We start from the raw sequence: 108,165 nt of genomic DNA, 5'->3' as shown, positions 1-108,165 counted from the left end.
GCAGATGGTCTACGCAGGACGATGTGCATTGGACACGGTGACACGTATTGGATATTCAGCCGCGTCATCGTATGATGAAATTCTGGCGATCTTGATCGGGGCGTCGCTGGCTACAAACAACTACTGGGCTTCCGACCCACGTGCAGGGAGTGAGTGATGGTGATCTCCCATTCGTCGACTGGGGCAGCGTATCCTGACGACCTCAAGTTGCTCAAGGACATCTACGACGACATCTGCACCCAGCGTGGCCTCGCACGAGGCAGCGTGGCAGCGGAGAATTTGGCTCGTGCAGCCATGGATCTGTTCTCGCAGGGCGTTTTCGACGAAGCCGATATCCGCGAGAGCCTGAAGTTCTTTCTGGAGCGGAAGGAACTGAAGAATTAGGCACGGCGTTGCGCTCGCCGAGCCGATTCACGCAAATGTGGCCGGGCGCTCAGCCAGGCGCGCGGATTTTGTCCTCAACCTCCTGCGGTTAGAGTGCCGGCCCCTACAAGGCACAAAATCGATCGTTGGCCCGGTGTCGCCGTTGCGCCGCATGGACGCCGCTATTGGCGCCCACTACATTGTGACCAGCCACGGAAGACGTCATGGACACAAAGCCAGCCCCCTTCGTTCCGCCGGCGCCGAAGCCGCGCACCGTGCCGCCCTCGACGCTCGAGATGATGCGCATCGTCTACCGAAATCCGCTCGAGCTCTGGGGCGAGCCCTCCTATAACGAGCCGTGGATTTCTGTGACAGGTGTCGGTGGGCCTCTGGTCGTCGCCAACGATCCGGCGCTGATCCGCCACGTACTGGTCGACAACGCCAGGAACTACAAGATGGCGACGGTGCGCCAGAAGATCCTGCGCCCCATCCTGCGCGACGGCCTGCTCACCGCCGAGGGCGATGTGTGGAAGCGTTCGCGCAAGGCGATGGCGCCGGTGTTCACGCCGCGCCACATCTTCGGTTTCGCTGCTCCGATGCTGAAGCGCACCAACGAGTTCGTCGATCGCTACGTGGATGGCTCGGTCACCGATGTCGCTCACGACATGACGATGCTGACCTACGAGATTCTGGCCGAGACCCTGTTTTCGAACGAGATTGCCGGCGAGCCGGGCAGTTTCGCCAGCCAGATCGACCGTCTGTTCGAGACCATGGGCCGGGTCGATCCGCTCGACCTGCTGCGCGCGCCGGACTGGCTGCCGAGGCTTACCCGCATCCGCGGCCGCAAGTCGCTGGCCTATTTCCGCAACATCGTCAGCAATACCGTGCTCATGCGCGAGGATCGCCTGAAGCGCGATCCAGACGGTGTGCCGCAGGACTTTCTCACCCTTCTGCTCAAGGCCGAAGGTCCGGACGGGCTGACCCGCGCCGAGGTCGAGGACAACATCATCACTTTCATCGGCGCCGGCCACGAAACCACGGCACGGGCGCTCGGCTGGACGCTGTATTGCCTGGCCGAGGCGCCATGGGAGCGGGAGCCGGTGGAGGCCGAGATCGACGCCGTTCTCGCGCGTGAACCAGACCCGACCAAATGGCTGGACGCCATGCCGCTCACACGCGCGGTGTTCGAGGAGGCTTTGCGTCTCTACCCACCGGCGCCGTCGATCAATCGCGAGCCGATCGAGCCGGAGACATTCAATGGGCTCTACATTCCGCCGCGTGCCGCCGTGCTGGTGATGCCCTGGGTGGTGCATCGCCATCGCAAGCTCTGGGATCGGCCCGATGCCTTCCTGCCGGAGCGTTTCCATCCCGGAAATCGGGAAAAGATGGATCGGTTTCAATATCTGCCATTCGGCGCGGGGCCGCGCGTCTGCATCGGGGCAAGTTTCGCCATGCAGGAGGCGATCATTGCGCTCGCCATGCTTCTATCGCGCTTCCGCTTCGACACGGTGGCCGAGACAAAACCATGGCCGGTGCAGAAACTGACCACCCAGCCCGAAGGCGGCCTGCCGATGCGGGTAACGAAGCGATGAATGCAGGCGGCAAAGCGGTGTTCATACGCATCGCCGGCCGCGTTCAGGGTGTCGGTTTTCGTGCGTGGACCCAACGCAGGGCTATAAGCCTCGGTTTGCGTGGCTGGGTGCGCAACGAGCCGGACGGCGCTGTCAGCGCCTTGATTGCAGGGCCGAACGAAGCCGTGGCCGAGATGCTCAAGGCCTTCTGGCAAGGACCATCCGGCGCTGACGTCCGGAGTGTCGAGCCAAAACCTGCCGAATTCTCGGACGCTCCGGCGGATTTCGACATCACCGGTTGATCCGCGATCCGGCCGCCTGGCTTAGCTCAGGGCTTCGCGAAGGGTTCGACCGTGCCCTTGAGCTTGATGGTGATCGGCTGGCCGAAGCGGTCTTTCGACTTGCCGGCGGGTGCGCGGATCCAGCCTTCGCTGACGCAGTATTCGCTGACGTCGTCGCGCTCGCGCCCGTTGAACAGGATGCCGACCCCGCGCTCCAGCACCTCGGCGTCGAAAAAGGGGCTGCGTGGGTCGTTGCTCAAGCGGTCGGGAAAGCTCATCGATTGCTCCACTGGCATGGTGGCTGCGGCAAGGCAGCGCAAATTCACGGTTTGGAAGCGCTGTTAAGGGCATTTCCCATGCCGGTAAAGACCTGATGCCAGAGCGTTGCTCTATCGGTGTCCTTGAAAGATGTTCTCGACATGCACCGGCCAGCGCCAGGGCAGAACGGCCACCATGTCGAAACGCACCGAAAGCTTGCCGAAGTCCGGCTGGCGCGACAGCCACAGATCGGCGGCGCGTTCGATACGATGCGCGGATTCGGATTGGATGGCTTCCATCGCTTCCTTCAATGTCCGCCGCGCCTTCACTTCGACGATAAGCACGAGGTCGCCACGCCGTGCGATCAGGTCGATCTCGCCAAGCCTGGTGCGATAACGGCGGGCGAGGATGCGGTAGCCTTTGAAAGTCAGGGCGATTGCGGCGAGCCATTCGCTGCGATGGCCCCGCCGGTAGGATTTGCGTTTCCTGCTGACGGAGGCCTCAGCCACCGCTCGCTTCCTTCAGTTCGAGCAGCCTGCGGTAGAGCGCCTGTTTCTGGCCGCCGGTCATCCTGGCTGCCTCGGCCGCTGCCTTGGAGGTTGGCATTTCCGCTGCCAGCGACAGAAGCAGCCGGTCTATGTCTGCCGGACCTTCGGTTCTTGCCACCGGCGGGCCGACACAGATGACGATCTCGCCTTTCGGCGTGTCGGCGGCTGCATAGTGCGTAGCAAGCTCGGCCAGTGTGCCCGGCCGCATTTCCTCGAACGTCTTGGTCAGTTCGCGCCCGATCGCAGCCTGGCGGGTCCCGCCCAGTACCTCGGCCATTGCCTCCAGCGTCTCGGCAAGCCGCCGCGGCGACTCGAAGAAGATCAAAGTCGCCGGTATGCCCTTCAGTTCTTCCAGGCGCGTCTGGCGCTGGCCAGTCTTGGCCGGCAGGAAGCCTGCGAACAGGAAGGTATCGGAGGGCAGGCCGGAGGCGGTCAGCGCGGCAAGTGGCGCTGAAGGGCCGGGTATCGGCACCACGCGGATGCCACGCTCGATCGCTTCTCCGACCAGCCGGTAGCCGGGATCAGAGACCAGCGGCGTGCCGGCATCCGAAATCAGCGCGACGCTTTGTCCCTGTTCGAGGGCCGCAATCAATTTTGGACCAGCCTCCGCGGCATTGTGCTCGTGGTAGGCGGTGGTGCGGCGCCGGATGCCGTAGCGCTCCAGAAGCACGCGCGAAACACGCGTGTCCTCGCAGGCGACGAGATCGGCCGAGGCCAGCGTTTCCAAGGCGCGCAGGGTGATGTCGGCCAGGTTGCCGATCGGCGTGGCGACCAGATAGAGCGCCGCTTCGAGCGGCCGGGCAGTGAGCTCCGTCTGCCCGATCATATAGGTCTTCCTAGTTGTTTCGCCGTTCATGCGCCCTCCGGTGAACCTTGTTTGGCACGGGTGGCCAAGACTTGCAAAAGTCGCGCGCCGCCACACCTTTGCCACAGGGCCGCAGCACACAAAGCGCGGCGGAATTCAAGGGTGATTCTGGAAGCACACGATGCCCAATCATTTCGATGCCTGCATGTCCCAGCTGGAAGCGCGCAGCGCGCGCGAGACGGGTTCTTCCCAATCCTCCGGCGATGAAAACGGCGATCACCGTCATGGCAAGGACGAGCTGAAGACGGGTCGCGAACTCTTCGCTGAAAAAGATCGCGTGAAGGCCCCCAAGCATCACGCGTAGGCTGCAACGCTATCTCGCCGGGCCGAGATAGCGCGAAACCCTGGTCTCTAGCAGCCGCACCAGCGCCGGATCCATGAACTCGTAGTCGTCGGGAATGTCGAGACAGATCACACGGGCATTTTTTGCCTGAGCGCGATACTTCCGCATCAATTTGTTGCGATGGGATTTTTCCATCACGAAGATGATGTCGGCCCATGACACCAGTTCGGGTGTCAGCGGATTTTCGGCATCGTTTTTCGTGCCCGCAGAGGAGACTTCGAGGTCTTCGCGGGTCGAGAAGATCTGCTCGGCGGTCGGGCTGCGCAACCGGTTCTGGCTGCAGACGAAGAGAACCTTCTTGATAGGCATCTATCGCGCCAGGTCCGCGACCACTGCATCCAGCACAATCATGCCGGCAGGGGTGGCACGCAGGCGCGAATTGCCGATCGAGGCGACCAGCCCCTCCTCCTGCAGGATCGAAAGCCGACCCGAGGGCAGGGCCCGGCCCGAATACTGCTCGTAGCGGGCAAGATCGATGCCCTCAGCGAGGCGCAGCCCCATCAGCAGGAATTCGTCGGCTTCTTCCGAACGGGTGAGGATTTCACCTCCAGTGACGCCGTGGCCCTTGGATTCGACGAGATCCAGCCAGGTTTCCGGCACCTTCTCCGCGACCGTTACCACGCGTGTGGCCTTTTCGACGAAGCGGCCGTGCGCGCCTGGGCCGACACCGACATATTCGCCATAACGCCAGTAAGTCAGGTTGTGCCGGCTTTCGGCGCCTGGCCTGGCGTGGTTGGAGATTTCATAGGCCGGCAGGCCGCGCGCCGCAGTGATTTCCTGCGTCAGCTGATAGAGATCGGCTGCGTGGTCACCATCCGGAATCTCGAACTTCTTGGCCGCATGCAGCTTGTAGAAGGGCGTGCCTTCCTCGATCGTCAGCTGATAGAGCGACAGATGGTCGGCCGCGTGGCCGATCGCCTGCTCGAGTTCCGCTTCCCAGGCCTCCGGCGTCTGGCCGGGGCGGGCATAGATCAGGTCGAAGGAAAGCCGCGGGAAGATCTCGCGAGCGAGCCCGATCGCATGCAGCGCTTCTTCGACATTGTGCAGCCGGCCGAGGAATTTGAGATCGCTGTCGTTCAAGGCCTGCACACCCAGCGAAACGCGGTTGACGCCTGCGGCACGATAACCACGGAAGCGTTCGGCCTCGACGGAAGAGGGATTGGCCTCAAGCGTCACTTCAATGCCTGCCGGCACCGTCCAGTACTTGGCCACGGCGTCGAGAACGGCACCGACCGTTTCGGGTTTCATCAGCGATGGCGTCCCGCCGCCAAGGAAAATGCTCGTTACCTCGCGCGGACCGGTACGCTCCCGCATCGAGGCAAGCTCGGCCTCAAAGGCGCGCGTATAGCGCTCCTGGTCCACCGGCTGGTGCCGGACATGGCTGTTGAAGTCGCAGTAAGGGCATTTGGCCGCGCAGAACGGCCAATGGATGTAGACGCCGAAGCCGGGCGACCGATCCAGCAGCATCAGGCCGAACCCAGCCTTGCGCGGGCGAACTTCTGGAAGGCGCGGGCGCGGTGCGACAGCGCCTCCGCCTGCCCGGGTTTCCAGCCGTGTTTCTGCTCGGCGGTCATTTCGCCGAAGGTCTTGTCGTGGCCGTCGGGCCGGAACACCGGGTCGTAGCCGAAACCGAGTGCGCCGCGCGGCGGCCACACCAGGATGCCTTCCGCTTCCCCGCGATAATATTCTGCTTCTCCATCAGGGAAGGCGAGGCAGATGACGGCAACGAAACGTCCCGTGCGCTGGGCCGGCTCGGTAGCTTTCACTTCCTGGAGCGCATCTTCGGTCTTCTGCATCGCCATGCCGAAGTCGCGGCTGCCGTCGGCCTTTTCGGCCCAGTTGGCGGTGTAGACACCGGGCGCCCCGTCAAGCGCGTCGACGCACAGCCCGGAATCGTCCGAAAGCGCCGGCAGGCCGGTCGCCTGTGCCGCGGCAAGCGCCTTGATGTAGGCGTTCTGTTCGAAGGTGGTTCCGGTCTCGTCGGGTTCCGGCAAGCCGTATTCCTTGGCTGATTTTGCCTCGAAGCCGAACGGTGCCATCAGGTCGGCGAATTCCTTCAGCTTGCCGGCGTTGTGGCTGGCGACGACGATCTTCTTTCCATCGAGCGAATGCATCTAGAGCTTCCAGATTTTCGGTTCGGCGAATTCCAGCGAATTGCCGGAAGGGTCGCGCAGATAAATGGAGCGGCCGCCCTGCGGCCATTCGAATTCGGCTTCGATGACCACGCCATGCGCCGTCAGATGGACTTTCCAGCGATCCAGTTCTTCGGCATTGGCCGAGAAACACAAATGTCCTTGCCCGGCCGTGCCATGCGGCGGAACCGGCAGCCGGGCATCGGGTGACGGCGGATGTCTTGTCGCCTCCGCGTTGAACAGCAGCAGTACGCCCTGTCCGCAGCGAAAGAACACATGCCGGCCAGCTACCTTGCCGATGCGCTCCAGGCCGATGATATCGGCATAGAACGCTTCCGCCGCCTCCAGATCGGTGACGTAGAGCGCGGATTCAAGGATGGCGGCAGGCTGCATCACGCCTCAGGCCACCGCCATCTGCTGCAACGACACCAGCCGGGAAATGCCCTTCTTGGCCAGCGCCATCAGCGCCGAGAACTGCTCTTCCGAAAAAGGTTCGCCTTCCGCCGTGCCCTGGATTTCGACGATACCGCCCTTGCCGGTCATGACGAAATTGGCATCGGTGCCGGCCGAGGAATCCTCAAGATAGTCGAGGTCGATGACCGGCTGGCCGTCATGGATGCCGCAGGAAATGGCAGCGACATGGTCCTTCAGAACCTTGTCCAGCTTCACCATCTGGCGTGCTTCCATCCAGCGAAGGCAGTCATAGAGCGCCACCCAGCCGCCGGTGATGGAAGCCGTGCGGGTGCCGCCATCGGCCTGGATGACGTCGCAGTCGACCGTGATCTGCACTTCGCCGAGCGCCTGCATGTCCACGACAGCGCGCAGGCTGCGGCCGATCAGGCGCTGGATTTCCAGCGTGCGGCCGCCTTGCTTGCCCGCAGAAGCCTCCCGGCGCATGCGGTCGCCGGTCGAACGCGGCAGCATGCCGTATTCGGCCGTCACCCAGCCCTTGCCGGAGTTGCGCATCCAGCCCGGCACCTTCTCTTCCAGGCTCGCCGTGCACAGCACATGCGTGTCGCCGAATTTCACCAGGCAGGAGCCTTCGGCGTGCTTGGAAACGCCGCGCTCGAAGGAGATCGCGCGCATTTCATCTGGCTGGCGTTTGGAAGGGCGCATCAAAGCTCTTTCTTCTTGGTTTTGGAGTCGTGGCCGGCTTGTAGCCCCATGCAGGATCGGGCGCAAAGGAAAACGGGTCGCTTGCGTCATCCCGGTTGCAATCTATATCCTTGGCCCTGGAGATCTTGTGCCCGATGACCAAACCCATCGTCGATCCGATCATGCAATCGCCGGCTTTCCAGCCGCTCGACATACGCTCGCGCGACATCTTCCGGCGCATCGTCGAATCCTATCTCAGGGATGGTGAGCCGGTTGGCTCACGCTCCTTGTCACGCATTTTGCCTTCGTCGCTGTCACCGGCAACGATCCGCAATGTGATGAGTGACCTGGAGCATCTCGGCCTGATCTACGCACCGCACATTTCCGCCGGACGGCTGCCGACCCAGCAGGGCCTGCGTTTCTTCGTCGATGCGTTCATGGAGTTCGGTGATCTCACCGACGACGAACGCCGTTCCATCGAGACGCAGGTGAAGGCTTCGGGCGAGGGCATGTCGCTCGAACATATGCTGACCGAGGCCAGCCAGATGCTGTCGGGCATGTCGCGTGGCGCCGGGCTGGTCCTGGCCGCGAAGGCCGAGGTGGCGCTGAAGCACATTGAATTCATCCAGCTGGAGCCGGGCAAGGCCCTGGCGGTGCTGGTTTCCCAGGGCGGCGATGTCGAAAACCGTGTCATCGACCTGCCGGCCGGCATCACGCTGTCGCAACTGCACGAGGCCTCGAATTTCCTCAACGCCCATATCCGTGGCCGCACGCTTGCCGAAGCGCGCGGAGAGATTTCCCGGCTGAAGGAAGAAACCCGTACCGCGCTCGATGCGCTGTCGCAGGATCTGGTCGAGAAAGGTCTTGCAATCTGGGCCGGCACCGAGAGTGGCCTGCCGGCTCGCCTCATCGTGCGCGGACGCGCCAATCTGCTCGAGAATGTCACTGCCCAGGCCGACATCGAGCTGCTCAAGCGTCTGTTCGAGGATATGGAGGCGCAGGATGGTCTGATCCAGTTGCTCGACCTCGCCGAGCAGGGCTCGGGCGTGCGTATTTTCATCGGCTCGGAAAACAAGCTGTTTTCGCTGTCGGGCTCGTCTTTGGTGGTCGCCCCTTATCGTGACAAGGATGCGCGCGTGGTCGGTGCCCTCGGTGTCATCGGCCCGACGCGTCTCAACTATGCCCGGATCGTGCCGATGGTGGACTATACGGCGCAACTGATTTCGCGCATGCTGCGATAAAAGCTGAGATTACCAGCCAGGAGGGAACATCATGGCGCTGGAAGAGATCAAAGCCCGGATCAGCCTGCTTCTGCAGGAGATGGTCAACCAGCCGGAAGACGAGCACGAGATCCAGGAACAGTTGCGAGAGAAGTTCTCGGAGCTGCGTGCGCTTGGCCTGCCGCTGCCCGCTGATCTTGTCGAACTGGAACGGCGGCTCGAAGCCGGTTTCGGTGCTGAAGCCTAGCACCTTTTCACGTTCAGTTGTGATGCGCTGATGCCTCTCTCATCCTATCTTCCGCTTGGTGAGCGAAGGAGGATGATGTGAAACGCGCTGTTGCAGCCTTGCTGGTTCCGTTCTTCGTTGCCCCTGTGCCACTGGCTTTTGCCCAGCAAGCAGAGGTCCTGAAAGGGGAGGCAGCCTTTGGCGGCTGGCGCGCCGACAAACCTGGCACCCAGCGCCTGCTGACACCGCAGGATCTGCCGAAACCCTATGTTTCAGATTCCGCCTCGAACAGTCCCGGTGAGGTGCGGCGGCCAAAGAACGTGGAGCCGAAGCTGCCGGCCGGTTTTTCGGCCGAACTGATCGCTTCGGGCATCAGCAATCCGCGCGTCGTACGCGTCGCGCCGAACGGTGACATCTTCGTCGCCGACAGCCGCGCTGACCAGGTTCGGCTCTACCGGCCCGGCGATGGTGCCGGCAAGCCTGCCGAAGAAACCATCTACGCCAGGGGTTTGAGTTCGCCCTATGGCATCGCCTTCCACCCGCTGGACAAGCCCCGCTGGGTCTATGTTGCCAATACCGACAGCATCGTGCGCTTTGCCTACAAGGACGGCGACCTGAAGGCTTCGGGAAAGCCCGAGACTATTGTCGCTGACATTCCCGACGGAGGTCACTGGACCCGCGACATCGCCTTCTCGCCAGACGGCAAGACGCTTTATCTGTCTGTAGGATCAGCCTCCAATGTTGCCGAGGAGCTTGGTGATCCTCCCGGAGGACCCAAGGCGTGGGCCGCCAGCGAGCCGCTTGGAGCGGCGTGGGGCTATGAACGTGGCCGCGCGGCCGTCTTTGCCTTCGATCCGGACGGCAATAACCGCCGGACCGTTGCCACCGGCTTGCGCAACTGCTCAGGGCTCACCGTCCAGCCTGCAACCGGCCAGCCCTGGTGTGTGGTCAACGAGCGCGACACTCTGGGCGACAATCTTCCTTTCGAATACGCGACTTCGGTGAAGCAGGGCGCCTTCTACGGCTGGCCCTGGTATTACATCGGCAACAATGAGGACCCGCGTCATGCCGGCACCCGCCCCGATCTCGCCGGCAAGGTGACGGTGCCGGATGTTCTGATCCAGGCGCATTCGGCGCCGCTCGGCATCGCCTTCTACGAAGGCGCGCAGTTCCCGGCGGAGTACAAGGGCGACGCCTTTGTCGCCCTGCATGGCTCCTGGAACCGTGGCATGCCGACCGGCTACAAGGTGGTGAGGCTCTTGTTCAAGGACGGCAAGCCGACCGGCGTCTATGAGGACTTCATGACCGGTTTTGTCATCTCCGACGATGCCGTCTGGGGACGGCCAGTCGGCGTGGCCGTCGCCCGGGATGGTGCGCTGATCGTGACCGAGGACGGCAGCGGCACGGTCTGGCGTGTCTCTTACAAAGGCAAGACTTAGAACGCTCAGCCGAATTTGCGCCGCGCGTCGAGCGCGAGGCCGAGCCCGACCGAACCGAAGGCGTCACCCTGCACAACCTTGGCATCCGGCACCAGGGCCAGGATGCTGCGTCGGGCCAGCGGAATGGCGGTCGAGCCGCCGGTCAGGAACACGGCCGTGATATCCGTCGGCTTCACGCCTGCATCGGCCAAGGTATCGGCAACCGTCTGCGTGACGCGCCCGACCTCGCCGCGGATGGTGTTCTCCAGGCCTTGCTTGGTCAGAAGGGCCGAGAAGTTGGCGCCGGGCAGCGCCAGGTCGACCGTTGCTTCATCCTGGTCGGTCAGCGCGATCTTGGCCCGCTCCACCTTGGTGGCGAGCGCATGCCCGAACCGATGCTCGACCACCTCGATGAGCCGGTCGACGAGGTCGGCCCGCGCCGCCTCGTAGTGGATCTGGCGCAGGTCCAGCATGGCCTTCTGGGTGTAGAGCAGGTTGATGCGCTGCCAGGTGGCGAGATCGACGAAATAGCCCGCCGGCAGATTGCGCTTGCCATCCTTCGTCGGCGTCAGATAGCCGAGCTCAGGCATGACATGGGCGATGCTGAGCAGCCGGTCGAAGTCGGTGCCGCCGATGTGGACGCCACGATTGGCCAGGATATCGCCCTTGCGATCCATGGCTGCCGAACGCTCCGGCGAAACCCGGACGATGGAAAAGTCCGATGTGCCGCCGCCCATGTCGACGATGAGGGCGAGTTCTTCGCGATTGAGCGTATGTTCATAGTCTAGCGCGGCGGCGATCGGCTCGAACTGGAAGTCGATATGCTTGAAGCCCTGCTTGCGTGCCGCCTTCTCCAACTGGTTCTGTGCCTCTGCGTCGGCCGCGTCGTCTTCGTCGACGAAACGAACCGGTCGGCCGAGCACCACGTTTTCCACTGGTTGCCCCGCATGGCGGTCCAGTTGTGCCTTCAGATGCGCGACGAACAGCCCAATGATGTCGGTGAAGGCGAGCGTGCGTGCCTGGATGCGCGTTTTTTCATGCGCGAGTGAAGACCCCAGCACGCTTTTCAATGCACGCATCAGCCGGCCTTCGACGCTGTCGGTGTAGTCCGCGATGGCGCGGCGTCCGAACAGGGTGCTGCCTTCCTCGAAATTGAAGAAGATCGCGGAAGGCAATGTCGCATTGCCATCCTCCAGCGCCACCAGATGCGGCCTGCCGTTCTCGATCACACCAACGGTGGAATTGGAGGTGCCGAAGTCTATGCCGCCGAAAGCCGGTCGCATCGTCTCGTCCTGAATGTTTGCGTAAAAAGGTGCGACCTTGTCGAGGCAAGCCGCAGCGGGACCGTGCGCCTACAGGAGCCGGGGAGAAATGTCGATGCCTTTCAGCGCATCGGCCCGAAAATCGGAATCGATTTTCGGAAAGCACGATGCGTAGCTCAAAGGTGTTAGAGCGTCCTTTGCGCGTCCGGATGGACGCGCGGCGCTCTAAGCGTTTTCGAAAAAATGTGAGCGACTGGCCCAAGCGCTGGCCATTCCACCGACCCGCGGCCCATGCGATAAAGCAGCGCTGTTTCCGAGGCTTTCCCGATGACCCTTGCCGGATTTCTCGCTTATTCCGCCGCGCTCGCGGTTGCCGCAGCCATTCCCGGTCCCGGCGTGACCGCGCTGGTGGCGCGGGCACTCGGCTCCGGCTTCCGCTCGTCTCTCGCGATGTCGCTGGGGCTCGTGCTCGGCGATCTCACCTATCTCACCGCGGTCGTGCTCGGTCTTGCGCTGGTGGCGCAGAGCTTCGGCATGGTTTTCCTGGTCATCAAGTGGCTGGGCGTGCTCTACCTTGCCTATCTCGGCTGGAGTTTCTGGACTGCCGGCATCACGCCCGAAACCGTGGAGGCCCGCAAAGGCCGGGATGGTTTCGTGCCCTCGGTGCTGGCCGGCCTTGCCGTCACGCTCGGCAATCCGAAGACCATGATCTTCTACCTGGCGATCACGCCGACCATCGTCGATCTGAAATCACTGACCTGGGCTGACTACGGCATTCTGGCCGCCATTACCGCCTTGGTGCTGCTCATCGTGCTGGTGCCCTATCTTGCGCTCGCCGCCAAGGCGCGCTGGTTCCTGCGCTCGCCGCGCGCATTGAAGGCGCTGAACCGCACGGCCGCCGGTTTCATGGTTGGTGCTGCAACGGCGATTGCAGTTCGGTCGTGATTTTGTTCGCGCAAAGCTGAACCAGATTTCGAGATAATCAGGAAAACTGTTCCAGCTGCCTGTTGTTTTCAGCATGCCGCCCGCTCGGATATAGTCTGTCGGTGGTCTATCTTCCTTCGTCGAAAAGCCGCATAAGCCAGCCTCGTTTCAGGGAGCGAAATCAATGAACAAGCCTGTATCCTCCGCACGTGTTCCCGGCCGCGGCCGCATCTACAATTCGATCACCGAGACGATCGGTGATACCCCGCTGGTCCGCCTGGACAAGTTCGCGAAGGAAAAGGGCATTGTCGCCAACCTTCTGGCCAAGCTCGAATTCTTCAATCCGATTGCTTCGGTGAAGGACCGCATCGGGGTTGCCATGATCGAGGCGCTGGAGCGTGACGGCAGGATCACGCCGGGCAAGACCGTGCTGATCGAGCCGACCTCCGGCAATACCGGTATCGCGCTGGCCTTCGCCGCCGCCGCCAAAGGCTACAAGCTCATTCTCACCATGCCGGAGACGATGTCGGTCGAGCGCCGCAAGATGCTGGCGCTGCTCGGCGCCGAACTGGTGCTGACCGAAGGGCCGAAAGGCATGAAGGGGGCGATCGCCAAGGCCGATGAACTGGCGGCGTCGCTGCCGGATGCGATCATTCCCCAGCAGTTCGAGAACCCGGCCAATCCCGAGATCCATCGTGAAACCACTGCCGAGGAGATCTGGAACGACACCAAGGGTGAAGTCGATATCTTCATCTCAGGTATCGGCACCGGCGGCACCATCACCGGCGTCGGCCAGGTGATCAAGGCGCGCAAGCCGTCGCTGCATGTCGTGGCCGTCGAGCCTGAAGCCTCGCCGGTGCTGTCGGGTGGACAGCCCGGCCCGCACAAGATCCAGGGCATCGGCGCAGGCTTTGCGCCGAAGATCCTCGACACCTCCATTTATGACGAGATCGTCAAGGTCTCCAATGAGGATGCCGTGGCCAATGCCCGCCTTGTCGCTCGCCTGGAAGGCGTGCCGGTCGGTATCTCCTCGGGCGCAGCGCTGCAGGCGGCGATCGTCGTCGGCTCGCGGCCGGAGAGCAAGGGCAAGAACCTGGTCGTCGTCATCCCATCCTTCGCCGAACGCTACCTGTCGACCGTGCTCTTCGAAGGGCTTGGCGCGTAAGATCATTCTCTGCTGACCAGCGGAGCGGGAAGATGTTTCCGCTCTCTGGTCCCAGTGAAAAACCTCCTGGCCTTGCCGCCGGTGGCTTGATGGCGCTGTCCTGCCAAGGTCAAATCTCGCTGGCTCGGAATCGGAGCCGGGGAGGAAACGACTGAAAATGCATAAGCTCTACACGCGCCCGGGTTCGGGCGGGTTCGTGATCGAGGCCGCGCTCAAGCTGGCCGGCGTTGCATTCGAGCAGATCGACGTGCCGAAGACGCCGGAGCCCGATCCGGAATTTCTCAAGATCAGTCCGATGCACCAGGTGCCGGTGCTGGTTCTGCCGGACGGTCATGCCGTTCCCGAGACGGCGGCAATCTCGCTTCTGCTGGCCGAGCTGCATCCCGGAAAGGGGCTCGGCCCGGTTGCCGGCGAACCGGGCAGGGCGGACTTCCTGCGCTGGATGGCGTTCATGGCGACCGCCATCTACATGGCCAACCTGCGCTACTACTACCCGCATCGTTCGACCACCGACGCTGCCGGCATCGCCGCGGTCAAGCAGGCGGCGGTTGTCGAGATGGACAAGGAGTTGGGCATTCTGGACCGCGCGCTGGCCGGGCGCGACTGGCTGGTCGGCGACCGTCGTACCATTGCCGATGTCTATATGCTGATGCTGGTGTGCTGGTATCCGGATATCGACAAGGCACGCGCGCTCTGGCCGAATGTCGAGCGGGTCTGTGCCAGCTTGCGGGCCGATCCCATGCTTGCCGCCCTCAACGGTCCGCACGAGATGTGGCCAGCCTGAACGGCCTGCGCGAAAGGCGATTGTTCAGTTCAGCAACGTCGCCTTCTTCGCGGCAAGAAACCGGCGCACCGCCTCGTCGCGTTCCAGTCCGATCGCCCGCTCATAGGCCTGTCGCGCTTCATCGGCCCGGCCGAGCTCCGCAAGCAGCCCGGCCCGCGCTGCCCAATAAGGCTGGTAGTCGTCGATGCGCCGGTCGTCCGCGACGGTATCGAGTTCGGCCAGCCCGGCTGCCGCTCCATCCGTCTCGCCGATGGCCACCGCGCGATTGATCGTCACGACCGGCGATCCAGCGACCAGGACAAGCGCATCGTAAAACTGTCTTATCGCCGCCCAGTCGGTCCTGCCGGTCAGGCGGCGGGCCACATGGACCGACTGGATCGCCGCTTCTATCTGGTAGCGACCGAGATGGGATGACCTGCCCGCGCGAGACAGCAGCGTGTCTGCTTCTTCGATCAGTCTTGCGTCCCACAGGGCCATGTCCTGGTCACTGAGTGGGACGAAGTCGCCATGCGCGCAACGGCGTGCTTCGCGCCGGGCTTCGGCGTAGAGCATCAGGGCCAGCAGCGACAGCGCTTCCGGTTCCTGCGGCAGCAATTCGGTGACCAGCCGGCACAGCCATATCGCTTCGGTCGCCAGGTTGCGGCGGCGGGTTTCGGTGCCGGCAGGATCGGTCCAGCCCTCCGCAAAGGCGGCATAGACCGCTTCGAGTACCGCCGACAGCCGCTCAGGCAGTTCCGGCAGTTCAGGGATACGAAAGGGTATACCGGCCTCCCGGATGCGGGCTTTGGCGCGCACGAGCCGCTGGCCCATCGTGGCGGGCGAGATCAGGAAGGCGGACGCGATGGTGGCGGCATCGAAACCGAGCATCGTCTGAAGGATCAGCGGCGCACGCACGCCTGGATCGATCGCCGGATGCGCGCAAGCGAAGATCAGGCCCAGGCGATCGTCCGGCAGCTTCTCGCGCATCGCCTCCTCCTCCATCTCCTCGCCGATCAGCTTGAGATGCGGCAGTGCCGCCTCGCGGGTCTGGCGTCGGCGATGCTGGTCTGTGGCCCTGCGTCGCGCCACCGCGAGAAGCCAGGCTTCCGGATGTTGCGGAACACCTGTTTCCGGCCATCTCGCCAGCGCCATGGCGAAGGCGTCGGCGAGCGCATCCTCGGCGCCGGCAACGTCGCGTGAACGCGCGGCCAGGAACGCGACAAGCTTGCCGTAGCTCTGGCGGGCGGCCGCTTCGGCCGCCGCCTGTGCCATTTCGTTGGCCGCGGCCATCTTGTCAGTGCGTCGGCCAGATCGGACGCACTTCGACAACGCCGTGGCTGGCGGCAGGGCAGCGCGCCGCCCAGGAAAGGGCCGCGTCGAGATCCGCAGCCTCGATGAGATAGAATCCGCCGAGCTGTTCCTTGGTGGTGGCGAAGGGGCCGTCCAGCACCTCGGTCTTGCCGTCGCGGATCTTCACCGTGGTGGAGACGTTGGACGGCTGCAGCCTTTGGCCCACGACCATGGCTCCGGCTTTCTCGAGCGCGGCGTTGTAGGCCATGTAGGGTTCCGACATCACGCCCTGCATTTCCGGGGTCATCCTGGCGAAAGCCGTTTCGTCGACATGGATCAGAAGCATGTATTGCACGATAATCTCCCGTGTTTTCGAAGGCCGCGTCCTTGCTGGCCGCACGAATGTCGCGCGAGCTTGCCTGATTTCGACAGGCGATGCGGAAAAATTTTGATCCCGTGCAAAAACAAAAACCGCCGGCGAGGGCCGGCGGTTTGGAGATCGGGACAATGGACTCGTCGGGGCCTTAGGGCCGAGCCGGCATCCCCGGCCGCAATGGCCGATAGGTTGTCGTACGATGTTCGCCGGACGGACGGGCGACGCGGCTGTCGTGGCGGCTTTCCAGGGTCATCAATGGGCGCTCACGCCGAGCGCGTGGGCGCGGCGAGCGCAGGCCGGACCAGGGCCGCGCATGTAATGACGCTCGGGCCGATAGGTCGGCGCGATGAATTCGCGGATGGCGGCGGCGTAGCCCTTGAACTGGCTCCAGATGGTCATTCGTCTATTCCCTGTCCCGATTTTCGGATGTCCCGTCCGATTGGGTGCATCCTAGCGAGAAGGCGTGAATAGTCGGTGAACGGGATGTTAATCTTCGGGCGAAACCTCTACGAATCGTGGCTGCAAAGTGGCGGATTCACGGTGTTTTGGCGCCTTTTGACGCCTTTGCGAGCGCTGTGGTTTTTGCGCCACAGGGGCTTTCGTTTGCAACTCGAAAAAGCGCGTTCCTGTTTCGGCCCCACGCAGCGAAAACAGTGACCGATCGACACGCTGTGGGAGTTGCAAAGGAGACCGCTTCCTCACTACGCTGCAGGCATCAATCACGATCTGCGGGAGCCTGCGAATGGAACTTTGGCGCTTTGTCGACGCCATCAATCAGGCTGGCGAGCGCCCGGCAGCACCAGCTGATCTGCAGCGGTTCGAGGAAACGACAGGGATCTTTCTCCCTGACGATTATTGCGCATTCCTGATGAGCTGTGCCGGCGGCAGATGCGTGCAAAAAGTTTCATTCGATTTCCCGAATGGCGTGTGGGCCGGATATGTGGAGGACGTCGGCGGTCTGCATAAGGATCCGCGTTACTCGCTGGAGCAGAATCGCAAATCCCCACCCTGGCCCCTTCACAAGGATCTGGTGTGGATCATGAATGACCATGGCGGCAATCCGATATGCCTGCGGTTCGATGGCGGCAATGAGGGAAAGCTCTGCCTGATCGACCATGAGCTCGCGCCGGAGGATGACGATTGGACGCTGGAGGAGGCGAGCTCCAGGGATTGGGGCTACGTACTGCCCCTGGCGTCGTCGTTCACGGAATTCGTCAGGAATCTCCGGCGCAAATAGTCGATTGGCTAGATTTCGAGGAAGGCCTTCCCGAAGGCCTGACGCCCCTTGGGCGAGAAGGTGACGACGCGGCTGTCCCTTTCGCGGCGCGCCCACTTCTCGGCGAGGATCTTGTCAAGGATCGCTGCGCCCAACTGACCCGCCAGGTGTGAACGGCGCACGCTCCAGTCGAGGCAGTCGCGGCAGACCGGTCGACGCGAGGGGCCAAGCTTCTCCACGTCGATGCCTACGGCGGTGAAATGTGAATGGCCGTTCGGGCCGAGACGGATTTCCTGGCCGTTGCGCACAAGGATGTCGCGGGCGAGGAAGGTATCCATCATCTTCACCGCGTGTTCGCCGGCGAGGTGGTCGTAGCAGACGCGGGCCTCGCGCATCGCGGGTTCACGCGGGCCGGGGCGTGCGCGCTTCGGCCCGAAACCCGCCGCTACACCCATGATGGCTTCCAGCATGGAGGCCACCTGGGGGCCGGCCAGGCCGTAGTAGCGGTGGCGGCCCTGGGACGCGACGGTGAGCAAGCCACCCTCTATCAGCTTGGCCAGGTGCGACGATGCCGTCGGCAGGCTCACACCACCCTCCAGCGCCAACTCGCTCGCTGTCAGCGCGGAACCTGTCATCAGTGCCGTCAGCATGTTGGCGCGGGCGGGATCACCAACGAGGCTGGCGATACGGGCGATATCCGGTCCGTCCTTCATAGTTCGATCTCCATCAAAGCATTGCCGCAAGAGAAGCACTAATCTGAGGGCAGTTCAAGGAGACGACGATGACCAGCCTGTTTCGCCCCGTTTATGCCGACGCCGGCTATGCCCGCTTCCGCTTCCGCCGCATCTTGGACGGGCTGCGGCGGCGTCTGATGTGCAATTATGACCGCTATCTGCAGCGGCTCGACCTCGCAGAGCTCGACACATGGCAACTTACCGATCTCGGCCTGACGCCCGAGGATGTAAGGCGCGAATGCGCAGAGTCGTCCTGGCGGTTGTGACCACACCGTCAGTCTAATCCCCATTTTCAACCGATGTTTCGATGCCGATCGAAATGTCGATGCCCATGCCGAGGAGACGATCATGACCATCACCTGCTTCATCCGCTACGAGATCGACCCGTTCAAGAAGGCGGCGTTCGAAGAATATGCCCGTAACTGGGGGCAGGCCATTCCGCGCTGCGGCGCGGACCTGATCGGCTATTTCGCGCCGCATGAAGGCTCGGCCACGACAGCCTATGCGCTCTACAACATCGACAGCCTGGCGGCCTACGAAGCCTATCGGGCCCGCCTTGCCGCCGATGCTGCCGGCAAGGCCAATTTTGAGTTCGCCCGGCGCGAGAACTTCATCCGCAAGGAGGACCGGATTTTCCTGAAGCTGGCTTCCGCGCCGCATGCGGCTTTGGTGAAACCGTGACATCGGATCAGGTCACGATGCTCGATGGACGCGCCGGCGAGCCTCGATTGCTGGTCAGGCGCGCTGCCTCGTCAGGACCGAGCGTCATCTATGTCCATGGTGCAACGTTTCCATCGGCGCTGTCGGTGGCATACCGGTTTCACGGTCATTCCTGGATGGACGATCTGCACCGGCGTGGTTTTGACGCATGGGCGTTCGATTTTGTCGGCTATGGTGGGTCCGACCGTCCGGCCTGTTTTTCACGCTCGCCGGTTGGCAGGCCGCCGGGAGGCCGCGCGCCGTGGGCCAGCCGGCAGCTGGCCCGCGTCGTCGCTCATGTGCTGGCCACCACCGGAAGGTCGCGGGTTTCGCTGCTTGCCCATTCATGGGGTACTCTTGTCGCGGGGCTCTATGCGACGAAGCAGCCGCAGAACCTGGATCGCCTTGTCCTGTTCGGGCCCATCGCCCGTCGGGAAGCTGCAGGCCATGCGAAAGTCAATGTCCCGGGTTGGCGGCTGGTATCGATAGCCGATCAGCTGGCGCGTTTTGTCGAAGACGTGCCCGTGGGGCATCCGCCAGTTCTGATCGAACCTGAACTCGCATGGTGGGGGTCGGCATATCTTGCCACCGATGCCGGCAGTGCCGCGCGCATGCCGCCTGCGGTCAAGATCCCGAGCGGTCCTGTGGCTGACATTGCCGGTGCCTGGAGCGGTCGGATGGCCTATGATCCCGAGCGGATCAAAGTGCCGACGCTGATCGTGCGTGGTGCCTGGGATGGCGTTTCGAACGATGCGGATGCTGCCTGGCTGATCGCGCGCTTGGGAAGCCGGATCAAGCTCGATCGCAAACTCCCCAAGGGCACCCATCTGATGCATCTCGAAACCGGCCGTGCGGCACTGTTTGAAACGGCTGGGCGCTTCCTTGCAGGAGAAACGAACCCATGATTGCTGTTATTTTCGAAGTGACGCCGGCAGAGGGCAAGCGTGGCGCTTATCTCGGCATCGCAGCCGATCTGCGGCCATTGCTCGACGGCATGGACGGTTTCATCTCCATCGAGCGCTTCCAGAGTTTGACCGATCCGGCGCGTGTCCTGTCGCTCTCGTTCTGGCGCGACGAGGAGGCGGTGAGACAATGGCGCAACAGCGAGGATCACCGGCAGGCCCAGAAGGCCGGACGCGCCGGTATCTTCTCGGATTACCGCCTGCGCATCGCCCATGTGGTCCGCGACTATGGCATGTTCGACCGTGCCGAAGTGCCGGCCGACAGCCAGAAGGCGCACGGTTGATCGGTCCATCGCTCCGTTCTACGGGAGAAAAAAGCCATCAGGCGTTGCCGATCAGCACGCCCGCGGCGAACACCAATGCGCCGCCAAGCACGACCTGGAAGGCAGCGCGCAGGAACGGTGTTTCCATGTAGCGGTTCTGGATGAAAGCGATCGCCCACAGTTCGAAGAACACGACCACTGCGGCAACGGAGGTCGCAGTCCAGAAATTCGTGATGAGATAAGGCAAGGCGTGGCCGAGGCCGCCAAGCGAAGTCATGATGCCATTGGCAAGGCCACGCTTCAGCGGCGAACCGCGTCCGGAGAGCTTGCCATCGTCATGCGCAGCCTCGGTGAAACCCATCGAGATACCGGCGCCGATCGAGGCAGAGAGACCGACAAGGAAGGTCTGCCAGGTGTCGTGCGTGGCGAACGCCGCGGCGAAGATCGGCGCAAGTGTCGACACGGAGCCATCCATCAGCCCAGCCAGCCCGGGCTGCACATAGGTGAGGATGAATTGCCGCCGCTCCGTCGCGGCTTCCTCGTCGCGGACATCACCAGGCACATATTTCTGTTCGAGCTTGTGGGCGAGGTCCTCGTGGTTCTGCTCTGCAGCGGCGAGGTCGCCGAGCAGCTTGCGGGTGGAGGCGTCGGAAGTGCGCTTGGCCGCTTCGATGTAGAAGAGCTGCGCCTGCCGTTCCATTTCTTCGGCCTGGTGGCGCACTTTTTCGATGCCGAGCGGCCGCACCAGCCAGTCGGGCTTGCGTTCATAATACCCCTTTACATGGTCGCGGCGGATAAGCGGGATGTGTTCGCCGAAACGCTTGCGGTGCAGTTCGATCAGCATGCCGCGATGCTTGTCCTCTTCCGCCGCCATCGCCTCGAACATCCTGGCTGAATGCGGATAGCTCTCCTGCAGCCCCTCGGCGTAGGAGCGGTAGATGCGGGCGTCGTCCTCCTCGGAGGAGATGGCCAGCGCGAGGATTTCCTGTTCGGAGAGCGAAGAAAAGGGACGGCGGCCGAAGCCGAAGACACGGGAAAGCATGACGGAATCTCTAGTTTAGAATTATTCTAAACTATGCCGTGGTCCCCTGCCGGTCAAGCGGCAGGGAACGGCGACCGCGGCAGCCGCCTGGTGCGCACCTTTTTGTTGGTAAATGTTCACCTATATATCGGGAAAGCCAAACCGGAGATCTCCTGCATGACGCCAGCCAAGCGCGTGAAACATATCGACTCCAAACCGGTGCTCGACCTCATTGCCTCGATCGAAGCTGACCTTGCTCGCCTCAAGGATATGGTGTCGGCACAGATCGAACCTTTCGATCCGGCCAATCCGCACAACAAGACGTCGGACGGCAAGCTGACCGGGGAAGGCGTCGAATGCTGCTATCGGCTCTTCGACAAGGGGGAATCGCGCTATTCCGTCTCGCAGAAGATGAAGATCTCGTTCGCTGCGGCCACGCATCGCTTCAACTCTTGGCGCAAGGCTGGCGGAAACAAACGCAAACCGACGCTGTTGGGATGAGGGCCCGGTTCGCCGCAGGCGAATGGGAACTTCCGTGACTTCAAAAACAAACGGGCGCCAATGGCGCCCGTTTGCATTTGTCGTGGCAGGAATCGCTCAGCTCATCAGCGGGCAACGCGGGTCGCGACGACCGAAGATCAGGCGCACGCGCTCGCCGCTGCGGGTAATGCCACGCACCTCGATGGTACGGCGGCCAACGCCGACGACACGGGCGCGGCGCACACCCATCCGCTCGGCCTTGTCGAGGGCGCGGTCCGGGCTGCATTCGCGGCGACGGTCGGAGAATTCGTCCGGATCGTTGCGGTCGCTGCGCCATTCGTCCGGGCGACGGCGGCCATAACCATCGTCCTCGCTGCGCCATTCATCCGAACGGCGGCGATCGCCGCAATATTCGCGGTCGGGGTCGCAGCGCCTGTCGCGCATCATGACCTTGGGACCATCCGGGCCGATCTGGATGTTGAGGTCTTCGGCCGAGGCAGTGGTCAGCGGCAGGCTGGTCAGGGCCAGCGCTACTGCGAGGGTGGAAAGGGTAAGAATCTTGCGCATTTGGAGGCCTCCTCTCATCGCCGCACAAAGTCAGGCGGCGCCTTCCTGTTCAAGTCAGATTTCGCTTGGTTCAGAAACAATCGGTGAGCACCGCCGACGTCCCTGACGAACCGATGACACGAGAGCGTTTCCGTTTTTCGCGGAAACGCTCAAACTCCTTGTTTTGCGCAATTCCGGGCGGAAAACCGCTACGCACTTTTCCTGGAATTGCTCCAAGCGAATGAACATTGTCACGGTTACATCTTTTCGTTGGCGCTCGCCCATGCTTCGCGCACATGATGACGGCGAATGTGTGATTGAGCAGGTTCCCATGACAGCTTCGCTTCCCGCGATCGCGGATGTCCGCAACGCCGCCGAACGTCTGGCGGGTCTGATCGTGACGACACCGTTGATCGAATCTCCCATGCTCAACGAGCGTTTCGGTGGACGTATCCTGTTCAAGCCGGAAACGCTGCAGCGTACCGGATCGTTCAAATTTCGTGGTGCCTACAACAAGATTTCCTCGCTGTCGGAGGACGAACGACGCGGCGGGGTGGTTGCCTTCTCATCCGGCAACCATGCTCAGGGCGTCGCGGCGGCCGCGGCCATGTTCGGTCTGAAAAGCGTGATCGCCATGCCTTCTGATGCGCCGGAAACCAAAGTTGCCAATGTGCGTCGCATGGGTGCCGAAGTGGTGCGCTTCGACCGCTTCCGCGACGATCGCATGGAGGTGGTGCGGCCATGGGTGGAGCAGGGGATGGCGCTGGTGCCACCCTTCGACGATCCCGCCATCATCGCGGGCCAGGGCACGATCGGACTGGAACTCGTGGCGCAGGCGACTGCCCTTGGTGTGACGCTCGACGCCGTTGTGATGCCTTGTGGCGGCGGTGGCTTGTCGAGCGGCATCTCGATCGCGGTCAAGGACGCCTCGCCGCAGACCGCGGTCTGGGTGGCGGAGCCCGAGTACTTCGACGATACCCGCCGTTCGCTGGAGGCCGGCGCGCGCGTCGGCAATGACCCGGGTCATGACTCGATCTGCGACGCAATCCTCACCCATGAACCCGGCGCCATCACCTTCGAGATCAACCGCAGGAACCTTGCCGGTTCCATCGCTGTGTCGGACAAGGCGACGGCCGCGGCCATGCGCGATGCCATGGCCTATCTCAAGCTGGTTGTGGAACCTGGTGGCTGCGTCGGACTTGCCGCGCTGTCCTCCGGCGAGATTGATCTCTCCGGCAAATGCGTGGCGGTGGTGCTTTCGGGCGGCAATGTCGATTTCGGCACCTACGCCAGGATACTGGCTGCGGCCTAGAGCAATTCCAGCAAGAGTGCGCAGCGGTTTTGCGCAACAGCAAAGAGTTGAAGCGTTTTCGTTGCAAGCGAAGACGCTAGAGCATTTTGTAGCCAAGTGGAATCACTTGGCGTTACAAAAATGCGACGAAAACAAAAACTTAGAGCGTTTCCGCGTTTCCGTGAAAAACGGAAACGCTCTAGTCGAGCGTGCGGCGGAAACGCATCAATGCCAGCCCCGCAAACAGCGCCACGAAGAAGAGCAGCCAGCCGATTTCGCCGGCAATGGCCGGAAACTCCGCGCCCTTCAGCATGACGGCACGCACGATGCGCAGGAAATGCGTGAGCGGGAAAATCTCGCCCAGCGTCTGCGCCCATCCCGGCATGCCGCGATAGGGGAACATGAAACCGGACAACAGGATCGACGGCAGGAAGAAGAAGAAGGTGAGCTGCATAGCCTGCATCTGCGTGCGCGACACGGTCGAGATCGTGTAACCGAGCAGCACCAATCCCAGCACGAAGACGAGGATCGACGACAGCAGCAATCCGAGACCACCCACGAAGGGGACATGAAACAGCAGCTTCGCCGCAAACAGCACCACCACCACCTGAACTGCGCCGACGCAGGCATAGGGCAAAACCTTGCCCAGCATGATCTCGAGTGGGCTGGCAGGCATGGCGAGCAGGTTCTCCATCGTGCCGCGCTCGCTCTCGCGCGTCAGCGCGATGGACGTCATCATCACCATGGTCATCTGCAGGATGACGCCAAGCAGGCCGGGCACGATGTTGTATTGCGAGATGCCTTCCGGGTTGTAGAGCCGATGGGTGATGACATCGAGCTGGCTCGCGGCGTCTTCGGCCGCAGCCGCCTCCATGCCGCGTGCGCGCAGCAGTGCCTGGGAGGCAACGGTACCGAGGGTCGAAATCGCGCCGCTGGCCGATGACGGGTCGGTCGCGTCGGCTTCGATCAGGATCTGCGGCCGGTCGCCGCGCTCGACGCGCTTGCCGAAATCGGCCGGAATGGTGACCACGAAGGAAACGTCGCCGCTTGCCAGAAGGAAATCCGCCTCGGCTTCCGTGCGGGCGATGTAGTCGAAGCGATAGTAGTTGGTATTCTCCAGTGCCGAGACCATGGCGCGTGTATATGGGTCGTTGCTCATGGCCAGCAGTGCCGCCGGCAACCGCTTCGGATCGCTGTTGATGGCAAAACCGAACAGGATGAGCAGCATCAGCGGCACGCCCAGCATCATCGCGAAGGTGACGCGATCGCGCCGCATCTGGATGAATTCCTTCGTCAGCAGTGCGCCGAGTCTGGCTGGAGAGAACAGGTTGCTCACGCCATATTGTCCTTCGAGCCGGCCATGAACTGGATGAAGACATCCTCGAGGCTGGTTTCGCCCGGAGCCACCTTGACGCCCGGATGCTCTTTTTCGACATCGCTCAGCGCGCGTTTCAGTGCAGCAGCATCCGAACCGACGACATGCAGGGTCGCGCCGAACGGCGCCACCTGCTCGACGCCTGGCCTGCCTTCGAGCGCCTTCGTCACGGTATCGAGGCGCGGCCCTTCGACGATGAAGGTGGTGAGGCCTGCATTTTCCACCACGTCCGCCACGGTACCGGTGGCCAGCAGCTTGCCATAGGAGATGTAGGAGATGCGGTGGCAGCGCTCCGCCTCGTCCATGTAATGGGTGGAGACGAGGACGGTCAGTCCGCCATGGGCAAGATGATGGATCTCGTCCCAGAATTCGCGTCGGGCCTTGGGATCGACGCCCGCGGTCGGCTCATCGAGCAGGAGCAGGCGCGGCTTGTGCATGATGCAGGCGGCGAGCGCCAGTCGCTGCTTCCAGCCGCCCGACAGCGTGCCGGCGAGCTGATCGCGCCGGCTGGCCAGGCCAAGTTCGTCCAGCGTCCTGCCCACATGTTCCTCGATCGGCTTCAGGCGATAGAGGCGGGCGACGAATTCGAGGTTTTCGGCAATCGTCAGGTCCTCGTAGAACGAGAACTTCTGCGTCATGTAACCGACTTCGTTCTTGATCTTCAGGCTCTCGGTCCTGAGATCATAGCCAAGCACGGTGCCTTCGCCCTCATCGGGCGTCAGCAGCCCGCACATCATGCGGATCGTGGTGGTCTTGCCGGAACCGTTGGGGCCGAGGAAGCCGACGATCTCGCCTTCGGCGACGCTCATCGTGACGTGGTCGACGACGGTCTTGTCACCAAAGCGCTTGACCAGGTTCTTGACGTCGATGGCATTCATATGGCGCTGCCTATTCGCTACTCACCAGATCCACATCCACGATCTGCCCCGGTTGCAGCGGTCCGGTGGCGCTGATCGGTCGGGCTTCGACGAGGTAGACCAGCTTCTGGCGGTTCTCGAGCGAGTAGATGACCGGCGGTGTGAATTCGGGATCGGGAGAAACGTAGCTGATGCGGGCCTTGAGGTCCGGCGGGCAGCCATCGCAGCGCACCTCAAGCTCACCACCAACCTTCACTGCCGAGAGGCTGGCCTCGGGCACGTAGACGGTGAGCTTCACCGCACCATCCGGCAGGACCGAAAGCACCGGAGCGCTGGGGCCGGCGGTGTCGCCGGCATGACGGATGATGTCATCGACGCGGCCTGCCGCGGGTGCGACAAGCGTGCGCTTGGAAAGTCGCCATTCGGCCTGGTCGAGGGCGGTTCTTGCCTGTTTCACCTGGTTTTCGGCTGCCTTGATTGTCTCTGGCCGTGCCGGCAGGTTGCCGACGGCCAGGTTGGCGGTGGCCTGGCCGATGGCGGCGTCCGCGACTTCGGCCTGGGTGGCCGCGTCATCATACTGCGCCTGGGTCGCGACCCCGCGCTTCAACAGGTCCTGCGTACGGGCGAGCGTGCGAGCGGCATCCGCAGCCTGTGCCTTGGCGGAACGCAAGGTTGCCTCCAGCACGGCAATCTCTTCCGGGCGCTTGCCGACCTGCAGGTCGGCCAGTTGTGCCTGCGCCTGGGCCAGCGCCGCCTTGGCTTGTGTCACGGCGATCTCGGCATCGGCTTTCTCAAGCGTGGCCACCGGCTGGCCAGGACCGACACGGTCGCCGCGCCGTGCGGAGACTGTCGTCACCTCCGCCACTTCGATCGGCGCGAGCAGCACGAAATCGCCCTCGACATAACCGACAGCGAGCGGCGTGCCGGCACTGCAGGCGGAAAACAGCTGTGCCGCCAATGGCAGGGAACACAGGAAGCTCATGACTTCACTCCCAACTCCGGGCGTGTTTGTTTCTCGCGCACGCCGAGCATCGCATCGAGGTTGCCGTGCAGCGTGGCGATGATCTTGTCGGCTTCATCCTTGCCGATCTGCGTCCAGCCCATGCGGCGCAGCACAGGCTCGCGCCCGATGCGGAAATAGACGGCCTGTCCGATCAGCGAGAAGATCGCGAGCCGGGTGCCTTCGCTTTCGGCAGGCTCGCCCGTGGCGTGCTCCCAGATGACGCAAAGTCTTTTGTGCGTCGGTTCAAACAGGCCGCCATAGATGCGGTCGAGCGTCGGCGTCGGATCGGCAAGTTCCCTCAGCATGAACTGCACGATCTCGCCGGCTTCGGGTTTGGCCACGATGAAGGCAACCATCCCCTGCAGCGTCGCCTTCAATTGCGCACGCGCGGTCTCGGCTGTCAGGGTTGCGGGGTCTGGTCCGGCCATGCCCCCCAGCGCCTGGTTGGCGATTGACTGGATGGTCTCGACGATGTGGTCGGCGACTGCGGCGCGCAGGCCCTCCTTGCCACCGAAGTGATAGGCGATGGAGCCGATATTGGCCTTGGCCGTTGCGGCAATCTCGCGCGTGGAAGTGCCGTCATATCCTTGCCGGCCAAACAGCTTGAGCGCGGCGCGCACAAGCGCTGCCTTCGTCATATCGGCGGGCGAGGGAGGTATTTTGGATGGCTCGGTCGACATTCGTGCAATTTAATCAATCGAATGATTAAAGTAAAGCGGATATCATTTGGCTATGAAGTGAATGGAGAAGGGACTTGCAGCCCCTCGAGCAGCGCGTCGCGAAAGATTGCAATGGGGCGGGCGAGACGGCCGGCAGGCGGGCGATGCAGCATCCATGCCCGCACCTGCGGACGAAAGTCCCGGACCTCGATGATTTCGATCCGGTCCTGCCAGGGACTTCCTGTCAGCGCGGCCGGGGTTATGATGCCGATGCCATGGCCGCGTGCCACCAGCGACAGGCGCAGATCGGCGCTCAAGGCCTCCACGCCGACATTGAAGGGCAGTCGCGCGGCTTCGAACTGACGGCGGATGAAGGTCCTGAAGCCGCATCCGGTTTCGTTCATCACCCAGGGGAATTTCGACAGGTCCTCCAGGCTCGTCGGCTTCGGCAGCTGGAGATCCTTTGCGACGACCAGCACCACCGATTGTATGCCGAGATCCTCGCTGACGAGCTCGTCAGGCGGCTGCAGGCCCTCGGCAAGGCAGAGTGCCGCCGCATCCAGTTCACTGCGCAGGACCTGGTCCACCAGCCGCGGCGACCAGCCGGAAGTGATGCGCAATGTCAGTTTCGGGAAATCGGTCCGCAAACGCTCCACCGGAAAGGCAAGCGCGGCATCGGAGAGATAAGGCATGATGCCGAGCCTGAACTCCCCTTCGATATCTCCGACCGGCGAGACGCCGGCCTTCAGATCGTCGAGCGAGCGCAGCACGCGGCGGCCATGTTCATAAGCCTCCCGCCCGGCGGCGGTCGGTTTGAACGGCTTCGACTGGCGATCGAGCAGCGTGGTGTTCAGCCTGTCTTCCAGGTTCTGGATACGACGCGTCACCCCGGGTTGCGTCAGGTTCAGCCGCGCCGATGCTCCGACGATGGAGCCGGTCTCGACAACAGCGACAAAAGCTTCGAGATCATGAATATTCATGCGACTTTCGCATAATCATTATTGTTCATTTTAATTTGTATCATGATGCTGACTGCGAATAAAGCTCCTCATCAATATGCGAGATCATGCCAGGAGCTGTTCCATGTCCACGAACGTCAGTGATGCGGCCTGTAACGTGTCGCCCCCTGCTTCGATCACCGGCTGGCAGATACTGCTGTTTGCGGTCGCCGTCGGCGTGATCGTGACGAACCTTTTCGCCTCGCAAACGCTTGTCGGCCTGATCGGCCCCGCCTTCGGTTTTGGAGCCGGGATGGGAGGGCTTATGGCAATGGCGACCTTGCTGGGTTATGCGGCAGGGCTGTTCTTCCTGGTTCCCCTGGCCGACCTTTTGGAGAACCGCACGCTTGTGCTGCGGATGCTGGGCTGTGCCGTGCTGGCTGCAATCGCGGCCATGCTTGCACCCAACGCCGGTCTGCTGATGGTCATTCTTTTTGTTCTCGGCGCGGCCTGCTCGGCGATCCAGATCCTGGTTCCTATTGCCGCCTCCATGGTCGAACCCGAGCGGCGCGGTCGCGTTATCGGCGATGTGATGAGCGGGCTGATGATCGGTATCCTGCTGGCGCGTCCCGCCGCCAGCCTGATTGCCGATGCCTTCGGCTGGCGCGCCTTCTACGGCACAAGTGCCATGACAATGCTGTTGCTCGGTGCCGTCCTGGCACAGCGATTGCCGCGGCGGCGCCCGGCAGGCGACACCGGATATCCGGCGCTGGTTGGCTCGCTCTGGGACCTGCTGCGTTCCGAGCCTGAATTGCGGCGCCATTCCCTGACAGCCAGCCTTGCCATGGCGGCATTCAGCCTGTTCTGGACATCCGTGGCGCTTCGACTTGCTGAGCCGCCTTTCGATCTCGGTCAGCGCGGCATAGCCCTGTTCGCCCTTGCCGGTGCGGGCGGCGCGGTCGTGACACCGCTGTTCGGGCGTGCCGGCGATCGTGGCTGGACACGGGCAGGGACGATCTTCTCGCATTGTCTCATGATCGTCGCATTTGCCCTTTCAGCCTGGGCTGGATTTGCACGTTCCGGAGCCTGGCTCCTGCCTCTCCTGTTGCTGGGCGGCAGCGCCGTGCTGCTCGACATTGGTGTCACCGGCGACCAGACGCTTGGCAGGCGCGTGATCAATCTTCTGCGACCGGAAGCGCGGGGTCGCCTCAACGGCCTGTTTGTCGGGCTGTTCTTCCTCGGTGGTGCTGCCGGTTCGGCAATTGCGGGTGTTGCCTGGGCATGGGGTGGCTGGCCGGCGGTTTGCATCATCGGTGTCGCCATCGCCACGGCGGCGCTGCTGGTGGATTGCCTGTTCCGGGCGCCGTGACGGTCGCGTGCTATGCCAGGCTGCAATTGCGGTTGATTTGCTGCCGCCGTCGCGCTTTATTCCTCGCCGATGGCCAAGGAAGTCGAACGCAAGTTTCTGATCAGGGACGAGGGTTGGCGCAAGGCGGTGGAGCGCAGCGTCGCGATCACTCAGTTTTATCTGGCCATTTCCTCGGAACGATCGATCCGCATGCGCATCAGCGACGGCAAGGCCGCCAAGCTGACGCTGAAGTTCGGATCCGATCTGAGGGTCCGTGACGAATTCGAATATCCCGTGCCGCTTGCCGAGGCGCGTGAGATGATGGCCTTCGCCATCGGCAACATCATCCGCAAGACCCGCCATCATGTCCGCCATTGCGGCTATGTCTACGAAGTCGATGTCTTCAACGACGTGCTCGATGGGTTGGTGGTGGCCGAGCTTGAAACGAAGGACAGTGTGCCGGACGCCTTGCTGCCCGGCTGGCTCGGGCGCGAGGTGACCGGGGAATTGCGGTTCTCCAATGCGTCACTGGCGCTGAACGGTTTTCCGGAACTGGTGCCATGAGCGCGCGGCTTGACGCAAACCTGCCCCTGGCGAACGACGCCATGCGCCTGCTGAGGCAGGACGTGCATCTTGCGCTGGACCATCTGGCACGGGCGCATGCCGAGCCGGAAGAACACCTGCACAAATGCCGTCGCCGGCTGAAAGCGGTGCGTGCATTGTTGCGGCTCGTGCGGCCGGGCGATGAGGCCTTCTTCGAGGCGGAGAATGCGCGCTACCGCGATGTGGCGGCCAGCCTGGCCGGGCCGCGCGAGGCGACCGCATTGATCGAAACCGTCGACAGGCTGGCGGAAGCGCATCCTCGCCATGCCGATCTCTATGCGGGCATTCGTGCCGTCCTGGTCGAGCGCCGTTCCGCCGCCATGAGCGACATCACCGCCTTCGCTTCGATCATCGATGCGGCCACGGCCACCTGCCGTCAGGGGCTGCTGCGGGTTGGTGCGCTGTCCTTGCCGGCCGACCCTAACGCCTCGGCGGCAATCGTCGCTGAAGGGGTGAGGATCGGGCTTGAACGCGCGAAGAAAGCACTCGCCAAGGCCCAGGCGCAAGGTGAGGAGGAGGACTTTCACGACCTTCGCAAGGCCGTGAAAGTACACGCAGCCCAGTTCGACCTGCTGGGCAAGCTCTGGCCGGACAAGGCGCGTCACAAAGGGCTGGACAAGCTCGGCGGCAAGCTTGGCGAGCTGAACGACCTCGCCGTCCTCGACGCGCTGCTGGCAAAGGACGCCGATGCCCTGGCGGTTGCTGCAGAGACGCGGGCAGCCGTCGAGAAGGATCTGAGACGCGAAGGCAAGCGGTTGCGCAAGGAATGCCTTTCGGCGGCGACGAAGCTGTTCGAGAAGGATTGGAAGCGCAGGATCGCGAAGCTGACCGACAGATTGCGGCTGCAGTTCGCCGCGGTCCCGACCACGACGTTGTGGGCGGCCTGAGACTTACACTTCCACATCCATCAGCTTGTCTGGATTGCGCACAACGTAGACGCCCGAGATCGCGCCGTGGACATCGAGTTCGAAGCTCATCGTCTGCTCGACCTTGCCGGCAATCGTGATGAGCAACCCAGGCGCACCGTTGATGATGGCGGGCGCGATCGTGGTGTGCGCCGGGTCCGGGTTCTTGCGCGCTACTCCGAGCATGAACTTCGCCACGGCGTCGCTGCCCGTCAGCACGTTGATGGCCGCCAGGACCTTGCCGCCGCCGTCGGCGACATATTCCACATCAGCGGCCAGCAACGCTTTGAGCGGCTCGACATCGCCGGCGCGCATCGCCGTGTCGAACGCAGCGACAAAGCGCGCAACGTCCTCGTCGGAAGCCGGGAAGCGGTTCTGGTCCTGCCTGATCATCCTGCGGGCCCGAGACGCCATCTGCCGGCAGGCCGCCGGCGTGCGCTTCAGCGTCTCGGCGATCTCCTCGAACGGCACGTCGTAGAGATCATGCAGGAAGAGCGCCGCCCGCTCGAGAGGCGACAGACGCTCCAGCGCCCGCATCACCGAAAACGAAATATCCAGCGCCGCGTCATTGCTATCGGGTTCGACCGAGCCGGCGCGTTCGACGATCGGCTCCGGCAACCAGGGGCCGACATAGGTTTCGCGTCGGGCCTGCGCCGATCGCAGCCGGTCGAGGCAGAGATTGGTGACGATGCGTGAGAGCAATTTCGACGCATCCTCGGGCTCATCCACCCGGGCGAAGCGCAACCAGGCATCCTGGACGATGTCTTCCGCCTCGCTGGCCGAGCCGAGGTAGCGGTAGGCAAGCCTGGTCAATCGGTGGCGTTCGCCGAGATAGGCGGCGAGCCGTGGGTTTTCAGCCATCGACCATCTCGCGCATCGTCTCCTCCTTCGTCTCGCCGGCCAGCCAGGCCAGGACCGGCTCGCAGGCATTGCCATGGCCAAGTCCACGCTTGAGCAGCGGGTAGAAGGAACCCGAAACCGTGGCTGCAGCAAGCCCGGCCACGCCGCTCCTTCCCCAGAGGGCCTCGCAGGCCGCGAGGATGTTCGGCAGCGACGGATCGTTGGCCAGCACGGCTTCGGCATAGTGCCGGGCAAGCGCCATGTCGCGCGGCGCGGTTTCCGCGCCATCCAGGAGCATTGCCCTGATGTTACGCATCGGCACGCCGGCCTCGCGGGCCATGGCGATGGTGAGCCTCAGGCAGGAGCCGCAATCGGTCTGCCGCGCCGCGGTGATGCGTGCGGCGAAGTAGGGCGCGGCCGCCAATCCGAAGCGGTGGTCGGTGAAAGGCGAGACCAGTCCCAGCTTGAAGGCGCCGGTGGTGTTGGTGTCGGCCAGTTCCGCCAGGTAGCTGGTGTCGTAGCCGTAGCGCGCCCCGAATTTGCGGAAGGCGCGTTTGAGCATCATGGCAAGCATCAGATGGCCCTCCTTCCTGCAGCGGTTAGCATGGCAAGAGGCAGCAGGCCCGGCAGGGCGATCAGTATGATGTCACGCAGTGCATCCGTCGGTGTGGTGCCATGCAGCAGTTCGGCCAGATGCAGCAGTGCATGACCGCCCAGGAAGATGGAAGCGATCAGGATCGCCCGTCTGTCCTGCTTTAGGGCGCCGATCAACAGTCCGGCGCCCGCGGCGATGAAGGCAAGCCCGATGTCGCGGATGAAATGCGGGTTGGCGGGACCCGTTTCGGTGACGCCCGGAATGGCCGCATACCAAAGCAGCGGAGCAGCCAGCATGAAGATGCCGTTGGCGCTCTGATAGAGGCCGATGAGGATGAGCAAGGTTCGCATGTCGTTTTCTCCTCGCCCTTTGACGGGATAGGCCAGGGAGGTGTGACATCGAATGAGAGATTTTTTACCGGGCGCGCGATTTTCGTGCCGGCCGGGAAGAGAAACTACCTGAAGCCCGCTTCGCGCACGGCAGCAGCAAAGCTGCGGCTGACCGGCAACTGCGTGCCATCCTTGAGTTTGAGGAAGAGCTTGCCTTGCTGGCGTGCCGTGCCTGCCACAGCATCCACCGCAACCCAGTGCGAACGGTGGATCTGCAGTCCCACTTCGCCTTCGGTCTCACGCATTGCGTCCGCCATGCGCATCAGCACCAGCGTCGAACCCTTGTCTGTATGAACCTCGACATAGTGGTCCTGCATCGACAGGCTTGTCAGCCTGCCACGCAGTGGCGGTGGCAGGCGATCCAGCAGCAGCGGCCTCGTGGATTGCCGGGACGCCGCAGTGTCGAAGCCAGCATCCGGGAGTATCGGCTTCGAGGCAACTGCCGGTTCGGTGTCGGCACTTGCCTCGCCTTCGATCAGCACCGAGGCAAGCGACAGTGCCGCCGCGATCAGCGCACAGTTGAGGAAAAGCGTGATGGCAGACGATGTGTCCGGTATCGGAGCCGATAGCACAGCCCAGTCGAACGCACTCACCACCAGTGCAATCGGTGCACCAGCCGCAAGTCCGGTGACCAGCGCACGCACCAGCGAAGGTGCGGCTCGTCCTTCGAACAACACCTGACCGACGAGGCGAATGGCGACATAGCCTGCCGTGAAGGTGGCGAGCGCCAGCGCCAGCCAGTAGGCGAGGCGCGGCAGCAGTGTCAGCCGTTCATAGGTGCCGAACGGCCCGGTCACTCCGAGCACGGCAGTGGCGAGCAGGATGAACCCCCAGAAGCGCGGCGAAAACGCAAGAGCCTGCATTTCGCGAAGCGTGGAATGCATCAGGCCGTGCTTCACGTATCGGATCGTCCCTTCCCGAAACGACGTTTGCCGCCAACACGGCGTCCCGCCATCGTGCCGGCCAACCGCGACGGCAGACAGCACCACACTGGTAGCGCGCCGCCCGAGAGCCTTCAACCGACGATATCCCGAAACGGAGCCCATCATGTCTTCCCAGGCCGCTACCCCCAGCCTTCTCGCCATCGTCACCCACACGCCGCTGTGGGTATGGCCACTGATCGTCTATGCCCTTTATGCCGGCTGGGCCCGAACCCGCGACCGAATCATCTCGCCGGCACGCCTGTTCGCGCTGCCGCTGATCCTCGTCTCTCTCGATGTCTTCGAACTGGCTCGCAAAGGCCTTTCCGTGATGACAGCAGCCGGCCTCGCCTTTGGCGTTGTCGCGGGGGTACTGGCCGGCCTGGCAGCGGCCCGCCACACGCCGACACAGGCTCTGGACGATGGTCGTCTTGCCGTGAAGGGGCATTGGCTGCCTTTTGCCATCGTCTTGGCCATTGTCGTGGTCAGCTATGTGAGAGGCGTGGCCCTGGGCATCGACCCGTCGCTGGCGACCAACGCACATTTCCTGCTTGCCAACGCGGTGCTCGCCGGGTTCCTGCCTGCACTCATGCTGGCGCGGACCCTCGGCTCGCTGCCGCGCGGATACGTCTTCGGATGAGAGCAGACGTCAGGCATCAGCTTTCAACTGTATCTTCGCTTCCTTTACCGATGCGGCGAACGTCACCAGCGGACGCTTGACGCCATGGGTGATCAGCATGCGCCGGGTCTGCGGCGACGCACCGGCGATGACGAAACGCACGCCGGCCTTCCTTGCCTTGTATGCCGTGCTTTCGATGACATTGGCCGCAGTGGAATCGAACAGCGGCACGTGGGAACAGTCGAGGATGAAGTTCCTGCGCTGGTCGGCGATACGATCGAGCACGGCCGCTACCGTCGAGGCGGCGCCGAAGAAGAAGGCACCGGAAATACGGTACACGACGGTGTCAGGGTCGCTCGCCTCGATGGCATCATAGGCGCGACGATTGCCATTGGTTGTATCCGCGACATCGTCCGCAATCAGTGGTGGTTCATTTTCAGCGATAGCCACGGCCTTGGCCATGCGATCGATGAACAGCACTGAACCCAATGCGAAGCCGACGACGATGCCTTCGGTCAGGTCCCGGAAGACGACGATCAGGAACGTCGCTGCCAGCACCAGCGCATCCGCCCTGGAAGAACGCAGCAGCGCGGCGATCGCCGGCTTCTCGACCATGTTCCAGCAGACGACCGCAAGCACACCAGCAAGCGCGGCCAGCGGGATGTAGCTGGCGAGCGGAGCTGCCACCAGCATGAAGACAAGAAGGAAAGCCGCGTGCAGCATGCCGGAGATCGGTCCATGCGCGCCGGCACGCACATTGGTGGCGGTGCGCGCAATGGTACCTGTAACGCAGATGCCGCCGAACAGCGCCGAGCCGATATTGGCGAAACCTTGCGCCACCAGTTCACAGTTCGAGCGGTGGCGGCGTCCGGTCATGCCATCGGCCACTACCGCCGACAGCAGGGATTCGATTGCGCCGAGCAGCGCGAACGCAATGGCGTCCGGGAATACGGCAATGGCTTTGTCTACGCTTATCGGCGGCAGTGCGGGCAAGGGCAGGCTGCGCGGAATACCACCAAAACGCGACCCGATCGTGTCTACAGGCAGCCCGGACAGCGCCACAACCAGGGACGCCAGTGCAACCGCGACCAGCATGCCCGGCCAATGCGGTCGCCATTTCCTCAGTGCTGCCACGGTGATGATGGAAAGCAGGGCGATGCCTGCTGCGGCTGGGTTCAGCGTGCCGCCAGCCTGCCAAAGCGCCATCAGTTTCGGTATAAAAGGGCCAGGCTCCTTGCCTGGCAGCTTGAGCCCCAGCAACTCGACGATCTGGCCGGAAAAGATGATGACGGCGATGCCGGCGGTGAAACCGACCGTCACCGGATAGGGGATGTATTTGATATAGGTACCGAGCCGCAGGTAGCCGATGGCGAGCAGGAACACGCCGGCCATCATCGTGGCGAGCAGAAGCCCGTCCAGGCCCTGGCGGTCGGCGGTGGACGCCACCAGCACGATGAAGGCGCCAGCCGGCCCGCCGATCTGGAAGCGGCTGCCGCCGAGCGCCGAGACGATGAAGCCGCCGACGATCGCCGTGAACAGTCCGCGCTCCGGTGTCACGCCGGAGGCGATTGCAATGGCCATGGAAAGCGGCAGGGCCACGATGGCAACGGTCAGGCCCGCCACGGCATCGGCACGCAGCTGCGGCAGACGGTAGCCTTCGCGCAGCACCGTCACCAGCTTAGGCATGAACAGTTCGGAAAACATCGGCCCGGCCTTGCGAACCTGCTGGTGGCGGAGCTGATCCATGACGTGCCTTCCGCAAAAGCGTCGGCATCGTCGGCATCGCAATGATCTTGCGGAAAGTCGGCGGTCGCCGTCGCGAACCTCAGAGCGTTTCCGTTCTTCTCGGAAATGCGGAAACGCTCTAACCCTTTGTTTTCACGCAATTCCGGGCGGAAAACCGTTGCACGCCTTTCCTGGAATCGCTCAAGGCCGATCGGATCGGGAATCTATGCCGAGTTCTTCAGCCGCACGCCCCTGCCGCCGCGGTCACTGGCCTGGTTGTCGCCGATCAATTCCACCCCGGCCTCGTCAAGTGCCTGGATGACCTTCATCAGCGTGTCGACCACGCCCCGTACCACGCCGTCGCTGGCCTCCATGCGCTGGATGGTCGGCAGCGAAACGCCGGCGCGTTCAGCGAGCGTCTTCTGGTCGATGCCGGCCAGTGCTCGCGCCGCACGCATCTGTGCAGCGGTAATCACCGGTCAGAACTCCCGTCTGAGTCTGCAGGATAAATGTATGATACTTTCATAGTGATGTGTCAAACATGAATTTGGATTGTAAATGCATTAATTCGGTTCGCCTTCACCGTTCTTGCCGTGCGGCATGAAGCGTGTCGCCAGCCAGCACAACATGGCCCAGGCAAAGCCCGCGCACCAGCCCGCCAACACATCCGATGGCCAGTGTACGCCGAGATAGAGGCGCGACACCCCGACCATCAACGTCAACAGCACGGCGAGTACGAAGACGTAGATCTTGGTGACATGCCCGGGCAGGAACCGTGCCGCCAATGTGCCGAGCGTCAGATAGGTCACCGCCGACAGCATGGCATGCCCGGAGGGGAAGGAGAGGGAGGTTTCCACCGCAAGCCTGGACACCAGATCGGGGCGAGGCCGGTCGATGCCGAATTTCAGCAGGGCCGACAGGATCTGGCCGCCGCCGACCGCCACCAGCACGAACAGCGCCGTCGTCCAGCGCCGGATGAGCAGGAAATAGATGATGGTCGCGGCGGTGATCAAGGTCAGCACGGCAGCGCTTCCGAGCGCGGTGATATCGCGCACCGCCCCTTCGAAGCGCGGCGAGCCGATCGGGTTGCTGGGATCGCCAGCCTCCCGGAAGGCGAGCAGTATCTGTGTGTCGAAGCTGTGAGGCGCTGCGTCGCGCGCGACTTCCATCAGCTCGACGAAGCCCCAGAGCCCGCCGGCCACGATGATGCCGGCCAGAAGCACCGGAAACTCGATCCGGTCATAAAAGGTTGAAAGTGTCTTTCGCATCAATCCTGCCGCAATGCAGCCTGTCGAGGAAAGCCGGCTTAACCAATCCCGGCATGGCTGTCATCGGCCCTGCAAATAAGGCCCCAGCGTGACGAGCGCGACTGCAACGATAGCCAACGCGATACCGACGCCCTGAATCGCCGTCAGCCGCTCGCCGAAGAAAGCCAGAGCCACCGCATTTACGGCCACCAGTTGGATGACCGCCGACAGGCTGAGCGAAATCGACATGCCGAAGTCGCGGATGAGCTTCAGCATGATCAGATTGCCAAGTGTATAGAGTGCCAGGGTGATGGCGATCTTGCCGAAGCTCGGTGCCAGCGCCCAATGTTTGGCTGCCGTGGCGGCAAGCAGGAAAATCACGGTGGAGACACCGAGTTGCGCCATGCCGAATACGTTCACAGATTGTCTCCACCCAGCCCGATTGCCCGCCAGGCAAGCTTGTTTCCCAACAGCAGGCTTGGGTCAAGTGTCGGGAATGGCGGACTAGCGCAGCTGAACCGTCTTCGGAAACTCGATCACCTGGCCTTTCGGCTTGGTGTGCTGGGCGGTGACGATGGCTTCGATCAGGATATCCAGCGCTTCGCAGGCCTTGGTACTGGTCTGGTCGTTGCCGCGCAGGTAGTGGGTTGCCCGCTCAAGATGCAGGCGCGCGGCGGCAAAATCACTGTTCATCGATGCTCCGTTCATTTCCCGCCGCAAGTGAAAGCATGGAGCGATTCGGTTGCGGGAACGGAAATTCCGCAGCCGGCATTTGATTCAAAACTGCTGCATTTTCACGGCCTCCGGCCCTTGCCGATGAAAGCGCGAACGCGGCAAGATGGCACGATGTCATGGAAGCTCGATGAGATGGTGTCGACCTCCGCGGGGCGCGTCGCCGCCGGCACGGCAGGCATCGGTCCGGATCTCGTGCTGGCGCATGGCTGGCCGTGGTCCTCCTTTTCATGGCACCGGATCATTCCGTCCCTGGCAAGGCATTACCGGGTCTACTGGTATGACATGCCCGGCTATGGACGATCGCAAAAGGATGCGGCACAGCGCACGTCGCTCGACATCCAGGGGCAGGTGTTCGCCGAGATGCTGTCGCATTGGCGTCTCGAACGCCCTGTCGTCGTCGCCCATGATTTTGGCGGAGCGACCACGCTGCGCGCTCATCTCCTGCATGGCTGCGAGTTCACACGCTATGTGCTGATGAATGTCGTCGCCATGCGGCCCTGGGGATCCGAGTTCTTCGACCATGTCGGCCGTCACGTGGATGCATTTCTCGGCCTGCCGCCGCACATTCACCGCGCGGTCGTGGAAGCCTACATCAAGGGTGCGATCGTCAACGGCATCGAAGCCGCGGATTTTGAGAGACTGGTCGAGCCGTGGCTGGGCGACGAGGGACGGCAGAGCTTCTATCGGCAGTTCGCGCAGGCCGACGAGCGCTACACCGCCGAGGTCGAGCCGCTGTTCGGTGGAATTCGCTGTCCCGTCGCGATCCTCTGGGGAGAGGACGATCCCTGGATCCCGGTGGAGCGCGGCAGGGCGCTGCATCGCCTCATCCCGCAGGCGTCGTTCGAAACGCTGCCGGGTGTCGGTCACCTGCCGCAACTGGAAGCTCCAGATCGGGTTCTTGCCCGGTTGTATGCATTTCTGTCGGGCAGGAACTGAGACGCGAAAGGGTCTCGGCCGGACCAAGCCTGTCTTCCGCAGGCAGTCCGCTTTGGACCCGACGAAACAGTGGACGCGCCCTGCGTCATGAAACTGTTAAGCCGGCCCGCTACGCAGGTTCCAGACACGCAACCCAGCCAACGCCAAAAGCCAGAGGTCAGTCATGTCGGACCAGGAAGACATCCGCTTCCGCACCAGCCTGCTCGAAGAGAATGAAGGTCCGGCGATCAACCCGACCGACAACCGCACCATGGGCGAGATCATCGCCGCGCGTTTTTCGCGGCGTGGCTTCCTCGAGGGCTCGCTCGCGGTTTCCGCCATTGCTGTCACCGTAAGCCCCCTTGCCTTGATGAGCGCCGACGAGGCGCGTGCGGCCGAGGGCGCTTCAGCCTTCACCTTCGACGAAGTCGAGGCAGGCATTGACGACAAGCACCATGTCGCAGCCGGTTACGATGCCGACGTGCTCCTGCGTTGGGGCGATCCGCTGTTCGCCGACGCGCCGGAGTTCGATCCAGCCAGGCAGACTGCCGCGGCACAGGCCAGGCAGTTCGGCTACAACAACGATTTCGTCGGCTACATCCCGCTGGAAGGTTCGCCCGAGCATGGGCTTCTGGTGGTCAACCACGAATACACCAACCCGCATCTGATGTTTCCCGGCATCGTCAAAGTCGTGGAGAAGGACGGCAAGAAGGCACTGGAACAGGCACCGCTCACCAGGGATCAGGTCGATATCGAGATGGCGGCCCATGGCGGCACCATCGTCGAGATCCGCAAGGAAGGCGACAAATGGCAGGTGGTGCGCGACGGCAAGCTGAACCGCCGTGTCACCGTCAACACCGAAATGGCGCTCTCCGGACCCGTCGCCGGCCATGATCGTGTCAAGACCAATGCCGATCCATCCGGAGCCAAGGTATTCGGTACCGTGAACAACTGCGCCGGCGGCGTGACGCCCTGGGGCACCTATGTGATGGCCGAGGAGAACATTCACGGCTACTTCTCCGGCGTCCTCCCGGAGGGCCACAAGGAAGCTGAGAACTACAAACGCCTCGGCATTCCCGAAGGTTCCTATGAGTGGGGCGCCCATTACGACCGTTTCGACCTTGCCAAGGAGCCCAATGAAGCGAACCGCTTCGGCTGGATCGTGGAAGTCGATGTTACCGATCCGAACTCGACGCCGAAGAAACGCACCGCGCTGGGCCGTTTCAAGCATGAGGGCGCGGAATCGATCGTGGCCAGGGATGGCCGTGTCGTCTTCTATCTCGGCGACGACGAGCGCTTCGACTATGTCTACAAATTCGTCACGGCGGGCAAGTTTGACCCGGCCAATCCCTTGGCCAACAAGGATCTGCTCGACGACGGCACGCTTCACGTTGCGAAATTCGCGGAGGACGGCGGTGTCGAGTGGCTGCCCATCGTTTTCGGCCAGGGGCCGCTGACTGCCGAAAACGGCTTCGCCAGCCAGGCCGACGTGCTGATCGAGACGCGTCGCGCCGCCGATCTGCTCGGCGCCACCAAAATGGATCGTCCCGAGGACATCCAGCCCAATGGCGTCAACGGCAAGGTCTACGTGATGCTGACCAACAACACCAAGCGCAAGGACGACCAGGTCGACGCCGCCAATCCGCGCGCCAAGAACGCCTTTGGCCATATGATCGAGATCGCCGAGGATGGTGGCGACTTCGCCGCCACCAGGGGCAAATGGGAGGTCCTGCTGAAATGCGGCGACCCATCGGTGGCCGATATTGGCGCATCCTTCTCCACCGCGACCACGGCCAATGGCTGGTTCGGCATGCCGGACAATTGCGCGGTCGACTCCGCAGGCCGGCTCTGGGTGGCCACTGACGGCAACAACGCCAAAGAAACCGGACGCACTGACGGCTTGTGGGCCGTCGACACCGAGGGCGCCGCGCGCGCCACGTCCAAGCTGTTTTTCCGTGTGCCGGTGGGGGCGGAGATGTGTGGGCCGCAGTTCGCTCCTGACGACAAGACCGCCTTCGTCGCCGTGCAGCATCCGGGTGACGGCGGTACCGACTGGGAGCCGTTCGGTCGTCCGTCCTACTACGAGGACCTCTCCACCCGTTGGCCGGATTTCAAGCCCGACATGCCGGTGCGGCCTTCCGTCGTTGCCATCACCAAGCAGGATGGCGGCAAGATCGGGGTTTAGAGACCCGTCCCAGTGGTTTCGCAGCTGCGCCGAGGGCTATCGGCGCCCTGCGATCCTGGCGGCGATCGCCTTGGCTTCCTGGCCCGCGGCGTAGAAATGACCGACGATGCTGGGCTGCATGGAAATGAACCACAGGCCGGGCTGGCTGCCCGGCTCGGCTCCGTTGGCCTTCGGCTTGCCCTTGTCATCCACCACGCCGAGACCGCTCAGCATCGTTTCCAGTCCGGTGCGGTAGCCGGTTGCGGCGATGACGACATCGGCCTTGATCCTTGTTCCGTCGGCCAGCACGACCTGTTCGGGCTCGAAGCCTGCAACAGAGGTCACAACCTTGATGCGTCCGGCCTTGATGGCGGCGATCGCGCCGTCGTCGGCGGATATCGCGACGTGGTCTTCCTTCAACCGGCTGATGCCGCCCTTTTCCACTGGCGCGAAACCGAGCTTGCGAAGATCGCCGAACAGCAGGCGCTGCAGCAGCGCCACCATGAAGTCGCCGACCGGGATCGGCAGCGCATTGGTGATTCTGGAGAAGCGCTGCACGGCGATCTTGCCGACGCGTTTGGGCAGGATGGAGGGGCCGGCGCGGGCAGCAAGGTAGATCATCGCGGTCTTGGCGCCGATCAGGTAGTTCAGCACGTCGAAGCCGGAATTGCCGGCGCCGATGACCAGCACGCTTTTGCCTTCGTAATCCCTGGGGCTGCCGAACGAGGCTGAATGGATCAGCCGCCCCTTGTATGCTGCTGTTCCGGGCCAATCCGGCATCCATGGCACCTTGTCGTGGCCGGTGGCGACGATGATGTGCCTGGCCTTGCGGATGCCTTTGCTGGTGCGGACCGTCCAGTTCTCGCTTTCGCGGGTAAGACGTTCGACTTCGGTGTCGAATTCGACTGCGATGCCGCGCTGCTCGGCAAAACGTTCGAGATAGGCGATCACCGCCGCCTTGGGCGGGAAGGCCGGCACGCCCTTCGGATATGGCATGCCAGGCAGATAGGACATGTCGCGATGCGTGTTGAGCGCCAGCCGCTCATGGCGCTGCCGCCACGGTTCGGCGATCCGGGCTTCCTTTTCGAACACGCGGGCCTTGATGCCATGCCGGGTCAGTGCGTCGGCCGCAGCCAGCCCGGCCGCACCCGCACCGATCACGATCACTTCTTCGATCGTTTCGGTCATATTTCCACCAAATCCTTTCGCGACATCCCAGCCGCAACTTGATTGCGCTATGTGCCACGGACGGCGATATGGCAAGAGAGGGTTGAGGGGTGGCAGCGGCTTGTTGATTCGGAAGACGGATCGATTAGCCGTCTTTGGGTATCATCTGGGCGTATTTCATGGGCTCGCTCCGCAAGGGCATAGACCGCTTCCTCGACGACCGCGCTGCCGCTGTTCCGCGCGCGAACCTGCCGCTTGCCAAGCGGCTGGAAATGCTCGCGCAGCATGGCGATTTCTCGCTCGCCTATTCCACGGCCACGCAGCCGCTGCTGTCTTATTTCGGCGACGAAAACGGCTACGTCGCCTTCCAGACCATGATGGGGCGCCACTATGCGCTGGCTGATCCGGTCGTCGGTGATGCCGATCGCGCCGCGCTGATTTGCCGCTTCGTCGAGATCGCCAATGCGCCCTGGTTCGTGCAGGTCGGCGAGGCGACGGCAAAGGTCCTGTCCGGCCTTGGCTACCAGGTCAGCCGCATCGGCTACGACACGCGGCTGCCGCTGCCGGCGCATGATTTCTCCGGAAAGCCCAACGAAACCGTGCGCTATTCCGAACGCTGGCTGGTCAAGAAGGGATTCACGCTTACCGAGGATACCGGGGGGCTGGCCGATGCCGACGACGTGCGCCGCCTCTCCGACGAATGGCGGGCCGGCCGCATCGTCGCGCGCCGCGAAATGGCTTTCCTCAACCGTCCGTTCCCGATCCTGCCCGGCCCCGGCATGCGCCGCTTCGTGCTGCTGGATCCGGACAACAAGCTCACGGCCTTGCTGGATTTCGACCCGATCTCGAAGGACGGCAAGGTCACCGGCTACACCACTGCCTTCAAGCGCAAGCTGGCCGGTGCTACCCCGCATGCCGAGATCGGCCTGACCAAATTCGCGGTCGACCAGTTCCGCAAGGAAGGCATTTCCGCGGTGACGCTGGGCCTGTCGCCTTTGGCCGACATGGCGCCGAGCGGTTTTCCCGAAAGCACCTTCTGGCGCGGTGCGTTCAGCAGGGCCTTCGATTCCAGGCTGGTCAACCGCCACCGCTTCAACCTTCAGGGGCAGGCTGCCTTCAAGCGGCGCTTCCACGGCGTGGAGGAACCGGCCTACATCGCGTTCAAGCGCGGCACCGCCAGCGGCATGCTGGCGTTGTTGAGATTGCTGAAAGCGATCTGAGCCGGAAGGTCTGGCAGACTGTCCAGGAGCCTGAGCTGGAGAGAATTACGTTCTCAGCCGATAGCCGGTCTTGAAGATCCAGCCGACGACGGCGATGCACAGCAGCAGGAACGCCAGCGTGATGCCGAGGCTGATCTCCACCGGCACGTCGGAATGGCCGAAGAAGGCCCAGCGGAAACCACTGACCAGATAGACGACCGGGTTGAACAGCGAGATGGTACGCCATACGCCGGGCAGCATGTCGATCGAATAGAACGAACCGCCCAGGAAGGTGAGCGGCGTCACCACCAGCAGCGGGATCAGTTGCAACTGTTCGAAGCCGTTCGCCCAGATGCCGATGATGAAACCGAACAGGCTGAACGTGATCGCCGTCAGCACCAGGAAGCCGAGCATCCAGAACGGGTGCTGGATGTCGAGTTCGACGAACAGCGAGGCGGTGGCCAGGATGATCAGTCCGATGCCGATCGACTTGGTGGCGGCCGCACCGACATAGGCGATGACGACCTCCAGATAGGAGACCGGCGCCGACAGCAGTTCGAAGATCGTGCCGACGAATTTCGGAAAATAGATGCCGAAGGAGGCGTTGGAGATCGACTGGGTCAGCAGGGTGAGCATGATCAGGCCCGGCACGATGAAGGCACCGTAGCTCACGCCGTTGACCTCGGTGATGCGCGAGCCGATCGCCGCGCCGAACACCACGAAATAGAGCGAGGTCGAAATGACGGGCGAGATCACGCTCTGCATGATGGTGCGCAGCGTGCGCGCCATCTCCACCTTGTAGATCGCCCAGACCGCGCGATGGTTCATGCCTGCCTCCTCACCAGGGAGACGAAGATCTCCTCCAGCGAACTGTTTTCGGTGTCGAGATCGCGGAACTGGATACCGGCCTGGTCGAGGTCGCGGATCAGCGAGGCGACGCCCGGCCGTTCCGCCTGGTTGTCATAGGTGTAGGTCAGTCGGTTGCCGTCCGGCGAGAGTTCGAGATTGTAGGTTTCGAAGCCTGCTGGCAGCGTGGAGAGCGGATTGCGCAGTTCCAGCTTCAAAAGCTTGCGGCCAAGCTTGCGCATCAGCTCGGCCTTTTCCTCCACCAGGATGATCTCGCCCTTGTTGATGACGCCGACCCGGTCGGCCATCTCCTCGGCTTCCTCGATATAGTGGGTGGTGAGGATGATGGTGACGCCGGATTCGCGCAATTGCCGCACCAGCGCCCACATGTCCTTGCGCAATTCCACGTCGACGCCGGCGGTCGGCTCGTCGAGGAACAGGATTTTCGGCTCATGCGACAGCGCCTTGCCGATCATCACGCGGCGCTTCATGCCGCCTGACAGGGTGATGATCTTGGAATCGCGCTTTTCCCACAGCGACAGGTCTTTGAGCACCTTCTCGATGAAGGCGGGGTCGGCCGGCTTGCCGAACAGGCCGCGGCTGAAGGCCAGCACCGAGCGCACAGTTTCGAACGATTCGACCGTCAGCTCCTGCGGCACCAGCCCGATCAGGCTGCGCGCGGCGCGATAGTCCTTCGATATGTCGTGACCATCCACGGCGACGGTGCCGCCCGAGCGGTTGACGATGCCGCAGATGATCGAGATCAGCGTCGTCTTGCCGGCGCCGTTGGGGCCGAGCAGCGCGAAGATTTCCCCGCGCTTGATATCCAGATTGATGTTTTTCAGCGCGCTGAAGCCGGTGGCATAGGTTTTCGAGACACCGGAAACGGAGATGACGGATTGCATGATGAAAAGGTCTGATTGGAAAGGATTTGCGTTGTGCGCCTGAATGTTGGTTCCTGCAACCCGAAATCAAGGTGGCTGCTGACATATCTCGCCATCACTGGCCATCTGGTCAGGCCCATCTGATCGGGAAGGAGAAACCATCCACGTCAGCCGAGGCCAGGACGCGCAACCCGCCGCTTCCTCATCGGGGCACGGCTTGCGTGCTTGCGGAACGATCGTCAATGCCGTGAGTTATGCACCGGGTAGAAGGGCTATGGTCAAACGCGCATCTCGCGTCAGTTCTGGAGGGATCACATGCGTATCATCACTGTTTTTGCGGCCATTTCCTTGATGGCCGTCGCTGCGCCGGCGGGCGCCCAGGCCAGGGACGTGCCGCCGGCGAACGCCAAGAAACTGTCGGAGATCGTCGCCAAGGTCGAGCAGCGCCAGGACTTTGCCTTCATCGACGAGGTCGACTGGGACAACAAGGGTTACGAAGTCACCTATTTCACCAAGGACGGCGCCAAGGTCGAGATCAAATTCGATCCGGTCACCGCAGCGCCGATGAACCTGCAGTAGGCTGCGTCACGGCTCGCTGCCAACAAAAAGACCGCGCCGGAGACGTTGGCGCGGTCTTTTTATCGGGAGGAGGTTCAGCCGGTCAGCTCTTTGGGCTGGCCGCGACCAGAACCGGCTTGTCCGAGTAGAGATCCGGGAACATCGCCTTCAAATTCTCGATTTTCGGCAGGTCGTTGTAGACGATGTAGGGGTAGGTCGGGTTCCGCTCGAGGAAATCCTGATGATAGCCCTCGGCCGGATAGAACGTCTTGCCGGTCTCCAGTGTCGTCACGATTTTCTTGGGGAACGCCTTCGTCGTGTCGAGCTGAGCGATGTAGTCCTCGGCGATCGTCTTCTGCTCGGCATTGGCCGCGAACACCGTGGAGCGATACTGCGTGCCATAGTCCGGTCCCTGGTAATTGAGCTGGGTCGGGTTGTGCGCCACCGAGAAATAGACCTGCAGCAGCTTGCCGTAGCTTACCTTCGATGGATCGTAGGTGATCTCGACCGACTCGGCATGGCCGGTGTTGCCCGAGCCGACGCGTTCATACTCGGCCGTGTCGGCAGCGCCGCCGGTATAACCGGAAACGGCCTTCGTCACGCCTTTGACGTGCTGGAACACGCCCTGCACACCCCAGAAGCAGCCGCCGGCAAAGACTGCCTTCTGCAATCCGGCCGCCGGTTTCGCGTCGACGGCGGGCGGGGGGATTTTGACGGCCTCTTCGGCGGCGCTGGTCGGCCCCTGCAGGAATGTCAGCGCCGTCGCGGCCAGCGCAAGGCCGGCAAGCGCGGACAGGCCGGCAGCCTTCCATGGCCTTGCTGCCCCGGATTTACGATTTCGGTTCATGCTTGGGCTCCTTCATGAGGGCCGGGCGACGAGGCACTATACGATGACCGCAGCCGTATGGCTTTCACGATCCCGTGCATCGTCGCCCTGGCCAGCATTTACTGCTGGGGTTTCATGGCGTCGGCAGGCTTCATGGCGTCGGCGGGCTTCATGGCGTCGGCGGGCTTCATGGCGTCGGCGGGCTTCATGGCGTCGGCGGGCTTCATGGCGTCGGCCGGTTTCATGGCGTCAGCGGGTTTCATGGCATCGGCGGGCTTCATGGCGTCGGCAGGCTTCATGGCGTCAGCGGGTTTCATGGCATCGGCCGGCTTCATCGCATCCTCGGTCTTCATGGCATCCGCCGGTTTCATGGCGTCTTCGGCATATGCGCCGGCGGCGGTGAATGCGGTCGCGGCAAGGGCAAAAGCCAGCGCCTTCAGGCTGATGGGACGGGTCATGCTGTTCTCTCCTTCGAGGGTCTGGTGGCGCATGGCGCCGGTTGCGCGCGGCCGCTTTGACCGTGCAATTCGAGCAGGCGCTGTCGCGTGCGGTGCCTAGTTGGCGGCCGCGGCCAGGATCGGTCCGCCTTGCGGGGCCTGCACCAGGACGGCGGTGGAAAGGCCTTCGCCGGCCTTGGGCAACGGCAGCGTGGCCGCTTCGCCGGTCCAGGTGCCGAGCCGGGTCAGTGCATGGACGACATTGACGTGCGGCAAGGTGTGGCCGCTGTTTTCGCCGCGCCCCACCGGCACGTCGACGATGCCGGCCCGGTACTGCACCAGCCAGACGTCGGCGCCGCCCGCTGGCGCCTTGCCGGGACCTATGGCTGCCTTGCCGTCGGCGAGTGAAAGGATGGGGCCGCTCGGGGATTTGTCCCTGGCGATCAGGGCCTCGACATCGGACAGCCTGTTGCCGACCGTATCGGCCCGGCCATTGACGACCATCTGCGGTGTGAACGGCCCGCTGCGGCCGAGGGCCGGTTCATAGGTCACCTGCCGTTCGGTGTATTCCGCCCTGCCGAACGTGTCCTTCCAGCCGAGATAGTCCCAGTAGGTCACGGCGAAGGATAGCGCCAGCACGTCCGGCCGGTCCTTCAGCTTGATCAGGTTGGCATTGGCGGGCGGGCAGGAGGAGCAGCCCTGGCTGGTGAAGAGTTCGACCACCGTGAGTGGCTGCGCCGTCGCGGAAGCCATGCCGGCAACGAGCAGGGCGGTTGCCGCCATGCCTCTAGTCGCAACACCCATGCCCCTTTTATTCTTCGCACGCATCGCTTGCTCCGTTTCGCGGCCGTCGGCGGCCTTATCGGGGCATTCGCGGCAATGCGGCCTCCCGTTACGCCGATCACCGCTTCGTGATCCTGCGGGAAAAAGGAACCCGCCGCGGCCTGGGCCGGGCGGGTCTAGAGGACGAGAGTAAACTTGGGGCAGGGCTATTGGGTAAGGGCGGTGGTCGAAGGCTTCTGCGAGAATTCGCATTTGCCGCTCACCGTATAGAAGAAGTCGGCGTTCGAGACCGGCGCCGGTACGGCGTTGCCGCCGTCTTCCCAGGCCTGAGAGCTTGTGTTGCCGCAGGGCACGGCGCGGAAGATGTCGACCGTCTTGCCGGTCTCGACTTCGACCCCGTCCAGATAAAGCCGGTTGGAGGTGGCCGGGTCGTTCGATTTCAGGACTTTCGGGCTCCCGGACGGTACATCCATCTGCAGATAGAGTTTTTCCATCGTCTTGACGTCGATGACGGCGCCGGTGCCGTTGGCGGGCGTCGTGGTGCACAGCACCTGCTTGTCGCCATCCACGAAAGCCCCCGGCTTAAGCGGATTGCTCCAGCTGTTGTAGGCGCTGGTGACACAGGTCTGCGTCTGCTGGACGACTGTCAGCTTGCCCTGGCTGTCGGGGGTGTAGACGACGGTCGTGCCGTAGCCCTTGGTGCCGCCGCCGCCATTGTATTTGTAGTCGATCAGCATCAACGCCTTTTCGGTCGTCTGGCCGAAGGCGGTGCCGAACAGCGTCATCTTCTTGTTCCAGTAACCGGAAGCCTTGTCGATCTTGAAGGTCGCCTCGACGAGTGCCGGCGTCTTGGTCGCCGCCGAGGTGACGTTGATCGTTACGGTGTTGATGGTGGCGAGCCGCATGAAATTGGTCGGCATGTCGTAGGTTGCCGAAGACCTGGCGCGCGACGTACCATCGAGATCGACGGTGAAACTGGTCAGCGTCGCGGTTCCGTCGCCCCTGTTGGCGTCGTAGAAAGCCTGCAGGGCTTCCTGCCGTTTTGCCAGCGTGGTGTCGGTCGGCAGCGTTGTGACGGCCAGTGTTGCCGCGTCCAGTGCGTTCTGCATTTCGCCCTTGGAGTTCACGCCGGAGGTATAATCCACCGAGAGGCCGAGCACGGCAAAGAGCGGCAGCACGGACAGCGCAAAGGCTGGCACGAGCGAGGCATCTTCGGAGGTGAGGAACTTCAGGAAGGGTTTTGGCATGAGCGCATCCCGGGCAACGATCCATCACCGATAGCATGTGCTGTTCCAACGCCCGGCTAATACAACCGCTAAAGATTTAACGGATGTGCGCAACCCCAGCAGCCCCGCCGCTTGCCGGAGCATTCCACCCCTGATAAAGGCCGCGCCATGAGCACGCCCATTTCCAACATCCGCAATTTTTCGATCGTGGCCCACATCGACCACGGCAAGTCGACGCTGGCCGACCGCCTCATCCAGATGACCGGCGCGCTGGAGGCGCGCGAGATGACCGAGCAGGTGCTCGACAACATGGACATCGAGCGCGAGCGCGGCATCACCATCAAGGCGCAGACCGTGCGCCTGAACTACAAGGCCAAGGACGGCCAGGATTATGTGCTGAACCTCATCGACACGCCCGGCCATGTCGACTTCGCTTATGAAGTGTCGCGCTCGCTGCGCGCCTGCGAAGGCTCATTGCTGGTGGTTGATGCCTCGCAGGGCGTCGAGGCGCAGACGCTGGCCAACGTCTACCAGGCCATCGATGCCAACCACGAGATCGTCGTGGTGCTGAACAAGATCGACCTTCCCGCCGCCGAGCCGGACCGCATCAAGGAACAGGTCGAGGAGGTGATCGGCCTCGACGCCTCCGAGGCCGTGATGATTTCGGCCAAGACCGGCATCGGCATCGACGAGGTGCTGGAAGCGATCGTCACCAAGCTGCCGCCGCCGCGCGAAGGCGATGCCGCCAAGCCGCTCAAGGCCATGCTGGTCGACAGCTGGTACGACGCCTATCTCGGCGTCATCGTGCTGGTGCGCGTCATCGACGGCGTGCTCAGGAAGGGCCAGAACATCCGCATGATGGGCACCGGCGCCAGGTATCCCGTCGAACGCACCGGCTTCTTCACGCCGAAGATGATCCAGGCCGACGAGATCGGCCCCGGCGAGTTCGGCTTCATCACGGCCTCGATCAAGGAAGTGGCCGACACCCGCGTCGGCGACACCATCACCGAGGACCGCCGCCCGACGACGGACCCTCTGCCGGGTTTCAAGCCGGCGCAGCCGGTGGTGTTCTGCGGCCTGTTCCCGGTCGATGCAGCCGACTTCGAGGATCTGCGCGCCGCCGTCGGCAAGCTGCGCCTCAACGACGCGTCGTTCTCGTATGAAATGGAAACTTCCGCGGCGCTGGGCTTCGGCTTCCGCTGCGGCTTCCTTGGCCTGCTGCATCTGGAAATCATCCAGGAGCGGCTGGAGCGCGAGTTCGACCTCGATCTCATCGCCACGGCCCCTTCGGTCGTCTACCGGCTGGCGCTGACCGACGGTACGGTGAAGGAGCTGCACAACCCGGCCGACATGCCGGACGTGGTCAAGATCGACCACATCGAGGAGCCTTGGATCCGTGCCACCATCCTGACGCCGGACGACTATCTCGGCGGCATCCTGAAGCTGTGCCAGGACCGGCGCGGCATCCAGGTCGACCTGTCTTATGTCGGCAAGCGCGCCATGCTGGTCTACGAGCTGCCGCTCAACGAAGTGGTGTTCGACTTCTACGATCGCCTGAAGTCGATCTCCAAGGGCTACGCCTCGTTCGACTATCACCTGACCGACTACAAGGAAGGCGACCTCGTCAAGATGTCGATCCTGGTCAACGAGGAGCCGGTCGACGCGCTCTCCATGCTGGTGCACCGCACGGCGGCTGAAAAGCGCGGCCGCGCCATGTGCGAGAAGCTGAAGGAGCTGATCCCGCAGCACATGTTCAAGATCCCGATCCAGGCTGCCATCGGCGGCAAGGTGATCGCGCGCGAAACGATCTCGGCCCTTCGCAAGGACGTGACCGCCAAGTGTTACGGCGGCGACGTCACCCGCAAGCGCAAGCTGCTGGACAAGCAGAAGGAAGGCAAGAAGCGCATGCGCCAGTTCGGCAAGGTCGACATCCCGCAGGCAGCCTTCATCGAGGCGCTGAAGATGGGGGATAATTGATGGTTTCCGTCATGCCGACTTTAGCTCGGCCGCTCGGAAAATAGGTTCACGGAAATGTATTCCAGTCGCTGACCCCAAATTGCCACCTAGGGTCCCAGTGCCGGTATTAAAAGTATTTTATGCGCGACACGTCGACTTCGGGGCGTGCCAGGATTGTTGGCAATTTCGCATCCGGTAACTTCATCGCGGCAAGTGCAATCTTGCCCTGTTCAACGGCAAGTGAGAGCGGCTGGCCTTCTGCTATGGCTGAGTACAGAAATCTCGAAAAATAAGCGGCAGCAGCATCATCAATCGTATCAGACATAGCGACAACTGCTTTGACGTTGTCAAGAAGTTTTTCAGCCTGTTCGGCTGTATCGCAGGCGTTGAGAACAAGAATATCTGGTTTTTTTTGGGTAGATCCAAGAAAGCGATTAAGTAAAGGGTAATTTATGTCAACGCCACCGTCATCATAAATTCCTTCATTGTCAAACGCAATACCCCCTCCACCTCCGTGTCCAGAGAAATGGACGATATTTGGTGAAAATTCATTCAGGGCCTGCAGTAGATCTGTCCACTCTGCTGCTGGATAGTAGTTTACTAAAATTCTGTTTCCGTTCGTTGTCGACTTAAGTGCTCGAACTAGTGTGCGAGCCTCAATGTCAGTACGTAACGGACTGTCGGCGATCGGATTCGTGCCCAGGAAAGCTATCCTGAGAACAATGTCTTTCATGGTTTTTCTTGGTCTTTTATCTCGATTTTGCGATCTTCGCTTACCAAAGAAATTTATAGGTTCTCCAATTTGAATCGTGGGTCGCCTAACTGTCACTAGTCTAGATAGTGACGTTGGATTATTCCGAATTCTGATAAATCGATCTTTTATCGCGTCGATATCTCGTCTCTTCGCATAGAAGTTCTCCACCTTTCCGGTGTTGGGATTCTTACCTCTACCTCTATCCAGCATGCCCAGATTAGCTAGCTTGGCTGCTACTTGTGATACCCGAATGTTTGTCAGGCTTGTCTCGGTTTGGATGTCGCTTACAAATTTTCGCTTAAGGTGTCCTTTTGAGACATTCGTGAAAACGGCGTAAGCTGCCTCGCCGCGTATTGCGTTAGCGAAGAATTCCAGTTTTTCGGGTAAAAAAGCAGCAGTTTGCGATGCGACCACTTTGTCCATTGATCAGATCTCACTTGTCAGTGGCATCGTCAGTTCTCGCAGCGGCTTTTGAGCGTGAGCGGTTACGATTCTTAAGTACTCCATTCGGAAACATTCGGCTTATAGTTGCTTGCCCAACGCCAAGGGTTAGCGCTATTTGCGACTGTGAGTACCCCTTTTCGAGCATGTTTAGCACCATCAGCTTTTTCAATGCTTCGAGTTCTTCCAGTATCGCTTGCAAACTACGATTTTCCATCGAGCGCTCCGCCGGAATATATGTCTTTTGACTGCGATGGGTTCTTAGGTTTGTTGCCGGCTTTGGGGATCATTCTACTCATCGTCGCTTCGCTGATTTCGAGCATCGCAGCGATCTGCTTCTGGGGCACTTCGGCCTTCAACAATTGGAGAACAAGTAATTTCTTTACCGCTCTTACCTCGGTAATGAGTTCCTCAATCTGCTTCTTGTCCATCATCAAAGCCCTGTTTCTTTCCTGGTAGTCGTGCAACCTGCGCCAGAGCGCCCTTGGGGAAGGCGCGGCTTAGGCTGGTTCGATGCATTCCAAGGGCGCTTGCTATATGTTCCTGCTTCAGTCCTTGTCGAATGAGCAAAAGGACAAGTAACTTCTCCGTTGATGTAAGCTTGGGAACATCTCCATCATTCTTTGCCATCCTCTTCCCCCTTGGTGGACTTCAATCCTGCGCGTTTAATGCTTCCATCTTTCCGGGCATTTGAAAGCGCGACGCTCACGGTATTGGCTGTCGTCCCTAAAATGTCCGCAATGTCTCTCGTCAGAAGTCCGGCCTTTCCCAAAAAGAGTATTTTTTCTTTCTGAGAGCCGAGTGCTGCAACGGCGAGATGTGCCTGAATTTTGATGAGTGTGTCGAGTTTTGCGGCGATTTCGTCGTTATTCATCGCTCTTACCTTTTTCCTTTTTCTTTGCGATCGAAATTATTCGGTCTGGAATTTGGTATACATGAACCAATTTATCCTTATTATCGTCAGATATTCTTATCAATACTCCTTCGTCTACCCATTTATTTACGGTCCTGCTAAAATTACCTGAATCTATTTTAAGAGCATTTGATATTTCAGTTTGTGTTCGAGTTCCATCACACAAATTGAAAGCTTCGTACGCCCGACTATTAGCTGCCGGAGACACAATTTCGGCAAGTCTTTCGGGCGTGAACGTTTGACGGGCGATCAAGGACATCATCGCCTTCAAATAGACCTGAGTATTCTCCATATACCCCTCCGCTTAGGTGACGAAACATATGGGAACTGAGTGCGACGATGCAAGGGGAGCGAAGATGACAGCTTTCTGCAGGCAAGTTCTAAAACCTGATATGTCTCTTGAGGATACCAAAATATCTCAATTTATCATTATCTTAGTACTCATCGGTGAGTGGTTTTTTTTAATGTGAATCTGCCATGATACTCTCTGAGTTGTATACTTTTGTGGCTGTCGGCGGCAGGGCATGCATCTGTATATATATATAAGTTCAATGGAATCTAAGGTGATGGCAGGTTTTCTAGCTTTCTGAATTAGAGGATCGCATCGGCTCAAGAGATAGAAACTCGATATCGATTTGCTATTCTGTGCAAGTAAGGCGTTTGCCTATTGTGTGTTGGGTGCGGGTGTTGGACGCTTTCATTTCGCGTTCAGTATGCTTCTCTCTTAATCTTAGCCACGCTAACACTCCCGCACCATGGCTCGTCCCTTCATCCTGATTCCGCTCATCTTGCTGAGTGCCTGCGCGTCCGGGCAGCGGGTGCCGCCGGCCCCAATCAAGACCATGACGTCTGAGGCCACCGAGCCGCTCGATCCGTCGATCAAGCCGCTCAGCCAGGAGTTGGAGGAAGCCGGGCAACAGAAACGGGGTCCGACTTAGGTCTTTAAGCATCTCTGGCCCAGCCCATCTGCCTTTCGCCGTCAGCCGCAATGGTCTAAAGCCCGGGCAGCTTCTGTCTTGCTTGGGCCTTGCCGTGACCGTTTCTTCCTCCGCTCCGCTCTTCCTTGGTATCGACACTGGCGGCACCTATACCGATGCGGTCCTGTGGTCGGATGCGGGTGCTAACGGCAAGGGCACCGTGGTGGCCAAGGCGAAGTCACTGACGACGCGGCACGACCTTGCTGTCGGCATTTCCGGCGCGGTCGGGCAGGTGCTGGAACAGACCGGCGCCGATCCCGCCTCGATCAAGCTGGTCTCGATGTCGACGACGCTCGCCACCAATGCTCTGGTGGAGGGGCAGGGCGGGCGTGTTGCGCTGGTCATGATCGGCTTCGGCCAGGCCGACCTCGAGCGCGATGGCCTGAAGACGGCGCTCGGCACCGATCCGGTGTTTTTCTGCCCTGGCGGGCATGACGTGCACGGCAATGCGGCTGCCCTCGACCTTTCCGAACTGGAAGCGGCGCTGCCGGAGCTTGGCCGCTCCGTCTCGGGCTTCGCCGTCTGCGCCTATTTCGCCACCCGCAATCCCGCGCACGAGCTCGCCGCACGCGAGCTGATCCGCGACATCACCGGTCTGCCGGTCACCTGCAGCCATGAACTGTCGTCGAAGCTCGGCGGACCGCGCCGGGCGCTGACCACTTTGCTCAATGCCCGGCTCATCGCCATGATCGACCGGCTGGTCGCGGCCACCGAAGGCTTCCTGGTCGAGCGCGGCATCGCAGCCCCCTTGATGGTGGTGCGCGGCGACGGCGCGCTCGTCTCTGCGGATTTCGCGCGCCAGCGACCGATCGAGACCATCCTTTCGGGGCCTGCCGCCTCATTGGTCGGCGCCCGCCACATGACCGGGCTGGACGATGCCGTCGTCTCCGACATCGGCGGCACCACGACCGACGTCGCCGTGCTCGACAAAGGGCGCCCGCGGCTCGATCCCGAGGGCGCTACCGTCGGCGGCTTCCGCACCATGGTAGAGGCTGTCGCCATGCGCACCTTCGGCCTTGGTGGCGATTCGGAAGTGACGCTGGAGGACGGCGGGCTGTCGCCGAGGATCCAACTTGGGCCTCGCCGCGTCGTTCCGCTGGCGCTGGCCGGTCTTGCCCATGGCGAGGCGGTGATGGCCGAACTGGAACGGCAGCTGCGCGCACCCAATCCCGGCCGCATGGACGGACGCTTTGCGGTACGCACCGGCGTGCCGGAACGGCTGGCCGCCGGTTTGACCGCGCCGGAGGCCAAGCTCTATGAAACAATCGGCGGCGTGCCGCTGCCGATCGATCGATTGCTCACCTCCAACGCGCAGAATGCGACGCTGAACCGGCTGGTTGCACGCGGACTGGTCCATATCGTCGGCTTCACGCCCTCGGACGCGGCGCACACGCTGGGCAGGCAGGCCAACTGGGACGCCGCCGCGGCCCGGCTCGGCGCCGAACTGTTTGCGCGCCGCAAGGACGGGCGTGGCCAGCCGATCGCCGCTTCGCCGGAGGAGATTTCGGAGCGTGTGCTGGTGGCGCTGACCCGGCTCTCGGCGGAAGTCATCCTGGAGACCGCGTTCGCCGAGGACGGGCTGGATGGCGCCGCCACCGTGGCGCATGCGCTGGTGCAGCGCGCGGTCGACGCCCATCCCGGTATTGCACGCCTGACCGTGGCGCTCGACCGGCCTGTGATCGGTCTCGGCGCTTCGGCCCCGCTGCATTACGCGGCGCTTTCGCCTTTGGTCGGCAACGAGTGCCTTGTGCCGGTCGACACCGACGTCGCCAATGCGCTGGGTGCCGTGGTCGGCCAGGTGCGGGTGACGGCGGAGGCACGTGTCAGCCAGCCGAAGGAAGGGCTGTTCCGGGTTTCGTCCGGTGAAGGCGTGCGCGATTTCACCAAAGAAGACGAGGCCATGGCCAAGGCGGAAGCGGATGTGCGCAAGCTGGTCGCCCTGCGCGCCGGCGAGGCCGGCACCGACACCGCCGAGATCGACATTGCGCGCGACATCCGTGCTTCCGTCGTCGAGGGACAGCGCATGTTCATCGAGGCGCATGTCGTGGCAACGGCTGCCGGCCGGCCGCGTATCGCGGCTTAGGCTGCACAGCCGCGCTCGTCCTGCTCGGGAGGTGCAAAAGCGTGGCCTGCTGCTTTGTTGCAAACACTAAATCGATTGTTCCGCAACGACACCCGCTTTGCGACTGACGACGAATTGACCGGGCGGCGCTGACATGCCAAAGCCCGCCCGTCCCTGACCAACCGTGCAAGGCTGGTCAGGCTTGTCGTTTGCCGCAGGTTCCCGCCGCAAAACCGTGGGACACTTGCGGAACCTGCTTGGCCGCCTTGCTCCCCGGCGGCATTTCTGGAGACTGTCTATATGACCGATCGGATCGAGATCGCCGGATTGCAGATCGCCCGCGAACTGCATGACTTCGTTGCCAATGAGGCTGTTGCCGGCACCGGCGTGAACGCCGCCGATTTCTGGGCCGGCTTTTCGAAACTGGTGCACGATCTCGCGCCGAAAAACCGCGCGCTGCTGAAGAAACGCGACGACTTCCAGGAGAAGATCGACCGCTGGTATCGCGACAATGGCGCGCCGGTCGATGTCGCGGTCTACAAGGACTTCCTGAAGGAAATCGGCTACCTGCTGCCGGAAGGCCCGGCCTTCAGCGTCTCCACCGACAATGTCGACCCGGAGATCGCCGTCGTGGCCGGCCCGCAGCTCGTCGTGCCGGTGATGAATGCACGTTACGCGCTGAACGCCGCCAATGCGCGCTGGGGTTCGCTCTACGACGCGCTCTACGGCACCGATGCCATTGCCGAGACCGACGGCGCCGAGAAGGGCAAGCATTACAATCCGAAGCGCGGCGAGAAGGTCATCGCCTGGGCACGCGCCTTCCTCAACGAGGCAGCACCATTGGATGGCGCGGTCTGGCAGGACGCGCGTTCCTTCACCGTGACTGGCGGCGCGCTGCGCGTATCGCTCAATGGCGGCCGCACCACCGGCCTGAAGCGGCCGGAGCAGTTTGCCGGTTATCTCGGCGAGGCGGCCAGCCCTAACCAGTTCCTGCTCGCCAACAACGGCCTGCACATCGAGGTGCTGATCGATCCCAATTCTACCATCGGCAAGAACGACGCCGCCCACATCTCCGACGTCTGGCTGGAATCTGCGCTGACCACCATCATGGACTGCGAGGATTCGGTCGCGGCGGTCGATGCCGAGGACAAGGTCGTCGTCTACCGCAACTGGCTCGGCCTGATGAAGGGCGACCTGGCCGAAGACGTGAGCAAGGGCGGCAAGATCTTCACCCGCAAGCTCAATCCCGATCTCGACTACACCGCGCCGGACGGCTCGACCTTCCCGCTCAAGTGCCGCTCGCTGATGCTGGTGCGCAATGTCGGCCACCTGATGACCAATCCGGCCATCCTGCTATCTGATGGTTCCGAGGTGCCGGAAGGCATCATGGATGCCGCTGTCACCGCGCTGATCGCGCTGCATGATGTCGGCGAGAACGGCCGCCGAGCCAATTCGCGCGAAGGCTCGCTCTACGTCGTCAAGCCTAAGATGCACGGGCCGGAGGAAGTCGCCTTCGCCGTCGAGATCTTCGACCGCGTCGAAAAGCTGATCGGCATGAAGCCCAACACCATCAAGATGGGCATCATGGACGAGGAGCGGCGCACCACCGTCAACCTCAAGGAATGCATCCGCGCCGCCAGGGAGCGCGTGGTGTTCATCAACACCGGCTTCCTCGACCGTACCGGCGACGAGATCCACACCTCCATGGAAGCCGGCGCCATGCTGCGCAAGGGCGACATGAAGCAGGCTGCCTGGATTTCGGCCTACGAGAACTGGAACGTCGACACCGGTCTGGAATGCGGCCTCGCCGGCCACGCCCAGATCGGCAAGGGCATGTGGGCGATGCCCGACCTGATGGCGGCGATGCTGGAACAGAAGATTGCCCACCCCAAGGCCGGCGCCAACACCGCCTGGGTGCCGTCGCCGACGGCGGCGACGCTGCATGCCACGCATTACCACAAGGTCGACGTGCACGCCGTGCAGGACGGCCTGAAGAGCCGGCCTAAGGCGAAACTCGACGACATCCTGACCGTGCCGGTGGTCAAGCGCCCGAACTGGACGCCGGACGAGATCCAGCGCGAGATCGACAACAATGCGCAGGGCATCCTCGGCTATGTCGTGCGCTGGATCGACCAGGGCGTCGGCTGCTCCAAGGTGCCGGACATCAACGATGTCGGCCTGATGGAAGACCGCGCCACGCTGCGCATCTCCTCGCAGCACATCGCCAACTGGCTGCACCACGACATCTGTTCGCACATCCAGGTGCTGGATTCGCTGCAGCGCATGGCCGTCATCGTCGACACCCAGAATGTCGGCGATCCGAGCTATCGCCCGATGGCGCCGGACTTTGACCAGTCCATCGCCTTCCGCGCCGCCTGCGACCTGGTGTTCAAGGGCCGCGACCAACCGAACGGCTACACCGAGCCCGTGCTGCACAGGCGCCGTCTCGAACTGAAGGCCAAACAAGGCTAGCCGAGGCGACCGTAAGGAGTTGTGGTTGGCTTGGTGGCACTGGTCGCCGCGCTTCGCCATCGCTTCGCTGGAGGTGCGTCCTTCGAGGCTCGCCCACCTGGGTTTTGCCGCCCTACAAATGTCTTGCGGGCTCGCACCTCAGGATGAGGGCCGTCGCATGATCCCGGCCAAATTCTGAGACGTCCAGGTCTCGAAACTGCACAACGGTCCTCATCCTGAGGTGCGAGCCCCCGCAACGCTTCGGAATGATGCCAAAAAGTCACGCGGGCGAGCCTCGAAGGACGCACCAATCAATGTCGGCAACGAATGGCATTCGCACGCCCAAATCGAAGCACCGATAAGCTGAAATCCTCACGCGGCTTGTAGCCGGCGCGGCGATCGGTTACGCGAAGCTGACATGAAACTGCTCGCCATCGATTGCTCCGCCAACCTGTGTGCCGCCTGCGTCTATGACACGGCGACGGGCCGTATCCTGGGTCGGCATGTCCTCGACCTCGGCAAGGGCCATGCTGAACATCTGCTGGCGGTCATCGACAGGGCACTGGACGAAGCTGGCATCACCTTCGCTGATCTCGGCGCCATCGCCATCTCCACCGGGCCCGGTTCCTTCACCGGTATCCGCGTCGGCGTTTCCACCGCGCGCGGTCTGGCGCTCGCATTGAAGATTCCCGCGATCGGCGTCACGACGCTGGAAGCGCTGGCGGCGGAAGCGGCGTCAGCCTTTCCCGGCCGCTCCGTGCTGGCCGTGCTCGACGGCGGGCGCGGCGAAATCCATGCCGCATTGTTCGGCACTGACGGTGCCGCAGTCTACGGCCCCGCCATCGCCACGCTGGAGGAAGCCTCCGACATGGCTGAGCAGAATGCGGCAGTGCTTGCCGGCACGGCCGCCGAGGTGGTTGCCGCCGCTGCCGGTGGCAGGTTCGATTTTGGTCCCCCTGTCGCCACTGCCGATATCGCCACCTATGCGCGTCTGGCGGCTTCGAAGGGGCCGGGAGAAAAGCCCAGGCCGGTCTATCTGCGCGATGCGGACGCCAAGCCGCAGGCCGGTTTTGTGTTGCCGAGGGCCGGGTGATGCGCATTCCGTTTTTTTCGCCGCGCCGCGAATATGCACTCGAGCCGTTGACCGTTGCGGATGCCGCTGCCGTGTCGTCGCTGCATCACGAGGATTTCGTGCGGCCATGGACCGATGGTGAATTCGCCACGCTGCTCGGCCAGGATACGGTTTTCGGCTTCGCCGCCCGTGAGGTCGGCCATGGTGCCGAGCCGCCGGTCGGTTTCGTGCTGGCCAGGCTTGCCGCGGGCGAGGGCGAAATCCTGACCGTGGCGGTCGCGCGCACGCATCGCAGGCAAGGGCTCGGCTGGCAATTGATGGATGCGGTGCTGCGCAGCCTGCACGGCGAACGCGCCGAGGCGCTGTTCCTGGAAGTCGACGAAACCAACGTTGCGGCACTGACCCTCTACCGCCGGCTCGGTTTTCGCGAAGTCGGCAAGCGGCCGAATTATTATCGCTCTCCCGAACATGGTCCCACCGGCGCGCTTGTCATGCGCCGCGATCTCCGCTAGCCCGACTACGCTGCATTCGGGGACGTGATGGTCGGAAAAATCAGGACGCTTCTGGCTTTCGTTTACGTCGTGCTGGCAACCGCCGTGCTGGTGCCGCTGCAGCTCATCTCGATGAAGACGGGATGGTGGCCGGAAACCGTTATCCTGAAGGTCTGGCACCGCGCCGTGGCGCGCGCCCTTGGCCTTCGCGTCCATGTCCACGGCACTTTGTCCAACCAGCGGCCGCTGCTGGTCGCCTCCAATCATATTTCGTGGACGGATATCCTCGTCCTCGGCTCGCTGGTCGATGTGAAGTTCATTGCCCGCGCCGATATGGTGAACTGGCCGGCGATCGGAAAGCTGTCGAAGCTGCAGCGCACCGTTTTCATCGAACGCGAGCGCAAACGCACCTCCGGCGATCAGGCCAACGAGATCGCGGCCCGGCTGGCCAAGGGTGACGCCATGGTGCTGTTCGCGGAGGGCACCACCGGCGACGGCAATATGGTGCTGCCTTTCAAGACCACGCTGTTTGGCGCCGCGTCCATGGCGATTGCCGAAGGAGCGGCCGACGAGGTGTTCATCCAGCCGGTGGCGATCGCCTACACCCGCCTGCATGGCGTGCCGCTCGGCCGACGCTGGCGGCCGGTCGCTTCCTGGATCGGCGACCAGGATCTGGGCCCGCATCTCATGACCCTGCTTGCCGAGGGCGGTCTCGACGTCGAGGTGCATTTCGGCGAACCAGTGGCATTCTCCAAGCAGTCCAACCGCAAGGAAACGGCGCGTGTCGTCGAAGCGCAGGTGCGCGGGATGATGCAGGCAGCGCTCAGCGAACCTGCGAAGTAGTGCTGTTCGCCGGAAACGGCTGTTTTTCAGCATCGAAAAGCGTTAGAGCAATTCCAGGAAAAGTGCGTAGCGGTTTTCCGTCCGGAATTGCGTCAAAACAAGGAGATAGAGCGGGTTGCCGTTTGCAACCCGCTCGTGAAGCCGCCGCATGGAACTGGAAACGCTTTCGCCGAACCCGGACAAGGGTGTCGACACCCCTCAGCCGAAGAAGGTCTTCGTCAAGACCTATGGCTGTCAGATGAATGTCTATGACTCGCAGCGCATGACCGATGCGCTGGCGGCTGACGGCTACGCTGAGACCAGCGTCATCGAAGATGCAGACCTGGTGTTGCTCAACACCTGCCACATCCGCGAGAGGGCTGCCGAGAAGGTTTATTCCGAGCTCGGCCGCATTCGCGAACTGAAGGCGGAAAAGGCGGCGGCCGGCCGCGAGATGCTGATCGGTGTTGCCGGCTGTGTCGCCCAGGCCGAGGGCCGTGAGATCATCCGCCGTGCTCCGGCCGTCGATCTGGTGATCGGTCCGCAGACCTATCATCGCCTGCCGGATGTGCTGGCGCGTGTCCGCAATGGCGGCCGGGTGGTCGAAACCGAATATGCGCTCGAGGACAAGTTCGAGCACCTGCCGCAGCCAAAGCGCGCACAGGTCGCCAAGCGCGGCGTGGCAGCCTTTCTCACCGTGCAGGAAGGCTGCGACAAATTCTGCACCTTCTGTGTCGTGCCCTATACGCGCGGCTCGGAAGTGTCGCGGCCTGTCGCCCAGATCATCGCCGAGGCCGAGCGGCTGGCCGAGGCCGGCGTGCGCGAAGTGACGCTGCTTGGTCAGAACGTGAATGCCTGGCACGGGGCAGGGCCTGATGGTGCCGAGTGGGGGCTGGGGCGGCTGCTCTATCGCCTGGCTGAAATTCCCGGCATCGCCCGGCTGCGCTACACCACCAGCCATCCGCGCGACATGGATGATGAGCTGATTGCCGCGCATCGCGACCTGCCGAGCCTGATGCCCTATCTGCATCTGCCGGTGCAGTCGGGTTCCGACCGCATCCTCAAGGCGATGAACCGCCGCCACAAGGCGGAGGATTATCTGCGTCTGATCGATCGCGTCCGCGCCGCGCGCTCGGACATTGCGATGTCGGGCGATTTCATTGTCGGTTTTCCCGGTGAGACGGATGCCGATTTCGAAGACACGATGCGGCTGGTGCGGGAGGTGGGCTATGCGTCCGCATTCTCGTTCAAATATTCGCCGCGTCCCGGCACGCCGGGAGCCGAAATGGAAGACCATGTGCCGGAACCGCTGAAGGACGAGCGCCTGCATGCGCTGCAGGCACTGCTGGTTGAACAGCAGCAGGCTTTCACGGCGTCGATGGTCGGGCGCACCATGACGACGCTGATCGAGAAGCCCGGCCGCCAGGCCGGCCAGAAAGTCGGACGCTCACCGTGGCTGCAGCCGGTGATTGTTGATGAAAAGGTCGGCGAAATCGGTGACATTATTGAGGTGCGAATCACGCGTCCGGGCTTCAACAGCCTGTACGCCGAGCCTATCTGAGTTGCGGGTCTGAATGACGTGTCAGATGAGGAGAGACGTTTGAGCGCCACTGAACTGAAGAACGCGCCCCCAAGCACTGCATCCGGGGCCTCGGATATGGCGCATATCGTTCTGACTTTCGACAACAACAAGCTGGCCAGTGCGCTTTACGGCCAGTTCGATGAGAATTTGGCGCGGCTGGAGCAGAAGCTCGGCGTCGACATCCGTTCGCGCGGTAACCAGCTCACCATCAAGGGTTCTTCGACCGCCGCCGAACAGGCGCGTCGTGCCTTGGACAATCTCTACGATATCCTGCAGAAGGGCGCCGATATCGCCCAGTCGGACGTTGATGGCGCCGTGCGCATGGCGGTTGCCGCCGATGACCAGCTGGTGCTGCCGACGATGGAGCGCAAGGGCAAGGTGTCCGCCGCACAGATATCGACTCGCAAGAAGACCATCTATGCCCGTTCCTTGAACCAGGACGCCTACATGCGCGCCCTGGAGCGCTCGGAACTGGTCTTTGGCATCGGCCCGGCCGGTACCGGCAAGACCTATCTGGCGGTCGCGCATGCCGCGATGCTGCTGGAGCGTGGCATGGTCGAGCGCATCATCCTGTCGCGTCCTGCGGTCGAGGCGGGCGAGCGGCTCGGCTTCCTGCCCGGCGACATGAAGGAAAAGGTCGATCCTTATCTGCGCCCGCTTTACGACGCCCTTTACGATATGATGCCGGGCGACAAGGTCGAGCGTGCCATCGGCGCGGGCGTCATCGAGATCGCGCCGCTGGCCTTCATGCGCGGACGCACGCTGGCGCATGCCGCCGTCATCCTCGACGAGGCGCAGAACACCACCCAGATGCAGATGAAGATGTTCCTGACGCGTCTGGGCGAGAATTCACGCATGATCATCACAGGCGATCCGACCCAGATCGACCTGCCGCCCAACACCAAGTCGGGCCTCGTGGAAGCGTTGCGCGTCCTCGACGGGGTCCCGGGCATCGTGACGGTGCGTTTCGCCGATGGCGACGTCGTGCGTCACCCGCTGGTTGGAGAGATCGTCCGCGCGTATGACCGCGACGGCAAGGTTTCCCGCGGTCTGGGGGCGGATAACTGATCCTTTCAGTATGCCTGCCTGTCAGCACAGGGCTCGATGACGTTGCCTGAACTGCCACTCGACATCGATCTCATGGTCGAGGCTGGCGCTTGGCCAGCCGAGGCAAAATTGCTTGGCCTTGTCGAGCGCGCCGCGGCTGCTGCCTTTGCCGAACTCAAGCTGGCGGGAACGTCTGAACTCAGCGTCGTCTTCACCGATGACGCCGCCATCCGGACGCTGAACGCGGAATGGCGCGGCAAGGACAAACCCACCAACGTGCTGTCCTTCCCGGCTTTTCCTCCGGCCAAGGGGGGCCGACTGCCGCCGATGCTCGGTGATATCGTATTGGCTGCCGAGACGGTGGCACGCGAGGCGGCGGAGGAGAAAAAGCCAGTCGAGAACCATGTCAGCCATCTGCTGATCCATGGCCTGTTGCACCTGCTGGGTTATGATCACGAGACCGATGACGAGGCCGAGGAGATGGAAGCGGTCGAGCGCGCGGCGCTGGCGAGACTTGCCATTCCCGATCCTTATGCGTAACTAAACATTCAATTGACCGGACGACGATGAACGAGAAATCAGAGACTGCCGCCCCCACGGACGCCGGCAGTGCCTTAAAGGCTTCCGGAAAGACGGAAGAAACGCCCAGTCCGAGTACCAGCTCCGGCAGTGTAGCGAGCGAGCCTTCTTCTGCCGGTCCCTCCCTGTTCGAGCGTGTCCTGGGTCTCTTCCGCCAGCGCAACGGGACCTCGCTGCGCGAGGAAATCGCCGACGCGCTTGCCGAAACCGAGTCCGGCACGGAATCCTTCTCGCCCGGCGAACGGGCGATGCTCAACAACATCCTGCGCCTGCGCGAAGTTCGTGTCGAAGACGTGATGGTGCCACGAGCCGACATCCAGGCTGTTGAGATCGGCACGACGCTGGGCGACCTGCTGGTGTTGTTCGAACAGTCCGGGCATTCCCGCATGCCGGTCTATTTCGAGACGCTGGATGATCCGCGCGGCATGGTTCACATCCGCGACGTGCTCGCCCACATCACGCGTCTTGCCCGGGTCAAGAAGCCGGGCCGCGCCAGCCGCAAGACGCCCGCCGCGGCGCTGCTCGACCTTACCCAGGTCGATCTTGCCCGCACCATCGGCGATCTCAGCCTGATCCGGCCGGTGCTGTTCGTGCCGCCCTCGATGCTGGCTTCGGACCTGATGGGCCGCATGCAGGCGGCGCGGACGCAGATGGCGCTGGTCATCGATGAGTATGGCGGCACAGACGGCCTCGCTTCGCTGGAAGACATCGTCGAGATGGTCGTCGGCGACATCGAGGACGAGCACGATGATGACGAGCCGATGATCACCCAGGCCGGCGACGGCATCTACGTGGTCGATGGCAAGGCGGAAATCGATGACGTCGCCAAGATGATCGGCGAGCATTTCGCCGCCGGCGAACATGGCGAGTCGGTCGACACGATCGGCGGCATGATCTTCAACACGCTGGGCCGGGTACCGGCGCGGGGCGAGGTGGTCCAGGCCATCCCCGGCTTCGAGTTTCACATTCTCGATGCCGATCCGCGCCGCGTGAAGCGCGTCCGCATCATCGAAAGCCAGAAGGCGATCGAGCGCCGCCGCCGCGCGCGCGCCGAGCAGGCCTAAACTTCCGCAAGTTTTTATAGTTAGCTCTTGTGCTAAGTGTTTTGAGCTGATACTTAGCCTTATGGATCAGTATTCGACACATCTGGACGGAATTTTCCAGGCACTGGCCGACCCGACGCGGCGGGCGGTGCTGACGGAGCTCGGCAAGGGACCGTCCAGCATCAGCGATCTCGCCAGGCCGTTCGACATGGCGCTGCCATCATTCATGAAGCACATCCACTTTCTCGAAGGCAGCGGCCTGATCCGCACGCAGAAACAGGGCCGTGTGCGCACCTGCGCCATTGAAACCAAGCAGTTCGCGATGATCGAAACCTGGCTGTCAGCGCAGCGCGCGGTCTGGGAAGGCCGCAACGACCGCCTGGAGCGTTTCGTCCTCGCCGAACAGAACAAGGAGAATCCGGAATGACCGAGACCGTGAATCCCGATACGGACCTGACCTTGTCGCGCCTCATCAGGGCGCCGCGATCCGCCATCTGGAACGCATGGACCGACCCGGCAAGCTTCGCGCGCTGGTGGATCCCGACGCCGGCCAAATGCAAGGTCGAGAAGATGGAACTTCGCCCAGGCGGCGCGCTCGTCACGCACATCAGCGAGGACGGTGGTCCGTACCAGCCGCATCTCGATGCCTGCTTCCTGGCCATCGACGCGCAGGAGCGCATCGTCTTCACCAACACGCTTACCGGCGGCTGGCGCCCCGCCGACCAGCCTTTCATGACTGCGATCATCACAATGCGCGACCATCCGCAAGGCACGGATTACGCGGCTCACGTCATGCACAAGAGCAGGTCTGAGCGCGACATGCATGAACAGATGGGTTTCCACGACGGTTGGGGCACGGTTGCCAGGCAGCTCGCCGAACTGGTCGAGCCGGCCGAACGGTTGGCGCTGAAATCGGCCTGAAACGAGAGCGGGTAACCGGCCTGGTGCTCACCATGTCGGCATTTGGAGCGCGGAGCATGGCCTGATACATCTTCCGCCATGATTCTCGCGACTCGGAAAAATGCATGGAGCGCCTCGCCGGCCGGATAGTTCTGCTCTGGGGTTGGCGACGCGCGCTGGCGGCCTTTCTAGCCGGCGCGCTGGCGGTTTTCGGTCAGGCTCCATACGATTTTTTCGCCGTCTGCTTCATTTCCTTTCCGGTTCTGGTCTGGTTGATCGATGGCACCACGGGCGAGGTGTCTGGCGGCATCCTGAGGCGACTGCGGCCGGCATTCGCCGTCGGCTGGTGGTTCGGTTTCGGTTACTTTCTGGCTGGCTTGTGGTGGATCGGGCAGGCGCTGCTGGTGGAAGCCGATGACTATGCCTGGGCGCTGCCCTTCGCCGTGGTCGGCATCCCGCTCCTGCTGGCCTTCTTCTATGGTTTCGCCACCGCTGTTGCCCGGCTGCTGTGGAGCAGCGGCCTGGGCCGTATTGCAGCGCTTGCTTTTGCTTTTGCCTTGGCGGAATGGCTGCGCGGCTTTGTCCTGACCGGTTTTCCCTGGAATGCGGTCGGCTATGCGGCCATGCCGGTTCCCTTGCTGATGCAGAGCGTGTCGGCACTCGGCATGAACGGCATGAACGCGCTTGCCGTCTTCGTCTTTGCCATGCCCGCGCTCCTGGTTGGGCGGCGTAACCTTGCCGTGGGCGCGGTCCTGGCGTCGGCCCTGGTCTGCGCGCATGTCGGTTTTGGTTATCTGCGGCTTACGACGCCAGTCCTGGCGGACAAGACGGTCGACATTCGCATTGTCCAGCCGTCGATCGACATGCGGGAGAAATGGGACGCCTCGGTACGTGATCGTATCTTTGCGACCTTGCTTGGCATGTCATCGAAAACGCCCGAGCCCGGCAAGAAAAAGCCTCAGCTGATCCTGTGGCCGGAAACCTCGGTGCCCTTCCTGTTTACCGAGCGGCCGGATGCCTTGACGGCGCTCGGCGATATGCTGGCCGACGGTCAGATGCTGATTGCCGGAGCGGTGCGGGAAGAAGGGGCGTCTGCCGATGCCGGCGCGCGCTACTACAACTCGGTGGTTGCCATCAACGACAAGGGCGAGATCGCCGACGCGTTCGACAAGATCCATCTCGTGCCGTTCGGCGAATATCTGCCTTTCGCCGATCTTTTGCGACGTGTCGGCGTAGAACAGCTGGTTGCCGGCCCGACAATGTTCTCCGCCGGAAACGACCGGCACCCGATTTTGCTGCCCGGCGCGATCCGGGGGCTGCCATTCATTTGCTACGAAGTCATTTTTCCTGAGGAAGTGTCAGTTGACGCTGCGTCAAGTCAGCTTATTGTGAACCTCACCAACGATGCGTGGTTTGGCGATACACCCGGCCCTTACCAGCATTTCCGTCAGGCACAGATACGCGCAGTGGAAAATGGAATGCCTCTGTTACGTGCGGCTAACAATGGCATCTCCGCAGCCGTGGATGCGCGCGGCCGAATCCTCGACGCACTGGCAATCAATGCGCGCGACACCATCGACCTGAGCATCCCTGTCGCATCGGTATCCGATGTCGTTTCGACCGGCCAACGGCGCGTTAACGGATATCTGATTATGCTCGCCCTCGCCCTGATTGCTTTCGTCTTTTCGGTAAGGCACAAGCTACCGGCGAATTGACAGCCAGTATTTTAGAAATCCATTATGGAGCGGTTGGCATCTTTCGCACGCTGTTGCTTTTCGGTGAGGTGGGAGCTCTGGTCAGAGGTTAGGCGTCAAAAAACACAAGAAGCCGGAAGAATTCGGCGAGGACAAGATGGTAGAAGAAAACAAGAAAAAACCAAACCCAATTGACACTCATGTCGGCAGCCGCATCAGACTTCGGCGTAACATGTTGGGAATGAGCCAGGAAAAACTTGGCGAGAACCTCGGAATAACTTTTCAGCAAATTCAGAAATACGAGAAGGGCACCAATCGTGTCGGTGCCAGCCGTCTGCAGGCCATCGCTTCGATCCTGAGCGTGCCCGTTTCCTTCTTTTTCGAAGACGCCCCGGGACAGGATGGTGCCACGCGCAGCGGTTTCGCGGAGGACAATGCCATGGCTCTGGCTGCGGAATTCTGCTCCACCCCGGAAGGGCTTCAGCTCAACCGTGCATTCGTGAAGGTCGCCGATCCGAAGGTTCGCCGGCGGATCATCGATCTGGTCAAGTCGCTCGCCGGCGACGAGGCGGGCTAATCCAGCGGGCGATTTTCCGCTGTTGCAGGCGCGACGGTCGGCTTCACTCATTATCCGGCAGTCTCGGGTATTTTGTTCCATTCCCGTGCCGGCCTTTGATATCCGTTACCCTGCAATCATCTTGACGAGTCTGGCGCGGCCCCGCTAACACGTGGCCCGCCAGATCGGCAGTCTGCCGATTGCTTTCTAGAGGGATCACCCGTGTCACGGCAGAATTATCTCTTCACATCGGAATCCGTTTCCGAGGGCCACCCCGATAAGGTGTGCGATCGCATCTCCGACGAAATTGTCGACCTCGTCTACCGCGAAGCCAAGAAAACGGGCATGGACCCGTGGAAGGTCCGCGTCGCCTGCGAAACGCTCGCCACAACCAACCGCGTCGTCATTGCCGGTGAAGTGCGTGTGCCCGAGACGCTGCTGAAGAAGGACAAGGCGGGCAATGTCGTCAAGGATGCCGCCGGCCATCCGGTCGTCAATCCCTCCAAGTTCAAGTCCGTTGCACGCAAGGCCATTCGCGCCATCGGCTACGAGCAATCGGGTTTCCACTGGAAGACTGCCAAGATCGATGTGCTGCTGCACGGCCAGTCGCCTGATATCGGCCAGGGCGTTGACAACGCCGCCGATCGCCAGGGCGAGGAAGGTGCCGGCGACCAGGGCATCATGTTTGGTTACGCATGCCGCGAGACGCCGGACCTGATGCCGGCGCCGATCTACTACAGCCACAAGATCCTCGAACTGCTGGCTGACGCCCGTCACAAGAACCATGGCGACGCCGGCCGCCTCGGTCCGGATGCCAAGAGCCAGGTCACGGTGAAGTATGTCGACGGCAAGGCCGCCGAAGTCACGCAGATCGTGCTCTCCACCCAGCATCTCGAGGAGAGCTGGGATTCCAAGAAGGTTCGCAAGGTCGTGGAGCCCTATATCCGCGAGGCGCTGGGCGAATTGAAGATCGCGAACGACTGCAACTGGTATATCAATCCGACCGGCAAGTTCGTAATCGGCGGTCCCGATGGTGACGCCGGCCTTACCGGCCGCAAGATCATCGTCGATACCTACGGCGGTGCTGCTCCCCATGGCGGCGGCGCCTTCTCCGGCAAGGATACCACCAAGGTCGACCGCTCGGCTGCTTATGCCGCGCGCTACCTTGCCAAGAACGTCGTGGCGGCAAAGCTGGCGGATCGCTGCACCATCCAGCTTTCCTACGCCATCGGCGTGGCCCAGCCGCTGTCGGTCTATGTCGATCTGCATGGCACCGGTTCCGTCGACGAGGCCAGGCTGGAAGACGCACTGCGCAAGGTGATGGACCTCTCGCCCTCGGGTATCCGCCGGCATCTCGACCTCAACAAGCCGATCTATGCCAAGACCTCGTCTTACGGCCATTTCGGCCGCAAGGCGGGCCGTGACGGTTCCTTCTCCTGGGAGAAGACCGATCTCGCCAAGGCGCTCAAGGACGCCGTGGCCGCCTGACGGCGGACGCGGCCATGGAAGAGCAGGGCAGGCGCAGCCGGTTGAGCGAGGCTTTCTTCGGCCGGCGAAAGGGCAAGACCATCCGCCCGGCGCAAGCCACGGCGCTTGAGGTGGGTCTCAAGCGCTACCGGCTCGACCTGGCGCAGCCCGCACCAAAGCAACTGGGAAGCCTCTTCGAGGCTCCCGTTTCTTCCATCAGGCTCGAAATCGGTTTCGGCGGCGGCGAGCATCTGCGTCAGGAAACACTGACGCATTCTGACACTGGCTTCATCGGCGCTGAACCCTTCATCAACGGCATGGCCAAGATGATGATGGCGCTGGTGAAAGCGCCGGCGAGCAATCTTCGAGTCTTCGATGACGACGCGGCTCTGCTGCTCGACTGGCTGCCGGAAGCCTCGCTCGACTGGATCGACCTGCTTTATCCGGATCCGTGGCCCAAGAAACGGCACTGGAAGCGGCGCTTCGTGAACCCGGTCAACCTCGACCGTTTCGCGCGTGCGTTGAAGCCGGGCGGCAGGTTCTGCTTCGCGTCCGACATCGACACCTATGTCAACTGGACCCTGCAGCATTGCCGCGCGCATCCGGCCTTCGAGTGGCAGGCGCAAGAGGCGGCCGATTGGCATACGCCTTATCCCGGCTGGGAAAGCACGCGTTATGAAGCCAAGGCGATCCGCGAGGGACGTCGCACCGCCTACCTCACGTTTCGCAGGATGTGAGATAGCGACCGGTTTCCGTGAGGACCGGAACCGCTCTAGAAATACGGCCTGAGATTTTTTCGCAGCCGCTCCAGCACGCTTCCCTCGGAAAGGTCGGCAACAAACGTGTTGCCGGTGATCGCCTCATAGGCCTGCACATAGATGTGCGAGGTCTGCTCGATGAGATCGGCCGGGATGTCGGGGATGACATCCTTGTAGGGATCGCAGCGCGCGGTCACCCAGGCGCGCACGAAATCCTTGTCGAAACTGCGCGGCCGTTCTCCAGCCTCGAAGCTTTCGGCATAGCTCTCGGCCAGCCAGTAGCGGCTCGAGTCCGGGGTATGGACTTCGTCCGCGAGCACGATGCGGCCATCGCGGTCGACGCCGAACTCGTATTTGGTGTCGACGAGGATCAGACCGCGTTCGGCGGCGCGCGCCTGGCCGCGAGCGAACAGGGCCAGCGCATAGTTGGAAACCGTGCCCCACTGCTCCTCGCTGAGCAGGCGCTTGGCAAGGATATCGGTGCCCGACAGCGGCTCGTCGTGACCACCGTCGAAGGCCTTGCTGGTCGGCGTAATGATCGGATTGGGCAGCCTTTCGTTGTCGCGCATCCCGTCCGGCAGGCGCATGCCGTACATGTCGCGCTCGCCATTGCGGTACTTGGTCAGGATCGATGTGCCGGTGCTGCCGGCCAGATAGCCGCGCACCACGATTTCCACCGGCAGGATGTCGAGCCGCGTGCCCACAACGACGTTGGGGTCGGGATAGTCGAGCACATGATTTGGACAGATGTCGGCGGTTTCCTCGAACCAGTATCGCGCCGTTTGCGTGAGCACCTGCCCCTTGAAGGGGATCGAGGTCAGGATGACGTCGAAGGCGCTGAGGCGATCCGTGGCAACGATGATGCGGCGACCGTCGGGCAGGTCGTAGTTGTCGCGCACCTTGCCACGGTAGTAGTTCGGCAGTTCGGGAATGAAAGCATCCGACAATGCGCGCGAAACTGTCATGCTGGGCGGTCCTTCGTGGGGAATTGTCCTTCGCTTAGTGCGGCTGCGGTCGGAGGGTCAAGAGGCGGGAACGCGACCAGCGCCCTGAGTCCACGGGCGCCCGCACCGACCGCGAGGGTAAGTTTGCCGCCGAACAGCTCGGCGATTTCTTCGACGATGGGCAGCCCGAGCCCGCTGCCGGGCTTGTCGGCGCCCGCACCGCGCGAGAATCGCGCCCGCACTGCCGCGAGTTTGTTTGGCGCGATGCCGGGACCATTGTCCTCGACCTCCAGCACTGCTTCTCGCCCGCCCGATACACGCACGGTGATTTCCGCCCCGCCGCCGGCATAGGCGATGGCGTTGTCGACGAGATTGCCGACCAGTTCGCCGATGAGCAAAGCTTCTCCCCGGATCAGGACAGGGTCGCCACCCTCGAAGCCGAGGTCGGCACCGGCAGCGTTTGCCTTCATCACGCGGTCGGCGACGCTCTCCATGGCGATCGCGGCAAGGTCGACCGATTTTGTATCCACACCGTCCGACGCAGCAGCCTCGATGCGTGCCAGCAGAAGCAACTGCGACAGGACATGTTCTGCGCGCACAATCGCTGCGTCGGCGGTCTGCGCGGCAGACTTGGCTTCTTCTAGCGATCTTGCGCGGCCGGCGAGCGCTAGCTGCGTGCGCACGATGGTCATCGGCGTACGCAACTGGTGGCTGGCATTGCCGGTGAAGTTGCGCAGGCCAGACAGGGCAGCGCCCAATCGCACCATGAAGGAATTCACCGTTTCGACCAGCCCTCGCACCTCACCCGGCACCCGATCGTCGATGGGGTGAAGGTCGTCGGGGCTGCGTTCGGCGATTGCCGCCCTCAGCCGGTAGAGCGGCTGCAGCGAGGCGTTGACGGCGAACCACGCGATCAGGGCGGCGCCACCGATCAGCACCGTCAGCCGCAGGGCCGAGTGCAGCAGGATGGTCTGGGCGAGTTGGGTTCGTGCAATCGTGGTTTCGGCAACGGTGACCACAAAGGGAATGGAATCGACACCGGTCGAGGCGGAGCGGGCAAGTGCTGCCAGCCGGATCGGTTCACCGCGAAAGGTCGCATCGGAAAACTGTGCTTTTTCCGGCGGAGGCGCGGGCATCGTCGGCAGCGTTTCGTAACCGGTGATGAACGTACCGGGCGGGCCGTCGACACGGTAGAAGACCCGATCCTGTGCAGCCGACGTCAGCATTTCCAGCGCCACATAGGGGATATCGACTTCGAGGATACCCTCTTCGGAGACAACAACACGCTCGGCAATGGCCAGCGCCGAACCGGCAAGCACGCGGTCCGACGCTGCATTTGCCGTTCCGATCGCCTCGCGCCAGGTGTCGAGCAGGGCGATCAGCCCGATCGCGATCAGCGGCACGAGCAGCCAGAACAACAGCCGGCGGCGCAGCGAATAGGGCGCGGCAACGGCCATCAGCGGGTGTCTCCCATGTCCCGGCTACACCTTCTCAAGATAGTAGCCGATGCCGCGTGCCGTCCGCACGGTTACACCGTAAGGGGCAAGCCTGCGCCGCAGCCGGCTGACATATTGCTCGATGGCGTTGTAGGACAACTCCTCGTCGAAGCCGGCCAGCGATTCCAGGATCGACTGCTTCGTCACCACTTTGCCGGCGCGCAGAAACAGCGTTTCGAGCAGGCTGACCTCGCGGGCCGGCAGGTCGAGCGGGAGGCCACCGCCGGAAAAGCTGCGCGAGGTGAGGTCGAAGGTCACTTCGCCGAACGATACGGTGGACGATTTCAGCCCCGCATGGCGTCGCAGCAGCATGCGCACGCGCGCTTCCAGCTCGTCGACATCGAACGGTTTGGTCATGTAATCGTCCGCGCCGAGATCCAGCCCCTTGATCTTGTCGTGCAGGTCGGCACGCGCACTGAGGATAAGCACGCCCGGCCCATCCTGGCGGGCACGGATGCTGCGCAGCACCTGCAGCCCGTCCATGCCCGGCAGGTTGAGATCGAGGATGACCAGATCGACCCGCTCGGCCGCGAGCACGGCCAGTGCCGATTGGCCATCAATGACGTGATCGACTGCATAGCCGCTGCCTTTCAGGACGGCCACAAGCCCATCGGCCAGGGTCTGCGTGTCCTCCACCACCAGAATGCGCAACGCTGCTCCTCGTCGAAATCGTTTTGCCGAACCTAGAGCATGATCCCGAAAAGTTGCAGACTTTTCCGGTAAAGATCATGCGCAAGACAACGAGACGGAGCGGAATACCGATCCATCCTGATCGCATTCCACCCTGGCGGCCTTTCGGACGCACCAAACCGTCGCAACGGGCGACGCTTGTGGATGATCGTGGGCTCGGGCAAGTTGGCCCCATGCGCTTTGTGGTCTTTGCTCTGCTGGTTCTGTTTTCGAGGCCCGCGCTGGCTGAGACGACGCTTTTCCCGGCTCTCAACGGTGATGCCGGCGCGCGCACGCTGGTTGTCTATTCGGCACTCGATGCGCCTTTGGCCAAGGGGATGATCGAGGGATTTCGCCGCGCCAATCCCGCTATCGCCGTGCGCTATGAGGAATTGCTGACCGGCGATATCTACACGCGCATCATCGACGAGACCAATGCCGGTCAGAAGACGGGCGACGTCGCCTTTTCGTCTGCGATGGATCTGCAGGTCAAACTCGCCAATGACGGCTACGCGCAGGAAAGCAACATGCCTATGAGTGCGCGCTGGCCGCGCTGGGCGAACTGGCGCAACACCGCCTACGCGCTGACCTTCGAACCGGCGGTCTTCGTCTACCACAAGCCGAGTTTCCGCAATGTTTCGCCGCCGGCGACACGCGCGCAGTTCGTCGACTATCTCGAGCGCAACGCGGAAGCCGTCCAGGGCCGGATCGCCACCTATGACATCGAGCGCTCCGGCGTCGGGTTCATGTTCATGGCACGCGACCAGGAGCAGTTTCCCGACATCTGGTCGGTCATCCGCAGCATGGGCAAGGCCGGCGTGAAGCTCTATTCGAGAAGTGCCGCGATCCTGGAGCGCATCGCTGATGGCCGCGCGGTGCTGGGTTACAACATCCTCGGCTCCTATGCGACGGATTGGGCGGCGCGCAATCCCGATGTCGGCATCGTCATGCCGAAGGACTATACGGTAGTCATGTCGCGCATCGGCCTTGTGCCGAAGGCGGCGGCGTCACCGGATCTCGGCCGTGCCCTGCTTGCCTATTTCATGTCGGCGGAGGGCCAGACCATCATGGCGCGCGATCTCCACATCGCCGCGGTCAATCCGGATGTGTCCGGTGAAAACACCGCCAATGCCATCCAGGCCACGATGGGCGCGCAATTGCGGCCGGTTCCGGTAAGCCCGGGCCTTCTCGTCTATCTCGATCAGGTCAAGCGCAACCGCCTGGTCGAACGCTGGAATGCCGCCCTGCAGGGGCGCTGACCACGAAGCGGTGGCAAAGGCATCATGTTTGGGTCATGATCGTCCTGCGGGCGGGATGTCAGTCAGATGTCAGCTTGCTCGGTTAGCATTTCTGTCGGTTTGGCCGTTGGAGGCGGCCGGACCTGCAGGTCTGGGAGGAGAGGGACCACAACGGCGCCGGAGCGAAGGCAGCAGCCTTCGGCGGCAGCCGCTCAAACCATCATTCTCCCAGGGTTGTCTCGACGCGACGCCGATCGTGCGGCGCGAACCAATGCGAACATGACGCCAGCCGACCCCAATGGGCAGCGTCTCAAGGGAGAGAGACCGTGAAGAAATTCCTTCTGGCGACCATCGTGGCGAGCGTGATGGCCATTCCGGCCTTCGCCGCCGACTACAAGATCATGGCTCCGGCCGCACCTGGCGGCGGCTGGGACCAGACCGCGCGTTCCATGCAGACTGCATTGCAGGACGAGAAGATTTCCGGCTCGGTGCAGGTGACCAACGTGCCGGGTGCAGCTGGTACCATCGGGCTCGCGCAATTCGTCAACCAGGCCAATGGCGATGCCTCGCAGCTGCTCGTCGGCGGCTACGTGATGGTCGGCGGCATCCTGACCAACAATTCGCCGGTCACGCTCGACCAGGTGACCCCGATCGCGCGTTTGACCGGCGAATATGAAGTTGTGGTGGTGCCGGCAGCTTCCGACATCAAGGACATGGCCGGCCTGATAGCCAAGCTGAAGGCTGATCCGGGCTCGGTCTCGTGGGGCGGTGGCTCTGCCGGCGGAACCGATCACATCACTGCCGGGCTGATCGCCAAGGCGGTTGGTGTCGATCCAACCAAGGTCAACTACATCGCCTTCTCCGGTGGTGGTGAGGCCCTTGCAGCCTTGCTCGGCAATCAGGTTACGGTCGGCATCTCTGGCTATGGCGAATTCTCGGAACAGGTGAAGGCCGGCACGCTGCGACTCATCGGCATTTCCAGCGAAAAGCCCATTCCCGGCGTTGAAGCGCCGACCTTCAAGGAAGCCGGTGTCGATGTCGCCATCCAGAACTGGCGCATGGTTGCCGCTGCGCCTGGCATCAGCGCAGAGCAGAAGACGGCGATTCTCGCCGATATCGAAAAGATGGTGAAGTCCGCTGCCTGGCAGAAGATCCTCGCCGACAAGGGCTGGGAGAACACTTATCTGGCAGGTGACGAGTTCACCACCCAGTTGAAGAAGGACACCGAGCTGACTGCTGGTGTGCTGAAGGACATCGGCCTGGTCAAATGAGCCAAGACACGTCTAAAAAACTGTCGCGCCGCCCGGATTGGGCGGCGCTTGCCATCGCCGCCGCGCTGGCAGTGGTGGCCATCGTGGTTGTCTGGTCGACGGCCAGGCAGGCCGGCGCAGCGAGCTACGCTCGCATCGGTCCGACCACCTTTCCCTACGTGATCGCGGCGGTTTTCTTCATCCTGGCGATCTGGACGGCGGTCGAGGCCTGGCGCGGCGACTTCCCGGAGCGTGAACAGCAGCAGATCAGCCCGATCCTATGGATCGTCGGCGGCCTTGCGGCGCAAATGCTGCTGCTGAAAGTTGCCGGATTCTCGATCGCCACCGGACTGCTGTTCGCGGCCACGGCGCGCGCCTTCGGCAGAGGGCCTTTGTGGAAGACGATACCGCTCGGCATCGTGCTCGCTTATGTCATCTGGGTGATCTTTTCACGTGGCCTGTCGCTCTCCTTGCCGGCCGGCCCACTCGAACATCTTCTGTTTTGAGCGGAATTAGGGGACGACGCCCATGACGACGTTCGAGCTTCTGGCGCACGGGCTTGTGGTTGCCCTGCAGCCTATGAATTTGCTTTACGCGCTGATCGGCGTGACCTTGGGCACCGCCGTGGGTGTCCTGCCGGGCATTGGTCCGGCTCTGACGGTCGCGCTGCTCTTGCCGGTCACTTACAAACTCGACCCGGCAGGTTCGCTCATCATGTTCGCCGGCATCTATTATGGCGGCATGTATGGCGGTTCGACCACGTCGATCCTGCTCAATACGCCGGGTGAGAGTTCTTCGATCGTCACTGCGCTCGAAGGCAACAAGATGGCCCGCGCCGGGCGTGGCGGCCCCGCCCTTGCCACCGCGGCGATCGGATCGTTCGTTGCGGGTCTGATCGCCACCATCGGCCTCGCCTTCATCGCGCCGGCGGTGGTCAAACTGGCGCTGTCTTTTGGCCCGGCGGAATATTTCGGGCTGATGGTGTTGGCCTTCATGACCGTGTCGGCGGCGTTTGGCGAATCGACGCTGCGCGGCCTGACCTCGCTTTTCATCGGTCTTCTGCTCGGCTTGATTGGCATCGACCTGCAGACCGGCCAGGCGCGGCTTGCCTTCGGCATTCCCGATCTGCTCGACGGCGTCGAGGTGACGACGTTGGCGGTCGCGCTGTTTGCAATCGGCGAAGCCCTGTCAGTGGCGGCCGCCAAGGGAGGCGATTCGACCATCCAGGCGATCAAGGGCTCGGTATGGATGACGCGTGAGGACTGGCGCCGATCCTGGAAGCCGTGGCTGCGCGGCACGGCGATCGGCTTTCCCATCGGCGCCATGCCGGCAGGCGGTGCCGAGATCGGTACCTTCCTGTCCTATTCGGTGGAAAAGCAACTGGCCGAAAAACCGGAGGAATTCGGCAAGGGCGCCATTGAGGGCGTCGCCGGACCCGAGGCCGCCAACAACGCGTCCGCGGCGGGTACGCTGGTGCCGTTGCTGACGCTCGGCCTGCCGACGACGGCAACTGCGGCCATCATGCTGGCCGGTTTTCAGCAGTTCGGTCTTCAGCCGGGGCCGTTGCTGTTCGTCAGCAATCCGCAACTGGTCTGGGGGCTGATCGCCAGCCTGCTGGTGGCCAATCTGATGCTTCTGGTTCTCAACCTGCCCTTGATCGGGCTGTGGGTAAGGCTGCTCACCATCCCGACGCCATGGCTTTACGCAGGCATCCTGATGTTCGCGACACTCGGCACCATCGGCGCCAATCCGTCGACCTTCGAACTTGGCATGCTGCTGGCTTTCGGTCTGCTCGGCTACGGATTGCGGCGCTTCCACTATCCGATCGCGCCCGTGGTGGTGGGATTGATCCTCGGGCCGCTCGCCGAACAGCAATTGCGACGCGCGGTCGCCATCAGCCAGGGTGACCCCTCGGTGCTGTTCCATTCGTGGATTGCGATCGGGCTGTGGGTGCTCGCAATTGCGGCAGTTGTGGTGCCGCTCTACCTGCGCTGGCGGGGCAAGGATCAGGTCCTCTCGCAGCTTGGTGGCGACAGCGACTAAGCCGGTTTTATGTCCCGTGGCATTGAGACCGCCGGATCGGAGCGGAGGCAGATGCCTCCGCTTCTTTCATATCTAGTCTAGATGCGGCGGATCTTGGCGAACTCGACCGGGTCGATGCCGAGGCGACGAAGATCGTTGCCCTTCGGCGCCCGATTGCCTTCCACGGCGCCGGCCGCATTGATCGCGCTGCCGACGATGTCGATCAGGTTGCGGATTGCGGTTCTGCTGGTACGCACGGTTTTGCTCCATCTCTTTGCACAGCTTTTTGCTGCGCTGCACAATAGATAAGGTGCCGGCGGGTGCTCTAACAGGGCTTCGAAGGCAAGGCTGCCATGCAGAACGCGCATGGATGGGGAAATCGCTCCCTGTTTCGTGCCAGCCTTGCATTTCGCCGCCGTCATTGTTATATCGGCTTCAAATTCTTGGTCGGTATGACGAAGAGTGGGTCCACCCGGTCCCGCTCTTTTTTGTTACCGGCCGTCGCCAAGAGATTCGAGCAGCGGACACCGGATGACTTCAAGCCAGGCCGATAGCGACGACCGTATCATCCGCGAGAGCGGTATCGATGCCCGCATCGCCATCATCGTCGAGCCAGTTCTGCGCGGCATGGGCTTCCGTCTCGTGCGTGTGCGCCTGTCGGGGCAACATGGTCTGACGCTGCAGATCATGGCCGAGCGCGAAGACGGCACCATGACCGTCGAGGATTGTGAAGAAGTCAGCCGGGCGATCTCGCCGGCGCTTGATGTCGACGATCCCATCGAGAAGGCGTATCATTTGGAAGTGTCTTCGCCCGGTATCGACCGGCCATTGGTTCGCACCTCGGATTTCGTTGCCTGGGCCGGCCATCTGGTCAAGCTTGAGACGTCTGTCCTCGTTGCCGACCGCAAGCGCTTCAAGGGTAAGATCGCGGAAGCCGGTGTCGAAGGCATCCTGCTGGAGCGCGACAAGGCAGCCTACGGTGAAGAGCCGACAGTACGCATTCCTTATGACGCGATCGCCGAGGCTCATCTCGTGCTGACCGACGATTTGATCCGCGAAGCCCTGTCGAAGGACAATCGGGCACGCAAGGACGCCAAGAAACACCGCGGCGACGCTGACGCCGCAGAAGAAACCGAAGCTGAGAAGTGAATGAGCGGCCGCCGGCTAGGGCGGCCCTGTTCAGGGAGACTAAGATGGTTGTAAGCGCCAACAGGCTCGAACTGCTGCAGATTGCAGACGCAGTCGCGCGCGAAAAGTCGATCGACAAGTCGATCGTGATCGCCGCCATGGCCGATGCGATCCAGAAGGCCGCGCGTTCGCGTTATGGTCAGGAGACCAACATCCGCGCCGACATCAACCCGAATACCGGCGAGATGAAACTGCAGCGCCTGATGGAAGTCGTCGAAAACGTCGAGGACTACGCCACGCAGATTTCGCTGTTCTCTGCCCGCGAGCGCAACCCCGATGCGCAGCTCGGCGACTTCATCGCCGAACAGCTGCCGCCTATGGATTTCGGCCGCATCGCCGCGCAGTCGGCCAAGCAGGTCATCGTGCAGAAGGTGCGCGAGGCCGAGCGCGACCGCCAGTATGACGAATACAAGGATCGCATCGGCGAGATCGTCAACGGCACCGTCAAGCGCGTCGAGTATGGCAACGTCATCGTCGATCTCGGCCGCGGCGAGGCAATCATCCGCCGCGACGAGCTGATCCCCCGCGAAAACTACAAATATGGCGATCGTGTCCGCGCCTATGTCTATGACGTGCGTCGCGAGCAGCGCGGCCCGCAGATATTCCTGTCGCGCACGCATCCGCAGTTCATGGCGAAGCTGTTCACCATGGAAGTGCCGGAAATCTACGACGGCATCATCGAGATCAAGTCGGTCGCCCGCGATCCGGGCTCGCGCGCCAAGATCGCGGTCATCAGCCGCGATTCCTCGATCGATCCGGTCGGCGCCTGCGTCGGTATGCGTGGTTCACGCGTGCAGGCCGTCGTCGGCGAGCTGCAGGGCGAAAAGATCGACATCATTCCGTGGTCGCCTTCGGCAGCTTCCTTCATCGTCAATGCCCTCCAGCCGGCGGAAGTCGCCAAGGTGGTGCTGGACGAAGATGCGGAACGCATCGAAGTGGTGGTGCCGGACGACCAGCTGTCTCTGGCCATCGGCCGTCGTGGCCAGAACGTGCGCCTTGCCTCGCAACTGACCGGCTGGGACATCGACATCCTGACCGAACAGGAAGAGAGCGAGCGCCGCCAGAAGGAATTCGTCGAACGCTCCAACCTGTTCATGGAAGCCCTCGACGTCGACGAAATGGTTGGCCAGGTGCTGGCCTCGGAAGGTTTCACCTCGGTTGAGGAAGTGGCCTATGTCGATGCTGGTGAGATTTCCTCGATCGACGGCTTCGATGACGACACCGCGACCGAGATCCAGAACCGCGCCCGCGAACACCTGGAGAAGGTCGAGGCTGAACACGACGCCGCTCGCAAGAAGCTGGGCGTCAAGGACGAGCTGCGTGAAATCCCGGGCGTGACCACCGCCATGATGGTGACGCTGGGCGAAGACGGCGTGAAGACCATCGAGGATTTCGCCGGCTACGCGGCCGACGATCTCGTCGGTTGGAAGGAGCGTAAGGACGGCGAGACCAAGGTATTCCCGGGCGTGCTTGCCGCGCACGGTATTTCCAAGACTGAAGCCGAGCAGATGGTTCTGGCGGCGCGCCTCAAGGCTGGTTGGATTTCCGAAGAGGAAGCCCAGGCTGAGGCCGCTGAAGCCGAAACCACCGGCGCGTAAGATGAGACCGGCCGGAGCAACCCTTGTCCGAGATGAACGATCGCACCTGCATCGTCACAAGGAAGACCGCCGAAACGGATGAATTGATCCGTTTCGTCGTCGGTCCGGATTCGGCCGTCGTTCCAGATCTCAAAAGAACATTGCCCGGTCGGGGCTGCTGGGTCAGCGCCGATCGTGCCACTGTCGATAAAGCCTCAGCCAAGGGGCACTTTGCCCGCGCCTTCAAGAAGCAGGTCATCGTTCCGCCGGAGCTCGGCGCGATGGTCGAGGGCTTGTTTGTGCGCTCTGCCCTGGGCGCGCTCGGATTGGCGCGCAAGGCGGGTGCGGTTGCGCTCGGCGCCGCCAAGGTCGATAGTGTCGTGCGCTCCGGCAAGGCGGCACTTGTCCTGCATGCTTTCGAAGCCTCCGAGGACGGAGTGCGCAAGATCACCCAGGCACGCCGGGCCACCGCCCATCTCGGCGGCCCCGCCATTCCCGCATACAAACTTTTCGCGGAAGCGGATTTGGGTTTGGCATTGGGGGGGACAAATGTGATACATGCTGCCGTTCTCGCGAGCGACGCGGGTAAGGCGGCCGTGAAGCGCATGGTTGCGCTCGACCGTTACCGGGGCGGTTCCCCGGACGATCTGGTAATGATTGCGGCTGTTGCCGGCGATGATGATGCCGCAGAGGATATGGAATGAGTGATACGAATTCGGGCGACGACAAGACGCTGAGTGTTACGCCCAAGAAGACATTGACGCTGAAGCGCCCGGGCATCGAGCAGAGCACCGTGCGCCAGAATTTTTCGCATGGCCGCACTAAGCAGGTCGTGGTCGAGACCAAGCGCAAGTTCGTGAAGCCGGGCGAGCAGCAGCCAGCTCCGGCCCCGCAGACGGTGTTCACGCCGAAGCCGGCTGCGCCTCAGCCCCAGCCTCCGCAGCCTCAGGCTCAGCCTCAGGTCCCGCCTCAGCAGGTTCAGCCGCAGCCTCGGCCGCAGCAGGCCGCGCCGGCCGTGCAGGAGCAGCGTCGTCCGACGCCGCCACCTCAGCCCGACCGCGGCGGCATGGTGCTGAACGAGCTGTCGCGTGGCGAAATGGAAGCCCGTCGCCGGGCGCTTGAGGGCTCGCAGGCACGCGAGATGGAAGATCGCCAGCGTGCTGCCGAGGATGCCAAGCGTCGCTCCGACGAAGAAGAACGCCGCAAGCGCGAGCGCGAGGATTCAGCCCGCCGTCAGGCCGAGGAAGAGGCTCGCATCAAGGCCGAGGCCGAGGCACGCCGCCGTGCCGAGGAAGAAGCACGCCGTCGCGCGCCGCAGACTGCCGAGCAGGCAGGTGGCGACGAAGAGGAAGAGGCCAAGCCGCGTAACCGTGGCAGCGCCCCGTCGTCTGCATTGCCGCCGCGCCGTCTCGTGACGCCAGAGCTTGCCAAGCCAGCCAAGCCGACCAAGGCCGAGGAAGATCGCCGTCGTGGCAAGCTGACGCTCAACACGGCGCTTTCTTCGGAAGATGGCGATGCGCGTGCGCGTTCGCTGTCGGCCATGCGCCGGCGCCAGGAGAAGTTCAAGCGCGCGATGCACAACGAGCCGCGCGAGAAGGTCGTGCGCGAAGTGACGGTGCCTGAAACCATCACGATCCAGGAACTTGCCCAGCGTATGTCCGAACGCGCGGTGGACGTGGTCAAGTACTTCATGAAGCAGGGCCAGATCCTGAAGCCGGGCGATGTCATTGACGCCGACACGGCCGAACTGGTCGCTTCGGAATTCGGCCACACCGTCAAGCGCGTTGCCGAGTCGGACATCGAGGAAGGCCTGTTCAACATCGCGGATCGCGATGAGGATCTCGTTTCGCGTCCGCCGGTGGTGACCATCATGGGTCACGTCGACCACGGCAAGACCTCGCTTCTCGATGCTATCCGTCATGCCAACGTGGTCTCCGGCGAAGCCGGTGGCATCACCCAGCATATCGGTGCCTACCAGGTCGAGAAGGATGGTCAGAAGATCACCTTCATCGACACGCCTGGCCACGCCGCCTTCACGGCTATGCGTGCCCGTGGCGCCCAGGCCACCGATATCGCGATTCTGGTTGTTGCTGCCGATGACAGCGTCATGCCGCAGACGATCGAATCGATCAGCCATGCCAAGGCTGCCGGCGTGCCGATCATTGTCGCCATCAACAAGGTCGACAAGCCGGCCGCGGACCCGCAGAAGGTGCGTACGCAGCTTCTGCAGCACGAAGTGTTCGTCGAATCGATGGGCGGTGAAGTGCTCGACGTCGAAGTGTCGGCCAAGACCGGTGCGGGTCTCGACAAGCTGCTGGAAGCCATCCTGCTGCAGTCGGAAATCCTGGACCTCAAGGCCAACCCGGATCGCACGGCGGAAGGTGTTGTCATCGAGGCTCGCCTCGACAAGGGCCGTGGTCCGGTTGCTACCGTTCTGGTGCAGACCGGCACGCTGATGCCAGGCGAAATCCTGGTTGCCGGCAACGAATGGGGCCGTGTGCGCGCGCTGGTCAACGACCGCGGCGAGCATGTCCAGGAAGCGCCGCCGGCCATGCCGGTGGAGATCCTCGGTCTCCAGGGGACGCCGCAGGCTGGTGACCGTTTCGCGGTCGTCAACAACGAAGCGCGTGCCCGCGAGATCACCGAGTATCGCCAGCGCCTGGCTCGCGACAAGGCGGTTGCCAAGCATGCAACCCAGCGTGGTTCGCTGGAACAGATGATGTCGCAGCTTCAGGCGAGCGGGTTGAAGGAATTCCCGCTCATCATCAAGGGCGACGTGCAGGGTTCCATCGAGGCGATCGTGGCCGCACTCGACAAGCTCGGCACCGACGAGGTGAGGGCGCGCATCGTTCATGCCGGTGCAGGTGCCATCACCGAAAGCGATGTCACGCTGGCCGAAACTTCTGGCGCGGCAATTATCGGCTTCAACGTCCGTGCCAACGCGCAGGCCAGGACCGCCGCCGAGCAGGCTGGCATCGAAATCCGCTACTACAACATCATCTACAATCTGGTGGATGACGTTAAGGATGCGATGTCGGGTCTGCTTTCGCCGGAGCGTCGCGAGACCTTCCTTGGCAATGCGGAGATCCTCGAGGTCTTCCACATCACTAAGATCGGCAAGGTCGCGGGCTGCCGCGTCACCGAAGGCCGTGTCGAACGCGGTGCGGGCGTGCGCCTGATCCGCGACAACGTGGTCATCCACGAAGGTACGCTGAAGACGCTGAAGCGGTTCAAGGACGAAGTTCCGGAAGTGCCGGTCGGCCAGGAATGTGGCATGGCCTTCCAGAACTACGAAAACATCCAGGTCGGCGATATCATCGAGTGCTTCCGTGTCGAGATGGTGACCCGGAAGCTCTAGGTACCTGGCGAAAACGGGAGGGCGGCTTCAGCCGCTCTCCCTTGATGACAACCGTGGCTGCGGTCCCACTCCGCAAACGGATTAGGTCGGCTAATGTTCGGGGTCACCCGCATCGATCCACCTAAGATCCGGCCAATGGCTGGACGACCTCATGTGATTGTAATTTATAAGGAAATGGCTGGTGTGCCATTGCAATCACCTGTCCGTGCGGCTTTCCCATCCGAGAGATTGAGATGAACAGACAGCAATCAAGCGGCCCTTCCCAGCGCATGCTCCGTGTCGGCGAGCAGGTGCGTCATGCCCTGTCCGATATCCTTCAGCGTGGCGATGTACGCGACGACCTCATCGAAACAACAGTCATTTCTGTGTCGGAAGTGCGCATGTCTCCTGATCTGAAAATCGCCACCGCCTTCGTCGCGCCACTTGGCGCCAAGGATGACAAGGCGGTTATCGAGGCGCTGAACCGCAACGCCCGCTTCATTCGCGGGCGTATGTCGCCCGCGTTGCGGCAGATGAAATACATGCCGGAGTTCCGCTTCCGGCTCGACACCAGCTACGACAATTTTTCGAAGATCAACGAGTTGCTGCATTCGCCGGAAGTGGCGCGCGACCTCGGCCACGATGAGAATGACAAGGAGAACGACGAGTAATGGCGCGTCGCGGTAAGAAGAAGGGCCGTCCGGTTTCCGGTTGGCTTATCCTGGACAAGCCGGTCGGCATGGGGTCGACCGAAGCGGTGTCGAAGGTGAAATGGCTGTTCCAGGCGGAGAAGGCGGGGCATGCCGGCACGCTCGATCCGCTGGCGTCCGGCATGCTGCCGATCGCGCTCGGCGATGCCACCAAGACGGTGCCCTATGTGCAGGATGGCGCCAAGATCTATCGCTTCACCGTCGCCTGGGGCGAGGAGCGTACCACCGACGATCTCGAAGGTCCGGTGACAAAGAGTTCCGACAGGCGTCCGAGCGAGGTGGATATCCGCGAGCTCTTGCCCAACTACACCGGCGTCATCATGCAGACGCCGCCGCAGTTCTCCGCCATCAAGATCGCCGGCGAGCGAGCCTATGACCTCGCCCGTGACGGAGAGACGGTCGAGATTCCCCCGCGCGAGGTCGAGATCGGCCGGCTCGATATCGTCGAACATGGCGCCGACCGCACCATTTTCGAGGTCGAATGCGGCAAGGGTACCTATGTGCGTTCACTGGCGCGCGATATGGGACGCGATCTTGGCTGCTTCGGCCATATCGCGGACCTGCGTCGCACCGAGGTTGATCCCTTCACGTCCGAGGATTTTGTCACCATCGCTGAACTGGAGGCCGCACTGCCACCTGCCGCGGAAGGTGATGATGCCGCGTCCTCCGGCAGCGAACGCCACGCCGCACTCGACGATTTCCTGATCGATACCGCTGCCGCGCTGGAATGCCTGCCGCAGGTCGCCATCAGCGACGATGCGGCTACAAAGATCAGGCTCGGTAATTCCGTCATCATCCGCGGTCGCGACGCGCCGCTGGAGGCGGAAGAAGCCTGTGCGACTGCGCGTGGCAAGCTAGTCGCCATCGGAGCCATCGAGCAGGGCATGTTCAAGCCCAAGCGGGTGTTTGCGGGCTGAGGCCGTTTCACTGAGGAATTCGGGCAGAAGTGCGCAACGGCCGCGTGTCTGCAATTGCGCAGAAACAACAGGTGAAGGCATTCCCAGGATTCGGAGAGAGTGGAAATGCTCTAACATCCGCGCAGGGATTCGCTCGAGGCTCGCATGACAAAAGCGGAAACGGTTCGGAAGCGGGAGTCGGGAATGGCGAAGCGCTCACCCATAGGCGCTTCGCCCGGCACGTTGATTGCCGACCCCAGGGCACGACGCAGTGAACTCAACCTGACGCTGATCGACCGTGACCGCTGCGAAAAGATCGACGACGCCAGCCTCGATGACCTGAAGACGCATTGCGAAAAATGGCCGCTGGTCTGGCTGGATTGTGTCGGCCTGGCCAATGTCGAGTTGATCGAGCAGATCGGCAAGCAGTTCGGCTTACATCCGCTGGCCTTGGAAGACGTCGTCAACACCGGCCAGCGACCCAAGGCCGAGTTTTTCGACGATCACGCCTTTGTCGTCGTCAATATGATCGATGACCCCGCCACCTATCGCTACGAGCAGATTTCCGTGTTCTTCGGCAAGGGTTTCGTCATCACCTTCCAGCAGCGCGAAGGTGATCCTTTCGATCCGGTGCGCAAGCGCATCGTTGCCTCGACGCCCAACCGTCTGCGTTCGCGCGGAGCAGATTATCTCGCCTACGCGCTGATCGATGCCATCGTCGACTCGTTCTTTCCCTTGATCGAAAACGCCAGCGCCCGAACTGACGAGGTCGAGGACGCGATGCTGCGTCATCCACACAAGCAGCAGGTCCGCATTCTGCACGAACAGCGCCGGCATGCTGGCCAGTTGCACCGGACGATGCTGTCGCTGCGTGATGCGCTGGCCGGGTTGGTCCGATCCGATGCCCCTTACATCAAGCCGGAGACGAAGATCTTCCTGAACGACACGCTGGATCATGCCTATCGACTTGTGGAACTGGCGGATACGCAGCGCGACATGACGACGGGGCTGATCGAGATGCACCTGTCGCTGAGTCAGGCGCGTACCAACGAAGTGATCAGTCTGCTCACCATCGTCTCGGCGATCTTCATTCCGCTCACCTTCCTGGTCGGCGTCTGGGGCATGAATTTCGATCCAGCGACATCGCCTTGGAACATGCCTGAACTGAAGGCCTACTACGGCTACCCGGCCGCCCTTGTGTTCATGGCGCTGGTGGCGATAGGACTGGTCAGTTTCTTCAAATGGAAGAAGTGGCTGTAGCCCCGCAAAGCTGCCGGTCCGCGCTGCGCTCAGGCCAGCCTTGCGAATATGCGCTGGCTTTTTGCGTTTTTTTGCACTATACGCGCCGCAACATCGCGCCGGATTGCGTGATGCTCACCGACCCTTGCTGGACGACATCCCGGCTCTGGGCGCCTCGTTTCCTCCATTGAGAAAGGAAAAATGCGATGTCGATTACTGCTGAACGCAAGAAGGAACTGCTGGCTCAGTTCGCCACCGTCGCCGGTGACACCGGTTCGCCGGAAGTGCAGGTTGCCATTCTTTCCGAGCGTATCAAGAACCTGACCGAGCACTTCAAGGACCACAAGAAGGATAACCACTCCCGTCGTGGCCTGCTCGCACTCGTTTCCCAGCGTCGCAGCCTGCTTGATTACCTCAAGCGCAAGGATGAGGCGCGCTACCAGACGCTGATCGAGAAGCTCGAACTGCGTCGCTGACGAATTGGCCGGCGGGTTCTCATCGAGAGCTCGCCGGTCGCGCATTCGGGCCTTCGGCCCGACCCGGTTTCTGTAGGCAGAGGGCCGCATGAAACCGCCCGTGGACGGTCATGGGGCAGGATTGCAGGATGCTTGCACGGGCGCCGGCCCGGCATTTTCAAGCCTCCTGTTGTCTTGCCCGTGGCTGCCCGACAAAGGAGCCAGGAAGGGGGCGTCGCGCATGATTGGATGGCGCGGCCCCTTCCGCATATGAAGGACAAGATATGTTCAAGCAACACAAAGTGGAAATCGAATGGGGCGGCCGCCCGCTCATCCTCGAGACCGGCAAGATCGCGCGCCAGGCTGACGGCGCCGTGCTGGCGACCTATGGCGAGACCGTGGTTCTGGCCACCGTCGTTTCGGCCAAGGAGCCCAAGCCCGGTTTCGACTTCTTTCCGCTGACCGTCAATTACCAGGAAAAGACCTACGCCGCCGGCAAGATCCCGGGTGGCTATTTCAAGCGTGAAGGCCGTCCGAGCGAGAAGGAAACGCTGGTTTCCCGCCTGATCGACCGCCCGATCCGCCCGCTCTTCGCAGACGGCTACAAGAACGATACGCAGATCGTCGTCACCGTTGTGCAGCACGATCTTGAGAACGATCCGGATATCCTGTCGATCGTCGCCACCTCCGCAGCGCTGACGCTTTCGGGCGTTCCGTTCATGGGCCCGATCGGCGGTGCCCGTGTCGGCTACATCAACGGCGAATATGTGCTCAATCCGCACATCGACGAGATGCAGGAATCCAAGCTCGACCTCGTGGTCGCCGGCACCAGCGAAGCGGTCCTGATGGTCGAGTCGGAAGCCAAGGAACTGGGCGAAGAGCTGATGCTCGGCGCTGTCATGTTCGGCCACAAGGCTTTCCAGCCGGTGATCGAGGCGATCATCAAGCTGGCCGAGGTTGCCGCAAAGGATCCGCGCGACTTCACCCCGCCGTCTTTCGGCGATCTGGAGAAGGAAATGCTCGGCGTGGCCGAGAGCGACCTGCGCGCTGCTTACAAGATCACCGACAAGCAGGCCCGCTACGCCGCCGTCGACGCTGCCAAGGCCAAGGTCAAGGCTGCTTTCACCCCGGCCGAAGGCGAGGAAGCCAAGTATTCGTCCGAGCAGGTTGCGACCGTGTTCAAGGAACTCCAGGCCAAGATCGTGCGCTGGAACATCCTCGACACCGGCTCGCGCATTGACGGTCGTGATCTCAAGACCGTCCGTTCGATCGTTTCCGAAGTCGGCATCCTGCCGCGGACCCATGGCTCGGCGCTGTTCACCCGCGGCGAGACCCAGGCGATCGTGGTTGCCACACTCGGCACCGGCGAAGACGAGCAGTATGTCGACTCGCTGACTGGCATGTACAAGGAGACCTTCCTCCTTCACTACAACTTCCCGCCCTATTCGGTCGGTGAGACCGGCCGTATGGGTTCGCCCGGCCGCCGCGAGATCGGCCACGGCAAGCTCGCCTGGCGCGCCATCCATCCGATGCTGCCTTCGGCAGAACAGTTCCCGTACACGCTGCGCGTCGTCTCCGAGATCACCGAGTCCAACGGCTCGTCCTCGATGGCTACCGTCTGCGGCACCTCGCTGGCGCTGATGGATGCTGGCGTGCCGCTGGCCAAGCCGGTCGCCGGTATCGCCATGGGCCTGATCAAGGAAGATGAGCGTTTTGCCGTGCTTTCCGACATCCTGGGCGACGAGGATCACCTCGGCGACATGGATTTCAAGGTGGCTGGCACTGCCAACGGCATCACCTCGCTGCAGATGGACATCAAGATCGATGGCATCACCGAGGAGATCATGAAGGTGGCGCTGGGCCAGGCCAAGGACGGCCGCCTGCACATCCTCGGCGAAATGGCCAAGGCCATCTCCGAAGGCCGCAAGGAACTCGGCGAGTTCGCGCCGCGCATCGAAGTCATGCATATCCCGACCGACAAGATCCGTGACGTCATCGGTTCGGGCGGCAAGGTCATCCGTGAAATCGTCGAAAAGACCGGCGCCAAGATCAATATCGAGGACGACGGCACTGTGAAGATCGCTTCGTCGAACGCGAAGGAAATCGAGGCGGCAAAGAAGTGGATCCACACCATCGTGGCCGAGCCGGAAGTCGGCGAGATCTACGAAGGCACGGTCGTCAAGACTGCCGACTTCGGTGCGTTCGTGAATTTCTTCGGTCCGCGTGACGGTCTCGTGCACATCTCGCAGCTGTCCGACCAGCGTGTCGCCAAGACCACTGACGTGGTCAAGGAAGGCGACAAGGTCTGGGTCAAGCTGATGGGCTTCGACGAGCGCGGCAAGGTCCGTCTCTCGATGAAGGTCGTCGACCAGGAGACTGGCAAGGAAATCGCCCGCGAGAAGAAGGCAGAAGGCGAAGAGACCGCCGCCTGACCGACTTAGCCTACTGAATCTGGAAAGGGCGTGACTTCGGTCGCGCCCTTTTTATTGGGCCTGCATGCCCGAGATGACCGCCAGGCAACCAGTGCAATTCCAGGAAAAGTGCGTACGGTTTTCCGTCCGGAGTTGCGTGAAAACAAAGAGTTAGAATGTTTCCGCGTTTCCACTAAAAAATGGAGACGCTCTAGCGGCAGGGCCGATCTTACCCCTGTGCATTCGGCGCATGGACGCGCCGAAATTAACTGAATTAGAAGAAACTCATTAAGGACTTATTTACATATTTGCGATCCGCGTATGTAGTATTGCTCAATACGTCATTCGAGCAATCGAGGCCTGTTATGGGACATATGTCGACATCCATAAGCGGCGTGAAATCGCGGTACATGCTGCGTCCGATGAATGTTGATGACATTCCTGCAATCCGTGTCATCTTCAAGCAAGTTTTCCGCCCGAATTCAAAGGATTGTAACGAAAATTTTGACCAATACTTCCAAAAGCTTTTCTTCGATAATCCCTATTACGATCCGGAGATCGGAAGTGTTGTTCATGAGAATGAGCGTGGGGAAATAGACAGCGCTCTCTCGATCCTGCCGGTTCCCTACGTCGTCGACGGGCAATCGGTCATGGGGCGGCTGCTCTGTGCCTTCATGATGAAGCCGGAAGCTTCTCCGCGTGGTGCCGCCGAGCTGTCGCTCAGCATACGCCCGACCGAGAAGACAATTAACTTCAGCGACACCGCAGCACCTGTGAGCCTCAGGCATTTCGAAGCCATCGGAGGCGTGACGCTGGGAGCGCATGCGCTTGGCTGGACGCGCATATTCCAGATGGCAAGCTATGTGGCGACCATTGCGGCGCGGCGGCATCCGATCCTTGGCAACTTGGTGACCTCCACGGGCAAGATGCTCAACCCGTTGTTTCCGCTTCCTCCGATCAAGAAGATCGCAAAATCCCATGTCACGGTGAAGGAAGTAACGCAGGACGAAGCGGTTTCCCTCATTCCTGATCTGCTCGAAAACTATTCCGCGCATCCGGACTGGACAGAGAAAGATCTGCATTGGCTCCTGCACATGGCGGAGGACAATCGGGCTGCGGGCGCGCTTCGGTTCTTTGCCATCAATGACCCGACGGGCACGCCAATCGGCTTCTTCTGCTACTACAGTCGCCCGAACGGTATGGTCGAAGTGTTGAACGTAATTACGAAGGCCGGCACCGAAAGGCAGGCTATCAACGTCATGCTGTTCCATTTGCAGGAGGAGGGGCACGTCGCGGCGCAAGGTCGAGTGGACCCGCGCTATCTCTCCGCGCTTTCACAGCAATCGAACATGTTCTTTCGCCACAGGGCCAATGTCTGCGTCACCACTGCGCGTGCTGACGTGCTCAATGCGGTCGAGCGAAACAACATGTTCATCGGCGGTCTTGCCGGTGAAAGCTGGAGCAGGCTTTCGACAGACTTCTTCTAAGCTGGATATGTTGCTTGGGGCGACCAGCGCGGACAATCCCGCTGGTCGCCCCACGCTATGTCGTTGCAGCGAAATGCCGAGCACCGCTTGAGGTTGCTCGCAATAAGGTCACAGCATTCTTGCCGATCCTGACAGGGTGCGCGGACAACCAATTTGCCCGCGCCATCCTTGGAGCAGCAGCTAATTCAGCGATTATTTACATAATTGAGGTGAGTGTTGCGCTGACATTGTGGGCTACGTCATACATCCGTCTGCCAAGGTCGAGATGCAGGAGCCAGCCGAGACGACCAAGTGAAAGAGGCCTGGGTGGGGTATATCTCGGCATCGCCAAGGGACGTGAAATCGCGGCGCGTGCGCGCGATGAGAATCGATGACATCCCGGCTATCCGTGCTCTTTTCAAGCAGGTTTTCCGCCCCCACTCGACATCCTGCAATGAAAACTTCGATCGCTACTTTCAGCAACTCTTTTTCGAAAGTCCCTACTACGATCCCGCCATCGGGAGCGTGGTGCATGAGGATGAGCGCGGGGAAATAGACAGCGCGGTCTCGATCCTGCCGGTTCCATACACGGTCAACGGACAATCGATCATGGGGCGGCTGCTCTGCGCCTTCATGATGAAGCCGGGTGGGGCTCCGCGAGGGCCCGCCGAACTGACCCTCGCCTTGCGCCCGGGTGACGAGACGGTGCAGTTCAGTGACAGCGCGGCGCGGGTGAGCCTCAGGCACTTCGAAGCCGTCGGCGGTATATCGCTCACCACATATGCGCTCGGCTGGACCCGCATATTCAAACCGGCAAGCTATGCGGCGAATCTCGTCTCACAGCGGCGGCCTGTCCTCGGCAAGTGGGGCGCAGGGTCTGTCGGCAGGATGCTCAATCCACTCTTCTCGCTTCCGCGCGTCGAGAGTGCTGGAAAGTTCCATGCCACGGTGAAGGAGATAGCTCGGGACGAGGCTGTTTTTCTCGTTCCTGGTCTGCTCCGGAGCTATGCTGCTCATCCATCCTGGAGCGGGCAGGATCTGGACTGGCTTCTCCGCATGGCGGCGGACAATCGGGCTGCGGGCACACTTCGGCTGCTTTCGATCGAGGATCAAGCAGGCAATCCAAATGGCTTTGTCTGCTATTACAGCCAGTCGAACGGTGTGGCCGAGGTGCTGAACGTGATCGCGAGATCCGGCACGGAGAAGCAGGCTGCCGATGCCATGCTGCTCCACTTTCAGGACAGCGGGTATGTGGCGGCGCAAGGTCGTGTCGAGCCCCGCTACCTGGGTGCTCTTTCACAGCAGCCTGCCATGTTCTTTCGCCACAGGGCCAATGTCTGCCTGGGCACCACGCGCACCGAATTCCTGGCTGCGACCCAGCGAGACGACATCTTTATCGGCGGTCTCGCGGGAGAAGGCTGGAGCAGGCTTTCGACGGACTTTTTCTGAGCTTGCTACATATACGATGATCGACATGATAACTCCCTGTCATGGATTCTGATACGCTGAAAACGCTGTTCCATCCTTTTGAGGCCGAGGCGTTGCCTCTGCCGGGAGAAGGTACGCGTGCGCTCTTTCTCGGCGCTCTGCCGGGATTTCGGCTGCCTGCCGGCTTTGGCGCGGCCTTGCACCTTGTCCAGGCATTCCGCCCGGACTTTCGCCATCTGGCGGCCTCCGCTCACATGGTTTCGGCTGAGCCCGAAGGGGAGGGCTATGACCTGGCCCTTGTTCTGGCGGGCCGCCACCGCGGTTTGAGCGAAACGCGCATTGCTCAAGCCATTGAACGCACGGCCGAAGGCGGCTGGATCGTCGTTGCAGGCGGCAAGGAGGATGGGATAGCGAGCCTTCGCAGGCGGGTGGGGGAGCTTGTTGGCGTCGAGGGCCATCTCTCGAAACACCATGGCCAGGTCTTCTGGTTCGCCCGGCAAGGTAGCGAAGCCGCATCCAGGCTGCGCGTCGCCAATCCTTCGGTTCTGGTGGAGGATCGCTACGAGACCGCGCCCGGCATGTTCTCCTTCGACCGCGTCGATGCCGGTTCACGGCTTCTTGGCGGTTATCTGCCCGCAGACATCACGGGCCATGTTGCCGATTTCTGCGCTGGCTGGGGCTATTTGTCGGTCACGCTGGCCGAACGGGCTGCTGGCTTGAATGGACTTGACCTCTATGAGGCCGACCATGCCTCGTTGCAGGCGGCGGGTCGAACGCTGGCGCGGTTGCTGCCGGGCCTTGCTGCAAGGTGTTTCTGGCACGATCTTGCAACTGAAGCGGTCGGGGAGCGCTATGACGTTATCGTCATGAACCCGCCTTTCCATCAGGGCCGCGCGGCGGAACCACAGCTGGGGGCTGCCATCATCCGCGCCGCGGCCAAGGCATTGCGGCCGGGTGGGCGCCTGTTCATGGTGGCGAACCGGCAGTTGCCGTACGAACCCGTTCTCGCCACCGCCTTTGCAAATCACGTGGAGATCGGACGCAACGAAGCCTTCAAGGTGCTGCTGGCGCGTCGCTGATCGAAAGCTTGGTAGGAAGGCTTGCCAGTCAGTGCAGGTTTGCGGCACGCCGCTGGTTTTGAGCCAGCTGTTCGACGCTTTGCGCCTGTCCGCCAATGACGCGCAGCGGCGCGGGCTTGCCAAACAGGTAGCCTTGCACCACTTCGCAGCCTGCGGCCTTCAGCATGGTTGCCTGGCTCTCGGTTTCCACGCCTTCGGCAATCGTCGATACCCCCAGCGCGCGCGACAGGCCGACAATGGTCGAGACGACGGCTCCGGAACCGGAATCGGTGTCGATACGGCTGACAAAAGAGCGGTCGATCTTCAATTTGTGGAAGGAGAAGTCGATCAGGTAGCTGAGGTTGGAGTAGCCCGTGCCGAAATCGTCTACGGCCACGGAGATACCCATGTCGGACAATTCTTTCAGTATGGCGGCGGCGCGCTCCTTGTCCTGCATCATCGCCGTTTCGGTGACTTCCAGTTCGAGCCGCGACGGTTTGATACCGGTCCTGGCAATGGTGTTGCGCACCATTGCCAGGAAATCCTTGGTCATGAACTGCACCGGGGAAATGTTGACCGCCACGAAGCATTCTTCAGGCAGATGACGCGCATCGCTGCAGGCCTTGCTCAGCACCCACTCACCGATGGGACCGATCATGCCGGTTTCTTCAGCCAGCGGGATAAATTCCATCGGTGGGATCGTACCGCGCTCGGGATGGTTCCACCGTATCAGCGCTTCATAGCCGACGACCTTGCCGGCGGCGAGGTCGAGCTGGGGCTGGTAGTGCAGGTCGAAATCGCCACGCTCGAACGCCGTATGCAGTTCGGATTCCACCCATTGCCGGTGATCTGCGACCTTGCCCATCTCCGGCTGGAAAACCGACCAGGTGCCGGCGGCGTTGGTTGCTCGCGCGTTCTGCAAGGCAAGATTGGCGCGTCGCAAAAGCAGTACCGGATCGATGCCGTCCTTTGGCATGGCCACGACGCCGACCGACAGGCTGACAGATTGCTGATGCGTCTTCAGCTGGTATGGGGCGATCAGATCATCGATCAGCTGCTCGACCAGTGCCTCCATCGACCCCGGCAGACGTTTGTCCGGATAAAGTACGGCAAATTCGCCCGGGCCGACACGACCGACCACGGCTTCACGCGGCAGCAGCGCTTTCAAGCGATGGGCGAACAGGCGAACAAGATCATCGACCTGCGTGTAGCCGATCGCGTCATTGATCTGGCTGAAACGATTGATGTCGATGTTGAGCAGGTAGACCGGCTCACCAGTCTTGAGTGTGGAGGAAGCAGCTTCTGCCACCTTGCCGACCATCGCGTGCTTGGCCAGTGTTCCCGTCAGCTTGTCGAAATTGGTTTCGGAAAAAACATAATCGGCGGATTCGTCGACACCGGCGAAAAATGACATCGCTGCACAGGCCGCCGCCAGGGCGCAAAGGCCCGCGACAATGGCCACGAGTGTATTGAGCGGAAGTTGCGTAAGGCCGTTGCCAAGACCGATCTTGAGGCCCCACAAGCCCAGGATGAAGCTGCCCATGCCGGCGCTGGCGATGGTGATCAGCCGGAAAAGTGGCGTTCGGCCAGGATTCTTCACAGAGGGCATACGCAGGGTCCCAATCTGCAGGATGTTCTAACCGCGATCCTCTTAAAATAAGTTTCCTGCGATTCGTCGCATTTTATCGGCAACAAAAGTTGACTAACGTTTCATGAAAGTTAACCAAAAGGCAAGGGCCCATCCTTCGCAGTGGACGACAGGCTCTTTCTACTTTGGAGAGGGTAGTCGACGGGGCTAGCGCGAGCCTTGCGGCTTCAATCCTTGCCGCCATCCAGCCGCTTCAGTTCGTCGAGCGTGGGCATCGACACGACGTGATAGCCGGAATCGACATAGTGGATTTCCCCGGTCACGCCGGACGAGAGATCGGAAAGCAGGTAGAGCGCCGAGTTGCCAATCTCGTCGATGCCGACCGTGCGCCGCAACGGCGCGTTGCGCTGCTGGTAGGAATACATGTAGCGCGCATCCGAAATGCCGGCACCTGCGAGTGTACGCACCGGACCAGCTGACAGCCCGTTCACGCGGATGCCGCGTGGGCCGTAATCGTTGGCGAGATAACGCACGCTGGCCTCAAGGCCCGCCTTGGCAACCCCCATGACATTGTAGTTGGGCATTACCCGAACCGAACCGGCATAGGTGAGGGTGATCATCGACCCGCTGTCCTGCATCAACGCCGCGGCGTGGCGGGCGACTTCCGTGAAGGAGTAGCAGGAGATCACCATGGTGCGCACGAAATTGTCGCGCGTGGTGTCCGCATAGAGGCCCTTCAGCTCTGTCTTGTCTGAGAAACCGATGGCATGGACGATGAAATCAAGTTTGCCCCACGCGCTCTTCAGCGTATCGAAGGTCGCGGCGACCGAGGCGCTGTCCTCGACATCACATGGCACGACCAGTGAGGCGCCAACTTTCTCAGCCAGTGGCTTGACCCGGCGACCAAAGGCTTCGCCCTGATAGGTGAAGGCCAGTTCGGCGCCCTGTTCGGCCAGTTTCTGAGCGATACCCCAGGCTATGGAATGATCATTGGCAACGCCCATGATCAGGCCGCGCTTGCCCTTCATCAAACCGTCCATGTGAAAATCCCTATGCGGAATGGCGCTGGAAGACGAGCGTGGCGTTGGTGCCGCCAAAGCCGAAGGAATTGGACAGCACCGTGTCGATCTTGGCGTTGTCGATGCGCTTGCGCACGATCGGCACACCATCGAATTCGGGATCGAGTTCGTCGATATGCGCGCTCTCGCCGATGAAGCCGCCTTGCATCATCAGGATCGAATAGATCGATTCCTGGACGCCGGCCGCACCCAGGGAATGGCCGGTCAGAGACTTGGTCGAAGTGATGTGTGGCATCCTGTCGCCGAACACCTCGCGGATCGCGCCGATTTCCTTCGAATCGCCGATTGGCGTCGACGTGCCGTGCGTGTTGACATAGTCGATCGGTGTTTTCACCGTCGCGAGCGCCTGCCGCATGCAGCGTATGGCGCCTTCGCCGGAAGGAGCAACCATGTCGTAGCCGTCGGAGGTCGCGCCGTAGCCGGTCAGCTCTGCATAGATCTTGGCGCCGCGCGCCTTGGCATGCTCGAGCTCTTCCAGCACCAGAACACCGGCGCCGCCCGCGATGACGAAACCGTCGCGGTTGACGTCATAGGCACGCGAGGCGACTGCGGCTCGATCGTTGAATTTGGACGACATCGCGCCCATCGCGTCGAACAGGTTGGACATCGTCCAGTCGAGGTCTTCGTGACCGCCCGCGAACATGATGTCCTGTTTGCCCCACTGGATCATCTCGGCGGCATTGCCAATGCAGTGTGCCGAGGTCGAACAGGCGGACGAGATCGAATAGTTGACGCCGTGGATCTTGAACCAGGTGGCCAGCGTTGCGGAGGCCGTCGACGACATGGCCTTCGGCACGGCAAATGGCCCGATGCGCTTGGGGCTGCTGTTCTTCAGCGTGGTTTCCGAGGCTTCGACGATCGTGCGCGTGGACGGACCGCCGGAACCCATGATGATGCCGGTGCGCTCGTTGCCGGAAACCTCGTTTTCCTCTAACCCGCTGTCGGCGATCGCTTGCTTCATCGCGACATGGTTCCACATGCCGCCTTGCGACAGGAAACGAGCGGCACGACGGTCGACGAGGTCTGTCGCATCCAGATTGGGGGCGCCCCAGACCTGGCACTTGAAGCCATGCTCGGCGAAGTCGTTGGAAAAGCTGATGCCGGACTTGGCGTCATGGAGAGAGGCGCTGACCTCCTCGGCATTGTTGCCGATGGACGATACGATGCCGAGGCCTGTGACTACGACCCGTCTCATGTTGCGGCTCCTCGTTTTTTTTCGTTGAGTGCAGGTGTCAGGCAGCTGTCTGTTTTGCCAGGCCCACCCGCAGGTCGGTGGCCGCGTATATGGGGTCGCCATCGGCCTTCAACCAGCCGTCGGCGATACCGAGCACCAGTCGGCCGCGCATGACGCGCTTGAAATCGACGCCGTACTCCACTTTCTTGACGGAAGGCGTGACCATGCCCTTGAACTTAACTTCGCCCGTCGACAGCGCCATGCCTTTGCCTGGTTCGCCGAGCCAGCCCAGGAAAAAGCCTGTGAGCTGCCAGAGCGCATCGAGGCCCAGGCAGCCGGGCATCACGGGATTGTCGATGAAATGGCAAGGGAAGAACCAGAGGTCGCGGTGAATGGCAAATTCAGCCCGCACGAAACCCTTGTCGAAAGCGCCGCCAGTCTCGCTGATCTCGGTAATGCGGTCGAACATCAGCATCGGCGGATAAGGAAGCTGGGCATTGCCGGGGCCAAACAGTTCGCCCTTCGCGCACGCCAGCAGATCGTCGTAGTCGTAGCTCGATTTCCGATCCGCCATCTAGTCTTTCCCCGTCGTTCGCCGGGCGATCTGATGCCCGTGTCCGATTTCTAGTAACACAGTCCGCTTCACGCCGGAAACCGACGGCCGGAGATGTCGCGCTGGCTCTAGCCTGCCCATTTCCCCGGGTCAATGCGCGCTATTGATCGGATTTGGCCTACAGAATATATCTGACATAATACGGGACGTGGATTTCCGCCTGATTTTTGCCGCTGTCGACGGGCAGTTGCGGGCGGAACGTGAAGGTGGGTTGATCGGTTTGGACGATCGGAAAGACGGCATGACTGTGGACAAGCGGGTACGCGAAGCCGGCCTGAGGCCGACTCGCCAGCGCATTGCACTGGCTGACCTGCTGTTTGCCAAGGGCGATCGTCATCTCTCGGCAGAGGAACTGCACGAAGAAGCGCTGGCTGCCGGTGTGCCGGTTTCGCTGGCCACGGTCTACAATGCGCTGCATCAGTTTACCGAAGCCGGCCTTCTGCGCATCCTGGCCGTCGAGGGGTCGCGCACCTATTTCGACACCAACACCTCCGACCATCATCATTTCTTCGTCGAAGGTGAAAACCGGGTTTTCGACATCGAAAGCGGGCCGGTTACGGTCGGCAACCTTCCGGAACCGCCGGAGGGTATGGAGATTGCGAATGTCGACGTGGTGGTGCGCCTGCGCCCCAAACGTGACTGAATCTCTGCCCGTTGGAACCGAACTGGACCTAAGTCCCGCGTCGTTTGGTCTACTCGTTGATCTTTTCGCCGGGGTAGGCACCCCAGACCAGCGATTGGCTGATCCAGCCGGTATGGCCGCTTAGGCTCATCTCGCACCACTGCCCGTCACAGGACTTGATGGAGCCGATGACACCCGGCTCGATCATCGCAATCACGCTGGCATCCTTGGCGGTGCTCTTCACGAGATTGATGCGCACATCCTTGCCGCGTTGCCACGGCGCGATGATCGCCGTGCGCTTGCCCGACAGCAGAGCCTGGCTTACCCAGCCCTCGGAACCGTCGGCATCACGCACACGCCGCCAGGTATCGTATTCCTGCACGATCTCCATCGGCAGTCCGGCCCTGGTGTACATCCAGTCGACGGAATAATTGACGCCCGGGCCGACGCGTGAGTTGACCCGTGCCGACTTCAGGCTGACGAACCGGGGCAAAGGCAAGCCGCTTGGCCCCAATGTCACCGTCTGAACCGGCGCTGCGGCATTTTGCGCCGTCGCGACCGGAGTAAGCGTGAGCAGGCCAAGCATTGTCGCGGAGAGAATCAGACGTAGCGACGCGAAACCAGACACGTTCGTTCCTTTTTTCCAGCGCTGTCGGCAATCCTGCGCACGCGCCTTTTTCTTTGTCTTCGGCTGTCCCACTTGTTACATGAGGCATGGCTACCGAGACCAGTTTGCAGTTTCGCCGGTCTTGGTTAAAGAGGTCTCAACAGCATCCCGGGAACGAGGAAACGATGGCCGGCAAAAAGAAGCCTCTCGTTGTGATCACGCGCAAATTGCCTGATCCTGTCGAGACGCGGATGCGCGAGTTGTTCGACGCCAGGCTGAACGTTGAAGACAAGCCCATGTCGCGCGAGGAGATTGCCGCGGCGTTGCGGGAAGCCGATGTGCTCGTTCCCACCATCACCGATCGCATCGATGCCGAGCTCATCGAACAGGCCGGACCGAACTTCAAGCTGATCGCCAGCCTCTCCAATGGTGTGGATCACATTGATGTCGCAGCGGCCTCGAAAAAGGGCATCGCAGTCACCAACACGCCGAATGTGCTGACCGAAGACACCGCCGATATGACAATGGCGCTGATGCTCGCTGTGCCGAGACGGCTCGCCGAAGGCTCCAACGTGCTTGCCGGCGACAGGAAATGGCCCGGTTGGTCGCCCACCTGGATGCTTGGCCGGCGCATCTGGGGCAAACGGCTCGGAATCGTTGGCATGGGCCGTATCGGCACCGCGGTTGCACGCCGTGCCAAGGCTTTTGGCCTCTCGATCCACTACCACAACCGCCATCGCGTCCTGCAAAGCGTGGAAGACGAACTTGAGGCAACCTATTGGGAAAGCCTCGACCAGATGCTGGCCCGCATGGACATCATTTCTGTCAATTGTCCCTCGACGCCGGCCACATTCCATCTCCTCTCGGCCCGGCGACTGGCGTTGCTGCAACCCACCGCCTACATCGTCAACACGGCGCGCGGAGACATCATCGACGAGGATGCGCTGATCAAGTTGCTGCAGGACGGCAAGATCGCCGGCGCCGGCCTCGACGTCTACGAGAACGAGCCGGCGCTGAACACCAAGCTGCTCAGGCTTGCCGCCAAGCACAAGGTGGTGCTGCTGCCGCACATGGGTTCGGCGACCCTGGAGGGGCGCATCGATATGGGCGAGAAGGTCATCATCAACATCCGTACCTTCTTCGACGGACACCGGCCGCCGGATCGCGTGCTGCCCGCCCGCGCCTGATCATCGCCTGTGATGCGTCTATGACAGCGTCTTGCGCATGGTCACTGATGTCGGCCGGTTATAGCCGGCATGGGCGGTTCGCCCGGTCTCCACAAAGCCCAGGCGGGTGAAGGCTGCCTGATTGCCGGTCAGTTCCACCCGCGCCTGCAATTCGAGCACAGGCTTTCCCGCGGCGCAGGCATGAGCCTCGGCGGCTCGCATCAGTTCGCGCCCGATCTTACGACCCTGAAGGCCAGGCTCGACCGCAAGCTTGCCGACATAGAAATGCCGCGCGTGTTCGGCGGCGAAGATGCAGCCGACGATCTGGTCATCCTGCATGGCCAGGAACCCGGTTTCCGTGCCTGCCTTTTCGCGCAGGCCATCCACCGATAGCCGGTGCGCGGAGAAAGGCGGGTCGATCACGCCATCCATGTAGGCGAAGGCGCGCATGATCAGGGTGAGCAATTCGTCCCAGCGTTCGAAATCAGAAGGCAGTCTGGTCACTGCGATGTCGATGCTCATCCCTGGCTCCGATAGCGGATGGTGTCGAAACGCGCGGCCAGCCCGTCGTAAAGCAGTAGCCGCCCAACCAGCGGCTCACCGATTCCGGCTACGAGCTTGATGGTCTCCATCGCCTGCAGAGTGCCGATGACGCCGGTGAGCGCGCCGACTACGCCGGCAACCGCGCAGGACGGCACCAGGCCAGGTGGCGGTGCTTCCGGGAAGAGGTCGCGATATGTCGGGTTCGGGCGTCCATCCGGCCCGTTTTCAAAGGGTTTCAGGACGGTGATCGAGCCGTCGAAGCGGCCGACGGCAGCATGGACCAGTGGTTTCTTCTCCACTGCGCAGGCGTCTGCCAGCACATAGCGGGTTTCGAAATTGTCGGAACCGTCCACCACGACATCGTATGCGCGAACGATGCTTGCCGCGTTTTCCGCCGTCAGGCGCAGATCGTGCAATTCCACCGTGACATGCGGGTTGATGCGGGCGATCGCGACTTTGGCGCTCTCGCCTTTCGATCTCCCGACCGCGCCCGTGTCGTGGATGATCTGTCGCTGAAGATTGGAAAGCGACACGGTATCGTCGTCGACGATGCCAAGCGTGCCGATGCCGGCTGCCGCGAGATATTCCAGCACCGGCGCACCGAGCCCGCCGGCGCCGAGAACCAGCACGCGTGCGCGTTTCAGCTTCTGCTGGCCGGCTCCGCCGATTTCCGGCAGCACGACGTGGCGTGCGTAGCGTTCGAGTTCTTCGTCGGAAAGGGCAGGGCTGTTCATGCCGAGACCATACCGTCCTGCCTGGCGGTTGTCAGGCGTCAGCGGTTGGCACAACAGCGCCGTGATCGACACTGAGGAACTGCGCACGGCCGCGCAGGCTGGAGAACAGTGCCGCGTCGGTGCCTGTCATGAATGCCTGGCAATTCAGCTCCTCCAGGATCGAGAACAGCGCCGCGCGCCGACCGGCATCGAGATGTGCCGCGATCTCGTCAAGCAGCAGGATGGGGGTGAGACCGGACATTTCGCCGGTGAGGCGGGCGTGCGAGAGCACCAGTCCAACCAGAAGCGCCTTCTGTTCCCCGGTTGAGCAAAGTTCCGCCGGCATTGCCTTCGGACGGTGCCGCACCAGCAGGTCCGATCGATGCGGTCCGTCCAGCGTGCGGCCGGCTGCGCGGTCGCGGTCGCGGCCACTGGCCAGCGCCTGGCGGAATTTCTCCTCCAGTTCGACCGCTGGCATGGTGTCGATTTCAGTTTCCAGTTCGCCTGCGAGTGCGATATCAGCCTGCGGGAAAGGTCCGTCACCCGGCAGTTTCTCGATCATCGCCGACAGAAGCCGCACCATTTCGCTGCGGGCGGCTGCAATCGCCACGCCGGTTTCCGCCATCTGTGTCTCGATCGCGTCGAACCACGCGCTGTCACGCGTGCCGTCGGCAAGCAGGCGGTTGCGGCCGCGCATGGCCTTTTCGTAGTCCAGCGCACGCTGGCCGTGGCTGCCGTCGATCGCAAGCACCAGCCGGTCGAGGAAGCGCCTGCGGTCGCCGGCGGGGCCTGTGAACAGCGCATCCATCGCCGGCGTCAGCCAGACGATACGCAACCATTCCAGCATGTCCTCGGCCGAACGTGCCGCCGCGCCATTGATGCGCACGCGCCGCCCACCTTCACCAGGGACGTCACCACCTGAAACGCCGGTGCCGATTTCAGCCTCCCCGGAAGGGCCGTCGAGACGGACATGCAGTGCGAAACCACCGTCGCTCCCTTCGCGGGCGACGTCGCCGTAGGGCGCCCGGCGCAAGCCTCGTCCGGGTGTGAAAAGCGAAATGGCCTCAAGCAGATTTGTCTTGCCCGCACCGTTATCGCCGGTGAAGACAACGGCTCCAGGTTTCAGGTCAAGTGACAGCGCCGCATAATTGCGGAAATTGGTGAGGGCGAGCCGGGTGAGGTGGGTCTGCGCGCTGATTGCGCCCTCCCGGCTCGGTTCGTTTATCATGGGATCAAGGCGATGCGCGCGACTAAACGCGCATCGGCATCAGCACGTAGAGCGCATTCTCGTCGCTGGTGTCGTGGATCAGGGTGGGGGAACCGGCATCCGCAAGCATGAACCGAGCCTCGCCGCCGCTGAGTTGAGCGGCAACATCGAGCAGGTAGCGTGCGTTGAAGCCGATCTCGATCGGATCGGCGGCGTAGTCTGCCGCCAATTCTTCAGTCGCGCTGCCAGAGTCGGGATTGTTGACCGCCAGCGTGACCTGGCCATCTGAGATCGTCAGCTTCACCGCACGTCCTCGCTCCGAGGAGATGGTGGAAACGCGGTCAACCGCGGCCGCGAAAGTCTGACGATCGATGACCAGCTTCTTGTCATTGCCCGTCGGAATGACCCGCTGGTAGTCGGGAAAGGTGCCGTCGATCAGCTTGGATGTAAGGACCACGCTGCCGATGGTGAGACGGATCTTGGTGTCGGAAAGCTCGGTTGTTACCGCGACATCCGGATCGTCGACAAGTTTCTGCAGCTCGCTGACGGTCTTCCGTGGGATGATAATGCCCGGCATGCCCTCAGAGCCCGCTGGCGCATCCATCTCGGCGCGCGCGAGGCGATGACCGTCGGTCGCTACCGAACGCAACTTGAGCTTGCCGCCCACCTCGTGGGTGTGCAGGAAAATGCCGTTGAGGTAGTAACGCGTCTCTTCAGTCGAGATCGCGAACTGGGTCTTGTCGATTAGGCGCTTCAGGGCGGTCGCTTCGAGCCGGAAGATATGGGAGAACGTGCCGGCCGACAGTTCCGGGAAGTCGGACTGCGGCAGGCACTGCAACCGGAAGCTGGACCTGCCGGAGATGACGGTCATGGCATTGCCGTCCTCATCCGTCTTCAGCATCACCTCGGCGCCGTCCGGGAGCTTGCGCACGATGTCGTAGAGCAGATGCGCCGGCACGGTGGTGGCGCCCGACTGTTCCACTTTGGCGGGTGCAGCTTCGGTCACCTCCAGATCAAGGTCGGTGGCCTTCATTTCCAGGCTGCCGCCCTCGGCCATCAACAGCACGTTGGACAGGATCGGTATGGTGTTGCGGCGCTCGACCACGCGGTGAACGTGGTTGAGGGATTTCAGGAGATTGGACCGTTCGAGGATAACACGCATGACGATGAAGGCTCGCTTGAATGACTTTCGAGGTTCCGTGAAACGGCGCCCCGCGAAAGGTCTGAACACATTCAGATTCTAACCAAGCTGACAGGAAAAACCCCTTGAACGCAAGCCCGCGGAACCGGCAGCGAGCGGTTCCGCGGGCTTTGTCGGGGATAACGGCGGATGCGGGCGGCTTGGTTGCCGCCCGGCTCGTCAAGCCTGGTCGTTAATCAGCCGGCGGAGCAGTTCGAGCTCCTGCGCCAGCGTGTTGTCGGCGCCCGACAGATCCTCGATCTTGCGGACAGCGTGGAGAACCGTGGTGTGGTCGCGGCCGCCGAACCTGCGGCCGATTTCCGGCAGCGAGCGTGGGGTCAAGACCTTGGAGAGGTACATTGCCACCTGCCTTGGCTTGACGATGGTGCGGGTACGCCTGTTCGACAGCAGTTCCGTCTTCGAGACATTGTAGTGGCGTGCCACGATGCGCTGGATATCCTCGATGCGCACACGTTTCGGTTCGCCGGTGCGATAAATATGACCAAGGATCTCGTCGATGCGGTCGATCGTGATCTGGGGCTCGAACGACTGCCGGAAAAGCAGCTGGTTGAATGCGCCTTCCAGTTCGCGGCCGGAGCCGGTCACCGTGCGGGCGACATGGTCGAGGATATCGTCGGCGATGTCGAGCGAGGTGTCGTCCTGCTTGGCCGTGGCCAGACGCTGCTTCAGCATGGCGAGGCGCATGCTGTAGTCAGGCGCAGCCATTTCGAGCGCTACGCCGCCATTGAGACGCGAGCGAACGCGCGGTTCCAGCGACTCCAGTTCGGATGGCGGCCGGTCTGCGGCGACAACCACCTGCTTGGCGCTGTCGAGCAGCATGTTGATGAGGTGGCAGAATTCGTGCTGGATCGACTTGCCTTGCAGAAACTGCATGTCGTCGATGATCAGCAGGTCGATGTCACGCAGCTGCTCCTTGAGGGTAAGCGCATTGTTGTCGCGGATCGCGGTGGCGAAGCGCCACATGAAATACTCGGCGGTCAGATAAACGACGCGCGACTTCGGATTGTGGCGCAGCGATTCCGCTGCGATCGCCTGCAGAAGATGGGTTTTGCCCAGTCCCACGGTGGCGTGGAGGAACAAGGGGTTGAAGCGCACCGCACTCGAAGCGGACTCGGCGACGGCACGTGCTGCCGCGAAAGCCACGCGGTTCGACGGCCCTTCGACGAACGAGCCGAAGGTGTAGCGCGGGTCGAGTGGCGAACCGAGAACATTCTGACGGAAATCCGGCTCAACCGCCGCGCCGCGTGCCATCGGAGCACGTTCCTGCTTGCCGGCGCCCAATGTGGTGCCGGAGGACAGCGTGGTCTGCGCCTGTTTGGCGACCTTGCGCAGCGGCGCGGCCTCCAGGTCAGGGGCAGCGTGGCGTGTGGCACTGCGAACGACCACCTCGACCTTGAGGATACCGGTTTCTTCCTGCTTCCACAGCTCGGTGATGACGTCGAGGTAGTGACCGTTGATCCAGGAGCGCAGGAAGGCGGTCGGCACCGACATGCGGGCGACGCCCTTGGAGAGCTCCACAAGCTTCATGCGGCCGAACCAGCTCGAATAGACCTCGCTGCCGAGGCGCGCCTTCAGCTGTGCCCTGATACGCTCGAAACGCTGTTCAGCCTCGTTGCTTGCAGCCATAGCGCCTTCTCCGACGATGTCCCCGGAAAAAGGAAAGCTGCCGCCGAGCTCCCTGTTTGTGCCACTCTGTATCATTCAGATCCTCGTTACTTTGTCTGACGTGTACCGGCGGGCCGATCTTCGCAGCCTTCTCCGGTCTCATACCTCCCAAGTCCCCAGCCGCCGCTGGCTGGAAACGTGGTCTAGCGCATGCAAGGGTAAACAACCCCCATCGATGCAATACGAAGCGACAGAGACAAAACGAACCCATCCGGCAAAAATGCCAGCTGCGTCCGACCTGCCATGCCCTGTTAACCCCGGTCCCCACTACGCATCGAAAGGACAGACCCAGCCTCTCGCGGAATTGCTTCCGCGTTGCAGATTTTGCCTGTTTTTGGGCTAGGTCGAGAGCCTAACGGCCCGCCCCTCTCGATGACCAGACATTACAGAAATCGCTGTGGAAAGGGCAAGGCCGCGTCTAACGGATTTTTAACGAATCTGGCAGCCACGGAGGGGCATTTAGCTCCCCCTACACGTGCCTCCCGAGGCAAAGTTCTTGTGATTCAAACCCTTTTCCGGCGAATATGAAAAAGGGTAGCTGGCGCGAAATAATTTTTAAAAAATCGCTTGACATTGAGTTCTTCCCGAAGCCCGGCTTGCGATGTGAACAAGCTGTGGATAATCCCGCGCAGGTCTTTGCTAACCGACTGAAGTTAAAAGGTTATTTATGCCGGGTGGGATTTGGCTGCGGGTTCGTGGCTGCGTCCGGAACAAAGATGCCGGCAAAGTTCTCGACATGTTCGATAACTGCCGTTGCGGCAGCTATTGAACGTTCATTTCAAGTCATTGCCGGCAAACGAAAAAACCCGACGCGTGAGCGCCGGGTTTTCAGAATTTTGTGATGCCTTGTGGCTTAGGCCGACAGCGTCTTCAGGCGCTGAGCAAGGCGCGAGACCTTGCGGGAGGCGGTGTTCTTGTGCAGCACGCCCTTGGTGGCGGCGCGCATCAATTCCGGCTGGGCGTCCTTGAAGGCCGCCTCGGCAGCAACCTTGTCGCCGGCTGCCAGCGCTTCTTCCATCTTGCGCACATAGGTGCGAACGCGCGAACGGCGGTTCTTGTTCACTGCCGCACGGCGAGCGATCTTGCGCGTAGCCTTCTTGGCCGACGAGGTATTGGCCATACTGCCTCTCTTCTATCTCTATGGTAAGCGTTTGCGGCGTGCCGCAGGGCGCAAAAAACAATGGGCAGCCATGGGGCCGCCTCAGTCGTGGCGGCTTATAGTTCAGCTTTTCCGGCGCGTCAACGCCGCGACTGCTCATTTTTGAGCAGCCCTTGGGTCTAACGGTTGCTGAAATTGGCCTTTCGCTTCTCGGCAAAGGCGGCCATGCCTTCCTTTTGGTCATCGAGCGCAAACATCGAGTGGAAAACACGCCGTTCGAATCGCAGGCCCTCGGCGAGCGTTGTCTCGTAGGAGCGGTTCACGGCTTCCTTGGCCATCATGACAGCGGGCAGCGAGAAGTCAGCGATCTTGGTTGCGGCCTTCAGTGCCTCATCGAGGAGTTCAGCCGTTGGCACGATACGCGAGACGAGACCGCAGCGCTCGGCTTCCGCAGCGTCCATCATGCGCCCCGTCAGCACCATGTCCATGGCTTTGGACTTGCCGACGAAGCGTGTCAGCCTCTGCGATCCGCCCATGCCGGGCATGACACCAAGCGTGATTTCGGGCTGGCCGAACTTGGCATTGTCGGCGGCGATGATGAAATCGCACATCATCGCCAACTCACAGCCGCCGCCCAGCGCATAACCGGCCACTGCCGCGATCACCGGCTTGCGGGCGCGGGTGAGTTCCTCCCAGCCGACGAAAAAGTCCTGCATGAAGGCCTCAACATAGGTCTTGGTCTGCATCTCCTTGATGTCGGCGCCGGCGGCGAAGGCTTTTTCGGATCCGGTGATGACCATGGCACCGATGCTGGCGTCAGCCTCGAAGGCTTTCACCGCCTCGAGGATATCGGCGAGGACCTGC

At 62.1% G+C, this 108,165-nt stretch carries 118 protein-coding genes (1 of these 118 cut by a window edge); 60 read left to right on the top strand and 58 right to left on the bottom strand.

The features are described from left to right. Positions 1 to 156 precede the first annotated feature (156 nt). From ACFWYE_RS17225 to ACFWYE_RS17215, 3 genes are all read left to right on the top strand, one after another. A complete protein-coding gene (locus ACFWYE_RS17225) occupies positions 157 to 384 on the top strand; it encodes a hypothetical protein (RefSeq protein WP_379112999.1) in 228 nt (75 codons plus the stop codon). A 203-nt stretch (positions 385 to 587) separates the two neighbouring features. After that, a complete protein-coding gene (locus ACFWYE_RS17220; protein ID WP_379061843.1) occupies positions 588 to 1,955 on the top strand; it encodes a cytochrome P450 in 1,368 nt (455 codons plus the stop codon). Further along, positions 1,889 to 2,236 carry an acylphosphatase gene (locus ACFWYE_RS17215; protein WP_379112996.1) on the top strand — a complete coding sequence of 116 codons (348 nt, stop codon included), beginning with the start codon at positions 1,889 to 1,891 and terminating at the stop codon, positions 2,234 to 2,236. The genes ACFWYE_RS17220 and ACFWYE_RS17215 overlap by 67 nt, the downstream gene beginning before the upstream one ends. A gap of 26 nt (positions 2,237 to 2,262) precedes the next feature. Here ACFWYE_RS17215 and ACFWYE_RS17210 read toward each other — a convergent pair whose 3' ends face one another. The 3 genes from ACFWYE_RS17210 to rsmI form a co-directional block, all read right to left on the bottom strand. Beyond that, positions 2,263 to 2,493 (bottom strand): DUF3297 family protein, encoded by a 231-nt coding sequence (locus ACFWYE_RS17210; RefSeq protein WP_379061839.1) that lies wholly within the window; start codon positions 2,491 to 2,493, stop codon positions 2,263 to 2,265. Positions 2,494 to 2,604: 111 nt separating this feature from the next. After that, positions 2,605 to 2,982, bottom strand: coding sequence for a YraN family protein (locus ACFWYE_RS17205; RefSeq protein ID WP_379061836.1), 378 nt, complete (start codon positions 2,980 to 2,982; stop codon positions 2,605 to 2,607). Continuing rightward, on the bottom strand, positions 2,975 to 3,877 hold the full coding sequence (gene rsmI, locus ACFWYE_RS17200) for a 16S rRNA (cytidine(1402)-2'-O)-methyltransferase (protein ID WP_379112994.1): 903 nt from the start codon (positions 3,875 to 3,877) through the stop codon (positions 2,975 to 2,977). The genes ACFWYE_RS17205 and rsmI overlap by 8 nt, the downstream gene beginning before the upstream one ends. A 130-nt stretch (positions 3,878 to 4,007) precedes the next feature. Between rsmI and ACFWYE_RS17195 the strand changes: the two genes are divergently transcribed. Then, entirely contained in the window at positions 4,008 to 4,190 is a 183-nt protein-coding gene (locus ACFWYE_RS17195; RefSeq protein WP_379061832.1) for a hypothetical protein, read from the top strand. A gap of 9 nt (positions 4,191 to 4,199) precedes the next feature. Here the strand turns inward: ACFWYE_RS17195 and ACFWYE_RS17190 are convergent, their stop codons facing one another. The 5 genes from ACFWYE_RS17190 to rph are packed head-to-tail and all read right to left on the bottom strand — an operon-like array spanning position 4,200 to position 7,477. Beyond that, positions 4,200 to 4,532 (bottom strand): low molecular weight protein tyrosine phosphatase family protein, encoded by a 333-nt coding sequence (locus ACFWYE_RS17190; RefSeq protein WP_379113143.1) that lies wholly within the window; start codon positions 4,530 to 4,532, stop codon positions 4,200 to 4,202. 6 nt (positions 4,533 to 4,538) lie between these two features. Next, positions 4,539 to 5,696: a radical SAM family heme chaperone HemW gene (gene hemW / locus ACFWYE_RS17185; protein ID WP_379112991.1), complete on the bottom strand. Its 1,158-nt coding sequence runs from the start codon at positions 5,694 to 5,696 to the stop codon at positions 4,539 to 4,541. Further along, positions 5,696 to 6,343 carry an RdgB/HAM1 family non-canonical purine NTP pyrophosphatase gene (rdgB, locus tag ACFWYE_RS17180; RefSeq protein WP_379061828.1) on the bottom strand — a complete coding sequence of 216 codons (648 nt, stop codon included), beginning with the start codon at positions 6,341 to 6,343 and terminating at the stop codon, positions 5,696 to 5,698. Before rdgB ends, hemW begins: the two co-directional genes overlap by 1 nt. Beyond that, positions 6,344 to 6,754: a VOC family protein gene (locus ACFWYE_RS17175; protein WP_379113141.1), complete on the bottom strand. Its 411-nt coding sequence runs from the start codon at positions 6,752 to 6,754 to the stop codon at positions 6,344 to 6,346. A 6-nt stretch (positions 6,755 to 6,760) separates the two neighbouring features. Further along, the gene (gene rph, locus ACFWYE_RS17170; protein ID WP_379061826.1) at positions 6,761 to 7,477 is read right to left on the bottom strand and encodes a ribonuclease PH; all 717 of its coding nucleotides are present in this window, start codon (positions 7,475 to 7,477) and stop codon (positions 6,761 to 6,763) included. Positions 7,478 to 7,611: 134 nt separating this feature from the next. Here rph and hrcA point away from each other — a divergent pair, with 134 nt between their 5' ends. The 3 genes from hrcA (at position 7,612) to ACFWYE_RS17155 (ending at position 10,341) form a co-directional block, all read left to right on the top strand. Next, positions 7,612 to 8,697: a heat-inducible transcriptional repressor HrcA gene (gene hrcA, locus ACFWYE_RS17165; RefSeq protein ID WP_379061824.1), complete on the top strand. Its 1,086-nt coding sequence runs from the start codon at positions 7,612 to 7,614 to the stop codon at positions 8,695 to 8,697. 31 nt (positions 8,698 to 8,728) lie between these two features. Continuing rightward, positions 8,729 to 8,923 (top strand): hypothetical protein, encoded by a 195-nt coding sequence (locus ACFWYE_RS17160; RefSeq protein ID WP_379061822.1) that lies wholly within the window; start codon positions 8,729 to 8,731, stop codon positions 8,921 to 8,923. Between the two features lie 77 nt (positions 8,924 to 9,000). Continuing rightward, entirely contained in the window at positions 9,001 to 10,341 is a 1,341-nt protein-coding gene (locus tag ACFWYE_RS17155) for a PQQ-dependent sugar dehydrogenase (RefSeq protein ID WP_379112988.1), read from the top strand. A gap of 5 nt (positions 10,342 to 10,346) precedes the next feature. Here the strand turns inward: ACFWYE_RS17155 and ACFWYE_RS17150 are convergent, their stop codons facing one another. Next, complete coding sequence (locus tag ACFWYE_RS17150) at positions 10,347 to 11,603, bottom strand: Hsp70 family protein (RefSeq protein ID WP_379112986.1); 1,257 nt, start codon at positions 11,601 to 11,603, stop codon at positions 10,347 to 10,349. 306 nt (positions 11,604 to 11,909) lie between these two features. Between ACFWYE_RS17150 and ACFWYE_RS17145 the strand changes: the two genes are divergently transcribed. From ACFWYE_RS17145 to ACFWYE_RS17135, 3 genes are all read left to right on the top strand, one after another. Beyond that, the gene (locus tag ACFWYE_RS17145; protein WP_379112983.1) at positions 11,910 to 12,527 is read left to right on the top strand and encodes a LysE family translocator; all 618 of its coding nucleotides are present in this window, start codon (positions 11,910 to 11,912) and stop codon (positions 12,525 to 12,527) included. Between the two features lie 163 nt (positions 12,528 to 12,690). Beyond that, positions 12,691 to 13,671 (top strand): cysteine synthase A, encoded by a 981-nt coding sequence (gene cysK, locus ACFWYE_RS17140; protein WP_379061814.1) that lies wholly within the window; start codon positions 12,691 to 12,693, stop codon positions 13,669 to 13,671. Between the two features lie 157 nt (positions 13,672 to 13,828). Continuing rightward, positions 13,829 to 14,455, top strand: coding sequence for a glutathione S-transferase family protein (locus ACFWYE_RS17135; protein WP_379061813.1), 627 nt, complete (start codon positions 13,829 to 13,831; stop codon positions 14,453 to 14,455). 24 nt (positions 14,456 to 14,479) lie between these two features. Here ACFWYE_RS17135 and ACFWYE_RS17130 read toward each other — a convergent pair whose 3' ends face one another. The 3 genes from ACFWYE_RS17130 to ACFWYE_RS17120 form a co-directional block, all read right to left on the bottom strand. Then, positions 14,480 to 15,724 (bottom strand): RNA polymerase sigma factor, encoded by a 1,245-nt coding sequence (locus ACFWYE_RS17130; RefSeq protein ID WP_379112980.1) that lies wholly within the window; start codon positions 15,722 to 15,724, stop codon positions 14,480 to 14,482. 4 nt (positions 15,725 to 15,728) lie between these two features. Then, complete coding sequence (locus tag ACFWYE_RS17125; RefSeq protein ID WP_379073140.1) at positions 15,729 to 16,070, bottom strand: YciI family protein; 342 nt, start codon at positions 16,068 to 16,070, stop codon at positions 15,729 to 15,731. A 282-nt stretch (positions 16,071 to 16,352) separates the two neighbouring features. After that, positions 16,353 to 16,499 carry a hypothetical protein gene (locus ACFWYE_RS17120; RefSeq protein WP_129410768.1) on the bottom strand — a complete coding sequence of 49 codons (147 nt, stop codon included), beginning with the start codon at positions 16,497 to 16,499 and terminating at the stop codon, positions 16,353 to 16,355. Positions 16,500 to 16,842: 343 nt separating this feature from the next. Between ACFWYE_RS17120 and ACFWYE_RS17115 the strand changes: the two genes are divergently transcribed. Beyond that, positions 16,843 to 17,337, top strand: coding sequence for an SMI1/KNR4 family protein (locus ACFWYE_RS17115; protein ID WP_379112978.1), 495 nt, complete (start codon positions 16,843 to 16,845; stop codon positions 17,335 to 17,337). A gap of 8 nt (positions 17,338 to 17,345) precedes the next feature. Here ACFWYE_RS17115 and ACFWYE_RS17110 read toward each other — a convergent pair whose 3' ends face one another. Beyond that, positions 17,346 to 18,029 (bottom strand): ArsR/SmtB family transcription factor, encoded by a 684-nt coding sequence (locus tag ACFWYE_RS17110; RefSeq protein ID WP_379112976.1) that lies wholly within the window; start codon positions 18,027 to 18,029, stop codon positions 17,346 to 17,348. 68 nt (positions 18,030 to 18,097) lie between these two features. Here ACFWYE_RS17110 and ACFWYE_RS17105 point away from each other — a divergent pair, with 68 nt between their 5' ends. The 4 genes from ACFWYE_RS17105 (at position 18,098) to ACFWYE_RS17090 (ending at position 19,995) form a co-directional block, all read left to right on the top strand. Next, positions 18,098 to 18,316, top strand: a complete 219-nt coding sequence (locus ACFWYE_RS17105; RefSeq protein ID WP_379112974.1) for a hypothetical protein — start codon at positions 18,098 to 18,100, stop codon at positions 18,314 to 18,316. A gap of 82 nt (positions 18,317 to 18,398) precedes the next feature. Further along, the gene (locus ACFWYE_RS17100; protein ID WP_379112971.1) at positions 18,399 to 18,731 is read left to right on the top strand and encodes an NIPSNAP family protein; all 333 of its coding nucleotides are present in this window, start codon (positions 18,399 to 18,401) and stop codon (positions 18,729 to 18,731) included. After that, complete coding sequence (locus ACFWYE_RS17095; protein ID WP_379112968.1) at positions 18,728 to 19,654, top strand: alpha/beta hydrolase; 927 nt, start codon at positions 18,728 to 18,730, stop codon at positions 19,652 to 19,654. The genes ACFWYE_RS17100 and ACFWYE_RS17095 overlap by 4 nt, the downstream gene beginning before the upstream one ends. Next, a complete protein-coding gene (locus ACFWYE_RS17090; protein ID WP_379061799.1) occupies positions 19,651 to 19,995 on the top strand; it encodes an antibiotic biosynthesis monooxygenase family protein in 345 nt (114 codons plus the stop codon). The genes ACFWYE_RS17095 and ACFWYE_RS17090 overlap by 4 nt, the downstream gene beginning before the upstream one ends. 37 nt (positions 19,996 to 20,032) lie before the next feature. On the opposite strand, the gene mbfA is transcribed toward ACFWYE_RS17090, so the two are convergent. Then, a complete protein-coding gene (gene mbfA, locus ACFWYE_RS17085; protein WP_379061797.1) occupies positions 20,033 to 21,016 on the bottom strand; it encodes an iron exporter MbfA in 984 nt (327 codons plus the stop codon). Between the two features lie 156 nt (positions 21,017 to 21,172). On the opposite strand from mbfA, the gene ACFWYE_RS17080 reads away from it, so the two are divergent. After that, the gene (locus ACFWYE_RS17080) at positions 21,173 to 21,496 is read left to right on the top strand and encodes a hypothetical protein (RefSeq protein WP_379113139.1); all 324 of its coding nucleotides are present in this window, start codon (positions 21,173 to 21,175) and stop codon (positions 21,494 to 21,496) included. A 96-nt stretch (positions 21,497 to 21,592) separates the two neighbouring features. Here ACFWYE_RS17080 and ACFWYE_RS17075 read toward each other — a convergent pair whose 3' ends face one another. Further along, a complete protein-coding gene (locus tag ACFWYE_RS17075; RefSeq protein ID WP_379061793.1) occupies positions 21,593 to 22,042 on the bottom strand; it encodes a hypothetical protein in 450 nt (149 codons plus the stop codon). 310 nt (positions 22,043 to 22,352) lie between these two features. On the opposite strand from ACFWYE_RS17075, the gene ACFWYE_RS17070 reads away from it, so the two are divergent. Beyond that, positions 22,353 to 23,333 carry a threonine/serine dehydratase gene (locus tag ACFWYE_RS17070; protein WP_379112965.1) on the top strand — a complete coding sequence of 327 codons (981 nt, stop codon included), beginning with the start codon at positions 22,353 to 22,355 and terminating at the stop codon, positions 23,331 to 23,333. Positions 23,334 to 23,511: 178 nt separating this feature from the next. On the opposite strand, the gene ACFWYE_RS17065 is transcribed toward ACFWYE_RS17070, so the two are convergent. The 5 genes from ACFWYE_RS17065 to ACFWYE_RS17045 form a co-directional block, all read right to left on the bottom strand. Further along, positions 23,512 to 24,648 (bottom strand): ABC transporter permease, encoded by a 1,137-nt coding sequence (locus tag ACFWYE_RS17065; RefSeq protein ID WP_379112962.1) that lies wholly within the window; start codon positions 24,646 to 24,648, stop codon positions 23,512 to 23,514. Beyond that, the gene (locus ACFWYE_RS17060) at positions 24,645 to 25,565 is read right to left on the bottom strand and encodes an ATP-binding cassette domain-containing protein (protein WP_379061789.1); all 921 of its coding nucleotides are present in this window, start codon (positions 25,563 to 25,565) and stop codon (positions 24,645 to 24,647) included. Before ACFWYE_RS17060 ends, ACFWYE_RS17065 begins: the two co-directional genes overlap by 4 nt. 10 nt (positions 25,566 to 25,575) lie before the next feature. Further along, positions 25,576 to 26,526, bottom strand: a complete 951-nt coding sequence (locus tag ACFWYE_RS17055; protein ID WP_379112959.1) for an HlyD family secretion protein — start codon at positions 26,524 to 26,526, stop codon at positions 25,576 to 25,578. Beyond that, positions 26,523 to 27,185 carry a CerR family C-terminal domain-containing protein gene (locus ACFWYE_RS17050; protein WP_379112956.1) on the bottom strand — a complete coding sequence of 221 codons (663 nt, stop codon included), beginning with the start codon at positions 27,183 to 27,185 and terminating at the stop codon, positions 26,523 to 26,525. The genes ACFWYE_RS17055 and ACFWYE_RS17050 overlap by 4 nt, the downstream gene beginning before the upstream one ends. A gap of 92 nt (positions 27,186 to 27,277) precedes the next feature. After that, the gene (locus ACFWYE_RS17045) at positions 27,278 to 28,186 is read right to left on the bottom strand and encodes a LysR family transcriptional regulator (protein ID WP_379112954.1); all 909 of its coding nucleotides are present in this window, start codon (positions 28,184 to 28,186) and stop codon (positions 27,278 to 27,280) included. A 103-nt stretch (positions 28,187 to 28,289) separates the two neighbouring features. Here ACFWYE_RS17045 and ACFWYE_RS17040 point away from each other — a divergent pair, with 103 nt between their 5' ends. The 3 genes from ACFWYE_RS17040 (at position 28,290) to ACFWYE_RS17030 (ending at position 30,982) form a co-directional block, all read left to right on the top strand. Beyond that, positions 28,290 to 29,513 (top strand): MFS transporter, encoded by a 1,224-nt coding sequence (locus tag ACFWYE_RS17040; RefSeq protein WP_379112951.1) that lies wholly within the window; start codon positions 28,290 to 28,292, stop codon positions 29,511 to 29,513. A 69-nt stretch (positions 29,514 to 29,582) separates the two neighbouring features. After that, positions 29,583 to 30,056 carry a CYTH domain-containing protein gene (locus ACFWYE_RS17035; protein ID WP_379112948.1) on the top strand — a complete coding sequence of 158 codons (474 nt, stop codon included), beginning with the start codon at positions 29,583 to 29,585 and terminating at the stop codon, positions 30,054 to 30,056. Further along, positions 30,053 to 30,982 (top strand): CHAD domain-containing protein, encoded by a 930-nt coding sequence (locus ACFWYE_RS17030; protein WP_379112945.1) that lies wholly within the window; start codon positions 30,053 to 30,055, stop codon positions 30,980 to 30,982. The genes ACFWYE_RS17035 and ACFWYE_RS17030 overlap by 4 nt, the downstream gene beginning before the upstream one ends. Before the next feature lie 3 nt (positions 30,983 to 30,985). Here ACFWYE_RS17030 and sigJ read toward each other — a convergent pair whose 3' ends face one another. From sigJ to ACFWYE_RS17010, 4 genes are all read right to left on the bottom strand, one after another. Continuing rightward, the gene (sigJ, locus tag ACFWYE_RS17025; protein ID WP_379061778.1) at positions 30,986 to 31,861 is read right to left on the bottom strand and encodes an RNA polymerase sigma factor SigJ; all 876 of its coding nucleotides are present in this window, start codon (positions 31,859 to 31,861) and stop codon (positions 30,986 to 30,988) included. After that, positions 31,854 to 32,414: a hypothetical protein gene (locus ACFWYE_RS17020; RefSeq protein ID WP_379061776.1), complete on the bottom strand. Its 561-nt coding sequence runs from the start codon at positions 32,412 to 32,414 to the stop codon at positions 31,854 to 31,856. The genes sigJ and ACFWYE_RS17020 overlap by 8 nt, the downstream gene beginning before the upstream one ends. Next, positions 32,414 to 32,785 carry a hypothetical protein gene (locus tag ACFWYE_RS17015; RefSeq protein WP_379061774.1) on the bottom strand — a complete coding sequence of 124 codons (372 nt, stop codon included), beginning with the start codon at positions 32,783 to 32,785 and terminating at the stop codon, positions 32,414 to 32,416. The genes ACFWYE_RS17020 and ACFWYE_RS17015 overlap by 1 nt, the downstream gene beginning before the upstream one ends. A 104-nt stretch (positions 32,786 to 32,889) precedes the next feature. After that, on the bottom strand, positions 32,890 to 33,708 hold the full coding sequence (locus tag ACFWYE_RS17010; RefSeq protein ID WP_379112943.1) for a LytTR family DNA-binding domain-containing protein: 819 nt from the start codon (positions 33,706 to 33,708) through the stop codon (positions 32,890 to 32,892). 163 nt (positions 33,709 to 33,871) lie between these two features. Between ACFWYE_RS17010 and ACFWYE_RS17005 the strand changes: the two genes are divergently transcribed. Beyond that, positions 33,872 to 34,384 carry a DUF6622 family protein gene (locus tag ACFWYE_RS17005; RefSeq protein ID WP_379112940.1) on the top strand — a complete coding sequence of 171 codons (513 nt, stop codon included), beginning with the start codon at positions 33,872 to 33,874 and terminating at the stop codon, positions 34,382 to 34,384. A gap of 9 nt (positions 34,385 to 34,393) precedes the next feature. On the opposite strand, the gene ACFWYE_RS17000 is transcribed toward ACFWYE_RS17005, so the two are convergent. The 5 genes from ACFWYE_RS17000 to ACFWYE_RS16980 form a co-directional block, all read right to left on the bottom strand. Beyond that, a complete protein-coding gene (locus ACFWYE_RS17000) occupies positions 34,394 to 36,109 on the bottom strand; it encodes a SulP family inorganic anion transporter (RefSeq protein ID WP_379112937.1) in 1,716 nt (571 codons plus the stop codon). Positions 36,110 to 36,312: 203 nt separating this feature from the next. Then, on the bottom strand, positions 36,313 to 36,564 hold the full coding sequence (locus ACFWYE_RS16995; protein ID WP_379061766.1) for a helix-turn-helix domain-containing protein: 252 nt from the start codon (positions 36,562 to 36,564) through the stop codon (positions 36,313 to 36,315). An 87-nt stretch (positions 36,565 to 36,651) separates the two neighbouring features. Next, positions 36,652 to 37,356 (bottom strand): phosphatase PAP2 family protein, encoded by a 705-nt coding sequence (locus tag ACFWYE_RS16990; RefSeq protein WP_379112934.1) that lies wholly within the window; start codon positions 37,354 to 37,356, stop codon positions 36,652 to 36,654. Positions 37,357 to 37,416: 60 nt separating this feature from the next. Beyond that, the gene (locus tag ACFWYE_RS16985) at positions 37,417 to 37,740 is read right to left on the bottom strand and encodes a hypothetical protein (RefSeq protein WP_379073137.1); all 324 of its coding nucleotides are present in this window, start codon (positions 37,738 to 37,740) and stop codon (positions 37,417 to 37,419) included. Between the two features lie 99 nt (positions 37,741 to 37,839). Further along, positions 37,840 to 38,028, bottom strand: coding sequence for a hypothetical protein (locus ACFWYE_RS16980; protein WP_129410741.1), 189 nt, complete (start codon positions 38,026 to 38,028; stop codon positions 37,840 to 37,842). A gap of 153 nt (positions 38,029 to 38,181) precedes the next feature. Here ACFWYE_RS16980 and ACFWYE_RS16975 point away from each other — a divergent pair, with 153 nt between their 5' ends. After that, the gene (locus tag ACFWYE_RS16975; RefSeq protein WP_379112932.1) at positions 38,182 to 39,006 is read left to right on the top strand and encodes an alpha/beta fold hydrolase; all 825 of its coding nucleotides are present in this window, start codon (positions 38,182 to 38,184) and stop codon (positions 39,004 to 39,006) included. A 163-nt stretch (positions 39,007 to 39,169) separates the two neighbouring features. Further along, positions 39,170 to 41,170, top strand: coding sequence for a PhoX family protein (locus ACFWYE_RS16970; protein ID WP_379112929.1), 2,001 nt, complete (start codon positions 39,170 to 39,172; stop codon positions 41,168 to 41,170). 36 nt (positions 41,171 to 41,206) lie between these two features. Here the strand turns inward: ACFWYE_RS16970 and ACFWYE_RS16965 are convergent, their stop codons facing one another. Beyond that, positions 41,207 to 42,337 (bottom strand): flavin-containing monooxygenase, encoded by a 1,131-nt coding sequence (locus ACFWYE_RS16965; protein WP_379112926.1) that lies wholly within the window; start codon positions 42,335 to 42,337, stop codon positions 41,207 to 41,209. Between the two features lie 158 nt (positions 42,338 to 42,495). Here ACFWYE_RS16965 and ACFWYE_RS16960 point away from each other — a divergent pair, with 158 nt between their 5' ends. After that, positions 42,496 to 43,536, top strand: a complete 1,041-nt coding sequence (locus tag ACFWYE_RS16960) for a phosphatidylglycerol lysyltransferase domain-containing protein (RefSeq protein WP_379061755.1) — start codon at positions 42,496 to 42,498, stop codon at positions 43,534 to 43,536. A gap of 45 nt (positions 43,537 to 43,581) precedes the next feature. On the opposite strand, the gene ACFWYE_RS16955 is transcribed toward ACFWYE_RS16960, so the two are convergent. Together ACFWYE_RS16955 and ACFWYE_RS16950 are read right to left on the bottom strand one after the other, a co-directional pair. Next, positions 43,582 to 44,343: an ABC transporter permease gene (locus ACFWYE_RS16955; protein ID WP_326890960.1), complete on the bottom strand. Its 762-nt coding sequence runs from the start codon at positions 44,341 to 44,343 to the stop codon at positions 43,582 to 43,584. Then, a complete protein-coding gene (locus tag ACFWYE_RS16950; RefSeq protein ID WP_379112924.1) occupies positions 44,340 to 45,266 on the bottom strand; it encodes an ABC transporter ATP-binding protein in 927 nt (308 codons plus the stop codon). The genes ACFWYE_RS16955 and ACFWYE_RS16950 overlap by 4 nt, the downstream gene beginning before the upstream one ends. Positions 45,267 to 45,560: 294 nt before the next feature. On the opposite strand from ACFWYE_RS16950, the gene ACFWYE_RS16945 reads away from it, so the two are divergent. Beyond that, entirely contained in the window at positions 45,561 to 45,824 is a 264-nt protein-coding gene (locus ACFWYE_RS16945; RefSeq protein ID WP_379061751.1) for a PepSY domain-containing protein, read from the top strand. Positions 45,825 to 45,906: 82 nt separating this feature from the next. Here ACFWYE_RS16945 and msrA read toward each other — a convergent pair whose 3' ends face one another. The 4 genes from msrA to ACFWYE_RS16925 all read right to left on the bottom strand — a co-directional run bounded on the left by msrA (position 45,907) and on the right by ACFWYE_RS16925 (position 49,096). Then, on the bottom strand, positions 45,907 to 46,650 hold the full coding sequence (gene msrA, locus ACFWYE_RS16940) for a peptide-methionine (S)-S-oxide reductase MsrA (protein WP_379061749.1): 744 nt from the start codon (positions 46,648 to 46,650) through the stop codon (positions 45,907 to 45,909). Between the two features lie 98 nt (positions 46,651 to 46,748). After that, complete coding sequence (locus tag ACFWYE_RS16935) at positions 46,749 to 47,087, bottom strand: hypothetical protein (RefSeq protein ID WP_379112922.1); 339 nt, start codon at positions 47,085 to 47,087, stop codon at positions 46,749 to 46,751. A 96-nt stretch (positions 47,088 to 47,183) separates the two neighbouring features. Next, positions 47,184 to 47,894 carry a DUF1223 domain-containing protein gene (locus tag ACFWYE_RS16930; RefSeq protein WP_379112920.1) on the bottom strand — a complete coding sequence of 237 codons (711 nt, stop codon included), beginning with the start codon at positions 47,892 to 47,894 and terminating at the stop codon, positions 47,184 to 47,186. A 161-nt stretch (positions 47,895 to 48,055) separates the two neighbouring features. Then, positions 48,056 to 49,096 carry a TadE/TadG family type IV pilus assembly protein gene (locus tag ACFWYE_RS16925; protein ID WP_379112917.1) on the bottom strand — a complete coding sequence of 347 codons (1,041 nt, stop codon included), beginning with the start codon at positions 49,094 to 49,096 and terminating at the stop codon, positions 48,056 to 48,058. Positions 49,097 to 49,243: 147 nt separating this feature from the next. Between ACFWYE_RS16925 and lepA the strand changes: the two genes are divergently transcribed. After that, the gene (gene lepA / locus ACFWYE_RS16920) at positions 49,244 to 51,052 is read left to right on the top strand and encodes a translation elongation factor 4 (RefSeq protein ID WP_379112914.1); all 1,809 of its coding nucleotides are present in this window, start codon (positions 49,244 to 49,246) and stop codon (positions 51,050 to 51,052) included. 106 nt (positions 51,053 to 51,158) lie between these two features. On the opposite strand, the gene ACFWYE_RS16915 is transcribed toward lepA, so the two are convergent. The 6 genes from ACFWYE_RS16915 to ACFWYE_RS16890 are packed head-to-tail and all read right to left on the bottom strand — an operon-like array spanning position 51,159 to position 53,431. After that, on the bottom strand, positions 51,159 to 52,208 hold the full coding sequence (locus ACFWYE_RS16915; RefSeq protein WP_379112911.1) for a CHAT domain-containing protein: 1,050 nt from the start codon (positions 52,206 to 52,208) through the stop codon (positions 51,159 to 51,161). Positions 52,209 to 52,218: 10 nt separating this feature from the next. Continuing rightward, complete coding sequence (locus ACFWYE_RS16910) at positions 52,219 to 52,443, bottom strand: Trp family transcriptional regulator (RefSeq protein WP_379112909.1); 225 nt, start codon at positions 52,441 to 52,443, stop codon at positions 52,219 to 52,221. Continuing rightward, the gene (locus ACFWYE_RS16905; protein WP_379112907.1) at positions 52,430 to 52,660 is read right to left on the bottom strand and encodes a hypothetical protein; all 231 of its coding nucleotides are present in this window, start codon (positions 52,658 to 52,660) and stop codon (positions 52,430 to 52,432) included. The genes ACFWYE_RS16910 and ACFWYE_RS16905 overlap by 14 nt, the downstream gene beginning before the upstream one ends. Next, a complete protein-coding gene (locus ACFWYE_RS16900) occupies positions 52,638 to 52,856 on the bottom strand; it encodes a helix-turn-helix domain-containing protein (protein WP_379112904.1) in 219 nt (72 codons plus the stop codon). The genes ACFWYE_RS16905 and ACFWYE_RS16900 overlap by 23 nt, the downstream gene beginning before the upstream one ends. Continuing rightward, the gene (locus tag ACFWYE_RS16895) at positions 52,843 to 53,100 is read right to left on the bottom strand and encodes a hypothetical protein (protein ID WP_379112901.1); all 258 of its coding nucleotides are present in this window, start codon (positions 53,098 to 53,100) and stop codon (positions 52,843 to 52,845) included. The genes ACFWYE_RS16900 and ACFWYE_RS16895 overlap by 14 nt, the downstream gene beginning before the upstream one ends. Further along, positions 53,093 to 53,431, bottom strand: a complete 339-nt coding sequence (locus tag ACFWYE_RS16890; RefSeq protein WP_379112898.1) for a MarR family transcriptional regulator — start codon at positions 53,429 to 53,431, stop codon at positions 53,093 to 53,095. Before ACFWYE_RS16890 ends, ACFWYE_RS16895 begins: the two co-directional genes overlap by 8 nt. A 740-nt stretch (positions 53,432 to 54,171) precedes the next feature. Between ACFWYE_RS16890 and ACFWYE_RS16885 the strand changes: the two genes are divergently transcribed. From ACFWYE_RS16885 to ACFWYE_RS16815, 15 genes are all read left to right on the top strand, one after another. Continuing rightward, positions 54,172 to 56,199: a hydantoinase/oxoprolinase N-terminal domain-containing protein gene (locus ACFWYE_RS16885; RefSeq protein WP_379112895.1), complete on the top strand. Its 2,028-nt coding sequence runs from the start codon at positions 54,172 to 54,174 to the stop codon at positions 56,197 to 56,199. Positions 56,200 to 56,478: 279 nt separating this feature from the next. Then, complete coding sequence (locus tag ACFWYE_RS16880) at positions 56,479 to 58,650, top strand: malate synthase G (RefSeq protein WP_379112893.1); 2,172 nt, start codon at positions 56,479 to 56,481, stop codon at positions 58,648 to 58,650. Positions 58,651 to 59,047: 397 nt separating this feature from the next. After that, complete coding sequence (gene tsaB, locus ACFWYE_RS16875; RefSeq protein WP_379112890.1) at positions 59,048 to 59,722, top strand: tRNA (adenosine(37)-N6)-threonylcarbamoyltransferase complex dimerization subunit type 1 TsaB; 675 nt, start codon at positions 59,048 to 59,050, stop codon at positions 59,720 to 59,722. Continuing rightward, positions 59,722 to 60,213 carry a GNAT family N-acetyltransferase gene (locus ACFWYE_RS16870; protein WP_379061731.1) on the top strand — a complete coding sequence of 164 codons (492 nt, stop codon included), beginning with the start codon at positions 59,722 to 59,724 and terminating at the stop codon, positions 60,211 to 60,213. The genes tsaB and ACFWYE_RS16870 overlap by 1 nt, the downstream gene beginning before the upstream one ends. A gap of 27 nt (positions 60,214 to 60,240) precedes the next feature. Beyond that, on the top strand, positions 60,241 to 61,035 hold the full coding sequence (locus ACFWYE_RS16865; RefSeq protein ID WP_379061729.1) for a lysophospholipid acyltransferase family protein: 795 nt from the start codon (positions 60,241 to 60,243) through the stop codon (positions 61,033 to 61,035). Between the two features lie 148 nt (positions 61,036 to 61,183). Next, complete coding sequence (gene miaB, locus ACFWYE_RS16860) at positions 61,184 to 62,575, top strand: tRNA (N6-isopentenyl adenosine(37)-C2)-methylthiotransferase MiaB (RefSeq protein WP_379061726.1); 1,392 nt, start codon at positions 61,184 to 61,186, stop codon at positions 62,573 to 62,575. Between the two features lie 96 nt (positions 62,576 to 62,671). Then, positions 62,672 to 63,664 (top strand): PhoH family protein, encoded by a 993-nt coding sequence (locus ACFWYE_RS16855; protein ID WP_379073136.1) that lies wholly within the window; start codon positions 62,672 to 62,674, stop codon positions 63,662 to 63,664. 36 nt (positions 63,665 to 63,700) lie between these two features. Beyond that, positions 63,701 to 64,183: an rRNA maturation RNase YbeY gene (gene ybeY, locus ACFWYE_RS16850; RefSeq protein ID WP_379061724.1), complete on the top strand. Its 483-nt coding sequence runs from the start codon at positions 63,701 to 63,703 to the stop codon at positions 64,181 to 64,183. 26 nt (positions 64,184 to 64,209) lie between these two features. Beyond that, complete coding sequence (locus tag ACFWYE_RS16845; protein WP_379112888.1) at positions 64,210 to 65,286, top strand: hemolysin family protein; 1,077 nt, start codon at positions 64,210 to 64,212, stop codon at positions 65,284 to 65,286. Positions 65,287 to 65,347: 61 nt separating this feature from the next. Beyond that, entirely contained in the window at positions 65,348 to 65,692 is a 345-nt protein-coding gene (locus ACFWYE_RS16840) for an ArsR/SmtB family transcription factor (protein ID WP_379061719.1), read from the top strand. Continuing rightward, positions 65,689 to 66,186, top strand: coding sequence for an SRPBCC family protein (locus ACFWYE_RS16835; RefSeq protein WP_379112885.1), 498 nt, complete (start codon positions 65,689 to 65,691; stop codon positions 66,184 to 66,186). The genes ACFWYE_RS16840 and ACFWYE_RS16835 overlap by 4 nt, the downstream gene beginning before the upstream one ends. 104 nt (positions 66,187 to 66,290) lie before the next feature. Then, the gene (gene lnt / locus ACFWYE_RS16830) at positions 66,291 to 67,880 is read left to right on the top strand and encodes an apolipoprotein N-acyltransferase (protein ID WP_379112883.1); all 1,590 of its coding nucleotides are present in this window, start codon (positions 66,291 to 66,293) and stop codon (positions 67,878 to 67,880) included. 136 nt (positions 67,881 to 68,016) lie between these two features. Then, complete coding sequence (locus tag ACFWYE_RS16825) at positions 68,017 to 68,436, top strand: helix-turn-helix domain-containing protein (RefSeq protein ID WP_379061713.1); 420 nt, start codon at positions 68,017 to 68,019, stop codon at positions 68,434 to 68,436. 201 nt (positions 68,437 to 68,637) lie between these two features. Then, positions 68,638 to 69,903 (top strand): methionine adenosyltransferase, encoded by a 1,266-nt coding sequence (gene metK / locus ACFWYE_RS16820; RefSeq protein WP_144223311.1) that lies wholly within the window; start codon positions 68,638 to 68,640, stop codon positions 69,901 to 69,903. 14 nt (positions 69,904 to 69,917) lie between these two features. Beyond that, complete coding sequence (locus ACFWYE_RS16815; protein WP_379112880.1) at positions 69,918 to 70,619, top strand: tRNA (guanine(46)-N(7))-methyltransferase TrmB; 702 nt, start codon at positions 69,918 to 69,920, stop codon at positions 70,617 to 70,619. A gap of 35 nt (positions 70,620 to 70,654) precedes the next feature. On the opposite strand, the gene ACFWYE_RS16810 is transcribed toward ACFWYE_RS16815, so the two are convergent. From ACFWYE_RS16810 to ACFWYE_RS16800, 3 genes are read right to left on the bottom strand one after another with little or no spacing between them, the layout of a single operon-like run. Continuing rightward, positions 70,655 to 71,605 (bottom strand): phosphoribosylaminoimidazolesuccinocarboxamide synthase, encoded by a 951-nt coding sequence (locus tag ACFWYE_RS16810; RefSeq protein ID WP_379112877.1) that lies wholly within the window; start codon positions 71,603 to 71,605, stop codon positions 70,655 to 70,657. Continuing rightward, on the bottom strand, positions 71,602 to 73,041 hold the full coding sequence (locus ACFWYE_RS16805; protein ID WP_379112875.1) for a sensor histidine kinase N-terminal domain-containing protein: 1,440 nt from the start codon (positions 73,039 to 73,041) through the stop codon (positions 71,602 to 71,604). Before ACFWYE_RS16805 ends, ACFWYE_RS16810 begins: the two co-directional genes overlap by 4 nt. 24 nt (positions 73,042 to 73,065) lie before the next feature. Continuing rightward, on the bottom strand, positions 73,066 to 73,731 hold the full coding sequence (locus ACFWYE_RS16800; RefSeq protein WP_379112872.1) for a response regulator transcription factor: 666 nt from the start codon (positions 73,729 to 73,731) through the stop codon (positions 73,066 to 73,068). 212 nt (positions 73,732 to 73,943) lie between these two features. On the opposite strand from ACFWYE_RS16800, the gene ACFWYE_RS16795 reads away from it, so the two are divergent. The 4 genes from ACFWYE_RS16795 to ACFWYE_RS16780 all read left to right on the top strand — a co-directional run bounded on the left by ACFWYE_RS16795 (position 73,944) and on the right by ACFWYE_RS16780 (position 78,280). Further along, positions 73,944 to 75,008 carry an ABC transporter substrate-binding protein gene (locus ACFWYE_RS16795; protein ID WP_379073135.1) on the top strand — a complete coding sequence of 355 codons (1,065 nt, stop codon included), beginning with the start codon at positions 73,944 to 73,946 and terminating at the stop codon, positions 75,006 to 75,008. Positions 75,009 to 75,313: 305 nt separating this feature from the next. After that, positions 75,314 to 76,258: a Bug family tripartite tricarboxylate transporter substrate binding protein gene (locus tag ACFWYE_RS16790; RefSeq protein ID WP_379061703.1), complete on the top strand. Its 945-nt coding sequence runs from the start codon at positions 75,314 to 75,316 to the stop codon at positions 76,256 to 76,258. Further along, on the top strand, positions 76,255 to 76,743 hold the full coding sequence (locus ACFWYE_RS16785; protein WP_379112869.1) for a tripartite tricarboxylate transporter TctB family protein: 489 nt from the start codon (positions 76,255 to 76,257) through the stop codon (positions 76,741 to 76,743). The genes ACFWYE_RS16790 and ACFWYE_RS16785 overlap by 4 nt, the downstream gene beginning before the upstream one ends. A gap of 22 nt (positions 76,744 to 76,765) precedes the next feature. Continuing rightward, positions 76,766 to 78,280 (top strand): tripartite tricarboxylate transporter permease, encoded by a 1,515-nt coding sequence (locus tag ACFWYE_RS16780; protein WP_379061699.1) that lies wholly within the window; start codon positions 76,766 to 76,768, stop codon positions 78,278 to 78,280. A 77-nt stretch (positions 78,281 to 78,357) separates the two neighbouring features. Here the strand turns inward: ACFWYE_RS16780 and ACFWYE_RS16775 are convergent, their stop codons facing one another. Further along, the gene (locus ACFWYE_RS16775) at positions 78,358 to 78,516 is read right to left on the bottom strand and encodes a hypothetical protein (protein WP_165358018.1); all 159 of its coding nucleotides are present in this window, start codon (positions 78,514 to 78,516) and stop codon (positions 78,358 to 78,360) included. A gap of 274 nt (positions 78,517 to 78,790) precedes the next feature. Between ACFWYE_RS16775 and rimP the strand changes: the two genes are divergently transcribed. From rimP to ACFWYE_RS16715, 12 genes are all read left to right on the top strand, one after another. Then, entirely contained in the window at positions 78,791 to 79,408 is a 618-nt protein-coding gene (rimP, locus tag ACFWYE_RS16770) for a ribosome maturation factor RimP (RefSeq protein WP_379061698.1), read from the top strand. 44 nt (positions 79,409 to 79,452) lie between these two features. After that, positions 79,453 to 81,045 (top strand): transcription termination factor NusA, encoded by a 1,593-nt coding sequence (gene nusA / locus ACFWYE_RS16765; protein WP_129410708.1) that lies wholly within the window; start codon positions 79,453 to 79,455, stop codon positions 81,043 to 81,045. Positions 81,046 to 81,077: 32 nt separating this feature from the next. Further along, the gene (locus ACFWYE_RS16760; RefSeq protein ID WP_379113137.1) at positions 81,078 to 81,728 is read left to right on the top strand and encodes an RNA-binding protein; all 651 of its coding nucleotides are present in this window, start codon (positions 81,078 to 81,080) and stop codon (positions 81,726 to 81,728) included. Beyond that, the gene (gene infB / locus ACFWYE_RS16755; RefSeq protein ID WP_379112866.1) at positions 81,725 to 84,382 is read left to right on the top strand and encodes a translation initiation factor IF-2; all 2,658 of its coding nucleotides are present in this window, start codon (positions 81,725 to 81,727) and stop codon (positions 84,380 to 84,382) included. Before ACFWYE_RS16760 ends, infB begins: the two co-directional genes overlap by 4 nt. 233 nt (positions 84,383 to 84,615) lie before the next feature. Continuing rightward, positions 84,616 to 85,032 (top strand): 30S ribosome-binding factor RbfA, encoded by a 417-nt coding sequence (gene rbfA / locus ACFWYE_RS16750; protein WP_379061697.1) that lies wholly within the window; start codon positions 84,616 to 84,618, stop codon positions 85,030 to 85,032. Continuing rightward, entirely contained in the window at positions 85,032 to 85,988 is a 957-nt protein-coding gene (truB, locus tag ACFWYE_RS16745) for a tRNA pseudouridine(55) synthase TruB (protein WP_379112864.1), read from the top strand. The genes rbfA and truB overlap by 1 nt, the downstream gene beginning before the upstream one ends. 144 nt (positions 85,989 to 86,132) lie before the next feature. After that, complete coding sequence (corA, locus tag ACFWYE_RS16740) at positions 86,133 to 87,227, top strand: magnesium/cobalt transporter CorA (RefSeq protein WP_379112861.1); 1,095 nt, start codon at positions 86,133 to 86,135, stop codon at positions 87,225 to 87,227. A 185-nt stretch (positions 87,228 to 87,412) separates the two neighbouring features. Next, positions 87,413 to 87,682: a 30S ribosomal protein S15 gene (gene rpsO / locus ACFWYE_RS16735; RefSeq protein WP_129410704.1), complete on the top strand. Its 270-nt coding sequence runs from the start codon at positions 87,413 to 87,415 to the stop codon at positions 87,680 to 87,682. A gap of 263 nt (positions 87,683 to 87,945) precedes the next feature. Next, the gene (gene pnp / locus ACFWYE_RS16730) at positions 87,946 to 90,093 is read left to right on the top strand and encodes a polyribonucleotide nucleotidyltransferase (protein WP_379061692.1); all 2,148 of its coding nucleotides are present in this window, start codon (positions 87,946 to 87,948) and stop codon (positions 90,091 to 90,093) included. 389 nt (positions 90,094 to 90,482) lie between these two features. After that, on the top strand, positions 90,483 to 91,559 hold the full coding sequence (locus tag ACFWYE_RS16725; RefSeq protein WP_379061691.1) for a hypothetical protein: 1,077 nt from the start codon (positions 90,483 to 90,485) through the stop codon (positions 91,557 to 91,559). A 291-nt stretch (positions 91,560 to 91,850) separates the two neighbouring features. After that, positions 91,851 to 92,987: a hypothetical protein gene (locus tag ACFWYE_RS16720; protein ID WP_379112858.1), complete on the top strand. Its 1,137-nt coding sequence runs from the start codon at positions 91,851 to 91,853 to the stop codon at positions 92,985 to 92,987. Positions 92,988 to 93,028: 41 nt separating this feature from the next. Beyond that, the gene (locus ACFWYE_RS16715; RefSeq protein WP_379112855.1) at positions 93,029 to 94,045 is read left to right on the top strand and encodes a class I SAM-dependent methyltransferase; all 1,017 of its coding nucleotides are present in this window, start codon (positions 93,029 to 93,031) and stop codon (positions 94,043 to 94,045) included. Positions 94,046 to 94,073: 28 nt separating this feature from the next. Here ACFWYE_RS16715 and ACFWYE_RS16710 read toward each other — a convergent pair whose 3' ends face one another. From ACFWYE_RS16710 to fabA, 4 genes are all read right to left on the bottom strand, one after another. Beyond that, on the bottom strand, positions 94,074 to 95,633 hold the full coding sequence (locus tag ACFWYE_RS16710; protein ID WP_379061687.1) for a putative bifunctional diguanylate cyclase/phosphodiesterase: 1,560 nt from the start codon (positions 95,631 to 95,633) through the stop codon (positions 94,074 to 94,076). 206 nt (positions 95,634 to 95,839) lie between these two features. Next, positions 95,840 to 96,652 carry an enoyl-ACP reductase FabI gene (fabI, locus tag ACFWYE_RS16705; RefSeq protein ID WP_379061684.1) on the bottom strand — a complete coding sequence of 271 codons (813 nt, stop codon included), beginning with the start codon at positions 96,650 to 96,652 and terminating at the stop codon, positions 95,840 to 95,842. Positions 96,653 to 96,662: 10 nt separating this feature from the next. Beyond that, on the bottom strand, positions 96,663 to 97,886 hold the full coding sequence (gene fabB / locus ACFWYE_RS16700; protein ID WP_379112853.1) for a beta-ketoacyl-ACP synthase I: 1,224 nt from the start codon (positions 97,884 to 97,886) through the stop codon (positions 96,663 to 96,665). Between the two features lie 37 nt (positions 97,887 to 97,923). Then, positions 97,924 to 98,439: a 3-hydroxyacyl-[acyl-carrier-protein] dehydratase FabA gene (gene fabA, locus ACFWYE_RS16695; protein ID WP_326891002.1), complete on the bottom strand. Its 516-nt coding sequence runs from the start codon at positions 98,437 to 98,439 to the stop codon at positions 97,924 to 97,926. A 280-nt stretch (positions 98,440 to 98,719) separates the two neighbouring features. Between fabA and irrA the strand changes: the two genes are divergently transcribed. Beyond that, positions 98,720 to 99,121 (top strand): iron response transcriptional regulator IrrA, encoded by a 402-nt coding sequence (gene irrA, locus ACFWYE_RS16690; RefSeq protein ID WP_054309462.1) that lies wholly within the window; start codon positions 98,720 to 98,722, stop codon positions 99,119 to 99,121. Between the two features lie 49 nt (positions 99,122 to 99,170). On the opposite strand, the gene ACFWYE_RS16685 is transcribed toward irrA, so the two are convergent. After that, positions 99,171 to 99,728: an SH3 domain-containing protein gene (locus ACFWYE_RS16685; protein WP_379061679.1), complete on the bottom strand. Its 558-nt coding sequence runs from the start codon at positions 99,726 to 99,728 to the stop codon at positions 99,171 to 99,173. A 164-nt stretch (positions 99,729 to 99,892) separates the two neighbouring features. On the opposite strand from ACFWYE_RS16685, the gene ACFWYE_RS16680 reads away from it, so the two are divergent. After that, on the top strand, positions 99,893 to 100,894 hold the full coding sequence (locus tag ACFWYE_RS16680; protein ID WP_144223299.1) for a D-glycerate dehydrogenase: 1,002 nt from the start codon (positions 99,893 to 99,895) through the stop codon (positions 100,892 to 100,894). A gap of 18 nt (positions 100,895 to 100,912) precedes the next feature. On the opposite strand, the gene ACFWYE_RS16675 is transcribed toward ACFWYE_RS16680, so the two are convergent. From ACFWYE_RS16675 to dnaA, 5 genes are all read right to left on the bottom strand, one after another. Further along, positions 100,913 to 101,395, bottom strand: coding sequence for a GNAT family N-acetyltransferase (locus ACFWYE_RS16675; protein WP_379112850.1), 483 nt, complete (start codon positions 101,393 to 101,395; stop codon positions 100,913 to 100,915). Then, on the bottom strand, positions 101,392 to 102,150 hold the full coding sequence (locus ACFWYE_RS16670) for a molybdopterin-synthase adenylyltransferase MoeB (protein WP_379061675.1): 759 nt from the start codon (positions 102,148 to 102,150) through the stop codon (positions 101,392 to 101,394). The genes ACFWYE_RS16675 and ACFWYE_RS16670 overlap by 4 nt, the downstream gene beginning before the upstream one ends. Before the next feature lie 31 nt (positions 102,151 to 102,181). Continuing rightward, the gene (gene recF, locus ACFWYE_RS16665; protein ID WP_379113135.1) at positions 102,182 to 103,327 is read right to left on the bottom strand and encodes a DNA replication/repair protein RecF; all 1,146 of its coding nucleotides are present in this window, start codon (positions 103,325 to 103,327) and stop codon (positions 102,182 to 102,184) included. Between the two features lie 52 nt (positions 103,328 to 103,379). Further along, positions 103,380 to 104,498 carry a DNA polymerase III subunit beta gene (dnaN, locus tag ACFWYE_RS16660; RefSeq protein ID WP_379061674.1) on the bottom strand — a complete coding sequence of 373 codons (1,119 nt, stop codon included), beginning with the start codon at positions 104,496 to 104,498 and terminating at the stop codon, positions 103,380 to 103,382. A gap of 198 nt (positions 104,499 to 104,696) precedes the next feature. Beyond that, on the bottom strand, positions 104,697 to 106,235 hold the full coding sequence (dnaA, locus tag ACFWYE_RS16655; protein ID WP_379073130.1) for a chromosomal replication initiator protein DnaA: 1,539 nt from the start codon (positions 106,233 to 106,235) through the stop codon (positions 104,697 to 104,699). Between the two features lie 491 nt (positions 106,236 to 106,726). Here dnaA and ACFWYE_RS16650 point away from each other — a divergent pair, with 491 nt between their 5' ends. Next, complete coding sequence (locus ACFWYE_RS16650; protein WP_379112847.1) at positions 106,727 to 107,044, top strand: hypothetical protein; 318 nt, start codon at positions 106,727 to 106,729, stop codon at positions 107,042 to 107,044. 11 nt (positions 107,045 to 107,055) lie between these two features. Here the strand turns inward: ACFWYE_RS16650 and rpsT are convergent, their stop codons facing one another. Continuing rightward, positions 107,056 to 107,322 (bottom strand): 30S ribosomal protein S20, encoded by a 267-nt coding sequence (gene rpsT / locus ACFWYE_RS16645; RefSeq protein WP_129410688.1) that lies wholly within the window; start codon positions 107,320 to 107,322, stop codon positions 107,056 to 107,058. Positions 107,323 to 107,480: 158 nt separating this feature from the next. Beyond that, positions 107,481 to 108,165, bottom strand: the 3' portion of a protein-coding gene (locus ACFWYE_RS16640) for an enoyl-CoA hydratase (RefSeq protein WP_379112845.1). Its footprint extends 89 nt past the window's final position; 685 of the gene's 774 nt are visible here — the last part of the coding sequence; its start codon lies beyond the right edge, outside the window — the gene reads right to left on this strand; the stop codon is at positions 107,481 to 107,483.

This window comes from Mesorhizobium sp. NPDC059025 (genome assembly GCF_042739655.1).
In the GTDB taxonomy this organism is placed as follows: Bacteria; Pseudomonadota; Alphaproteobacteria; order Rhizobiales; family Rhizobiaceae; genus Mesorhizobium.
The sequence above is the reverse complement of the archived record's forward strand: the minus strand, read 5'-3'. Positions and strand labels throughout refer to the sequence as shown.

Excerpts from the sequence above, each read along its gene's own strand:
- ACFWYE_RS17225 (WP_379112999.1), top strand. The coding sequence starts at position 157 with ATGGTGATCTCCCATTCGTCGACTGGGGCAGCGTATCCTGACGACCTC.
- ACFWYE_RS17220 (WP_379061843.1), top strand. The coding sequence starts at position 588 with ATGGACACAAAGCCAGCCCCCTTCGTTCCGCCGGCGCCGAAGCCGCGC.
- ACFWYE_RS17215 (WP_379112996.1), top strand. The coding sequence starts at position 1,889 with ATGGCCGGTGCAGAAACTGACCACCCAGCCCGAAGGCGGCCTGCCGAT.
- ACFWYE_RS17210 (WP_379061839.1), bottom strand. The coding sequence starts at position 2,493 with ATGAGCTTTCCCGACCGCTTGAGCAACGACCCACGCAGCCCCTTTTTC.
- rsmI (WP_379112994.1), bottom strand. The coding sequence starts at position 3,877 with ATGAACGGCGAAACAACTAGGAAGACCTATATGATCGGGCAGACGGAG.
- ACFWYE_RS17195 (WP_379061832.1), top strand. The coding sequence starts at position 4,008 with ATGCCCAATCATTTCGATGCCTGCATGTCCCAGCTGGAAGCGCGCAGC.
- hemW (WP_379112991.1), bottom strand. The coding sequence starts at position 5,696 with ATGCTGCTGGATCGGTCGCCCGGCTTCGGCGTCTACATCCATTGGCCG.
- rdgB (WP_379061828.1), bottom strand. The coding sequence starts at position 6,343 with ATGCATTCGCTCGATGGAAAGAAGATCGTCGTCGCCAGCCACAACGCC.
- ACFWYE_RS17175 (WP_379113141.1), bottom strand. The coding sequence starts at position 6,754 with ATGCAGCCTGCCGCCATCCTTGAATCCGCGCTCTACGTCACCGATCTG.
- rph (WP_379061826.1), bottom strand. The coding sequence starts at position 7,477 with ATGCGCCCTTCCAAACGCCAGCCAGATGAAATGCGCGCGATCTCCTTC.
- hrcA (WP_379061824.1), top strand. The coding sequence starts at position 7,612 with ATGACCAAACCCATCGTCGATCCGATCATGCAATCGCCGGCTTTCCAG.
- ACFWYE_RS17160 (WP_379061822.1), top strand. The coding sequence starts at position 8,729 with ATGGCGCTGGAAGAGATCAAAGCCCGGATCAGCCTGCTTCTGCAGGAG.
- ACFWYE_RS17150 (WP_379112986.1), bottom strand. The coding sequence starts at position 11,603 with ATGCGACCGGCTTTCGGCGGCATAGACTTCGGCACCTCCAATTCCACC.
- ACFWYE_RS17145 (WP_379112983.1), top strand. The coding sequence starts at position 11,910 with ATGACCCTTGCCGGATTTCTCGCTTATTCCGCCGCGCTCGCGGTTGCC.
- cysK (WP_379061814.1), top strand. The coding sequence starts at position 12,691 with ATGAACAAGCCTGTATCCTCCGCACGTGTTCCCGGCCGCGGCCGCATC.
- ACFWYE_RS17135 (WP_379061813.1), top strand. The coding sequence starts at position 13,829 with ATGCATAAGCTCTACACGCGCCCGGGTTCGGGCGGGTTCGTGATCGAG.
- ACFWYE_RS17130 (WP_379112980.1), bottom strand. The coding sequence starts at position 15,724 with ATGGCCGCGGCCAACGAAATGGCACAGGCGGCGGCCGAAGCGGCCGCC.
- ACFWYE_RS17125 (WP_379073140.1), bottom strand. The coding sequence starts at position 16,070 with ATGCTTCTGATCCATGTCGACGAAACGGCTTTCGCCAGGATGACCCCG.
- ACFWYE_RS17120 (WP_129410768.1), bottom strand. The coding sequence starts at position 16,499 with ATGACCATCTGGAGCCAGTTCAAGGGCTACGCCGCCGCCATCCGCGAA.
- ACFWYE_RS17115 (WP_379112978.1), top strand. The coding sequence starts at position 16,843 with ATGGAACTTTGGCGCTTTGTCGACGCCATCAATCAGGCTGGCGAGCGC.
- ACFWYE_RS17110 (WP_379112976.1), bottom strand. The coding sequence starts at position 18,029 with ATGAAGGACGGACCGGATATCGCCCGTATCGCCAGCCTCGTTGGTGAT.
- ACFWYE_RS17105 (WP_379112974.1), top strand. The coding sequence starts at position 18,098 with ATGACCAGCCTGTTTCGCCCCGTTTATGCCGACGCCGGCTATGCCCGC.
- ACFWYE_RS17100 (WP_379112971.1), top strand. The coding sequence starts at position 18,399 with ATGACCATCACCTGCTTCATCCGCTACGAGATCGACCCGTTCAAGAAG.
- ACFWYE_RS17090 (WP_379061799.1), top strand. The coding sequence starts at position 19,651 with ATGATTGCTGTTATTTTCGAAGTGACGCCGGCAGAGGGCAAGCGTGGC.
- mbfA (WP_379061797.1), bottom strand. The coding sequence starts at position 21,016 with ATGCTTTCCCGTGTCTTCGGCTTCGGCCGCCGTCCCTTTTCTTCGCTC.
- ACFWYE_RS17080 (WP_379113139.1), top strand. The coding sequence starts at position 21,173 with ATGACGCCAGCCAAGCGCGTGAAACATATCGACTCCAAACCGGTGCTC.
- ACFWYE_RS17075 (WP_379061793.1), bottom strand. The coding sequence starts at position 22,042 with ATGCGCAAGATTCTTACCCTTTCCACCCTCGCAGTAGCGCTGGCCCTG.
- ACFWYE_RS17070 (WP_379112965.1), top strand. The coding sequence starts at position 22,353 with ATGACAGCTTCGCTTCCCGCGATCGCGGATGTCCGCAACGCCGCCGAA.
- ACFWYE_RS17060 (WP_379061789.1), bottom strand. The coding sequence starts at position 25,565 with ATGAATGCCATCGACGTCAAGAACCTGGTCAAGCGCTTTGGTGACAAG.
- ACFWYE_RS17055 (WP_379112959.1), bottom strand. The coding sequence starts at position 26,526 with ATGAGCTTCCTGTGTTCCCTGCCATTGGCGGCACAGCTGTTTTCCGCC.
- ACFWYE_RS17050 (WP_379112956.1), bottom strand. The coding sequence starts at position 27,185 with ATGACGAAGGCAGCGCTTGTGCGCGCCGCGCTCAAGCTGTTTGGCCGG.
- ACFWYE_RS17045 (WP_379112954.1), bottom strand. The coding sequence starts at position 28,186 with ATGAATATTCATGATCTCGAAGCTTTTGTCGCTGTTGTCGAGACCGGC.
- ACFWYE_RS17040 (WP_379112951.1), top strand. The coding sequence starts at position 28,290 with ATGTCCACGAACGTCAGTGATGCGGCCTGTAACGTGTCGCCCCCTGCT.
- ACFWYE_RS17035 (WP_379112948.1), top strand. The coding sequence starts at position 29,583 with ATGGCCAAGGAAGTCGAACGCAAGTTTCTGATCAGGGACGAGGGTTGG.
- ACFWYE_RS17030 (WP_379112945.1), top strand. The coding sequence starts at position 30,053 with ATGAGCGCGCGGCTTGACGCAAACCTGCCCCTGGCGAACGACGCCATG.
- sigJ (WP_379061778.1), bottom strand. The coding sequence starts at position 31,861 with ATGGCTGAAAACCCACGGCTCGCCGCCTATCTCGGCGAACGCCACCGA.
- ACFWYE_RS17020 (WP_379061776.1), bottom strand. The coding sequence starts at position 32,414 with ATGCTTGCCATGATGCTCAAACGCGCCTTCCGCAAATTCGGGGCGCGC.
- ACFWYE_RS17015 (WP_379061774.1), bottom strand. The coding sequence starts at position 32,785 with ATGCGAACCTTGCTCATCCTCATCGGCCTCTATCAGAGCGCCAACGGC.
- ACFWYE_RS17010 (WP_379112943.1), bottom strand. The coding sequence starts at position 33,708 with ATGCATTCCACGCTTCGCGAAATGCAGGCTCTTGCGTTTTCGCCGCGC.
- ACFWYE_RS17005 (WP_379112940.1), top strand. The coding sequence starts at position 33,872 with ATGTCTTCCCAGGCCGCTACCCCCAGCCTTCTCGCCATCGTCACCCAC.
- ACFWYE_RS17000 (WP_379112937.1), bottom strand. The coding sequence starts at position 36,109 with ATGGATCAGCTCCGCCACCAGCAGGTTCGCAAGGCCGGGCCGATGTTT.
- ACFWYE_RS16990 (WP_379112934.1), bottom strand. The coding sequence starts at position 37,356 with ATGCGAAAGACACTTTCAACCTTTTATGACCGGATCGAGTTTCCGGTG.
- ACFWYE_RS16985 (WP_379073137.1), bottom strand. The coding sequence starts at position 37,740 with ATGGCGCAACTCGGTGTCTCCACCGTGATTTTCCTGCTTGCCGCCACG.
- ACFWYE_RS16980 (WP_129410741.1), bottom strand. The coding sequence starts at position 38,028 with ATGAACAGTGATTTTGCCGCCGCGCGCCTGCATCTTGAGCGGGCAACC.
- ACFWYE_RS16975 (WP_379112932.1), top strand. The coding sequence starts at position 38,182 with ATGTCATGGAAGCTCGATGAGATGGTGTCGACCTCCGCGGGGCGCGTC.
- ACFWYE_RS16970 (WP_379112929.1), top strand. The coding sequence starts at position 39,170 with ATGTCGGACCAGGAAGACATCCGCTTCCGCACCAGCCTGCTCGAAGAG.
- ACFWYE_RS16965 (WP_379112926.1), bottom strand. The coding sequence starts at position 42,337 with ATGACCGAAACGATCGAAGAAGTGATCGTGATCGGTGCGGGTGCGGCC.
- ACFWYE_RS16960 (WP_379061755.1), top strand. The coding sequence starts at position 42,496 with ATGGGCTCGCTCCGCAAGGGCATAGACCGCTTCCTCGACGACCGCGCT.
- ACFWYE_RS16955 (WP_326890960.1), bottom strand. The coding sequence starts at position 44,343 with ATGAACCATCGCGCGGTCTGGGCGATCTACAAGGTGGAGATGGCGCGC.
- ACFWYE_RS16950 (WP_379112924.1), bottom strand. The coding sequence starts at position 45,266 with ATGCAATCCGTCATCTCCGTTTCCGGTGTCTCGAAAACCTATGCCACC.
- ACFWYE_RS16945 (WP_379061751.1), top strand. The coding sequence starts at position 45,561 with ATGCGTATCATCACTGTTTTTGCGGCCATTTCCTTGATGGCCGTCGCT.
- msrA (WP_379061749.1), bottom strand. The coding sequence starts at position 46,650 with ATGAACCGAAATCGTAAATCCGGGGCAGCAAGGCCATGGAAGGCTGCC.
- ACFWYE_RS16935 (WP_379112922.1), bottom strand. The coding sequence starts at position 47,087 with ATGACCCGTCCCATCAGCCTGAAGGCGCTGGCTTTTGCCCTTGCCGCG.
- ACFWYE_RS16930 (WP_379112920.1), bottom strand. The coding sequence starts at position 47,894 with ATGCGTGCGAAGAATAAAAGGGGCATGGGTGTTGCGACTAGAGGCATG.
- ACFWYE_RS16925 (WP_379112917.1), bottom strand. The coding sequence starts at position 49,096 with ATGCCAAAACCCTTCCTGAAGTTCCTCACCTCCGAAGATGCCTCGCTC.
- lepA (WP_379112914.1), top strand. The coding sequence starts at position 49,244 with ATGAGCACGCCCATTTCCAACATCCGCAATTTTTCGATCGTGGCCCAC.
- ACFWYE_RS16915 (WP_379112911.1), bottom strand. The coding sequence starts at position 52,208 with ATGGACAAAGTGGTCGCATCGCAAACTGCTGCTTTTTTACCCGAAAAA.
- ACFWYE_RS16910 (WP_379112909.1), bottom strand. The coding sequence starts at position 52,443 with ATGGAAAATCGTAGTTTGCAAGCGATACTGGAAGAACTCGAAGCATTG.
- ACFWYE_RS16905 (WP_379112907.1), bottom strand. The coding sequence starts at position 52,660 with ATGATGGACAAGAAGCAGATTGAGGAACTCATTACCGAGGTAAGAGCG.
- ACFWYE_RS16900 (WP_379112904.1), bottom strand. The coding sequence starts at position 52,856 with ATGGCAAAGAATGATGGAGATGTTCCCAAGCTTACATCAACGGAGAAG.
- ACFWYE_RS16895 (WP_379112901.1), bottom strand. The coding sequence starts at position 53,100 with ATGAATAACGACGAAATCGCCGCAAAACTCGACACACTCATCAAAATT.
- ACFWYE_RS16890 (WP_379112898.1), bottom strand. The coding sequence starts at position 53,431 with ATGGAGAATACTCAGGTCTATTTGAAGGCGATGATGTCCTTGATCGCC.
- ACFWYE_RS16880 (WP_379112893.1), top strand. The coding sequence starts at position 56,479 with ATGACCGATCGGATCGAGATCGCCGGATTGCAGATCGCCCGCGAACTG.
- tsaB (WP_379112890.1), top strand. The coding sequence starts at position 59,048 with ATGAAACTGCTCGCCATCGATTGCTCCGCCAACCTGTGTGCCGCCTGC.
- ACFWYE_RS16870 (WP_379061731.1), top strand. The coding sequence starts at position 59,722 with ATGCGCATTCCGTTTTTTTCGCCGCGCCGCGAATATGCACTCGAGCCG.
- ACFWYE_RS16865 (WP_379061729.1), top strand. The coding sequence starts at position 60,241 with ATGGTCGGAAAAATCAGGACGCTTCTGGCTTTCGTTTACGTCGTGCTG.
- miaB (WP_379061726.1), top strand. The coding sequence starts at position 61,184 with ATGGAACTGGAAACGCTTTCGCCGAACCCGGACAAGGGTGTCGACACC.
- ACFWYE_RS16855 (WP_379073136.1), top strand. The coding sequence starts at position 62,672 with ATGGCGCATATCGTTCTGACTTTCGACAACAACAAGCTGGCCAGTGCG.
- ybeY (WP_379061724.1), top strand. The coding sequence starts at position 63,701 with ATGACGTTGCCTGAACTGCCACTCGACATCGATCTCATGGTCGAGGCT.
- ACFWYE_RS16845 (WP_379112888.1), top strand. The coding sequence starts at position 64,210 with ATGAACGAGAAATCAGAGACTGCCGCCCCCACGGACGCCGGCAGTGCC.
- ACFWYE_RS16840 (WP_379061719.1), top strand. The coding sequence starts at position 65,348 with ATGGATCAGTATTCGACACATCTGGACGGAATTTTCCAGGCACTGGCC.
- ACFWYE_RS16835 (WP_379112885.1), top strand. The coding sequence starts at position 65,689 with ATGACCGAGACCGTGAATCCCGATACGGACCTGACCTTGTCGCGCCTC.
- lnt (WP_379112883.1), top strand. The coding sequence starts at position 66,291 with ATGGAGCGCCTCGCCGGCCGGATAGTTCTGCTCTGGGGTTGGCGACGC.
- ACFWYE_RS16825 (WP_379061713.1), top strand. The coding sequence starts at position 68,017 with ATGGTAGAAGAAAACAAGAAAAAACCAAACCCAATTGACACTCATGTC.
- ACFWYE_RS16815 (WP_379112880.1), top strand. The coding sequence starts at position 69,918 with ATGGAAGAGCAGGGCAGGCGCAGCCGGTTGAGCGAGGCTTTCTTCGGC.
- ACFWYE_RS16810 (WP_379112877.1), bottom strand. The coding sequence starts at position 71,605 with ATGACAGTTTCGCGCGCATTGTCGGATGCTTTCATTCCCGAACTGCCG.
- ACFWYE_RS16805 (WP_379112875.1), bottom strand. The coding sequence starts at position 73,041 with ATGGCCGTTGCCGCGCCCTATTCGCTGCGCCGCCGGCTGTTGTTCTGG.
- ACFWYE_RS16795 (WP_379073135.1), top strand. The coding sequence starts at position 73,944 with ATGCGCTTTGTGGTCTTTGCTCTGCTGGTTCTGTTTTCGAGGCCCGCG.
- ACFWYE_RS16785 (WP_379112869.1), top strand. The coding sequence starts at position 76,255 with ATGAGCCAAGACACGTCTAAAAAACTGTCGCGCCGCCCGGATTGGGCG.
- ACFWYE_RS16780 (WP_379061699.1), top strand. The coding sequence starts at position 76,766 with ATGACGACGTTCGAGCTTCTGGCGCACGGGCTTGTGGTTGCCCTGCAG.
- rimP (WP_379061698.1), top strand. The coding sequence starts at position 78,791 with ATGACTTCAAGCCAGGCCGATAGCGACGACCGTATCATCCGCGAGAGC.
- nusA (WP_129410708.1), top strand. The coding sequence starts at position 79,453 with ATGGTTGTAAGCGCCAACAGGCTCGAACTGCTGCAGATTGCAGACGCA.
- ACFWYE_RS16760 (WP_379113137.1), top strand. The coding sequence starts at position 81,078 with ATGAACGATCGCACCTGCATCGTCACAAGGAAGACCGCCGAAACGGAT.
- infB (WP_379112866.1), top strand. The coding sequence starts at position 81,725 with ATGAGTGATACGAATTCGGGCGACGACAAGACGCTGAGTGTTACGCCC.
- rbfA (WP_379061697.1), top strand. The coding sequence starts at position 84,616 with ATGAACAGACAGCAATCAAGCGGCCCTTCCCAGCGCATGCTCCGTGTC.
- truB (WP_379112864.1), top strand. The coding sequence starts at position 85,032 with ATGGCGCGTCGCGGTAAGAAGAAGGGCCGTCCGGTTTCCGGTTGGCTT.
- corA (WP_379112861.1), top strand. The coding sequence starts at position 86,133 with ATGACAAAAGCGGAAACGGTTCGGAAGCGGGAGTCGGGAATGGCGAAG.
- rpsO (WP_129410704.1), top strand. The coding sequence starts at position 87,413 with ATGTCGATTACTGCTGAACGCAAGAAGGAACTGCTGGCTCAGTTCGCC.
- pnp (WP_379061692.1), top strand. The coding sequence starts at position 87,946 with ATGTTCAAGCAACACAAAGTGGAAATCGAATGGGGCGGCCGCCCGCTC.
- ACFWYE_RS16725 (WP_379061691.1), top strand. The coding sequence starts at position 90,483 with ATGCTGCGTCCGATGAATGTTGATGACATTCCTGCAATCCGTGTCATC.
- ACFWYE_RS16715 (WP_379112855.1), top strand. The coding sequence starts at position 93,029 with ATGGATTCTGATACGCTGAAAACGCTGTTCCATCCTTTTGAGGCCGAG.
- ACFWYE_RS16710 (WP_379061687.1), bottom strand. The coding sequence starts at position 95,633 with ATGCCCTCTGTGAAGAATCCTGGCCGAACGCCACTTTTCCGGCTGATC.
- fabI (WP_379061684.1), bottom strand. The coding sequence starts at position 96,652 with ATGGACGGTTTGATGAAGGGCAAGCGCGGCCTGATCATGGGCGTTGCC.
- fabB (WP_379112853.1), bottom strand. The coding sequence starts at position 97,886 with ATGAGACGGGTCGTAGTCACAGGCCTCGGCATCGTATCGTCCATCGGC.
- fabA (WP_326891002.1), bottom strand. The coding sequence starts at position 98,439 with ATGGCGGATCGGAAATCGAGCTACGACTACGACGATCTGCTGGCGTGC.
- irrA (WP_054309462.1), top strand. The coding sequence starts at position 98,720 with ATGACTGTGGACAAGCGGGTACGCGAAGCCGGCCTGAGGCCGACTCGC.
- ACFWYE_RS16680 (WP_144223299.1), top strand. The coding sequence starts at position 99,893 with ATGGCCGGCAAAAAGAAGCCTCTCGTTGTGATCACGCGCAAATTGCCT.
- ACFWYE_RS16675 (WP_379112850.1), bottom strand. The coding sequence starts at position 101,395 with ATGAGCATCGACATCGCAGTGACCAGACTGCCTTCTGATTTCGAACGC.
- ACFWYE_RS16670 (WP_379061675.1), bottom strand. The coding sequence starts at position 102,150 with ATGAACAGCCCTGCCCTTTCCGACGAAGAACTCGAACGCTACGCACGC.
- dnaN (WP_379061674.1), bottom strand. The coding sequence starts at position 104,498 with ATGCGTGTTATCCTCGAACGGTCCAATCTCCTGAAATCCCTCAACCAC.
- ACFWYE_RS16650 (WP_379112847.1), top strand. The coding sequence starts at position 106,727 with ATGAAAAAGGGTAGCTGGCGCGAAATAATTTTTAAAAAATCGCTTGAC.
- rpsT (WP_129410688.1), bottom strand. The coding sequence starts at position 107,322 with ATGGCCAATACCTCGTCGGCCAAGAAGGCTACGCGCAAGATCGCTCGC.